81 protein-coding genes and 1 tRNA gene (2 of these 82 cut by a window edge) are annotated in these 115,343 nt (G+C 35.5%); 39 read left to right on the forward strand and 43 right to left on the reverse strand.

Going from position 1 to position 115,343, the window contains the following annotated elements:
• A protein-coding gene (locus CG11_RS14990) for an RNA polymerase sigma factor (protein ID WP_052597597.1) crosses the window boundary here: on the forward strand, nucleotides 1-291 show its 3' portion. It extends 237 nt beyond the left edge of the window; the window shows 291 of its 528 coding nt (coding positions 238-528); its start codon lies beyond the left edge, outside the window; it ends in the stop codon at nucleotides 289-291.
• A 182-nt stretch (nucleotides 292-473) separates the two neighbouring features.
• Here the strand turns inward: CG11_RS14990 and CG11_RS14995 are convergent, their stop codons facing one another.
• Nucleotides 474-1,514 carry a M48 family metallopeptidase gene (locus CG11_RS14995; RefSeq protein WP_063833117.1) on the reverse strand — a complete coding sequence of 347 codons (1,041 nt, stop codon included), beginning with the start codon at nucleotides 1,512-1,514 and terminating at the stop codon, nucleotides 474-476.
• A 295-nt stretch (nucleotides 1,515-1,809) separates the two neighbouring features.
• Here CG11_RS14995 and CG11_RS15000 point away from each other — a divergent pair, with 295 nt between their 5' ends.
• Both CG11_RS15000 and CG11_RS15005 read left to right on the forward strand, forming a co-directional pair.
• Nucleotides 1,810-2,247 (forward strand): hypothetical protein, encoded by a 438-nt coding sequence (locus CG11_RS15000; protein WP_052597599.1) that lies wholly within the window; start codon nucleotides 1,810-1,812, stop codon nucleotides 2,245-2,247.
• Between the two features lie 256 nt (nucleotides 2,248-2,503).
• The gene (locus tag CG11_RS15005) at nucleotides 2,504-2,764 is read left to right on the forward strand and encodes a hypothetical protein (RefSeq protein WP_052597600.1); all 261 of its coding nucleotides are present in this window, start codon (nucleotides 2,504-2,506) and stop codon (nucleotides 2,762-2,764) included.
• Nucleotides 2,765-3,053: 289 nt separating this feature from the next.
• On the opposite strand, the gene ftsY is transcribed toward CG11_RS15005, so the two are convergent.
• The 8 genes from ftsY to CG11_RS15040 all read right to left on the reverse strand — a co-directional run bounded on the left by ftsY (nucleotide 3,054) and on the right by CG11_RS15040 (nucleotide 9,875).
• Nucleotides 3,054-4,040 (reverse strand): signal recognition particle-docking protein FtsY, encoded by a 987-nt coding sequence (ftsY, locus tag CG11_RS15010; protein WP_052597601.1) that lies wholly within the window; start codon nucleotides 4,038-4,040, stop codon nucleotides 3,054-3,056.
• 151 nt (nucleotides 4,041-4,191) lie between these two features.
• Nucleotides 4,192-4,365, reverse strand: coding sequence for a DUF4295 family protein (locus CG11_RS29210; RefSeq protein WP_072011001.1), 174 nt, complete (start codon nucleotides 4,363-4,365; stop codon nucleotides 4,192-4,194).
• A 2-nt stretch (nucleotides 4,366-4,367) separates the two neighbouring features.
• Complete coding sequence (gene rpmG / locus CG11_RS15015) at nucleotides 4,368-4,556, reverse strand: 50S ribosomal protein L33 (RefSeq protein WP_052597602.1); 189 nt, start codon at nucleotides 4,554-4,556, stop codon at nucleotides 4,368-4,370.
• A gap of 73 nt (nucleotides 4,557-4,629) precedes the next feature.
• Nucleotides 4,630-5,031, reverse strand: coding sequence for a 50S ribosomal protein L28 (gene rpmB / locus CG11_RS15020; protein WP_052597603.1), 402 nt, complete (start codon nucleotides 5,029-5,031; stop codon nucleotides 4,630-4,632).
• A 77-nt stretch (nucleotides 5,032-5,108) separates the two neighbouring features.
• Nucleotides 5,109-5,182: transfer RNA gene (locus CG11_RS15025), tRNA-Arg, on the reverse strand.
• A gap of 259 nt (nucleotides 5,183-5,441) precedes the next feature.
• On the reverse strand, nucleotides 5,442-5,864 hold the full coding sequence (locus CG11_RS15030) for a molecular chaperone DnaK (RefSeq protein ID WP_052597604.1): 423 nt from the start codon (nucleotides 5,862-5,864) through the stop codon (nucleotides 5,442-5,444).
• Between the two features lie 692 nt (nucleotides 5,865-6,556).
• On the reverse strand, nucleotides 6,557-8,323 hold the full coding sequence (gene gltX / locus CG11_RS15035; protein WP_052597605.1) for a glutamate--tRNA ligase: 1,767 nt from the start codon (nucleotides 8,321-8,323) through the stop codon (nucleotides 6,557-6,559).
• Between the two features lie 424 nt (nucleotides 8,324-8,747).
• Nucleotides 8,748-9,875 (reverse strand): hypothetical protein, encoded by a 1,128-nt coding sequence (locus tag CG11_RS15040; protein WP_052597606.1) that lies wholly within the window; start codon nucleotides 9,873-9,875, stop codon nucleotides 8,748-8,750.
• A gap of 301 nt (nucleotides 9,876-10,176) precedes the next feature.
• Here CG11_RS15040 and CG11_RS15045 point away from each other — a divergent pair, with 301 nt between their 5' ends.
• Nucleotides 10,177-10,731, forward strand: coding sequence for a hypothetical protein (locus tag CG11_RS15045; RefSeq protein WP_052597607.1), 555 nt, complete (start codon nucleotides 10,177-10,179; stop codon nucleotides 10,729-10,731).
• Nucleotides 10,732-10,825: 94 nt separating this feature from the next.
• Nucleotides 10,826-12,532, forward strand: coding sequence for a glutamine--tRNA ligase/YqeY domain fusion protein (locus CG11_RS15050; protein WP_052597608.1), 1,707 nt, complete (start codon nucleotides 10,826-10,828; stop codon nucleotides 12,530-12,532).
• Nucleotides 12,533-12,931: 399 nt separating this feature from the next.
• Here CG11_RS15050 and CG11_RS15055 read toward each other — a convergent pair whose 3' ends face one another.
• Nucleotides 12,932-13,468 carry a lipopolysaccharide assembly protein LapB gene (locus CG11_RS15055; RefSeq protein WP_156039788.1) on the reverse strand — a complete coding sequence of 179 codons (537 nt, stop codon included), beginning with the start codon at nucleotides 13,466-13,468 and terminating at the stop codon, nucleotides 12,932-12,934.
• Nucleotides 13,469-14,215: 747 nt separating this feature from the next.
• Between CG11_RS15055 and CG11_RS15060 the strand changes: the two genes are divergently transcribed.
• Nucleotides 14,216-16,783 (forward strand): DUF5686 and carboxypeptidase-like regulatory domain-containing protein, encoded by a 2,568-nt coding sequence (locus CG11_RS15060; RefSeq protein WP_052597610.1) that lies wholly within the window; start codon nucleotides 14,216-14,218, stop codon nucleotides 16,781-16,783.
• A 10-nt stretch (nucleotides 16,784-16,793) separates the two neighbouring features.
• A complete protein-coding gene (locus CG11_RS15065) occupies nucleotides 16,794-18,227 on the forward strand; it encodes a TlpA disulfide reductase family protein (RefSeq protein ID WP_052597611.1) in 1,434 nt (477 codons plus the stop codon).
• Between the two features lie 113 nt (nucleotides 18,228-18,340).
• On the opposite strand, the gene CG11_RS15070 is transcribed toward CG11_RS15065, so the two are convergent.
• On the reverse strand, nucleotides 18,341-18,742 hold the full coding sequence (locus CG11_RS15070; RefSeq protein WP_156039789.1) for a hypothetical protein: 402 nt from the start codon (nucleotides 18,740-18,742) through the stop codon (nucleotides 18,341-18,343).
• 293 nt (nucleotides 18,743-19,035) lie between these two features.
• On the opposite strand from CG11_RS15070, the gene CG11_RS15075 reads away from it, so the two are divergent.
• On the forward strand, nucleotides 19,036-20,139 hold the full coding sequence (locus tag CG11_RS15075) for a ferredoxin--NADP reductase (protein WP_052597613.1): 1,104 nt from the start codon (nucleotides 19,036-19,038) through the stop codon (nucleotides 20,137-20,139).
• Nucleotides 20,140-20,309: 170 nt separating this feature from the next.
• Here CG11_RS15075 and CG11_RS15080 read toward each other — a convergent pair whose 3' ends face one another.
• From CG11_RS15080 to xseB, 3 genes are all read right to left on the reverse strand, one after another.
• On the reverse strand, nucleotides 20,310-21,656 hold the full coding sequence (locus CG11_RS15080) for a MauE/DoxX family redox-associated membrane protein (RefSeq protein WP_052597614.1): 1,347 nt from the start codon (nucleotides 21,654-21,656) through the stop codon (nucleotides 20,310-20,312).
• Nucleotides 21,657-21,798: 142 nt separating this feature from the next.
• Nucleotides 21,799-22,347 (reverse strand): DUF1599 domain-containing protein, encoded by a 549-nt coding sequence (locus CG11_RS15085; RefSeq protein WP_052597615.1) that lies wholly within the window; start codon nucleotides 22,345-22,347, stop codon nucleotides 21,799-21,801.
• A 68-nt stretch (nucleotides 22,348-22,415) separates the two neighbouring features.
• Complete coding sequence (gene xseB, locus CG11_RS15090) at nucleotides 22,416-22,637, reverse strand: exodeoxyribonuclease VII small subunit (RefSeq protein ID WP_052597616.1); 222 nt, start codon at nucleotides 22,635-22,637, stop codon at nucleotides 22,416-22,418.
• A gap of 315 nt (nucleotides 22,638-22,952) precedes the next feature.
• On the opposite strand from xseB, the gene CG11_RS15095 reads away from it, so the two are divergent.
• The 3 genes from CG11_RS15095 to CG11_RS15105 all read left to right on the forward strand — a co-directional run bounded on the left by CG11_RS15095 (nucleotide 22,953) and on the right by CG11_RS15105 (nucleotide 24,567).
• Entirely contained in the window at nucleotides 22,953-23,444 is a 492-nt protein-coding gene (locus tag CG11_RS15095) for a hypothetical protein (protein WP_052597617.1), read from the forward strand.
• 14 nt (nucleotides 23,445-23,458) lie between these two features.
• Nucleotides 23,459-23,800: a translation initiation factor gene (locus tag CG11_RS15100; RefSeq protein WP_052597618.1), complete on the forward strand. Its 342-nt coding sequence runs from the start codon at nucleotides 23,459-23,461 to the stop codon at nucleotides 23,798-23,800.
• A 107-nt stretch (nucleotides 23,801-23,907) separates the two neighbouring features.
• Nucleotides 23,908-24,567 (forward strand): DUF2490 domain-containing protein, encoded by a 660-nt coding sequence (locus CG11_RS15105; protein ID WP_052597619.1) that lies wholly within the window; start codon nucleotides 23,908-23,910, stop codon nucleotides 24,565-24,567.
• 42 nt (nucleotides 24,568-24,609) lie between these two features.
• Here the strand turns inward: CG11_RS15105 and CG11_RS15110 are convergent, their stop codons facing one another.
• Nucleotides 24,610-25,341, reverse strand: a complete 732-nt coding sequence (locus CG11_RS15110) for a hypothetical protein (protein WP_052597620.1) — start codon at nucleotides 25,339-25,341, stop codon at nucleotides 24,610-24,612.
• Nucleotides 25,342-26,500: 1,159 nt separating this feature from the next.
• Between CG11_RS15110 and CG11_RS15115 the strand changes: the two genes are divergently transcribed.
• Entirely contained in the window at nucleotides 26,501-26,932 is a 432-nt protein-coding gene (locus CG11_RS15115) for a BLUF domain-containing protein (protein WP_052597621.1), read from the forward strand.
• An 85-nt stretch (nucleotides 26,933-27,017) separates the two neighbouring features.
• On the opposite strand, the gene CG11_RS15120 is transcribed toward CG11_RS15115, so the two are convergent.
• Nucleotides 27,018-30,494 carry a caspase family protein gene (locus CG11_RS15120; RefSeq protein WP_052597622.1) on the reverse strand — a complete coding sequence of 1,159 codons (3,477 nt, stop codon included), beginning with the start codon at nucleotides 30,492-30,494 and terminating at the stop codon, nucleotides 27,018-27,020.
• An 82-nt stretch (nucleotides 30,495-30,576) separates the two neighbouring features.
• Nucleotides 30,577-31,203, reverse strand: coding sequence for a hypothetical protein (locus tag CG11_RS15125; RefSeq protein ID WP_052597623.1), 627 nt, complete (start codon nucleotides 31,201-31,203; stop codon nucleotides 30,577-30,579).
• Nucleotides 31,204-31,783: 580 nt separating this feature from the next.
• Between CG11_RS15125 and rbfA the strand changes: the two genes are divergently transcribed.
• From rbfA to CG11_RS15165, 8 genes are all read left to right on the forward strand, one after another.
• Complete coding sequence (gene rbfA / locus CG11_RS15130; RefSeq protein WP_052597624.1) at nucleotides 31,784-32,221, forward strand: 30S ribosome-binding factor RbfA; 438 nt, start codon at nucleotides 31,784-31,786, stop codon at nucleotides 32,219-32,221.
• 80 nt (nucleotides 32,222-32,301) lie between these two features.
• Nucleotides 32,302-33,549, forward strand: a complete 1,248-nt coding sequence (locus CG11_RS15135) for an FtsX-like permease family protein (protein ID WP_052597625.1) — start codon at nucleotides 32,302-32,304, stop codon at nucleotides 33,547-33,549.
• 142 nt (nucleotides 33,550-33,691) lie between these two features.
• On the forward strand, nucleotides 33,692-34,084 hold the full coding sequence (locus CG11_RS15140) for a hypothetical protein (RefSeq protein ID WP_052597626.1): 393 nt from the start codon (nucleotides 33,692-33,694) through the stop codon (nucleotides 34,082-34,084).
• 267 nt (nucleotides 34,085-34,351) lie between these two features.
• On the forward strand, nucleotides 34,352-36,091 hold the full coding sequence (locus CG11_RS15145) for a M43 family zinc metalloprotease (RefSeq protein ID WP_052597627.1): 1,740 nt from the start codon (nucleotides 34,352-34,354) through the stop codon (nucleotides 36,089-36,091).
• A 492-nt stretch (nucleotides 36,092-36,583) separates the two neighbouring features.
• The gene (locus CG11_RS15150) at nucleotides 36,584-39,019 is read left to right on the forward strand and encodes a hypothetical protein (protein ID WP_052597628.1); all 2,436 of its coding nucleotides are present in this window, start codon (nucleotides 36,584-36,586) and stop codon (nucleotides 39,017-39,019) included.
• A gap of 590 nt (nucleotides 39,020-39,609) precedes the next feature.
• On the forward strand, nucleotides 39,610-41,841 hold the full coding sequence (locus CG11_RS15155) for a hypothetical protein (protein ID WP_052597629.1): 2,232 nt from the start codon (nucleotides 39,610-39,612) through the stop codon (nucleotides 41,839-41,841).
• 213 nt (nucleotides 41,842-42,054) lie between these two features.
• Nucleotides 42,055-45,018, forward strand: coding sequence for a hypothetical protein (locus tag CG11_RS15160; RefSeq protein ID WP_052597630.1), 2,964 nt, complete (start codon nucleotides 42,055-42,057; stop codon nucleotides 45,016-45,018).
• A 258-nt stretch (nucleotides 45,019-45,276) separates the two neighbouring features.
• Nucleotides 45,277-46,254, forward strand: coding sequence for an endonuclease/exonuclease/phosphatase family protein (locus tag CG11_RS15165; RefSeq protein ID WP_052597631.1), 978 nt, complete (start codon nucleotides 45,277-45,279; stop codon nucleotides 46,252-46,254).
• Nucleotides 46,255-46,343: 89 nt separating this feature from the next.
• Here the strand turns inward: CG11_RS15165 and CG11_RS15170 are convergent, their stop codons facing one another.
• Together CG11_RS15170 and CG11_RS15175 are read right to left on the reverse strand one after the other, a co-directional pair.
• Nucleotides 46,344-49,127, reverse strand: a complete 2,784-nt coding sequence (locus CG11_RS15170) for a response regulator (protein ID WP_052597632.1) — start codon at nucleotides 49,125-49,127, stop codon at nucleotides 46,344-46,346.
• 77 nt (nucleotides 49,128-49,204) lie between these two features.
• Entirely contained in the window at nucleotides 49,205-51,502 is a 2,298-nt protein-coding gene (locus CG11_RS15175; RefSeq protein WP_052597633.1) for a response regulator, read from the reverse strand.
• A gap of 654 nt (nucleotides 51,503-52,156) precedes the next feature.
• On the opposite strand from CG11_RS15175, the gene CG11_RS15180 reads away from it, so the two are divergent.
• Entirely contained in the window at nucleotides 52,157-52,585 is a 429-nt protein-coding gene (locus tag CG11_RS15180; protein WP_156039790.1) for a hypothetical protein, read from the forward strand.
• A gap of 118 nt (nucleotides 52,586-52,703) precedes the next feature.
• On the opposite strand, the gene CG11_RS15185 is transcribed toward CG11_RS15180, so the two are convergent.
• From CG11_RS15185 to CG11_RS15210, 5 genes are all read right to left on the reverse strand, one after another.
• Nucleotides 52,704-53,153 carry a hypothetical protein gene (locus tag CG11_RS15185; RefSeq protein ID WP_052597635.1) on the reverse strand — a complete coding sequence of 150 codons (450 nt, stop codon included), beginning with the start codon at nucleotides 53,151-53,153 and terminating at the stop codon, nucleotides 52,704-52,706.
• A gap of 421 nt (nucleotides 53,154-53,574) precedes the next feature.
• Nucleotides 53,575-54,024, reverse strand: coding sequence for a hypothetical protein (locus CG11_RS15195; RefSeq protein WP_052597637.1), 450 nt, complete (start codon nucleotides 54,022-54,024; stop codon nucleotides 53,575-53,577).
• 244 nt (nucleotides 54,025-54,268) lie between these two features.
• Complete coding sequence (gene hemH / locus CG11_RS15200) at nucleotides 54,269-55,282, reverse strand: ferrochelatase (protein ID WP_052597638.1); 1,014 nt, start codon at nucleotides 55,280-55,282, stop codon at nucleotides 54,269-54,271.
• 401 nt (nucleotides 55,283-55,683) lie between these two features.
• Nucleotides 55,684-56,985: an MFS transporter gene (locus CG11_RS15205; protein WP_052597639.1), complete on the reverse strand. Its 1,302-nt coding sequence runs from the start codon at nucleotides 56,983-56,985 to the stop codon at nucleotides 55,684-55,686.
• Between the two features lie 194 nt (nucleotides 56,986-57,179).
• Nucleotides 57,180-58,385: an aminopeptidase C gene (locus CG11_RS15210; protein WP_052597640.1), complete on the reverse strand. Its 1,206-nt coding sequence runs from the start codon at nucleotides 58,383-58,385 to the stop codon at nucleotides 57,180-57,182.
• A gap of 976 nt (nucleotides 58,386-59,361) precedes the next feature.
• On the opposite strand from CG11_RS15210, the gene CG11_RS15215 reads away from it, so the two are divergent.
• Nucleotides 59,362-66,036, forward strand: a complete 6,675-nt coding sequence (locus tag CG11_RS15215; protein ID WP_052597641.1) for a LamG-like jellyroll fold domain-containing protein — start codon at nucleotides 59,362-59,364, stop codon at nucleotides 66,034-66,036.
• Between the two features lie 340 nt (nucleotides 66,037-66,376).
• Here CG11_RS15215 and CG11_RS15220 read toward each other — a convergent pair whose 3' ends face one another.
• Entirely contained in the window at nucleotides 66,377-66,928 is a 552-nt protein-coding gene (locus tag CG11_RS15220) for a 3'-5' exonuclease (RefSeq protein ID WP_052597789.1), read from the reverse strand.
• An 81-nt stretch (nucleotides 66,929-67,009) separates the two neighbouring features.
• On the reverse strand, nucleotides 67,010-68,008 hold the full coding sequence (gene tsaD / locus CG11_RS15225) for a tRNA (adenosine(37)-N6)-threonylcarbamoyltransferase complex transferase subunit TsaD (RefSeq protein WP_052597642.1): 999 nt from the start codon (nucleotides 68,006-68,008) through the stop codon (nucleotides 67,010-67,012).
• Between the two features lie 497 nt (nucleotides 68,009-68,505).
• On the opposite strand from tsaD, the gene CG11_RS15230 reads away from it, so the two are divergent.
• The 3 genes from CG11_RS15230 to CG11_RS15240 all read left to right on the forward strand — a co-directional run bounded on the left by CG11_RS15230 (nucleotide 68,506) and on the right by CG11_RS15240 (nucleotide 75,434).
• Nucleotides 68,506-73,725, forward strand: coding sequence for a translocation/assembly module TamB domain-containing protein (locus CG11_RS15230; protein WP_052597643.1), 5,220 nt, complete (start codon nucleotides 68,506-68,508; stop codon nucleotides 73,723-73,725).
• 146 nt (nucleotides 73,726-73,871) lie between these two features.
• Nucleotides 73,872-74,351: a pyridoxamine 5'-phosphate oxidase family protein gene (locus CG11_RS15235; protein ID WP_052597644.1), complete on the forward strand. Its 480-nt coding sequence runs from the start codon at nucleotides 73,872-73,874 to the stop codon at nucleotides 74,349-74,351.
• 42 nt (nucleotides 74,352-74,393) lie between these two features.
• Nucleotides 74,394-75,434, forward strand: a complete 1,041-nt coding sequence (locus tag CG11_RS15240) for an AI-2E family transporter (protein ID WP_052597645.1) — start codon at nucleotides 74,394-74,396, stop codon at nucleotides 75,432-75,434.
• Between the two features lie 86 nt (nucleotides 75,435-75,520).
• Here CG11_RS15240 and CG11_RS15245 read toward each other — a convergent pair whose 3' ends face one another.
• Entirely contained in the window at nucleotides 75,521-75,817 is a 297-nt protein-coding gene (locus CG11_RS15245) for an ATP-dependent Clp protease adaptor ClpS (protein ID WP_052597646.1), read from the reverse strand.
• Between the two features lie 417 nt (nucleotides 75,818-76,234).
• Between CG11_RS15245 and CG11_RS15250 the strand changes: the two genes are divergently transcribed.
• Nucleotides 76,235-76,963 carry a hypothetical protein gene (locus tag CG11_RS15250; RefSeq protein ID WP_052597647.1) on the forward strand — a complete coding sequence of 243 codons (729 nt, stop codon included), beginning with the start codon at nucleotides 76,235-76,237 and terminating at the stop codon, nucleotides 76,961-76,963.
• 69 nt (nucleotides 76,964-77,032) lie between these two features.
• Here CG11_RS15250 and CG11_RS15255 read toward each other — a convergent pair whose 3' ends face one another.
• The gene (locus CG11_RS15255) at nucleotides 77,033-78,838 is read right to left on the reverse strand and encodes an ABC transporter substrate-binding protein (RefSeq protein WP_052597648.1); all 1,806 of its coding nucleotides are present in this window, start codon (nucleotides 78,836-78,838) and stop codon (nucleotides 77,033-77,035) included.
• Between the two features lie 221 nt (nucleotides 78,839-79,059).
• On the opposite strand from CG11_RS15255, the gene CG11_RS15260 reads away from it, so the two are divergent.
• Nucleotides 79,060-79,971, forward strand: coding sequence for a TIGR01777 family oxidoreductase (locus CG11_RS15260; RefSeq protein ID WP_052597649.1), 912 nt, complete (start codon nucleotides 79,060-79,062; stop codon nucleotides 79,969-79,971).
• A gap of 92 nt (nucleotides 79,972-80,063) precedes the next feature.
• On the opposite strand, the gene CG11_RS15265 is transcribed toward CG11_RS15260, so the two are convergent.
• The 4 genes from CG11_RS15265 to CG11_RS15280 all read right to left on the reverse strand — a co-directional run bounded on the left by CG11_RS15265 (nucleotide 80,064) and on the right by CG11_RS15280 (nucleotide 86,839).
• Complete coding sequence (locus CG11_RS15265) at nucleotides 80,064-81,656, reverse strand: membrane dipeptidase (RefSeq protein ID WP_052597650.1); 1,593 nt, start codon at nucleotides 81,654-81,656, stop codon at nucleotides 80,064-80,066.
• 227 nt (nucleotides 81,657-81,883) lie between these two features.
• A complete protein-coding gene (locus CG11_RS15270) occupies nucleotides 81,884-83,650 on the reverse strand; it encodes a glucosaminidase domain-containing protein (RefSeq protein ID WP_052597651.1) in 1,767 nt (588 codons plus the stop codon).
• Between the two features lie 380 nt (nucleotides 83,651-84,030).
• Entirely contained in the window at nucleotides 84,031-85,434 is a 1,404-nt protein-coding gene (locus CG11_RS15275) for a glucosaminidase domain-containing protein (RefSeq protein WP_052597652.1), read from the reverse strand.
• A gap of 766 nt (nucleotides 85,435-86,200) precedes the next feature.
• Nucleotides 86,201-86,839, reverse strand: coding sequence for an O-methyltransferase (locus CG11_RS15280; protein WP_052597653.1), 639 nt, complete (start codon nucleotides 86,837-86,839; stop codon nucleotides 86,201-86,203).
• A gap of 622 nt (nucleotides 86,840-87,461) precedes the next feature.
• Between CG11_RS15280 and CG11_RS15285 the strand changes: the two genes are divergently transcribed.
• From CG11_RS15285 to CG11_RS15300, 4 genes are all read left to right on the forward strand, one after another.
• Nucleotides 87,462-89,702 (forward strand): caspase family protein, encoded by a 2,241-nt coding sequence (locus CG11_RS15285; protein WP_052597654.1) that lies wholly within the window; start codon nucleotides 87,462-87,464, stop codon nucleotides 89,700-89,702.
• Between the two features lie 152 nt (nucleotides 89,703-89,854).
• Nucleotides 89,855-91,291 carry a C1 family peptidase gene (locus tag CG11_RS15290; protein WP_052597655.1) on the forward strand — a complete coding sequence of 479 codons (1,437 nt, stop codon included), beginning with the start codon at nucleotides 89,855-89,857 and terminating at the stop codon, nucleotides 91,289-91,291.
• Between the two features lie 210 nt (nucleotides 91,292-91,501).
• The gene (locus CG11_RS15295; protein WP_052597656.1) at nucleotides 91,502-92,002 is read left to right on the forward strand and encodes a DUF1622 domain-containing protein; all 501 of its coding nucleotides are present in this window, start codon (nucleotides 91,502-91,504) and stop codon (nucleotides 92,000-92,002) included.
• The gene (locus tag CG11_RS15300) at nucleotides 91,977-92,375 is read left to right on the forward strand and encodes a VanZ family protein (protein WP_052597657.1); all 399 of its coding nucleotides are present in this window, start codon (nucleotides 91,977-91,979) and stop codon (nucleotides 92,373-92,375) included. The genes CG11_RS15295 and CG11_RS15300 overlap by 26 nt, the downstream gene beginning before the upstream one ends.
• A 53-nt stretch (nucleotides 92,376-92,428) precedes the next feature.
• On the opposite strand, the gene CG11_RS15305 is transcribed toward CG11_RS15300, so the two are convergent.
• The gene (locus tag CG11_RS15305) at nucleotides 92,429-92,677 is read right to left on the reverse strand and encodes a hypothetical protein (RefSeq protein WP_052597658.1); all 249 of its coding nucleotides are present in this window, start codon (nucleotides 92,675-92,677) and stop codon (nucleotides 92,429-92,431) included.
• Between the two features lie 373 nt (nucleotides 92,678-93,050).
• Between CG11_RS15305 and CG11_RS15310 the strand changes: the two genes are divergently transcribed.
• Nucleotides 93,051-94,643: a FlgD immunoglobulin-like domain containing protein gene (locus tag CG11_RS15310; RefSeq protein ID WP_052597659.1), complete on the forward strand. Its 1,593-nt coding sequence runs from the start codon at nucleotides 93,051-93,053 to the stop codon at nucleotides 94,641-94,643.
• Nucleotides 94,644-94,878: 235 nt separating this feature from the next.
• Nucleotides 94,879-95,853 carry a 6-phosphofructokinase gene (gene pfkA / locus CG11_RS15315; protein WP_052597660.1) on the forward strand — a complete coding sequence of 325 codons (975 nt, stop codon included), beginning with the start codon at nucleotides 94,879-94,881 and terminating at the stop codon, nucleotides 95,851-95,853.
• 70 nt (nucleotides 95,854-95,923) lie between these two features.
• On the opposite strand, the gene hmpA is transcribed toward pfkA, so the two are convergent.
• Nucleotides 95,924-97,132 (reverse strand): NO-inducible flavohemoprotein, encoded by a 1,209-nt coding sequence (gene hmpA / locus CG11_RS15320; protein ID WP_052597661.1) that lies wholly within the window; start codon nucleotides 97,130-97,132, stop codon nucleotides 95,924-95,926.
• 112 nt (nucleotides 97,133-97,244) lie between these two features.
• Here hmpA and CG11_RS15325 point away from each other — a divergent pair, with 112 nt between their 5' ends.
• On the forward strand, nucleotides 97,245-97,841 hold the full coding sequence (locus CG11_RS15325; protein WP_052597662.1) for a Crp/Fnr family transcriptional regulator: 597 nt from the start codon (nucleotides 97,245-97,247) through the stop codon (nucleotides 97,839-97,841).
• 106 nt (nucleotides 97,842-97,947) lie between these two features.
• Here CG11_RS15325 and cysQ read toward each other — a convergent pair whose 3' ends face one another.
• Together cysQ and CG11_RS15335 are read right to left on the reverse strand one after the other, a co-directional pair.
• Nucleotides 97,948-98,730: a 3'(2'),5'-bisphosphate nucleotidase CysQ gene (gene cysQ, locus CG11_RS15330; protein ID WP_052597663.1), complete on the reverse strand. Its 783-nt coding sequence runs from the start codon at nucleotides 98,728-98,730 to the stop codon at nucleotides 97,948-97,950.
• Between the two features lie 108 nt (nucleotides 98,731-98,838).
• Nucleotides 98,839-100,227: a DEAD/DEAH box helicase gene (locus CG11_RS15335; RefSeq protein WP_231512805.1), complete on the reverse strand. Its 1,389-nt coding sequence runs from the start codon at nucleotides 100,225-100,227 to the stop codon at nucleotides 98,839-98,841.
• A 219-nt stretch (nucleotides 100,228-100,446) separates the two neighbouring features.
• On the opposite strand from CG11_RS15335, the gene CG11_RS15340 reads away from it, so the two are divergent.
• Together CG11_RS15340 and CG11_RS15345 are read left to right on the forward strand one after the other, a co-directional pair.
• The gene (locus CG11_RS15340; RefSeq protein ID WP_156039791.1) at nucleotides 100,447-101,127 is read left to right on the forward strand and encodes a hypothetical protein; all 681 of its coding nucleotides are present in this window, start codon (nucleotides 100,447-100,449) and stop codon (nucleotides 101,125-101,127) included.
• Nucleotides 101,128-101,575: 448 nt separating this feature from the next.
• The gene (locus CG11_RS15345) at nucleotides 101,576-102,580 is read left to right on the forward strand and encodes a mechanosensitive ion channel family protein (RefSeq protein WP_063833119.1); all 1,005 of its coding nucleotides are present in this window, start codon (nucleotides 101,576-101,578) and stop codon (nucleotides 102,578-102,580) included.
• Nucleotides 102,581-102,660: 80 nt separating this feature from the next.
• Here CG11_RS15345 and CG11_RS15350 read toward each other — a convergent pair whose 3' ends face one another.
• Nucleotides 102,661-104,613 (reverse strand): peptidylprolyl isomerase, encoded by a 1,953-nt coding sequence (locus tag CG11_RS15350; protein ID WP_052597666.1) that lies wholly within the window; start codon nucleotides 104,611-104,613, stop codon nucleotides 102,661-102,663.
• Between the two features lie 463 nt (nucleotides 104,614-105,076).
• Here CG11_RS15350 and CG11_RS15355 point away from each other — a divergent pair, with 463 nt between their 5' ends.
• From CG11_RS15355 to CG11_RS15365, 3 genes are all read left to right on the forward strand, one after another.
• A complete protein-coding gene (locus CG11_RS15355; protein ID WP_052597667.1) occupies nucleotides 105,077-105,790 on the forward strand; it encodes a hypothetical protein in 714 nt (237 codons plus the stop codon).
• Between the two features lie 2 nt (nucleotides 105,791-105,792).
• Nucleotides 105,793-106,389 (forward strand): DUF3109 family protein, encoded by a 597-nt coding sequence (locus tag CG11_RS15360; protein WP_052597668.1) that lies wholly within the window; start codon nucleotides 105,793-105,795, stop codon nucleotides 106,387-106,389.
• A 201-nt stretch (nucleotides 106,390-106,590) separates the two neighbouring features.
• Nucleotides 106,591-109,272, forward strand: a complete 2,682-nt coding sequence (locus tag CG11_RS15365) for a leucine-rich repeat domain-containing protein (protein ID WP_052597669.1) — start codon at nucleotides 106,591-106,593, stop codon at nucleotides 109,270-109,272.
• 100 nt (nucleotides 109,273-109,372) lie between these two features.
• On the opposite strand, the gene CG11_RS15370 is transcribed toward CG11_RS15365, so the two are convergent.
• From CG11_RS15370 to CG11_RS15400, 6 genes are all read right to left on the reverse strand, one after another.
• On the reverse strand, nucleotides 109,373-110,929 hold the full coding sequence (locus tag CG11_RS15370; protein WP_052597670.1) for an Rne/Rng family ribonuclease: 1,557 nt from the start codon (nucleotides 110,927-110,929) through the stop codon (nucleotides 109,373-109,375).
• A gap of 1,044 nt (nucleotides 110,930-111,973) precedes the next feature.
• On the reverse strand, nucleotides 111,974-112,867 hold the full coding sequence (locus CG11_RS15375) for a lipopolysaccharide assembly protein LapB (RefSeq protein ID WP_052597671.1): 894 nt from the start codon (nucleotides 112,865-112,867) through the stop codon (nucleotides 111,974-111,976).
• 67 nt (nucleotides 112,868-112,934) lie between these two features.
• Entirely contained in the window at nucleotides 112,935-113,237 is a 303-nt protein-coding gene (locus CG11_RS15380) for an HU family DNA-binding protein (protein ID WP_052597672.1), read from the reverse strand.
• A gap of 166 nt (nucleotides 113,238-113,403) precedes the next feature.
• On the reverse strand, nucleotides 113,404-113,901 hold the full coding sequence (locus CG11_RS15385; RefSeq protein ID WP_052597673.1) for a phosphatase PAP2 family protein: 498 nt from the start codon (nucleotides 113,899-113,901) through the stop codon (nucleotides 113,404-113,406).
• A 237-nt stretch (nucleotides 113,902-114,138) separates the two neighbouring features.
• Nucleotides 114,139-114,735: a CDP-diacylglycerol--glycerol-3-phosphate 3-phosphatidyltransferase gene (gene pgsA / locus CG11_RS15395; protein WP_197043860.1), complete on the reverse strand. Its 597-nt coding sequence runs from the start codon at nucleotides 114,733-114,735 to the stop codon at nucleotides 114,139-114,141.
• Between the two features lie 424 nt (nucleotides 114,736-115,159).
• On the reverse strand, nucleotides 115,160-115,343 hold the 3' portion of the coding sequence (locus tag CG11_RS15400) for a ribonuclease HII (protein ID WP_052597676.1). 431 nt of this gene lie beyond the right edge of the window; only the last 184 of its 615 coding nucleotides appear in the window; its start codon lies off the right edge, out of view; its stop codon occupies nucleotides 115,160-115,162.

Here is a 115,343-nt window from a genome sequence, read left to right on the forward strand (position 1 = left end):
ATTTTAGATTCCACAGACAATAATTTTTACCTTAATTCTGGAGGACCTACCATTGTCAATGATGCTGATTCTTCTATTATGATGAACGAGTTACAAGGACTGGTGAACAAATTAGAAGACAACATTCGTGTTCCTTTTATGATGCACTACTATGGTTACAAATACCAAGAGATTGCGGAGCAATTAAATTTGCCTTTGGGAACTATCAAAAGTCGTATTTTCTTTGCTCGTAAAGAGTTAAAGAGTGCTGTTCTTAGAAATTACAAAAGCGTTTTAGGAAGAACCGCTTAGTAATTTAGATTAGTAGTTCGTTTATTTTTTACTTTTTACCAAAAAAATAAAAATCACATTTTTATTTTTTTGATAATCAAACTAATAAATCTTTTCAACGAACTATTACTAGATCAAACAGTTATATATAGGAGCAGCTTCAACAATTTGTTGAAGCTGCTTTTTTCTTTTCTACAAACAGTTTATTCTTCATCTATAACATAATCTACAGAGCGTATTTGGGCAATATATTTAATGACTCTTTTCATAAATAAAGGCGTTATATGATGTGATAAAGAAGGCTTATCTACTAAAAGAATTTCGTACAAAACAAACTCTTCTACCATCTCATGATCTAAACACAAACCAAAAGCATTCATAACAGGATAGTTTCGCTTGTCATCTTTCTTCAAGTTGGTATAAGTCATATACGTTCCTATGATGGCTTCCATTTCTTGTTGAAATAAATAGTCGGTCACTTCTTGTTGTTCTTTGATATATTGGTAATCTGTATCATAATTCCAAACTGCTTTATACATTCCATAAGTCAACCAAATACCTTCAGCAGTTACTACAACTGTTTCTCCATCTTTGTAAATGTACATGAGTGGATCAAATCCCCAATTCCTGTAATACCATTGCCCCTGTTGTTCGTATACCTCAACCAATCGCTTAATCAATCTAGGATGATTTCTATTGTAAATATGTGCTAGTGTCAAGGTATAAAGAGCAGAATCTATTTGACCTTTTTTTAATAAAATTTCGGCAGAAAGCCATCGAGCTAGATAATCAATAGGATTTAATTCAATTGCTTTATTTAGCCAAGTTGCCGCTTTTTTGTAATTTTTTTCTTCGTAATAACTCTCACCAATCCAAGTATAAACTTGTGCATGTTGAGGATTTTTCTTCAATATTTTATGATAATAACGACGAGCTTTTTCATAATTAGGATTCTCTATACTTACAATATCTCTTGCCTTCTCTCGCCAAGCAATTTGTTCTTCGGTTTCAGTATCTTTATACTCTAATTGATGCTCTCTCCCATCTATTGCTTGAATATACGCCCCATGCGGCAATACTTTTCGCTCTTTCGCAGGTACTTCCCCATACAGTTGCTCTAGTTCATACTGCGTAGGCGATGCTTCCATAAAAGTCAAGATTTCTAATGGAGTAGATAATTGAACTTGTGCATTGGTCAACGAGAAAGTGGCAACAAGAAAGAATAAGGATAAAAGTAACTTCACGAGCTTAGAACTAAAGGTTAAAAAGAATCGTTTTCTAGCAAATGCTCAACTATTGAATACAAGTTGTGCTTGAAAACTACTTTAATTGTCATTTTAAGTCTTTTTTTATCGAAAAACTAAAAACTACGAACTATTACTACTAAATGTACATTTTTTTGTTATAATTTTAACTTTACACAAAACCTTTACACCTTTTCCTGCGTACTAAGTAAGGTGTAATAAAACACCAATCTATTAAAAGGTGTTTTGGGTAAGTTTAATATTTTGAGTCTAATATAGAAATTTTTTGAGTCGTATGGACGTTGAGTTGGGCATAAATAAATTAGAACAATTGTTGTTCCCGCTAGGCTACAAACAAGATTTGAGCCAATCCAAACCAATTTTTTGGAAAAAGATAAACCAAAATGATTTGCGTAGCCCTTATGCATTTAGTTTGGTCATTATCACTTTAGATGAATTCACAGTTTTTATAGAAGGGCTTAACGAACCTAGGCTAAAACGTGCTATTGATGCTGGAATCATCGAAATCAACTCTCCTGAAGATGTAGAAGCGCTCAAAGAAATTGTATTCGAAACAACTTTAGACAATCAACAAAAACTAGAAACTGTTTTGCCATTTTTCGAAGAACAATTAAATGTTATTGAAACAGAGCCTATTTATTCCAAAGTCTATAAGCGTGCCTTGGCTAATATTGAACTTTTGATCGAAGCAGCCAATGAAGTGGAGTATTAAATACACCCCATATACAACTACAAAAATAGTTAAACTTAAATTAAAATTTTGAAGAAACTTTTAATTTAAGCACTTTCTCTTTATATTTATAGATTATAATATCTACTTATTCTTATTAGTATTTGTGGATAAAATAATCCACCTAAAAATCACTCATTCATTACCAAACATGAAAATTTTTCTTTTAAAATATCTTTGTTTACCAATTATCTGCTTCACTAGTGGTTATTCATACTTATTTTTGAATAATCAATCGATGCTTTTAAACGAGGACTTTGTAAAAAGAAAAGGACCTCAAGAGAAGCGAGTAGTGATTCACAATGCTAAAAATAACTCCACACAAGTAGTAATCATCGATCCCCCAAAAGATGCTTCTAAAGAGAAAAAAGAAAAGGATTTTGCAAATAAAGACAAAAATATGCTGCCTGATGTAGAGTTCTTGAAATTTATCATCGACAAGAGCAAAGAAGGAATTCCTGTTTTAAAATTTGACGGTTTCTGGGCTGCCTTTAGCTAAAAATATTTCCATATATATACGATATCAAACAACTGCCTCAAAAGACAGTTGTTTTTTTATTTGGCTTTGCTTCTTTTAGTTTCTTGAATTAAGAAGTTCAAATCAGAGAACAGACCAAACAGATAGCTAAATTTTATACGACAAAACTCATTGCGACCTAGCCATAGCAATAGCAATAGAGTATAATTTTTTTGCCAACACCTTACACAAAAAATCCTATACCAACCCAAAGGCTAGTATAGGATCTATTTATGTCTCTAAACAGCTAAAAATTAAGCGTTAGATGTTTTTATTTACTATTCTTGAAGAATGAATCAACAAACTCTCGCTTATCAAACTCTTGCAAATGATCCATTCCCTCTCCTACTCCAATGTATTTAATTGGAATATTAAACTGATCGCTAATTCCAATAACAACCCCTCCTTTTGCTGTTCCATCTAATTTGGTTACCGTTAAAGCCGTAATTCCGTCATTTGTCACAGATGCAAAATGTTTTGCTTGTTCGTAAGCATTTTGCCCTGTAGAACCATCTAACACTAACATGACCTCATGAGGAGCCCCAGGTATTTGTTTGCCAATAGATTTGTTAATTTTCTCAAGCTCCCGCATCAATCCTTTTTTGTTGTGCAAACGACCAGCAGTATCAATAAAAACAACATCATGTCCATTTTCTTTGGCATGGCGAACTGTTTCATAAGCAACGGCAGCGGGATCAACATTCATTCCTTTGCTATAAAAATCACAACCAACACGGTTAGCCCAAATTTCTAGCTGATCTACTGCTGCGGCACGAAATGTATCTCCTGCCCCTAACAAGACTTTCTTCCCTGCTTCTTTATATTTATTGGCTAATTTTCCGATAGAAGTTGTTTTTCCAACACCATTTACACCAATCACCATAATAACATAAGGCTTAACACCTTCAGGAACTTCATAAGTAACAGAATCGTTAGAATTATTAAGCGCCAACAACTGAACGATTTCATCACGTAGAATTTCGTTCAATTCTTTCATAGTTACATATTTGTCACGTGCAACACGATCTTCAATACGTTTGATGATTTTGATTGTTGTCTCTACTCCCACATCCGAAGCAATTAGAATATCCTCTAAGTCATCCAAGACCTCTTCGTCAACAGTATTTCGACCAGCAAAAGTAGTGGCTACTTTAGAGAAAAAACCTTTTCTTGATTTTTCTAATCCTTGATTTAGGTCTTCTTTAAGTTTTTCCTTTTCTTCCTCTTTTTTGCCAAAGAGCTTATTGAAAAATCCCATAGTGTGTTCAATTATTATGAAAGTGCGTTTAAATTTTAAGCTTTTGAAGCTAAAATTTAGACCTGCTCTAAAAGTGGGTGTAAGCACAAAAAGCTTCCCCAAGAATAAGGAGAAGCCTGTTGTATATTATTATTAATTTTAGAAAGCTTGATTATTTAGCTTTAAAAAACTCGTTTACTTGATCTTTGTGAATGATTACTTCTTTATAAGAAATCTTTCCAGTAATTGGATCTTTCACAGATTTTACGCATTTAACGTGATCTTTTCCTGAACCATTCTGAGCACGTTGCCCAGCTCTCTGGTTTTTTGATACTTTCTTAGCCATAATTATTTGATTTCTTTATGTATAGTATATTTTTTCAAGATAGGGTTGAATTTTTTCAACTCCATACGATCAGGTGTGTTTTTACGATTTTTCATCGTGATGTAGCGAGAAGTACCTGGCATACCAGTTGATTTGTGTTCTGTACATTCTAAAATAACCTGAACTCGATTACCTTTACTCTTCTTAGCCATAGCTTATAATGATTTTAATCTTTTCGAGAATTGCCAACTTGTTCGTTGCTAATAAAAATTAAGCGAACTGTTCTTATTTAATAACAGAAGAAAGTTTCACTTTTTTGTTATTCAAACCTTCTGGTTCGTAAGTGATAGAGTAAGACTTGTGTCCATTAGCATCAACATGCTCTACTCTTCTATACCCACGTTTCGCATTTTTAGCAGCCTCTATACTTTTTGCATCTTCTACCCATACTTTAGGATCAAAACCAGCAGCTAATTGTTGCTTTAGATACTTAAACGTGCCAATTTTTTCCATATTACGCAACGCTCTAGTAGTCAATTTCAATTTAATCCAAGCATCAATCTCTCTAACATAAATACGTTTTGTTTGTAGATTTGGATTGAAGCGTCTTCTTGTTCTACGCTTTGAGTGAGAAACATTGTTACCTACTAGAGGTTTCGTTCCGGTTAATTGGCATATTTTAGACATGACTTTCTTCTAATTTAAAACGTCCCGACACTAAGATTGGACGGGACTGATTGTTTTATTATTATCTCCTATTTTAGTGACTTCAGAGGGAGTCGAACCCCCAACCTTCTGATCCGTAGTCAGATGCTCTATCCAATTGAGCTATGAAGCCGGTGCTAATCAGCGAAAAAACCAAGTTTATTTTGTATTGCTTATCTCGCTAAGCGGTTGCAAATATACGCACAGTTTTTAAATCTGCAAACTTTTGGCAAAAAAAAATCATTTTTTTTCAAAGTTTTTTTTTGATTGCCCATAAAACCAAATTACTTCTGAGCATATACTTGTTTCATAACAACAAGAGGCTGTTTCATTTAGTTCGAAACAACCTCTTTTATTTTATATTTTTTTTAGTTAGGAATCTTAGCAAAAAATTATTCCTTGAAGAACTTTGGTTTTTCTTGATGTTTCGCTTTGCCTTGTGTAGAATGTTTGCCTTCGACTGTTTTGGTGGCGTGAGGAACCAACATCAATCGTTCTTTGCTAATTAACACCCCTGTTGCAGAACAGATACCATATGTCTTATTTTTGATGCGAATCAAAGCATACTCTAGATTTCGAATAAACTTTTGTTGACGAGCTGCCAACTTGCTCAAATGCTCTCTTTGCCAATTAGAAGCGCCATCATCGAATGTTCCTGCACGATTTTCATCTCCACTATTGTTCAATTCTTGTAATTGGTCCTTCAAATCATCTAGCTGTTGTCTAGCATCTGCCAATTTTTCATTAATCATGATTTCAAACTCCGCTAAATCTTCATCACTATATCTAGTTCTCTTTTTATTCTCTTCACTCATAGATGTCTATTTTAAGTTCTATAAATAATTTATTTGGGTGATAATTTATATGTTTCATTACAACCTCACTAATTAAACTCTACCAATAGAGCGGTGCTACTTTTGAGAGGTTTATGATTAAAAAAGGATAGACTTACTTCTCTAGAATTATAAATAAGTCAATAATATTTGTAAAAAACAATAAAACAAAACGTTTCACTTGTTCTACTCTAGTAATGCACAAGAAACGGACAATTATACCGCAAAGTTTCAAAAATTAGAAATTAATTTCATTATTTTTTCATTACCCGACAGTTCATTTGTGGTCATATTAACTTTACAGCATATTGTTGCAAATAAAACAAAAAGAAGTAAAATCATTCTCCTTCAAATAGTTAACCAAACACAAAAACGACAGTTCTCTATGGTTAACTGCCTATTATGCATGCAATTTTCTTACCAATTATTATTATCCATAAAATGTACCCTTCCTGGCAAAAAGAGACCAAATAGTTACAATAGCCCTAGTAGTTAAAGAATTTGTTAATTTTATGTTGAGTGCTTGTTATTTTTTTCTATACCCAACAACACCTTTATTTTAACCATTCATGGCAAAAGTTGTTTTTTTTAATAGGTGTAGAAGTTGTTTAAAAAGCATCTTATTTTTTAAACAACTTCATACAAACTCCCTACAACGATTTTTTTTGTACGCTTTAAAGCTTCTCTTTGATAAACGTTATAAAACTAGACAAACGGTTTAAGGTCTCTTCTTGCCCCAAAATTGCCATTATTTCATAAACACTAGGTCCCCCCATTTCTCCTGACAAGCCCAATCTAAAAATAGGCAGTACCTCTCCTTTTTTCTCTTCAATTAAAGGTTCTATTGTTTTCTCTAAGTTAGACGCATCAAATGGACTTAACGTTGCCAACGCTTCCGTTAATTTTTTCAACAATGCTTCCAAATCTTCATTCCACTTGTTCAGTACTTTCTTTTGAAAGTTCTTTTGATGTTTGGCAACAACCGCCTCCAAATCTAAGTCATGAAAGAAATAATGCCCTTGTATGTAAAAATCTGTTACATAATTGATTCGCATTTTCAGCAATCCTGCTACAGCATTCAATTTCTCTTCAGACATTTGAACACCTTTTGACTCCAAATCAACACGCACCAAATTTACCAAATCGGCGTTCTCCATTTGTGCCAAATACTGTTTGTTGAACCAATTGGCTTTTTCAAAATTAAATCGTGCTCCCGAAGAAGAAACTCGATCCATACTAAACCCATCAATCATTTCTTTTTTAGAATAGATTTCTTGTTCTGTTCCATCATTCCAACCCAACAACGCTAAAATATTCAAAACAGCTTCTGACAAAAAGCCCCATTCTTTAAACCCTCTAAAGCTATCTGCTTGAGTTTGACCAATCCAATCCAAAGGAAATACAGGCATTCCTAAACGGTCCCCATCTCGCTTACTTAATTTACCATACATACTACTACGCAAGAAAGTCTTTACTTCCTTCTGCAAATTAGAATCTTTCTTCTCGTTGATTCGAATGCGCTCAGATACATTTTTAAAATCTTGCAACAGTGGCTGGATAATTTTAGCCACTTGCTCTTTTTTAGGAGCATAGGCTTCATGTTTGAGTACAAAATCTTCTGTAAAACGCTCGGTAAACGACTGTATGGTTTTCTTATTCAAATAAGCAGTTGGTTCTGGTTTTAGAATTAGAGGCAAATGTGCAAAAGTAGGCATCGCATCTCCCCACCCCAGAAACTGATACAACAACACATGCAGAGGCGTTGATGGCAACCACTCTTCTCCTCGAATAACATGCGTAATTTTCATGTGATAATCATCGACAATATTGGCTAGATGATACGTTGGCATGCCGTCATTTTTTAACATGACTTTGTCGTCCATTTCAGCACAATTAAATGTCACGACACCACGAACCATATCCTCAAAGGTCACATTACCTTCTCCAGGGATCATTACTCGAACAACTTCTGGCGCTCCCCCTTTGACCAAAGAAGCACACTCCTCTTTTGACAAAGTCAAAGAGTTTTTCATTTGCATACGTGTAACAGCATCATATTTGAATTTGGTTCCTTGCGCTTCTGCTGCTTCTCTAGCTGCTTTTAACTCTTCCTCCGTATCATAAGCATAATAACCATACCCGTTTGCAATCAGTTGCTCCGCAAATTTTTTGTAAATACCAGTTTCTTTGCGTTCCGACTGACGATAAGGACCATAAGGACCTCCTTTGGCAGGGCTTTCATCAAACTCTAAGCCTAACCATTCTAAGGCATCTATAATATACTGCTCTGCTCCTTCTACATAACGAGTTTGGTCGGTATCTTCTATTCTTAAGACAAAAGTTCCTCCATGTTTTTTAGCTAATAAGTAATTGTACAACGCTGTACGGACTCCGCCTATATGCAAGGCGCCTGTTGGACTTGGCGCAAAACGAACACGCATGTTAAATCTATTTTATTGGTTATGAATGAATCAATAATCTGTTCAAAAAATAATACTAAAAACTGAGTTTACTTTTAGTCCTAATCAAAGAACAAAAAGAAATGCAGTTTAGCCACACTGTTACTTTTTGGTACTTTAGTATTTTCTCTGAATGCTTACTTAAGCAACAACAAGCTGATCATATTGTTCTTGGCTACACTTAAAGATTCGAGAACACAAGTAGACAAAAAACTATTCTATCAATGCAAGTAGTTTTGGGTTCATATTTTTTGAATGATTATTGGAACTATCAACCCTTCAGTAGGTCAAATAATTCCTTAAAACGCTGCAAAGGTACAAAAAAATAGGCACAAATAGAATGTGCCTAAAGAGTTTTACAGAATATCAATGCTTCTGTTTTGTTATAATTTGCCAACCGTTTATTTTATTGATCCGATTGTGTAAATAGAGGTTCTGTGCCTCGTGTATTAACTTTGATTACTCTATAATTATCCAATATAACCACAAAATTATCATCATCTTCCCAAATCATAGCATAGGCATAATCTACTAAGTCTCGGTTAAAAATTCGATGGCATTTGCTGTCTCGTCGAGCACTCATAAGATATAATAATCCCGACTGATCATTGACCAGAAATTGAGTACCATCAGGACTCAATGCAGGCAAAGGCGTCCATGCGGTACAAGAATGTTCCGCCTGTCCTACAAAACGCACCCCTCGCTTTCCTTGAAAATCGACGGTATAATCATGTTCCAAATGCGCATCAAATCGATGAATTTTAATTTTTCCATTGGTATCTTTTACAATCCAATACTCATTGTTTTTGGGATTTGAAAAGACTTCTGACATTTGAAATCGATGCACAACTTCATGTATAATTTCTTTCGTTTTAAAGTTCAACTTACTCAATCGCTTGCTGTTACTCTCTGCAATAATAACATGTTCATTATCATAACGAGACAAACACAATCCATCTATAAAATCAAAATCTCCTCCTTCTGGTTTGCCAAAAGAATATTCTAATTCTCCTTGTTCGTTCATAACAAAAATTTTATCAGAATTATTGGCAAGGATATGACCATTCTTTGTCCATAACAAATCTGATAAATAAGCATCGCCATATACGGGCTCACCAATCATCTCACCAGTTGCCGCATCAAAAATGGCAATCGACTTATTTTTAGAACTCGCTGCTAGTTTGGTTTTGTCAGGACTCAAAGCCACAGACCTTCCATATCCGTTGATCCGATACAATTGGTTCCCATCCCAATCTCTGGCAACTATAAACGTTTTCCACGAGGCACAAAATCCATTGTTTAAACGATGCAACCGAAAGTCCCCCTTTACAGAAGAATAAGTAAATTTATACTCTTCTGGAATCACATGGTATTCCTCTCCATCGTCTACATAATCATTCGGGTAGGCTGCTACTTGGTCTGTATTTGTCTTAGTGTTGTTATATTCTTCCATCGAAGCCCCTGGAACCATTTCATTTAATTTGTCTTCAAGCATTGATTTCAACTTCGATTTTATTTTGTCAAAGAAACTCATCTCTATTGGTTTATTTTTTATAAAAATTATATTTCGACGCTATCCCCACAAAAAAGAACAGCATTCAATGTAAGCTTATCTATTGATTATCAAAAGTCTTCTTTTTATACATATTCATATATTCACCTCTACCCAAACCAACACAAACAACTATTTATCAACCACATAACCTTCAACAAACAATAAAATTCAATCTATAAACTTCTAAAAATAATATTTTCATAAAAAAACGAACTAGGAAGGAACTAAATCTCCTTGTTTTTCATTTCATTAATTCATCTTTCAATAAAAACGCTATCGCATGAATATCATTGTCAAAAGCCGTCGAAATACTACTAGAACATTGGAGAAAAATTTTCCTAATGCAATTATTCTAGACTTAACATCGAAGGCAGATGAGCCATGGATTAAATTCAGTCCTTTTTATCCATTGGAAGAAATTCCTATTCCTTTTTCGGGAGACAAAACAGGTGCTTCAGTAGAAGGGATTTGGCAAGGTTTAAAGGTTTTTGAAACAACAGGAATAGATGCTAAAAAATTTGAAAATAGAACGCTAAAAGGGCTAAAACGCACGATAAGAAAATTTGGACAGGTACTGGGGCATCAAAAGGGACTTGATTCGACAGAGCTGCTTTCTTATATCGAGGCTCGAAAACAAATTTATGCTCCAATGTATCTTTGGGTATTGAAAAATAAACTTCAAAAAGAAGTTGAACAACTTAAGCAATTAGCTCAACAACATGACACCATTGTGCTATTAGACTACGAAACCAATGGAGATATTAACGACCCAAATAAACCTTTGTCTCATGCCTTCTTAGTCAAACACTATATAGAAGGCAATTTCCCAATTTAAGAATTGGACTTTTCATATACAACTCTAATAAAAAAGTTCTAACTTTAGGGCTTTGAAAAATAAGCCGATTATTAAAAATAATAGACTGCGTAAAATGAGTCATAAAAATAACGATGCGCCAAAGACAGAATCTTTGAATTTCATTGAGCGAATCATAGAAGAACACAACGAAACTGGAAAATTTGACAACCGAGTATTAACCCGTTTCCCTCCTGAACCCAATGGATATTTACACATTGGACATGCCAAAGCTATCTGCATTAATTTTGGTATTGCACAAAAGTATGGAGGCAAGACTAATTTGCGTTTTGACGATACCAATCCACTAACAGAGGAAACTCGTTTTGTAAATTCTATCCAAGAGGACATCAAATGGCTAGGATTTGAATGGGAAAAACTATTATTTACGTCTGACTACTTCGATACTTTATACGAGTATGCCTTGAAACTCATCAAGGATGGATTGGCTTATGTTGATTTTTCTACTCCTAAAGTAATGGATGACGAAAAGAAAAAAGGTCAAGAAAGTAAATATAGAAATAGTACGGTAGAAGAAAATCTAGCCGAGTTTGATAAAATGAAAAATGGTGCCTACGAAGAAGGCACTTGTGTGCTGCGTCTTAAAATTGATATGCAAGCAGACAACCGCCATATGCGTGACCCTGTTATTTATCGTATTCTAAAAACACCACATCACCGTACAGGGGACAAATGGTGCATCTATCCAATGTACGACTGGGCTCATGGGCAATCGGACTCTATTGAACGTATTACGCATTCATTGTGCTCTTTGGAGTTTGAAAACCACCGTCCATTATACAACTGGTGCCAAGAAAAATTGGAAATCTATCGTTCTCAACAAATTGAATTTTCACGCCTTAATTTAGACTATACGGTTACCAGCAAACGTAAATTAAAGGAATTAATTGAACTGGGCTTGGTTCAAGACTGGGATGACCCTCGTATGCCTACGCTTTCGGGGATGCGTCGCAGGGGCTATACGCCTGCTGCTATCCGAGATTTTATTGATCGTGCAGGGGTTTCCAAAAGAGACCAATATTTGGCTCTATCATCTTTAGAAGGAAGTGTTCGAGATGACCTAAACAAACATGCTCCTAGGGTTATGGGGGTATTAAATCCGCTCAAAGTAGTCATTACCAACTACCCCGAAGGAACAACAGAAAACTTGGAAGTTGACTACCATCAAAAAGATGAAAGCATGGGAAGTCGTACCATTCCTTTTTCTCGTGAGGTCTATATTGAAAAAGAAGATTTTGCAATTGAGGCCAATCGCAAATGGCGTCGCTTAGCCCCTGGAAAAGATGTTCGTTTAAAAGGAGCTTATATTGTTCATTGTACCGATTTCAAAACGGATGAAAATGGAGCCGTTGTAGAAGTGCATTGTACCTATTATGAGAATAGCCGCTCAGGACAAGATACTAGTGGAATTAAAGCTGGAGTGATTCATTGGGTATCTATCGAACACGCTGTTCCTGCTCAAGTGCATTTATACGATCGCCTATTTAGCGACCAAAATCCAACGGGACACAAGGAAAAAGGTGTCAATGAAAAAGGAGAAGAAATTGAAGTAAGTATTGACTTCAAAACATTCTTAAATCCAAATTCTTTAAAAACTGTTTCGGCTTATTTAGAGCCTAGTTTAGTTAATGCTCAACCTAGCGATTCATTCCAATTCATGCGTTTAGGGTATTTTTGCGTTGATAAAGATTCTACCAAAGATAATTTAATCTTTAACCGATCTGTGACACTCAAGGATTCTTGGGCAAAGCAAAAAAAATAAATTCAACAATAAGTAATCGTTCAAAAAAAATAACAAGTAAAACAGTCTTCTTTTTGCGCTACTCTTCATCAGAAAAACTTGTCTTAGCTCGCTAAGCCTTCCTTTTTCTTCTTTGATTAGCAAAAAAAATAATCCCATTTTTTGTTCTTATTTTTTCTGACCTCTTACTTAAAAGATAAAAGGTTTAGCAATGAACATATTGCTAAACCTTTTTTTTTTATAAAGAGTCATCTTCTAATTCTTTACTCCGTTGAAACCATGCAGTAGCTGCGCTGCTACTACGTGGTACCATGTGAGGGCTTCGCCGTTGATTATCTGCAAGATGCTTTTTTATGTTTTTACTTCGTGAGCCTACGGGTTTGTAGAAAAACTAAAAAAGCAACGGAGTATTACTAATTATTACAAACAATTTAACAACTCTTTTGCTTGCAAATGATAATTTCCTCTGCTATCGACAATTTCTTGTAGCAATGGTTTTACGTTATCCCACTGCTCGTATTTTACATTCAATAAGGCTAAGAACCAAGCAGCATCCATAGAGAAAATAGATGCCTTAAATCCATAAACAGTAGACAAGTGTTCTTGTGCCAAGCTGTATTCCTCTTTTTGCAGATAAATGATGCCCATTCTCAACAAAAGTTCCATATTACTAGGATCTTGTTTGAGTAATTCCTGATACTCTGCCAATGCGGACAGTTCGTCCCCTGCTGCAAATATTTGGTCAATTGCTGCAATTTGTTCGTTGACCGAACGCTGTTCTTCCACTTCTTTCTCCAACGTAGAAACAACTCCTCGATGTGTATAAAGCGATAAATCTACCTGATGGATATAATGATATGCTTTATTAGAAATTGAAGAAGCATTCCAATAAGCATAACTAGATCCCATTAAGAGTATAATGAATATACTTATAATAATAAGTGTTGTTTTAGTCATATAATTATATCTATAAAAAATGTCCTTGCTAATTTCGCCCTACCAAACTGATCTATAACAATTTAAAGTAGCAAATTCTTTTTTAATGGACCATTATTACTGAACGAAAAAAAGAATAATTAGTTGCTCTCTCATATATCTATTTTTATGCCACAGTACTTTTTTTTCTCAAAAATAAGCAAGTATATAATTGCCTAATCAACAATAAGCGTCGTTCTTTGTAATAGCCATCTATCAAGATTTTTTGGTCGATAATGCTAAAAGTGACTTTTTTTTCTGTCCCAAAAGTAGGGAGACTTGTATGTGAAACGGTTAATTCTACAAGATTAGCAGCTTCATGCTGCTAGTACAAGCTTACTAAGCAAACTTAGTTCGTTAACAATGTAATATTCTTTAGAGCCAAATAGCCATCTCACAAAATGAATATCATGCAATACCAACATCAACCTATTGATAAAGTCAAAATACTAAAAAAGATAGGTTTTTATTGATTTTCAAGTTATTTTATCAAAGATTGACTACGCTGATACTTCTTCGTTGAGAAAAGTCTTTGGTTGGATAGTAACATTTTTATAACTAATTCATTAATAATCTAAATACAGGCTTGCTATTCGTCCTTCTAAAACCTTAGAAAATCGAATTTTGAGCTTTGTTTCATTTTTTTTGTGTAAATTAGATATTTACTAAAACCTTTTAGATAAATACACGTACATCTAAATCTTTTCAAAAGTTCGTGAAAAACCATCAATGAAAAACACAATTCTAACGCTTAGCTTATTTTTATTTTTTTCTACCCTAAATTTTGCACAGACTATTACAATCACCGGGTCTGTTATTGATGACGATACAGAAGAAGCAATGCCTTTCTGCAACGTATATGTATACGGTACTAGCACGGGGGTTACAACTGACATTGATGGCAATTATATCATTCAATTTGATATCTCAGAGGGAGATACCTTGGCTACTAATTCGCTAGGTTATATAGATGTTTTGAAACCAATAGACAGTACCAAGAGTGAACAGGTGATTAACTTTAGAATGAAATCTAGTAGCATAGACATGGGGCTAGATATTACCGTTGTTGCTGGTGAAAATCCTGCAAATGAAATCATTCGCCAAATCAATAAACACAAACCTCAAAATGATTTGGAAGGAGTGGTTGCTTCTTACGAAACGGAACAATACACCAAAGTTGAATTGGACTTGGTAAATATTACTAAGGACATGAAAGATATGAAAATCTTTAAAAAACTTCAATTCATTTTTGACAATATCGATACCGTTTCTGATGTTAAACCCTTTTTGCCTGCTTATGTTGCAGAAAGCATTTCTGATGTGTATTATGTTCAGGGCAAAGAAAAGAAAGAGATGTTGAAAGCACAACGTGTCTCTGGTGTTAAAAATCAAACTGTTGTAGAGTTTATTGGTAGCATGAACCAAGAGTACAACATTTATGACAACACTATAAAGATATTAGGTAAAGAGTTTATCAGTCCGTTTTCAAATGTAGGCCTAACTTTTTATGAATACTATATCATGGATAGTACTCAAGTCAAAGGACAATGGAGTTACAAACTGAAATTTAAACCAAAAGACAAAAGCGGCAATACATTTTACGGTGACTTTTGGGTTTCTATGGAGGACTATGCCTTGCTTCTCGTAAATATGCGTATGAATCCAGGGGCAAACGTCAACCTTGTTAATCGAATTATCATTTATCAAGAATACGATCGTTATAAAGAAAAATACTGGATTCCACTCAAACAAAAAACGGTCATTGATTTTGCAATGACTAAAAAAGACAAAGGTCTTGGTATTATTGGTCGAAAAACCGTTTCTTTTAAAGATTTTAAAATCGACCAAAACGAAACAGAACAAACGTTTCAAGAAAAAGATCCCGAAGATATTCGTTATGACGAATTAGCCAAAGCGGATACATTTTGGACTCAAAACCGACACGAAGAACTTTCTAAGAATGAAAAAGGCGTGTATAAGATGGTAGATAGTGTTCAAAATATTCCTTTGTTCAAAACCATCGCTGAAATTGCAACCATTGTTGTTAATGGTTATAAAGATATTGGTCCTATCAAGATTGGTCCCTATTCAAAACTCTTTACTTGGAACGATGTAGAGGGGGTGCGCTTAAGTTTGGGAGTTGGAACAAGCAATAAATTGAGCAAAAAATTCCAAATCTATGGTTATGTAGGTTATGGTTTTAAAGACAAACGATGGAAATATGGAGGCAATACCCAATATGTATTCAATCGTTACCGAAGGTCTGCTATTGGTGCCAGTTTTTTTAATGATGCTACTTTTGAAAATAGAAGTTCAGAAGAACGCAAAACCCAAAGTTTGTTTGCGGGATGGTTGCGACGGGCGATTCCTCAAAAAATGATGTATGTCCAAGAAGGAAAAGTTTGGTTTCACCACACTTGGAAAAAAGGTTTTTCTAATCGCTTGGCAGTCATGCACCGTCGCCTAAATCCTGTTGGACATGAAAACACTAGGTTTGGAGGACTTAATTTTAAGTTTTTGCAGGAAAATGCAGAGAATGGTTCGGTAGATACGATTACCCAAATTCGCTCAACAGAAATGGTTTTCAAAACCCGTTTCGCTTACAAAGAGCGCAAAATTTCGGGTCCTTTCAAAGATTTGAGTCTTGGCTCTAAATTTCCAATTGTTAGCTTGGATTACACCTTGGGCGTAAAAGGCATTTTACAATCTCAATTTAATTTTCACAAAGTCAGACTGGGTATTAAGCATTGGTTTTTTACAAGTCCTGTCGGGTGGGTTGAATACGAGTTGGAGGTTGGCAAAATATTTAGTGCTACTGCGCTCCCCTACCTTTTGTTGGAAGTACATCCTGGTAATGAGGCTTATTTTTACAACAAAACCTCTTTTAACAGCATGAATAGCTTTGAATTTGTAAGTGATTTCTTTGTTCATGCTAGAATTGAGCACCATTGGGATGGTTTTATCTTAAATCGTATTAAATTTATACGTGATTACTTAAAATGGCGTTTGGTTACAGCTGCTCGTGCCAGTTGGGGGACTTTGTCTGCCAAGCATGAAAAAGCCAATCACTTGAATCACTACGACAGAAGTATTAAGCGTTCTAAAGATCGCCAACGTCCCTTCACAGAAGGTCCTTTTTACGGCACGTTTGATAAGGGTCCCTATACCGAAGTAAGTATTGGTATTGAAAATATTTTGCAGTTCATACGCGTAGATGCTTTGTGGAGAATTAACTACTTAGATAATAGAGATGCCCAACGTTTTTCTGTTCGTGTGACATTGAATTTTACGTTTTAAATCTTCAACTATGCGTGTTTTGCTTTTTTCTTTTGTTGTTATTTGTAACTGGACATTGCTTTCAGCACAACAAGCAAATACGCTTTTGACAGGAACGGTTCTTAACGATTCTATTGGCGAAGTAATTTTAGAAATTAACAAACGATACATCAACAATACTGTTGAAGAATACAGTGCTGCACTGAATGCGACTCAAAACTTTGGGATTGCCTGCCGCATCGAAATTCCACAGTTGGTTACACTCCGTTATGGAGATCAACAGTGCCAATTGTTTTTAGAGCCCAACGATTCTCTTCACGTAAAATTTGACAGTCGAACCTTTCCTGAAAAGATTAGCTTTGGACAGCGAGGAAAAGACAACAATAGCTTGTGGCAAAATTATCAAAAACAATTTCCTAAAGATCCTGTTATTTTCAATTACCGCCAGTACAGAAAAGGAATTCACTACTATAAGATTCACGAAGATTTGGACAAAATAATGCAGCAAACGCCACCAACTGAATTTGTCTACCTCTTAAAAACAGAACGACAAAAGAAGGAATCTATGTACTTGCTTTTTAAGGAAGACCCTGATAAGAAGTTAACAGAGGAATTTAAAACGTTTTTGCAAACTGAATTTGATTATGACCAATGGCTAAAATTGTTGATATATGGAGATGTCTATCAAGGTAGGCATCGTTTAGACACTAGCTTTTTGAGCTTCTTAGATACGGCACTAGTCTTGAATGATTTATCGTTGGGCAACGAACACTATCGAGATTTCATTACCGCATTTGTTCATTACCGCTGCCGCTACAAAGCCAATACCTATGAAAGTATTTACACGCAATTATACCATTACAGCAAAAATTACTTAACAGGACGAACAAAGTATTTTACGATGGCACAATTTCTAGCAACAGCTTTGCGCAAGGATAATCCAACAGCTATTTTGCCCATCTACGAAGATTTTATAAAAGAAAATCCTTATTACGAATTGGATAAGGTCGTCTTAGATCCCTTTCAAAAAGCCAATCAGTTTGCAGCAGGAACAACTGCTCCCGATTTTGCCTTAAAAAATGCTCAAGATGAAGTCGTCCAATTGTCAAAACTCAAAGGCAAAGTAATTTATTTGGACTTCTGGGCATCTTGGTGTCGCCCCTGTATGCAAAAAATAGAGGCACTACAAGCTCTAAAGACACAGTTTACAGATAAAGAAGTAGTATTCTTGCACGTTTCATTGGATCGCTCCCCTCAAACTTGGAAAAAAACATTAGAAGAGAAGCAATTTAGTGGACAACATTTATTTTTTGATCCTAGTCGTTCTAACATTACCGATGATTATGAAGTCCTGTCAGTGCCCAAGTTCTTTTTAATTACCAAAGAAGGAAATTTTGCTTTTACCCCCAGTTCATTTGACTCTAAAGAATTGGAATTAGCTTTGCTAAAATTATTACAAAATTAGCTTTTCTGAAATAGTAGATTAAGGCATTGTCCTTCATTATCAGCTAAGCTTTCTATCCAAGGAATTGCTACGTTCATAGCGAACTACTCTCCTATTAATACTTCAAGAATTTCTTATTCTCGAACTCGTACCAATTGTGTAGGAATAGCGTTGGTATGAGGTTGCCCATTGATAATCGTACTAAGTTCCAGAGTTAAGTAATCGCATTCGTCCATTGTTATTGCATAGCTATTTCTATAAAAAAAACTATTCGTTGGTGTCAATCTAGAAAAAATATATAAGCTATCATAATCAATTGTATACTCTTTATATTTGTATTCTCCTTCTGTATCTTTGTAATAACTCAATAGATTTCCAGGATCGCTTAATTTACCATTTTTAAACTCTAACGTATAATCTGGACCAAGATTACAAATCCACTCTCCTTCTATATTTTCGCTGGCAGGAATACAAGGTTCCTCGACACAAGCACTCAACAACAAGGCTCCCAACATTAGTAACAATATTTTATTCATTTTTGTCTGATTTATGGCAACCAAAGATACCATCAAATTTGATTGTTTAGAGTATAAATATACAAACGATGCTCCAAATTAATGATACCTTTTAGTGGTTTTAATTATTTAACTTCCAAACAATACTGCTTGGATTAAACCTCTTTACTAGAATGCTGTTGATAATAATGGTCCTCTGTAAAGTAAGTGCAATTTTGGGTTCATTTATGCCAATAAATTCCTAAAAATTGCTTTATTTTGCCCTGCAAAAAAATTTAAGAGGCTGTTTTCTCTAATTTAATCAACGCTAAATAATGGCTGATACTAATTTTTATAAGCTAAAAGTAAAAGGCGTTCAAACAGACACAGACAATGCTGTTGTGCTTAGTTTTGACGTTCCTAATAATTTAAAAGAAACATTTCAATATAAACATGGGCAATATTTGACTTTGAAATTTATGTTCAGAGGCAAGCAAGAACGTAGAGCTTACTCGCTTTGTTCTAGCCCTAGCATGGATAAAGATTTAAAAATCGGTGTAAAACGTGTCTTTAAAGGATTGGTTTCTAATCATATCAATGACAATGTTACGGTTGGTACAGAAATCGAAGTAATGCCTCCGCAAGGGCATTTTAACACTGAATTGAATCCCAACCAGTCTAAAGACTACTTCTTGTTGTGTTCTGGTTCTGGAGTTACTCCTATGCTTTCTATTCTAAAAACGATTCTTGAAGAGGAACCTAAAAGTCAGGTCTGCCTTTTGTACGGGAATAGAAATGAAGATACGATTATGTTCAAAGCAGAGTTGGAACAATTGGAAAAACGTTATGCAGGGCAGTTAAACGTTATCCATACCCTTTCAAAACCCAAAGAGCGTAAAGAAGGTGGTATCTTTGGTTTGTTTGCTAAAAAAGTGGTAGACTGGGATGGCATGAAAGGTCGTATTGATGCCAAAACAATCAAAGAGGTTTATACCAAATATCATCGTGGCAATACTCCTGTAGAAACATTTATGTGTGGTCCTGAAGGAATGATGCGTACAGCTGAAGATACATTCAAAGTATTGGGTGTTGATGATAAAAACATTCACATTGAATGGTTTGTCGTAGAAGATAAAGTAACTGATGGCATTGGGAATAGCAATGGTGCCAAAGCAATTGTTACCATGAATGGCAAAAAAATCGAATTAAAACTTCAACCCAACGAATCTATCTTAGATGGTTTGTTACGCATAGACGAAGACCCACCTTATTCTTGTATGAGTGGTGCTTGTTCTACTTGTGTGTGTAAAATCGTTAGTGGAGATGCTGAAATGGAGCGTTGCTTAGCGTTGAGTGATGATGAGGTCAAAAATGGCTATTTGTTGAGTTGTTCGGCGATTCCTACTACAGATGAAATTGAAGTAAACTTTGACGTTTAGATCAACCATCGTTTAGAACGAAACATAAAAAATCCTGCTTAACTAATATGCTAAGCAGGATTTTTTTTGCCTTCTATCAATTTTTAAAATAACAATAAGCAAAAAATAAGCTTTGTTTTAAAAATGTTCTAAGTACTCTATAAGGCAATTAGTTGGCAAGTATCATCATTTTAATTCATCAAAGACTTAACTTCTTCGTAAGTAGGAATGTGCTTGTGGTGCCATTTTTTCACAACTTTACCATCTTTGAGCAGCACTAAACCAGGATTAGCACGAATAATTGTCTTTAATAATTTATCATCTGCGGTATCAAACTCATAGGCTCCATTGACATCGTGTCTAAACTCATCTATAGTCTGCTTGCCTGTGTAATAATACAATGCTTTGGTTGTATATCCTTCTTTTTCTCCCTTGGCAGCTAATCCACTGATTTGCTTAAACGCCTCTTTATTCGCTTTATCCAAATCGCCACCAATTACTAAGAAATTATACGTTGGGTTATTCAAAACATCGTCAAATCTAAAGTATTGAATCTGAGAATTACAACCTTCGTGAATAGTTTTGGTTTGTGTTTTTTCTTTATCAACCTGCCAAATGGCTTTCCCTTCCGCATTTTTATCCTCCCACAAATAAGCATGTTCCATGATCTTGGCGGAATTGATCAACTGTATTTCTCCTGTCTCTGTATTCTCATAAGTATAAACCGTTTCTACAATAGCAACATCTGCGTCACAAGCTGCTTTAGCTGCTTTTAAATCCGTTCCTTCTGCAAAAGGTCTAAAATCAACCATTGGTTTGTTAAAATAGAAATTTTGGAAGCAGAACCAAGTTGCTAAAACAATCAATAAAGTCACAACAATTGTTCTAACATTCAAGGAAGCTATCTTTTTATCTCTTGGCAACAGCTCTTTTAACTTATTGGTATTTAAAACCAAAAACAACGATAAAATTGTAAATATAATATCCTTTACAAAGGTCTCAATTGGTTTTAATTTTAAAAAATCTCCAAAACAGCCGCAATCTGTAATACGAATATTTCCATCGCTAAAATTCTCCCAGTTTGCAAAATCTAAGATGCCAATTTGTTCTGATTTGGACGTATAACCTGTCAAGTAATTAAATCCTGTCAAGAAAGTAAAAAACACCATCATACTTAGCGTGGTCCAAGTAGTTTTTCGGTCTCCTACTCCCAAAATTAAACAAGCTCCTAAAACCAACTCCAATACCAACATAATTAGAGAAAATGGCAAAGCATTATCATGCATAAGATCCATCAAAGGAAGCCCTTGTGCGGCAAACTCGGTAAAATAATCCTGCATCTTATAAGCTGTTCCTAATGGGTCTACAGCTTTGACCAAACCTGAAAAAATCAGTAAGGAACCAACAAAATACTGTACAAACCACTGTAAAGGATGGATAACAGCATGTTCTTTGAGTTTTGAATGTCCCACACCTATGGTGGCAGTTAAGGCTATTGCTGCAATCGCAATATAGAGAAATAGAGTATAAACTGTCATGTTCTTTGTTTTTTATGTGTATTTTTAACGGACGATTATCGAGTACAATAGGCAGCTGTGCTGCTTCGTGATTTTAACAAACTACTGCTGTATAAACTATATTTGGTAATAATACCTAATTTCAAACTATTTTATTGGGAGGCTACTCCCCTTCTTCAGCTATTTTTATAAGGGCAAAAACAGCATAATTAATGATGTCTTGATAATTTGCATCTAAACCTTCCGAAACCAAAGTAGCTCCCTTATTATCTTCGATTTGTTTCACTCGGAAGATTTTCATTAAAATTAAATCAGTCAAAGAACTTCTACGCATATCTCTCCAAGCTTCTCCATAATCATGGTTCTTTTTTTTCATGAGCTCAAACGTAGCCTCATGATGCTTGTCATACAAAGCAATCACCTGTTCTTCTGACAACTCCAACGGAGCATCCTCTGGCAACTCCAGTTGAATTAATGCCATAATGCAATAATTTACCAAACCAATATACTCACTTTTCACACCTTCGTCTACTTTCATAGAACCTTTTATTTCGATTTCTCGAATACGTTTTGCTTTAATAAATAGCTGATCGGTCAAAGAGGAAGGACGCAAAATACGCCATGCGGTTCCATAATCCTTGTTTTTATTTAAGAAAAGTGTGCGACAAGTTTTTGTCTCATTTAGGTATTGTTCAAATGTATGATTAGGCACTTTTTGTTAATTTAAATGATGATGTGAACAAATATACAACCTTATAACTAAAAATTTAGTTAACAAAACTATAAAATATTATTTACACGGTTTTCGATTCCTCTCAATTGGTCTCTACACTGCTGCACCAAAGCATTGGCTTGCTCCACATTTTGCAACAGTCCTCCGATCTCATTTCCTTGATTTTCAATATTTTTCAAGATTTCTTGCAACTGCTCCAATGTTTCTTCGTATGAATTAGAGGCTGCGCTTTTTGCAGCTTTATCTAGATTTTCGTCATCTTCAAACATAGAATCGATGTTTTTTTTGCTATATTACAGATTAATATTCTACCCCCTTAAGAGCTAAATCAACATTCTTTGAAAGAATAAAGATTGTATTATGTTTAGCTCTTTTTGTATTAGTAGTCTGCCCTCAACCACAATTCACTGATAAGCAATGCCTAAAAAATCAACTATTCGCTTTTTTACGTAAAGGTTAGTCATTTAGGTATAGCCCCCTCACGAACAAAGTGCATGATTAACAGGCTACTAATGTATAATATGATTATTTTAGAACGTTTGTATTAAGTTCTAAGAGCTCTAAATGTAATAAAAAATGGGAATATGAAGTACCTTTTTGCCCTTCTCTTTTTTGTCCTATTGATGTCAGTTTCTTCTGCTCAAAATTGGAAGGAATTAAATCAAGCACCTATAAAATTAAAATACAGCATTCCACAAGGTTGGTATGTTGGGGGCTATATGTCTGGGAAAGCCTGCAACTGTAGTGGTGCCACTATTAATGCCTCAAAAGATCAAACCATTAGTATGGTTATTTTTTCTTCTGATAAAGAAGATACCAATGACTTAAAAACCCAAAAAGTATGGGGCTATAGTTTTGCCCCCACATCAACAGAATTAGAGGTGTTGAAAACGGAATTCCTTGTATTTGAAAAAGCGATGTCAACGTGGAATGAAGACAAAGAATCTACAGTGCTGCGTTTTTCGACTTCTTTTAATAATGTACAATATTTAGTGTATTTTTGGGGAGATTTTCAGGACATTACCAAAAATGCCCGCACAATCGAAACAATTCTTAAATCAATTCAAGGAATCTAAAAAGAAAAGTTACTATGGCAAAGAAAAAGAAAAAGCTCAATTTTTACTCTACTGACCCTGACATGGAATGGTTTGATGATGAAGACAATGAGGTTGATACCCTCCCCTCCCAACAACAAAAACTTCGGGTTATGCGAGATCGCAAACAACGCAAAGGAAAAGAAGTGACGCTTGTAACAGGTTTTGTAGGTACAGAAGAAGATTTAAAAGACTTGGGAAAAACCTTAAAATCTAAATGTGGTGTAGGTGGTAGTACCAAAGACAATGAAATTATCTTGCAAGGCAACTGGGTTGAAAAAGTTGTTGATTTGCTTAAAAATATGGGCTACTCTCAAACCAAACGAGTAGGGGGCTAAATCAATATACATCTGCCATCTACTCCCAATTCATCAAATTAATTTACGAATAGCAGACGTTTGCCTTTTTAATAATAATATTAATTGGTTAACCACTGAATCAGTTTATGAAACAATTTATCACCTTAACATTTCTATTACTTCCCTTTTTTAGCTTTTGCCAACAAAGTGAACTTGGCAATTGGATTATCTACTTAGGAAATAAAAAAATTAGCCCTAAATGGAATTGGCACCACGAAGTTCAATACAGAAATTATAATGTCATTGGAGATTTAGAGCAGCTTCTTTTGCGCACAGGCATTGGCTATAACCTTAGTGAGAATAACAATAATATATTGCTTGGTTATGGATTTATCCACAGCCAAAACTATTTAGCAAATACAAACGACAAAGAACAAGTTAATGAACATAGGGTTTTTCAACAATTTATAACAAAGCAAAAATTTGGTCGATTCAACTTGCAGCATCGCTACAGGCTAGAACAACGCTGGGTACAAAATCAACCCTTCAAACTAAGGTTTCGATACTTTTTGTCTCTTAATATTCCTATCAATAATAAAGAAATGACCGATAAAACAGTCTATGCTGCTTTATACAATGAAATTTTCATCAATTCTACCCAAACTTTTTTTGATCGCAATAGATTATACGCAGGAGTTGGTTTTAAATTAAACCAGTTAATCCGATTTGAGCTAGGATACATGAATCAATTTTTTAACAATAGTAGCAGAGACCAAATCAATGTTATCGTATTCCTATCCTTTTAATTCTAGAATAGTTTGTGATATAAAGGAGGCTTTTATGTCTCCTTATTTCTTTGCAATCTCATTCAATATTTTAGAGTCTATTGCTCTTCTAACCAGTAGATTCGGGCGTTTTTTTAACAATAACTCCTCTTGGTTTTCTTTGTCAAAAAATGCCGTTTCAACCTTATAATAATTGGGAGACAAATCGTATTTATTTTGCCGCAAACAATTAAACTGCTCATCCTCATATACTTTAGAAAAACCAACAAACTGAGAGGCTGATTTTCGTACGTAAACCACCTTTTTGTCTCTTAATATTAAATTGTCTAAATAAATTCTCCCGTTCAACAATTCCTTGTTTAAGACCTCGTTTAGGGTAATCTCCACGGGCTCTTTGGTTTCGTAGTAGAGCACCTCCAAAGTATCTCTTGAAATTTGTTTAATTTGCTTGATAGAGGTATAGATGGGTTTGTTGGGTAATGACGTCATAAATTCATAGCTGTACAACCAGTAACCATGTTTTTCAACCTCTCCAAGTGGTACACTATATAAAATTACACTATCACCTTCTGATACAGTCCAAGATTCTAAGTTTTTGCTATGCCCTTCCTTGTGCGCAATAAATGTTCCTTGCATTAAATGATGCAAGCGCTTAATATTTCTCCCTAAATCTTGATAATACGCAGATTCAAATACAGTTGGCGTTATTTCTTTTTGTTTTTTTAGACTACTCTTGGGAACAAAACCACATCCCACTAATATGGAAAATGATAATAATAAGAATACAATTCTCATGATCCTATTGTTTTTTAATTCAAGGTGACAATGAATGCAATAATTCTTAACCAAACACTATTGGGGTGATCCGATTAGTGCAAGTACAAGACTATTCGCTTTAAACTCCATTTGAAAATGGAATTTATTGTTTAAAATAATACATTACTAAGCTTTTGAGTACTCTTTGTACTCAATGGTACGGTTACCTACAAGGAAGGCATCCAATACTTTAATTAGTTGTGAGGGGCACAACTAGAATTATTAACAATAAGGGGGACAGACCGTTGTCTTTGCTGCAAAGAAAAGAAAGATAACATCTATCTACAACAAAGATAGATTAAATTATGGTTAAAATTGGCATTGTATAAGGCTTCTAAATCACATTAATACATTATCAATACATAACTATTCATAAGAACAATCGTTAATGCTACTGCCACTATAAAGAAAATATTCCATTTTTATTTTATAGCATTACATCAGGTAATCGTTAGTGATACGGCGTACTTCGCAGAACCCTCCGTTAAGTTTGTAGCTCTGGTGTTTGTGCTGCTACTTGGCAAGTTTAGTTTTTAACTTTCCCGCCAAAAAGGACAAAAAATAAAATTTATATTAAAGGTTATGCCTGTAAAAGTTATGAAAACAGTTGCGGTATCTTTTGATTTTTAACAGTAGGAAAATAATTTACTCTTCTGTCCTTTTTTACTTTAACAATCAAAAAATATAAAAAACTAAGTAAGTGGGCATAAAAAATTATAGGTAAAAAATAGCCTTATTTTTAGTGCTAATCGAAGAGGAAAAGTGCGGTTTTAGCGAGCTAAAGCAAATTTTTCCGATGAAGAGTAGTGCAAAAAGAAGGTTGTTTTTATAGAATTTTTTCTGAACGATTACTTACAACTTATTAATTATCAACGCTACAATACTCATACAGCAAACTTACTTTACTGTATGAACGCTTTGCTTTTAGTTCGCTGCGCTGCTAACTATTGAACCCAAAAAACACCCTTAAAATACAAATTAAAAACACACCTCGTGAGTAAACTTTTTTGAGGTACTCCTGTTTTTTTAGTTAAGGAATCCATCATTACTTCATGTTATGGGAACACAACGGTATCGATGGAGTTTTCCCTAACATCTAGGATAAGTATTTTATCATCCATACTTCAAATCTCCCAAAATGCCTGATTTATACAAATTAGTTTACACAAGCAGTCGCAAGTCGAGCTGTAATACGACAGAAATTGAGAACATCTTAGCTTCTTGTCGAAAAAATAACCCTAGTAAAAATATCACAGGAGTTTTATTACACTCTGATCGTCGCTTCATCCAATACCTAGAAGGAGATAAGGATGAAATTATGGGACTGTTTGAAGCCATTAAAGGCGATGATAGACACGGAGGAGTTAATTTAAGGTACTACTCTCCTATTGAGAATCGGTTGTTTCCTAGTTGGCATATGGGATATAAAAATGTCAGTACCAATCATGCCGTCTTTCAAACATCAATCAATTCAGACGATCAAGCAATATTCAAGAGATTAATTGAAGATCAAAACCAAAATGAAGTGGAAGGAATTAGAGTTCTCAAACTTTTTTTTGAAATGGCTTAATCCTTAAATGTCGTGCCCTTCAGTTATTATAATAATTATTATAAAATCATTACTCCATTGAAACTACTCCGTTATTAATAAAATATTATTTCCCAATAATTTTTCCATTGGGCAACTGGTGTTCTACTTTAAATAAAATAAAATCATTCAAGGCATTTTCTGTGCGAGTTGTGGGGTGCTGTTTGCCATCTGTTAACTTAACAACTTGCAATGTAACGTAATCTTTTAGTTCAGATACATGAACCAATCCATCGTGGTTCCGATCAGCTTCGCCAGAAGTCAGTCCTTCTAGAACAGCATATGTAAAAACCCCATTGTTCCAATCTTCTGACTCTAGCGCAAATTCATAGCCTCCTGCCGCAGAAATAACCGTTGCTCCCGTTCCTTTTGACACATCGCCAAACAAGGTTTTCATATATGTAAAAGAATTTTTTAAGCCAGCTTTTGGGCGAACCATTGTCGTTCCTGACTTTTGATTGATATGAACCTTATCATTAGCTGCAATCGACGAGCGTACAACAGCTTCGTCCTTATCTACTTCACCCGAATGACAAGCATCAATCATAATCAAACGATTTCGACATTCCATTCCATCTAACATCGTATTAATAGCATCGTATGGCAAACCTTTGGCTTGTGGATTATTAAAATCAACATCATGCATTGCCAAGTAATAATCTAGCTGGTCATCTAATAATCCGTGAGAAGAAATGTAAATAATTACTTGATCGTCAATATTGGCTTTGTCCAAAAACTTACTAGCTTTCAGAACATTATCCTTGGTTGCCGACTCGTTAAATAATTCTTGAGTATGAATATTTCCAAAATAGTTAGAGGTCTTAAATTTAGCGATCAAATCTTTCGCATCCTTGGTGGCAAACTTTAGGTTCCGTTCCTCGTTTTTAAACTCAGAAACCCCTATTGTAAAAATATATAAATCGGGCTTTTTAGTCGAGTTGGGATGGTAAGTAACCTGAAAAGTCTCTCGCAGGCTTTCTAGCCCTTCTTCATTAAAAACAGATACTTTAACCAAATTTTTTCCTGCACTTAAACTAATTTCTAACTCTTCTTCTATCTTATTCGTATACCGTTCTTTTAACGAAATTCCTTTCAACTCAGGAGCGGGAACATCATTGACATAAATAGAAATACGATCTAATTTATGCGTTTCGTCCCAAGCTTTGATATTTAACTTCAACTGTTTGTTTTCTGTCGTAACGGGCAATGTAACTTTATTACTCAACTCTATATTAGGCAATGCTAACTCACCTTCTAAATTATCGGGCGTAAACCCTAACTTGCTGAGGCGTTTTTCCCAAGCTTTGGTATACAGTTTAACCGAATATTTTGAAACACCTAAGCTTGTCAACACCTTATCAGGTCGATTAAATCGAACATCAAATTGATCAAACGAGTATAAATTCTCCTTAAATCGAAATCCAATTCCTGTATTATTGCCTTTAGATGATTTGTAATAATTATCAGGAGACAAAATAATATAATCAAATTCCTCCATCGCAATCAATGAAGCTGCCTCTTGGCAAGATTTTAAATCCCAAACTTTTATAAAACCATCTTCGGCTGTAGAATACACTCGTTTTCCCTTCGCTCCAAACCAAACGAATTTAATAGCACCATGATGGCCAGACATGGTACAAACACTCTTTTTGGTTGCCCAATCCCAAACCACAACATCAAAATTCACTTCACTAAAATAGCCTCCTTGTCCTGTAACTAAAGCCGTTCCATCCTCATTAAAATCTGCCGAAAATAAAATACCTTCTTTGCCTGTCTTAAAAGTATTAGAGATTTCTCCTGTTGTGTAATCCCATTCAAACCACGTCATTTCGGCTTTCAAACGCTTGAGATTAGCATCGTATTCTGGTGTCGTTTTGCTAATTAAGACTTTGTTTGTATTTGGTACAAAATCCAATAAAAATTCATACGCTATTTGTGATGGGATAGTATGAACTTGTTTGCCTGTAGCAACTTCCCATGCTACTATTTTAGAACCATTGGTTTGAGCAATGATATAATCTCCTCTAGGGCTTAATTTGACACTCTTAAATATAGGCATTTCTGTAGATTTGAAATACACAGCATCTCCTACTTGCTTTTGCGTTTTAACATCCCATATTCTAAAAAAGAATTGATTGTTTTGATAATTTTTTAAGTCTATCGTTACTTCTTGTGTCAACAATCGACTGCCATCATGGTTAAAAGAAATCTCTGTCAAGGCTTCAACTGCTGTACTTTCAAAAATTGGTTGGATTGTTTTGGCATCAAAAACAGTCAAAACAGGCTTTTCCTTGTCTCCGACTACCCACGTTCCAAAAACAGAACCATCCGCACTAGCACTAGCAACCCCCGAAGTTTTGATGTACTGCTCCAAATCGCCTTCTTTCATATTCCACACACGAATTCCTGGAAATTTATTGTACACCGAATTTACCAAGTACTTCGAATTTGACCCTACCGATAGATGAGTAGACATTTTAAAATACCCTTTCAAACGCCCCAATTCCTTATTGTGCTTAAAATCAAACAATGTTCCTCCCATAAAAACAGTCGGTTGCAAACCATAGCCCTCACTTTCTGTTACCATTCCTGCTACACCTACCATAGTGTTATCTGGACTAATTGCCAAGTCGAAGGCAACCCCAATACGGTAAACCCCATTTTTGAGCGTTGTCATATCTTGACTAGTTGACTCGTTCATGACTCGCTTTAACTTGCCTTTTTGAATGCTATAATCTGCAATTGCTCCCGTTCTATCCATTACCAATAGATTTCGATTCGTTGGTGTAAACACCATTTCTATCATATTCTGACTAGTATATTCAAAATCCGAAACGACTTTTTGTGTTTCCAAATTCCAAATAGTAATCATCTTATTAGCAATACTAAAACCAGCCACAAACTTCCCATTGGGACTAACAGCAACATTCATCAAAGCTTGGTCGTGATTAGCAGTCAACGTACCATCAATTGTCTTTGTTTTATAATTATATATAGACAAGGCGTTAATTTTGGCAGCATCTCTAGTAATCAGATGTTCTCCATCCTTTGTCAGTCTAATTTCGGTATCTGGAATGGCTCCATGTTTGGTAATTTCGGCGCCTGTCAAAATATCCAGTTCAACAATTTCACCTCCTTTCATTACAAGCACATGTGTCGTATTAGAGATATAGGTAAACGAACGGGTATACATTTCTAATTTTGTTCGTTGTACAATCTTTCCTGTTGCATGCTCCCAAGTAATCATCGTTCCTTTGTCGTCTATACTCAAAATATAACGATTGTCTGAAGTGTACTCTACTTTCCAAACATCTCCAACATGTCCGTACAACACTCTAAATTCTTGGCACAAACTTCGATCCCAAATTCGAACAGTTTTATCCATTCCCGCTGTTACAACAAATCTATTATTGGGACTAAAACTAATTGCATATACATTCGCAATATGCCCACTTGTTACGACTATTTCGGGTTTCTCTTGTGCTGTCGTTGTTGTGTTTATGCCTAACAAGCCGTATAAGCATATTAATAAAAATAGTTTCATATGTGTTTGTTAAAAGCGCTTTATTCAGTTTATAGTCAAGACAACTTTTGTTTATTGATTGATTTTGAAAGATCATTATTCATCAAACCCACTCCTTGGCAGCTGCCGTTGACAGCCATCCTAAGAATATGGGCATCCAAAAGATGGGATAGCCCAACTTGACGGCATCTATAAACGCAGTACCTCGAGTCCACAAGGGGAATTGCTCAACACAAATCAAACTAGCTGGAACCACAGAAATAATTGCCACCATAATGGTTAATATATGCATACCATCTGTCGTTTTATGAAAATGCCGCATTGGTATAAAATAGATAATAGATAGTAAAATAACTGTTGCCATTAATTTCCAAATAGACAAGGTAATAATTCCGTTATCGCCTCCTATTAGCCCTCTTGTATACAAGGTATAAAAAATTTGCTTCGCCAAAAAGTAGGCTCCTAGACTTGCACCATATAGTAATCCTATATACAAAATCGTCCATCCAATAGGCATTTCTAGTTCTATTCGCATCGGCAAAATAAAAGCCAAGACAATTAAGAATGGAATGATATAGACGCTTGTGATAGGTTGGCGAATCCACTTCATTCCTTGCCAGCCAATTAGTTCATGTAGCTCATACCACCACATTAACAAGCCAATTATACCAACTACAATTGGTACAATCAACAAAAAAATATCTTTTATAGTTAGTTTCTGTTGCTCCATCAATGGCTCTATTAGACGATTAGGGATTTCTTTAAGATAAGTGCTTCTTTAAGTAGCAAAAAGCTACAAAGGAACTGATATTTGTGCACTTTTAGGACTTTATAAATAGGAAATATTGGACTAGTAATTGGGGATAGTAAAAAATACTACGAAGGATTTATGATTTAGTAGTTCGTTGATTTTTTACTTTTTTACCAAAAAGATAAAAAAGCACATTTATATTAGTTTGATAATCAAAATCTTAAGACAAAATACAGCAGATTTGCAACTTGTTGATTATCAAACTAATAAAGTTTTTCAACGAACTATTGTGATTATTAAATAGAAAATTAAGGTTTTTCTTAATTTTTAGTGGTAATTTGCGAATTTATTTTCAAAATACCCGTTATCTAACGAAACCCTATTGCAAAATAGATGGTTATATTATTGCTAGATGCTGTACTTTTAGCTATACTATTTGATGCAATCTTATCATCAAGCGTTACCTCTCAACAAGTAGACTAGTTCATGGATCTAAGTTTGTTAACGTTTTTTTCGATTGGATAACGCCTGTTTTGTCATTTTAAAATTAATTAATAGTTTGGAACAAACAAAAAAACAACGCCAAGTTGGTAGTTTAATACAACACGAATTCAGTACTGTCTTGCAGACAGAAGGAGCCTTTATTTATGGTGTTGAACCACTTGTTACTGTCACGAATGTTAAAATGAGTTCGGATTTGGGAATTGCTTATATTTATGTTAGTGTGTATAACGTTCCCTACAAACAAGAAGTGGTCAAAGAATTGTGGGAAAATTTAGCTTATTTACGTGGTCAAGTGGGCAAACGCATTCGCAAGCAAGTACGTCGTATCCCGATGCTAAAATTCTTCATTGATGATACTTTGGATGAGGTAGAACATTTGGATAACCTCTTCTCTAGAATTCATTCTGAAAAGAACACACAAAACCGTTCAATGAAAGAAGCAATGGAAGCTAGAAAAAAATTGGACGAATTAAGCCAAGACGAAGAAGAATAATTATTTTTGTCTTTCTACTTGGGGATAGCTTACAATAGCCTACGCCTACTAGTAATTGGATACAAATACAAGTACGACACATGAATCTACCATTCAAATTTGCCAAACGCTATATCTTTTCCAAAAAATCAACCAATGCCATTAATATTATTTCTAGTATTGCTGTATTGGGAATTGCAATTGGAAGTATGGCACTCATTATCATTATGTCTGTATTTAATGGTTTTGAGGGATTGTTGGGCAACTTGATTGGTAGTTTCAAACCTGATGTAAAAATTACTGTCAATGAAGGAAAAGTATTTGTTGCAGACAGTAGCATGATTCAAAATATTCGTTTGCTAGAAGGCGTACACAGTATTTCCAAAACCTTGGAAGAAATTGCCCTATTTGAGTATGATGGCGTTCAGAATATTGCTCACATCAAAGGAGTCGATGAAAACTACATACAAGTAACAGCCATTGACACCTGCTTAGAGGGAAATCAAAAGTATCTAGTTTATGATACGATCAAGGATATAAACTATACGGTTATTGGTGCTAATTTAGCATATCCACTCAATATTAGTGTTGGTCAAGCGTTTAATCGTCCAATAACGATTTATATGCCCAAAAGAGAAGGGCGAATATCAACTAACCCAACCAAAAAACCTTTTAAAAAACGTAAAGCTTACCCTTCGGCAATTTATGAAGTTCAACAATCTGAATACGATAATTACGCCATTACGAACCTAGCCTTTGTTCAAGAAATTACATCTTATAAAAACGGGGAAATTTCTGCTCTGGAAATAAAATTGGATCCTGCCTTTAATGAGACTCAAACCTTGCAAGCCATTCGGGATATTGCAGGTGACGACTATATTGTTCAAAATCGCTATCAACAAGACGAAGCACTCTATAATATTACCCAACTAGAAAAAATCGTTGCCTATTTTATCTTTGCATTTACGCTTGTATTGGTTGCCTTTAATATGGTTGGTGCTTTGTGGATGCTCGTTTTGGACAAACAGAAGGATATTTCTATCCTAAAATCGATGGGTGCAACGAGTAAACTCATTCGCCAAATCTTTCTTATGGAAGGTTTTTTACTGTCTTTAATTGGGCTGTTATTGGGTTGTTTTTTAGCCATCGTCCTCTGTGTCTTGCAACAACAATATGGCTTAGTAAAATTAAGTGGTTCGGGTGAATTTATTATTAATGCCTATCCTGTTGAGATGCGTTTGGGAGATTTTGTAGTCGTAATTTTAACTGTTTTAGGAATTGGAACCAGTGCTGCGTGGCTTCCTGCCCAAAAAGCTAGCACTGTTGAAAATATTCAACGCAAAGAATAATACATTACTAGGCTTTCTTTTAGTTAGATATTGAAAAATTGCCTATTATCCAATAGAATAATTTTAACATTGCTTATTATTATAGTTGCTATATCCTCCTATCCTATTAGGATAATATCTCTTTTATCAAGATTTTCTACCAATGCCCCAAGATCACGATTTATTAGATTTTGAAGCGCCAGTTACGATGGGTTCGTATGAGCGTTTTTTGAACTATATTGAGTCCAAACATAGTTTGCTTAAAATATTAGGTGCCGTCCTATTCAACAGTTTATCCACACTTATTATTTGCTACAAAGCAGGTCATAGTGAAGATGCATTAATTGAAATGCTGACGGTTGCAGGCGGCATGTATATATTGGTAACAGCAATGAGTTGGTTCTTGCATATCTTCATCATGATCAGCGCTGCCATTATAGATGCCATTACAGCATACAACCCCAAGATTAGAATACTTGGCGCACTCAGTATCAGCTTTTTACTATCTTTAGTAATATTTATAATTTTTTGTATTCTGGCTATATTCATTGACTAATAACATGAATATAAAATAGCTTCCCCCATTCTAAAACAGCAGCACAACCTACCTTCGTACGGCTATTCTATTGTACATTTCTATCTATATAACTTCTTGCTTTTTTTATTTTTTGTAAAAAAAAGCAATGACCATACCGTAGCAACACAGCAAACTACTATTCAATAGACTATTCTTTTAATATGCTCTTAAAATATGTAAAAAAAGTTTACATTAGAGTTCATTATCAACAATTAACTAACAAATTAAACTATATTATTAACAACAATGAAATTAATATACCTAGCCGTTCTCTGTCTATTACTAACCACCAACCACCTCCTCGCGCAGCAAACGTGGCATAAATGTGGTTTTGACCATGCGATTTATCAATTAGAACAACAACACCCTGGTTACAAACAACATATTGATGCTGTTTTTGATGAGTCGAACCGAATAGGGCAACAAACCCAACACAGTCGCTCCATTCATACAATACCTGTTGCGGTTCATGTTGTTTGGAAAACGCCCAACGAAAAACTATCTGAATGTACCATCAACGAACAAATAGAAATTCTAAACGACGACTATCGTCGTCAAAATGCAGATGCCAGCAATTTGCGTCCTATCTTCAATAGCATCGCTGCTGATACAGAGATAGAGTTTCGTTTAGATACGATTATCTGGACACAATCTAATGTAGACTTTGCTAGCTTAGGTCCTTTTGGAGGACTGTTCCCCGACCCCACTTCTATTGATAGTGTCAAAGGAACAAGCCCACCTTTAGATCCTGATCAATATCTAAACATTTGGACGCTTAATTTGGGTTCTGGTGGTCTATTGGGCTATGCTTATCCTCCTGATAGTTTACCCAATTGGCCAGCAGGAGCATCAGCACCTAGCAAAAACAGAGAAGGCGTTGTGCTTCATTACGAAATCGTTGGAGGACCTAGAAGTGTTACTTTTGGAGGTGGTTTTGGCGCTCCAACAACCGTTAATACACAAGGCAGAACCGCTGTTCATGAAGTTGGGCACTACTTAGGATTGCGCCATATTTGGGGCGATGGTGCTGGCGGTGGAATTTTTCCTCAACCAAGCTGTTCTGTTGATGATGGTATTGGTGATACTCCAAATTGTTTGGATCGCTCTGAATTTGATTGTGATACCACCAAAAACAGTTGTGATACAACATTAGTCAACGATATGCCCGACATGATAGAAAACTATATGGATTATTCTGCTGAATCGTGTATGAATAGTTTTACCATTGGGCAAAAAAATCACATGAAAGGAGTTTTAAATGGTCCTCGTTCAGGTTTGTCAACTACTCCTGTCAAAATCCGCCCTGCTTACGATGCTATTTATCACGCTGAAGTATTAGCCGTTAATACAGGCAGTAGCTGCACTAGTATTTTTACGGCAACCAATATGAATGCTTCCGCCTCTATGCCTGATGCTCCTTGTATGGGAACCATCGCCAATGATGTTTGGTTTTCCTTTACCGCTACTAGCTCTGACTTACTTTTAGAAGTTTCTAATATTAACAATATTACAGGCAGTTCTACTGCTATGGCTTATGAATTATTTGAAGGAGCTTGTGATAGTTTGAGTAGTTTAGGTTGTGGCAACGCAGGCAACAATGCGTTATCTGGTTTGACAACAGGTGCTGTTTATTACCTTAGAATTTATAGCATGAGCACAGCAGATAGCCACAACTTTGATATTTGTCTGCGTAACAACAACCTTGTAGCAGTAGATCAAATTGAGCAAATTCTAAGCCGAGGTATTCACTTATCTCCTAATCCTACATCTGGTGATATTAACATTAATATTGATAATAACATCAGCTTTGAAGGCTTCCTAAGCATTAAAAATGTTTTAGGTCAAGCTATTACACCACCTGTAGCGATTGACAATCACAATCGTCAATACACCCTTTCACTAACCAACGAAAATAGTGGTTTGTATTTAGTTGAAATCCGAATGAATAACTATACCATTACTAAAAAGGTTATTCTTCAAAAGTAAATCGCTCACCTACTTAATTATATATGGACCAATTTGATCTTTGAAGGTCAAATTGGTTCTTTTTATTTCTATTCTCACAAAGCGCTTTATTTTTTATCAAAAATAGTCTGAAAGAGGCATTATTCCCTCAATAGCTTTTGAAGCTATAGAAGCAAAGCTTTTTCTTTTGTGCCTCATTTTTAACAAAAAGCAAAAAATCAATGAAGTACTATTATGGAATCCGCTTGTAATTCCTTATATATGTAATTGAATTTCTTAACGAATTGTTAATACGTTTATACTACCTTAGCTTAGAATTTCGTTTTATCATTCCAATATAGAGGTATCCACAACTATAAATCTCTTAGAGATCAATTTGCACGTAATCATTCACACATAAAATTTTTTTCGTCTCTAAAAAACACATTATTTAACTAACATACTATTTTTTAGGAATGGCTACTTCTTATTCCAACACCCTTAGCTGTTTCTAAAATTCTAAAAACAAAAAGTATGAGACAGAACTTACATTATTTACTTTGCCTAATAGTAGGAATAGGTTTCTGGCTACCCACGGCAGAAGCTCAACTAGTTAACTATGAAGAAACTTGGCAAGAATTTTTAAAAAATCCCAAAACTTCTGCCATTAGTAAACTAACAGAACCCAGCAAAGAACAGGTAGCTAATTATTTGAAATACTGCTTGATGTATGCCAATTCGTATTTTTGCGCCGATGACCTGACGCAATCCGAAAAAATGATGCGAGAAGTAGCTGCTATTAGTACCGAAGCACATGCTAAAATTCCTGGCTTTACGGATAAGTACGAAGACCTAAAAACTAAAATTGCTGCTTACAAAGCTTGTGGTAAAATTTGGGTTCGCTTCCTCGATGGAGAAAGCATTGACATTGCTGAATTGGAAAAAAATGAAGTAAAAGATGCTAAAACTGTTTGTGAAAAAGGAACGCTTTGTAAGTACTTTTACATGACTGCCATGCATTATTATTGTCAAGGTGATTTGAAAAAATCTAGAGGACATTTTGAAAATCGTGTCCAAAAACTAGTAGATAAAACGTCTTTTGAGCCCAAGGACGTAACAGGAATGGATGAACGTGTGAAAATGATGAAAAAACTTTGGGCTGGTATTGACAAACTAGATCCAGCATGGGAAAAGTTAATTGAAACGGACAAATCTCCTGGTTTTGATACAGAATTACCACTCATTGAATGCTATTCGATTCCTAATATGAAAGAGTATATTCTCAAAGCTACGGCTGATCTGTGTGGCCTAGGAGATGAAATGCTCAAAAAGATTAAAGCACTTCAAAAAACCAATACGCATCCTATTCCTTCGGATGTAGCAGATAAAATTGAATGGTTAGAAAAGGCTGTTGCTGAAAATAATGACGGCTTAGCTACCTTAAACAAAGCGTGGAAAAAATTCTTGCCAGAAAGCAAACCTAGTGGAATCGACTATGGTCATGAGTTTGTATGCGACAGAGCAGCTGAGGTAAAAGCCTATATCATGGATGGATATGCAGATCCTTGTGGTGGTGGAAAAGCGGCTTTGGACAAAATTGAAGCCATAAAAAAGGAACACAATCCTTCTTTAGATACTGAAACAATGACTAAGTTGAAGCAATTGAAGGCTAGAGTTAATAAAGAAGCTGAAAATCTTGCGAAATTAAATGAGGCTTGGGAAGATTTTGTTCCTGATGATAAAATCAAAGGCAAAATTAATTTTGTGTTTGAGTACTGTGACAAAGAGGCTCAAGTAAAAGCTTATGTCATGGATGGAACAATTAATTTCTGTGAAAAAGGAAAAAGTCGTTTAGAAGATATTGCTAAATTACGTGATAGCGATAACCCTGAATTGGCAGATGCTGTGCTCAAAAAAATTGATAATCTACAAGCTAAACAAGACGAGTCTGACCAAGACTTAGCAGATTTGAACAGTGCATGGGAATTGTATACCAGCACCGACAAGACAATGGAATGGCAAGAAGGTTTCCCTCAAAAAGATACAGGAACCGTGCGTGATAACATTCGTTTGGTAAAATTCTATTGTGATAAAATTGCTCAAACTAAATCTTGGGTCATCAAAGGTCATTTAGATCCTTGTGAAAAAGGCGATGCTTACTTGGCTAAAATTAATAAACTAAAAAAAGAAGCCAATCTGAAGTACGACAAAGAATTGGCTTGTCAAGTTAGCCGTTTGAAATCAAAGGTTTATCAATGTAAGTATTGGGCTTTGGTACTAAAAGCTTGGAAAATCACTTACGAAGAATGTGAACGTTTTGGTCCTGCCTCCTCTAAAATTATGTACGAAGACCTTAACTCGGAAGAACAGCCTTGCGAAACAACGGTTGAGTACAAACAACTCGGTAAAATTGGTATTCAGTATACCATTACTACTTTCCTTTGCCAAAAAATTAACTTGGCTAAAATGGGTGATCCTGAGTATTACAAAAAAATTGCTACTTGGGTTGATAATGAAGTTTTGAGCAAATATTGTGAGGCCAATATGCGCTGTAAAGAGGATTTTTATATTTATCTAGAAGGGCATACCGATGGAAATCGTTTTTCTGGTCGTAGATATGATAATTCTTTAGACATCCCTGAGGGTACACCTTATACGCACTTTGTTGGAAAAAGCAGTGGTGCTGTCGATACCTTGAAAAAGGAAACTCGTAATATCACCACCGATTTAAAATCTAATATGGAATTGGGAATTGCTCGCGCTTGGACGGTAAAACAACAATTAGATTTTATGAAAGTTCCGATTACGGTAGGAGCTTATGAGCATCCTTCTAGTGAAAAAGGAGGTGAATTCCGTCGCATCGAAATTGAATTGAATATTACCAATTTGATGTTGGATTTCTATGAAAAAACATTAAAAGAATTAGTAGAAGAATCAGGTATTGGTAACCGTCCAAAACTAGGTTGCTAAGCCCCTTCTTATACAATTCTAATCGTTTTTGGGCACTGTTCGTGTCTCCTTTTTTGAGAAAAGAAACGATTGGTAACACAATAATATTGAGAACGTTCATGTTAACTTTATGTTGATATGGACGTTCTATTTTTGGAGATTATTTGTTTTGGATGCTTTTATAAATTGCCTTGTCTCCCAATTTCAAAGGGTCAATAACATGCTTTGGTAGAAGCCCATAGAACCTTTTTTTTATATTTTTATGGCTCTAAAAAATTTTTTGGGTTGGTTCTTGTATAAGATAAAGTGTTTTATTTTTTATCAAATCATAAAAACTATTTCTAATTTTTAGTCTCTCAACTTTCAAACATTACTCCGTTGAAAAATCGTATCAGTTTGATTATCAGCAAGATGTACTTTTATTGACTTTTATACTAAAAGACTGATAATCAAACTAATGCAAGATACTTTTTTACGTTTTTCGTAGGAAAACTAAAAAATCAACGGAGTATTATTCAAATAAACTCTATTCTAACAAACATCATAAGCACTTGTCTAAAAAACGATTCTTATTTTTAGAGATGCTTTAAAACACACAGACTATTATAATTATGATTTTGAACAAATATCTTTTAACAGTATGCTCTTTAGCTTTGCTGATTTCATTGCCACAGTTTTCTCAAGCTCAGCAATTGGTCAATATGGAAGAAACTTGGCAAGAGTTTTTGAGCAACAAAAAAACGGCTAATATTTCTAAATTGAAAAAGCCAGATAAGTCTCAACCTGCTAATTATATCAAATATTCTTTGATTTATGCCAATACCTACTTTTGTGGTGATAATATCGAAAGTGCGGAGGAAATGATTCACGAAATAGAAGCTATGGGCAAAGAAGTCTGGGATCGTGTTCCTGGATTTGAAGAACGTTATTTGGGCTTAAAAGAAAACATGAAGGCTTATAGAGCATTGGACCCTATTTGGGAAAAATTCTTAAATAACAAAACAAGCGTTTCAAAAGAAGAAGTGGAGGCACATCCCGAAGCCAAAAAGATTTGTGAGCGAGGAACATTGTGTAAGTACTTTTATATGATTTCGCACGATTACTTCTGTCAAAAAGATTTAGAAAAAGCAAGAGATGTTTTTGATAGTCGCATTCGTAGGCTTGTAGCAACAACTTTTAATCCCAATGATATAGAAGGATTGGGCGAGGAAGTAGAGCGCATGACACAGTTTTGGGATGCAATGGATGAATTAACTCCTGCTTGGGAAGCTTATATCGAAACAGGTATTTCTCCTGGCATGCAAGCCGAAATGCCTGTTATTGATTGTTATGTTATTCCTAATATGAAAGCCTGTATTCTTAAAGCTACTTATGACATTTGTGGCGTTGGAGAAAAAATGTTGGACAAACTCAAAGAGTTGCAAAAGAAAAGCACTTACCCAATTCCTTCTATTATTATTGATAAAATGGATTTCATCGAAGAAGAGGTGCGCAACATCAAAAAAGATTTGGCGATTGTCAATACCTATTGGAAAAAATTTACACAAACAGGCAATCTGCCTAGCGATGTTGCTTACAAATATGTCTTTGCTTGTGATCGTGAAGCAGAGGTCAAAGCCTATTTGATGGATGGCTTAATGGATCCTTGTAGAAAAGGGAAAGAGGCGTTGGAAAATATTTCTAAAGTGCGCAAAGAACACAAACCTGCCCTTGCTTCATTGACCATGGAAAAACTCAAAGAACTCAAAGCGGCTGTAAGTGTGAGTAGTGGCGACGAAACGGTCTTAAACGACGCTTGGGAAGATTTTTTACCCGATGATGCTCTTTCCAAAAATTATGACTTGGCATTTGAATATTGTGATAAACTAGCAGAAATTAAAGCGTTTATTATTGATGGAACCATTCATGTTTGTGAAAAAGGACAACAACGCTTAGACGATATTGAAAATGTTTTAGATGAAAATGAGGTAACGATAGATTCGGAAACACAAGCGAAATTGGATGCTTTGGAAGCCAAATCTAGTAAGTTAAATGCTAAACATGAGGTTCTCAATAAAGCTTGGGAGTATTTGTTAGCTAATGATGAGGTTAGCGATAATTATGAATATGATTATGAATTTCCTTGTAATCGAGAAATGGATGTTAAGGCCTACCTACTAGATGGTTACACCAACCCTTGTTTGAGTGGTAAATATGGCTTGACTGAAGTAGATAAAGTCATGTCTAAACACAATCCTAAATTAAGCGATGAAACATTAGCACAAATAAAAAAATTACGCAGTAGATTGTCCAACGAAGGAGGCAATGTTGCCACGTTAACCAAAGCTTGGGAAGATTTTGTTCCTGACAATAAACTCTCTGGAGAAATTAATTTCATCTTTAGTTACTGTGATAAAATTGCCGAATGCCGTGCTTATATCATGGATGGAATTATCAATTTCTGTGACCGTGGCGAAAAACGTCTCAAAGATATTACCCAGTTGAGAGAAGATTATTTATTGACACTGGATCAAATCATGGAGGATAAATTAGAAATTTTGTACAAAATGGTTGAAGAGGGTAAACCAGGTTTAGAAGGTTTGAATAAGGCTTGGAACACCTGTATTAGTATGGATGACTTTTCTAAAGTAGATCAGCGTACAATTAAATTAGCAGAGGTCTATTGTGATCCGATCTCACAAACTAAAGCATGGGTAATGAAAGGCTTGATGAACCCTTGTAAAGAAGGACAAATTTACTTATCTAAGATTGATTACCTAAAGCGAAAAGAAGCTGTCAAATACGGAGATGAATTGGATTACCAAGTAGAATTGTTGCGGGTTAATATTGGTAAATGTCCGTAAAATTTCTCTCTTTAGAATCCTCATTTTTATGTACTCCAAAACTAAATATAGAACGTCTGCACAGATTGTCTTGTGTAAGGCGTTCTTCATTTTTAAGCAAAAAATCATTAATTTTAAGAAATCCCCAAGCTTTTTTTATGCTAAAATTGCTTTGGGTGTCTAGAGATAGATATACACCAATACCATATCCATTTTACAAAACAACATAAAATTATGCATTCAAATCGACTATTTTTAGTTCCTTTTCTTTTGAGTATCGGATTGTTACTACCGAACTACATGCAAGCGCAGTTGGTCAACATGGAAGAAACTTGGCAAGAGTTTTTAGGCAATCAAAAAACATCGAATGTATCCAAGTTGGTGAAGCCTGAGAAATCTCAACCAGCCAACTATATCAAATACTCTCTGATGTATGCCAACTCGTATTTTTGTGCTGATAATCTTCCTAGTGCCGACAAAATGATGCGAGAAATTGAGTCCATGGGCACGGCTGTCCAAGACAAAGTCCCAGGGTTCAAGGAGCGTTATGAATTAATGAAGGTAAAAATTAAAGCATATAAAGACTTGGTTCCAATTTGGCAACGCTTCTTAAATGACAAAAGCAGTGTGACGCGCAAAGATATTGCAGCCGTTCCAGAAGCCAAAACGGTTTGCGAAAAAGGAACGCTTTGCAAGTTCTTTTATATGACGGCACATGCTTACTATTGTGAAGCCAACCTTAAAGATGCGAGAAATCATTTTGAAAACCGTGTTTTGAAATTGGCTAAAACAAGTTTTGATCCGAAAAGTGTCGAGGGATTAAATGAGGAAATTGAAATGATGAAATCCCTCTGGGCAGGTATTGATGCGCTCAATCCTGTATGGACTAAGTTTATAGAAACCGATCAGTCACCAGGTTTTGAAACAGACATTCCTGTCATTGGTTGCTACACGGTTCCCAATATCAAAGTTTGTCTTTTAAAGGCTGCTGCTGATTTTTGTAATACAGGTTCCGAAATGTTGGCCAAGATCAAAGAGCTTCAAGCTAGTATGTCGCATGATGTGCCTGGAGATGTGGCGGATAAGATAGCATGGTTGGAAGCAGAGGTCAACAAAAGTGATCAAGGTTTAGCCAATTTAAATAGTATTTGGGCTAAATTTACACCAAAAGAAAAATTGCCTAGTGGTGCTCAATACGAGCATGTATTTATTTGTGATCGTTCCGCAGAAGTAAAAGCCTATTTAATGGATGGCTTGAGCAATCCTTGTACAGAAGGTCAAAATGCCTTGGATAGCATTGCAAGAATTCGCAAAGACCACCAACCTTCTTTGGATGATGTCACCACCTCTAAGTTAAAGAAGCTTAAAAATTTGGTTAGCAATGAAGCAGCAGAATTAACTAAATTAAATAAAGCTTGGGAAGATTTTTTACCAGACAATAAATTATCTGGTAAAGCTGACTTTGGATACGAATATTGTGATAAAGCAGCTGCTGCCAAAGCTTATACAATGGATGGGATTCTAAATATCTGTGAACGGGGTCAACAACGTTTGGACGACTTGGAAAAACTCAAAGCAGAATATAGCCCTGAATTAACTTCTAAAACAACTGCTAAGATCGACTTTTTGCAAAAAGAGGTCGCTCGATTGACGCAAGAAGCCGCTGATTTAAAAAAGGCTTGGGACTATTTGCTAGCTAATAAAGAGGTTAGCAAAGACTTAGAATATGAACACGAATTTATATGTAATCGTGAAGGAGATGTACAATCCTACCTTTTAGACGGATTTACCAATCCTTGCCAAAGTGGTCAATATGCTTTGGACGAAGCGCAGAAAGTAATTGATAAATACAATCCTAATTTGAGTAGTGCCACTCAAACTCAATTGAACCAACTCAAAGCTCGATTGAAAAATGAAAATCAAAACTTGGCGCAACTTAATAAGACTTGGAAAGACTTTGTGCCAGACGAAAAGTTGTCTAGTGACTTGGATATTGTGTTTGAGTATTGTGATAAAATTGCTCAAGCTCGTTCCTACATCATTGATGGTACGGTTAATTTCTGTGAGAAAGGAGAACAGCGTGTCAAAGATATTTACAAACTTAGAGAGGACTATTTATTGACTTTAGACAGCGAAACGGAAGACAAATTAGAAAGTTTGGAAAACAAAGTTAAACAAGCGGCAAAAGATTTAGAAGATGTCGGCGCTGCTTGGGATTTGTATGTTGCCACAGATACGATTATGTCTTGGACAGAGGGGTATCCTGCTGTTGATACTGTTGTCCGTCACCAAATTCGTTTGGTTGATTTCTATTGTGATAAAATCGCTCAAACCAAATCTTGGGTCATCAAAGGGTTGTTGGATCCTTGTGAAAAAGGAGATGCTTATTTGGCAAAAATCAACAACCTAAAACGCAAACATGGTTTGTCTTATGATAATGACTTAGCCTGTCAAGTTCGCCGCTTAGAAGGGAAAGCTTATCAGTGTAAATACTGGACGCTTGTGCGTGAAGCAAGGCGTGTGACCCACTTAGAAAGAGAAACCTTTGGTCCTAAGTCTGCTCAAATTATGTATGGAGAATTAAACTCTGACAAACAACCTTGCGAAACAACAGTTGAATACGAACCATTGGGATATATTGGTGTTCGTTATATCGTGGCTCCTCACTTATGTCAAAAAACAAACTTGGCTAAAATGGGTGATCCTGAGTATTACAAAAAAATTGCTACTTGGGTTGATAATGAAGTCTTGAGCAAGTATTGTGAAGCTAGTATGCGTTGTAAGGAAGATTTTTTCATTTATTTGGAAGGGCATACCGATGGCTACCGTTTTTCTGGTCGCAAGTACGATCAATCGTTGGATATTCCCGATGGCACTCCCTATACACACTTTCTAGGAAATAAAGATGGTACAGTAGATACACTTCAAAAAACAACTCGTCACATTACTCGTGAGTTAAAGTCAAATATGGAATTGGGTATTGCTCGTGCTTGGACAGTAAAATCACAATTGGATTTTATGAAAGTACCTATTACTATTGGGGCGTATGAACATCCAGAAACAGAAAAAGGGGGTGAATTTAGAAAGATTGATATTGAACTAAACATCACGAATCTATTGCTAGACTTTTATGAAAAAACATTAAAGAGACTGGTCAAAGAGTCGGGAATTGGGGAACGTCCTTCTTCGGGCTGCTAGTTGCCTCATTGTTCAACAACAATTTAATATTCTATTAATTCATATTAAAATCGTACTTTAGCTGCTGTTTTGCAAACAGCATTTTACTAAAAAACTGATCCAATAATTTAAATGTTGAAGTTTGAACGACAAGTCATTGCTAATTAGCAGCTTGTTCAAACTTCAACATTTTTTATTCTATTGTTTTCTCTAGCAATAGACCACCATGTACTAATCAATATGTAATCGTTTACAGAAATTACCAAATCAATAATTATTATGAAAAAAACAATCCTGCTGCTAGTCTTATTAATCCCGTTTCAATGGCTTATAGGGCAAGACTTAAAGCTGGCAACTTTTAATTGTGAATTTTTACTCAAACGAAAAGTTCATATGAAATATGGTCTACCTTATGACATGAAATATGCCTCAAGAGATGCCAAGCAAGAATGGAAAGACGATCGTTATAGACAAAAAAAATTTGAAGAAGCAACTAAAAAGGTTGCGGCACACCTCAAAACTATTAATGCGGATGTTTTAGGCTTAACAGAGGTTGGTAATACTTCTGAAGTTCAGCTTCTCGTAGAAACATTAAAAAAAGAAGGATTGGAGTATAAATACTGGAAAGTCTGCAAATCGCATGATTCTGCTACAGGGCAACATGTCGCTTTCTTGTCTAAATATGAGTTAACTGATATTGTCCCAGCTTTTCCCAATCGAGGTTTATATTTTGTCGAATCTGACCAAGACGAGGTAGAAGAAACAGGAATTAGTAAAGGGATGAAAGCAACAATTAGCTACAAAGGTACTCCCATTCATTTATTTTTATTTCATCTTAAATCAGAGCGAGGCGGAGAAGATAGCGACCAACGCCGCTTGATGCAAGCCGAAATTGCTCGACGAGTGATGATTCCTTATCTACAAAAAGAGGAACACGTGGTTGTTATGGGAGATTTAAATAGTGAAAGACGACACCCTGCTTTATTGACCATTCGAGGATTTAAAGACATTCAAACGGAATTGATACAAACAGGCGATAGTTATTATTTTGAAGATTATACCACAAGATGGACGTATAGTTACAAAGGACAACAAGAACAAATTGACCATATTTTACTCTCTTTGAGTCTTAAAAATGCTTGTAAACACAACAATCCCAAACAAAAACAATGGGGAATTAAAACCTCTATCCTCCCCACCAATAACGAAGAAATATCTGACCACAATGCCTTGATTGTGGAACTTAATTTCAAGTAAAACCTGATCTGTTCTAATATTAGATAGGAAACTCGTGCTAACTAATCGTACGAGTCTCCTATTTTTTTAGTGAAAGAACTATTGGACTGTTACTTAAAATACTCTGAAGGCTTTTTGCCAAAACGCTTGACATAATTTTTGGAAAAATGACGCGTAGACATAAAACCAATAGAATAAGACACCTCTTTTACTGTACGACAAGCACCTTCCTCTAACAAACGTCTAGCTTCTTGCAGACGAATTTCATTGATAAACTTTAAAGGTGTTAACCCTACATGAGTTTGCATAAAACGATACAATTGGCGTTTGCTTACAGCCACTGCTCTTGCCAAATCATCTACAGTAAATTCTGTCTCATCAATATTTTTAAGTACAACCGCTCTTGCTTCCTCTATCTTTTCACGAGCAGCAATCGACGATGCCGATTCCTTTTCGACAACCGATGTATTGGTATCTGTAACTGATGTCGCTTTTTCGTCCTCTTTCTCTTCAATCGTCTCATTTGCTTTTTGCTGCCAATCTCTTCGAACCAAAGCATTCTCAATCAGTCTTTTAACATGGATATTCAACTCATCGACAGAGAATGGTTTCGTCAAATATTCATCAACACCAATCGTCAATGCCTTGAGTTTGCTAGCTTCACCAGATTTGGCAGTCAAAACAATAACGGGCAAATTATTGCCCCAAGAAGCCGCTTTGATATGCTCTAACAATTCATACCCATCCATTTCAGGCATCATTAAGTCGGTAATAACTAAGTCAAATGAATGTCCCCCCTCTTGTTTCAAGAGATTCAATGCAACCAAACCATTTTCGGCTAATGAAATATCATAATCTGCCCCCAAAATCATTTTAATAAACGCAGCCATATCGTTATTGTCCTCAACTACCAAAATACGAGGTTGGTCACTTTTAGGGCTTGGCGATACAACAGAAGTGCCCTCTTTCACATCCTTGGTCTCTTCTAACAAGTTGTTTTCAATTACCAAAGGATTGACAGGTACTACTGTCGGTTGGGATACAATTTCTTCTATTTTCGGCATCAAAAAGGAAAATGTAGTCCCCTCGTTGAGAATGCTGCGTACATAAATTTCAAATCCTTGCAAAGAAGCCAACTCTTGTGCTAATGCCAGTCCTACGCCCGAACCAGAAACAGCTCTTTTTTCAGCCTCTTTGGTTTGATAAAACCGTTTAAACACATACGGCAAATCTTCTGCCTTGATACCAATACCAGTATCTTTGACCTCTACTTTGATTGCTGTTCCAACATCTGTTACAGCCAACGTAATGGCGCCATCATCCATTGTATATTTAAAAGCATTAGAGAGTAAATTATTGATAATCTTCTCCATTTTAGAAGTATCAAAATCCACCAATAAGTTATAATCAACATTATACTCTAATTGATAATTGATATTTCTATAACTTGTCTGTACTTTAAAATTATTATAAATGTTGACGATAAAAGAATGGAGGTGATTCGTTTGTCTTCTCACTTCTAACTTATTTGAATTCAGTTTTGCCAAATCCATAATATCATCAATATACTTCAACACCTTCTTACTATTCCTCAAAACCATGTCTAAAGACTCGCGTGTTTCTGTTTCCTCCATGCTTCCATGAGGCTGTTTTAAAATAGCAGAGACAGGTCCTACAATCAATGAGAGAGGCGTTCTAAATTCGTGAGAAATATTGGTAAACAAGCGATTTTTCGCTAATACGGCTTCTTCTGCGGTTTCCTTTGCCTTTCGCAACTCTTCTTCGTACTTTCTTTGCGTTCTTTTTAATCTAATATTTTGAATAATAGTTCCATAAGTAGATAAGAAAGGTGCTAGCGTTTCTGCCAATAGATCTTTGTAGCCAATAACATTGGACAATCCCAAAATTCCCACTATTTTATTATTGTGTGTAATTGGAAATCCCAAAAAATGCTTTAATTCTAAATATTTTTGAGGAATTTTATCCGACAAGATATACGTTTCTTCTTTTAGAATTTTATCTAGTAATGGTTTTAATATAGACTGCCCATTTTTTTGCCAGTTGGTATCATGCAGCAAATCTCCTTGCTCCAAAGCACCTTTTGTATCCATAACCGTCAATGCTTCTAAAGCGATCTGATCTTCTTTATGAATTAACTCAGCAATAAATCCATATTGACTACTCGTGATTGCCAACAACTGCTTAAGCAATGTATCAAAAGAATATTCGGCTTGTTCTTCCAACAAAAAACCAGATTGAAATTCTTTTATCATTGCCAGTAAATCTCGATTTTCCTCTGCACTTTTTTTGGCCAGTGCCAATTCTTTGGTCTTCTTATCTGCAAGTTCCTGTTCTTCCTCATAACGTTTTTTCATAAAACGTGTTGTTAATGTCACTAATACAATCATTGCGACAAACACAATACAAGTATCTATGGCTTGGTGCTTGAAACTGGGGTATGAGGCAACCCAAGTAGGATTTAATTGCTCTACAGCAATTGTAACTAGTGTAAACAGCCCAACAACAACTCCTACTCTCCAATATTGGTTATTAGGATCTGTCACAATATAAATCATCAAAAGCGCCAAATTAAATGCAATTGTTGGTCCCAACAAGCCTCCCATCCCAAACCACAAAAACACAGAACTTATCTGCGTAATCAACACAACAGGCCAAAATAAAAACGTAAAATTCTCTATTTTCTTTAATAAAAAATAAATTCCTATAGCTGTTGTCCCCATGATAACATCTGCAACAATAGGCAACCATGACATACTGATATACAAATTGGTTACTAAGCGTACGAAAATGATACCTAGTCCATAGAGACAAATGGACTGCAATAGCTTTCTATCTGGTTCTTTATATAAAATAGGTTTTTGTTGTTGTGACATAGTTTTGGTGTAGTGATTGATCAATGTAGTATGGTATCTATAAAATGTGTGTGTGTGTGTGTAATAAAAACCTGTTGCTAGCTCTTCAGTTTTCTTCTTTGATGATAATTTTGTATCAAATGCTGAACAGTAGCAAGCAATTCATCAATTGAAAAAGGCTTGGTTAAATACTCATCCACTCCTATTCTAAGTGCATTTAGTCGACTATCCTTTTCATGCTTGGCCGTTAATACAATAACGGGTACATCTACGTTAGGAGCTTGTCCTTTTATCTTTTCCAAGAGTTCAAATCCATCCATTTCAGGCATCATTAAATCGGTAATAACTAAACTTAATTGACTTCCTCTATTTTGTATGGTTTGCCAACCTTTTAAACCATTTTCCGTTAATATCACAGCATACTCATCTTGCAGTATTTTTTTTAGAAATAGTCGCATGTCATAATTATCCTCTACGATTAAGATAGTATCTTTTTCTCCCTCTACAGTTGTCGCAATTTTTGAAATGGGTTCTTTTGAAGTAATTGTCGAAGTTACAGGGACATAAGAATCAGGCAAACGATAGGGCAAATTAAAAGAGAAACAAGATCCTTCTGATAAGGTACTTTCTACATTTATATCAATACCTTGAATATCCGCCAATTCTTTGACCAAAGCCAAACCAACTCCTGTTCCTGCAAAAATCGTTTCGCCTTCTCCTTTTACTTGATAAAAACGGTTAAATATATAAGGTAAATGTTCTTCAGGTATTCCTATTCCTGTATCCTCTACTTTAATTTTAATTGCTTGCTCTACAACCAAAACACTCAATACAATCCGCCCTCCATCCTTTGTATATTTAAAAGCATTGGACAACAAATTATTAATAATCTTTTCTATTTTCTTAGCGTCCAGTGGAACAACCAACTTTTTATCTACTTGGTAGTTAAGCGTATAATTAATATCCCTGTAAGCAACTTCTGTTTTAAATAAGGTATATAAGTTTTGAATAAATGGAAACAAAACAACAGGTTCGGTCTCTATTTTAAGTTCATTGGAATTTAGTTTTGCTAAATCCATAATATCTTCAATATACTCCAACATTTTCCTACCATTCTTCTGCATAATTCCTAGATAGCTTCTCATTTCCCCTTCGTTCAGTTCTGCGATGGGTTTCTTCATGAGAAGATCTATAGGACCTAAAATTAAAGATAGTGGTGTTTTTAATTCGTGAGAGATATTGGTTAAAAATTGAGACTTTAATCGGTTCGAGTATTCTGCCAACTCTTTGGCCTCCTTCAATTCATTTTCGTAAGTTCTTTGTTTTCTTTTAAGTCGAATATTTTGCAAGATAGAGCCATAAGTAGACAAAAAAGGAGATAGCAAATGAACCAATTCTTCGTCATACCCTCCTGCTCTATTGGCAATTCCAATAACGCCCACTGTTTCATAATGGTACGTTACACGAATACCTAAGAAATTACGAATTAGTTGTTTATTTTCTATGGTATTCGCTGTTTTTAGAGTAGCTGCATCGTTAATGATTACATAGTTCTCTGCCTCCATAATATAAGGAAACAAACGATCTAGCACTTTGCCTGAAGTATCTGATTGAGTTGTAGAGAAGGCATGAATTTCCAAATTAGAAGCATCTTCTTTTAAAATAACCTCTCCTACAAACCCAGAAGTACTCCCTGTTAATTTGAGTAATTGAGCCAATAAATTATCAAAAGCATTTTTCAAATCTTCTTCCAAAAAGAAATCAGACTGCAAGTCTTTTAGCATCGCTAGCAAGTCTCGTTTTTGTTCGGCTTCTTTTTTTTCAGCACTCAATTTAGCTGCATTTTTTTCTGACTCGATCCTCTCTCGTTGAATACGATCGTGCAAAAATCTTAAAGCCATTGCAATCAGACCAGTAATATAAAGCGTAATCAAGCTATACTCCGTCCATGGTTCGATGTAGCCTCTGTCTATCCACCATTTCAAATACAAAGAAATTATGATCGCAACGACAATGACGGCTATTGTCACCCCCAATATTAACCGCTGATAGTGTTTTTGTTTGGTCCAAAGCCCATACAACAAGATTACCAGCAAGTAACTTGGTGCCAACATGCTGTCCATCTGATTAAAACTTAACCACAATACAGCTACAAAAATTTGAGTTGTTATGATAAAAGGTAAAATTAACTTTAGGTAAGCTTTCTTGTACTTCGATAAATAGAAAAAACAAAGTAGCAGTAACAATAATCCTCCATCTACGACAAACGCAGCCCATCCAAACCCTGATATAAAATGGGTTAAAAGTCGTACCCCCACCGTACAGGCATTTGCCAAATAATTCAGGTGAAATAGTTGCTCAATGGAATCATCAGATGTTTGCTTTTGAACGCTCAAATTAGTGTTGTCTTTATAGATGATAAAATTAACGTGGTGTCATTTGGGGGAGGTGCAAAAAAGAAACGACATTGCTATATATTGTTTAATAATAACTAATACTCCGTTAATTTTTTAGTTTTTCTATAAAAAACATAAAAAAGCACCTTGCATTAGTTTGATTATCAGCTTTTTATCACTAAAACCAACAAAACTATATTCTATTGATAATCAAACTAATACGATTTTTAACAGAGTAATAAATAACAATTATTAGCAAAAATTATAAGTTCTAATATAATAACATCTATAGAGAATAAGTCCCTGATTTAAATAAATATTAGTCTAATAATAGCAAAATCTTGCTTCTGGCTTCTCCAAAAAGCTTTATAAAAGCTCGCTATTGCATTGTCTTTTAGGCTTATTTATTAATAATTAAGTAAGTGGACAGAAAAAAGTATAGTTAAAAATGTAATTCTTTTTGCCTATAAATTTTTATGAACGATTACTTATTGCCTTTATATAGTTTATTTTTTATTGCAGCTAATCTATCTGCCATCAAGCAAGGCATAATTTTGCCATCAAAACATTGGCAAGAATAAACAGTTGCATTTAATTAACATATTAGAACTTAGTATCACCATACATTCATTTACAATGAAAAAGAATTAACCAATGAGTACAAATATGACGTCCCTTACAAAGAAATATTTTTATGCTTGGATATTTTTTATTTTTCCTATTCTGCTTTCTGCTCAGGTATCCACCTCTCTCAACCAAAGCTTTACAATAGATGCGGCGCAATCTATCAGTATTCAAGTCAATAGCCCCAATCTAAATATTAAATATATTCAAGGAAGTAGAATTTTGGTAGAAACAAGGGTTAGCCTTGCAATTGACAACACCGCACTATTAGAGTTTATTGCTCAAAAAGGGCGTTACGATTTGATCAAGGAAATAGATCCCAATACAAAATGTCTAAAGCTAACTCCCAGAAAAAATGAAAACTTACTCGTAGTAAAAGGAGAACAACTTCAAGAAAATGTTTCTTATACAATATATATTCCCCAACACATGGCTTATATAGATTTGGCTAAAAAATAAAAAGGTTGCTCGAATTTTACTTCTAACAACCTTCTTGCGCTTTTATAGTGCCTTTTTTAAACCTCTGGTTTGCTTGCTCGTATATAATCACTTGATTATTTTGCCCTTTATTTAGCAATTACATAGCTTGACCAACCGCCCCATTTTCAGATGCTTTATCTAAATTTTCTTCGCTTTCAATAATTACTTGATACCCTTCAGGTGCATTGATTTCAAAACTCAAATACTCTGCCAGTAATACACCTTTTACAGTTACTTGATTAGCAACCTTAGGCATTGTAATAATCAATGTCCCATTAGATGGGTCCACATCTGTCGCCAAAGTATATCGCCCAACAACAACCAATTGTTTAACAATATTTTCACTCATATTATCTACTTTCAAATGAGTAGTTACTCTAATAAAGTCCTTATCCCATTCTTGTAGACTTACCTCTCCTGGCAAATTAACAATTGCAGAAGTAGACGTTGCTAAAGCTACAGATTTAACCAGCGTTTTTTCAACTTGTGCATTCATGGTTGTTGCCAAACCACAAACTAAGCTCAATAGTAAAATTAAATTTTTCATAAACTTATATTTTTCAGTGTTAGCGTAGTTGGTATTATGTGCCTAACTACCTTACATTTTTTTTAGATTAATTGCCCCCAACTTTCTAAGGGAGAGAACGTTGATGCGGTTCATCATCGTTTATTATTGATAACGCAAATATAGAGGGGTTAGTTCAATTTTACAAATTTTTAAACAAAATAAAATTTTGAAAAAATAAAAAATAAAGCATTTTTTAAAAATAAAATTTTTCAAAATTAACATTTTAAAGAAATTATAGTTAAAAAAAATAAAAAAACCATATAATCTACTTTTTAAACTATAGGCATCAAAATTTAAAAAAATACCCCCAAAAAATATTTTTTGACAAAAGAAAAGACTTATGCTACATTTTGGTAGCATAAGTCTTTGAATTGAGAATAAATTCAATGTCCTCAAAGCTTTACATAGAGCTTTTAGATGTATTTTTGTAATGAGATCCTTTAGGGACTAAATCTTCTTTGACAATCACTTCGTAATTTTTTGGGGCACTAATTTCAAATGTATAGTACTCTGCCAGATCAACACCTTTTACAGTAACAAAATTAGCTACATTAGGCATTTTCAAAACCATTAACTTTCCGTACTTGTCTGTCTCCGTCACCAAATTATAGCGACCTAATATTATTAATCGCTTTACAATATTTTCATCCATATTCTCAACGGATAGCTTTGTTACAACACGTATATAATCCTCTTCCCATTCATTGACTTCTACAGCTCCTGGCAGTAAAATGTAGATCGTCTTTGTAGCAGCTAGATTGATGCTCTTTGAGAGCGTCTTGGTCGTTTGTGCATTCATTGTTGCCAACCAACTGACCACAAAAATGCACAGTGTAATAATCTTTTTCATAAAAATATATTTTTGAATATTAATTGGCGCATTTTTTCAAGTCCGACCCTCTTCTAACTCATTTTCAGCTATATATATTCTTTATTTTACGAAAAAAATGTTAAATAGTTTCACAAAACAACATGAACATCAAAATAAAATTTTGCATTTCAAAAACAACACTATATATAATTATGATATTTAGTCCAAAAAAAAAGCAGCATTTCTTGATCAAGAAATGCTGCTTCACAAAAATGCATCGCTATTAAGCTTCTAGTATTATATTTTTAAGACCAACTACCCATCGAGGGTCGTCATTTAAACTATCTACTAACTGTACATGCTCTCCCCCCATCTCTTCAAACTCTTCCATGTATTCTACAGACACCTCTATTGTTGTTTCTAAACAATCGGCCACAAAAGCGGGGCAAAAAACCAACAATCGCTTGTTTCCTGCATCAGCACGTTGCTGAAGCACATCCGTTGTATATGGTTCTACCCAAGGTTCTTTTCCCAATCTAGATTGAAAACAAGTTGTGTACTGCCCTTTTTTTAATCCCAATTCTTTTACCAATGCCTTGGTCGTAGCGTGGCATTGAGCGCTGTAACAATGTTGATTTTTATCCGAAATCGTCAAACAACAATCCTCTGCCTTTGTACAATGATTGCTCAAGTCTGCCTTTACCAACTGACGAACAGGCAAACCGTGATAGCTGAACAAAACATGGTCATAATCGTTAATATCATGTTCCTTGGCTCGCTCAACAATAGAAGCAATAAAATCAGGATGATCGTAAAACGAATTAACAAATCGAAGCTTGGGAATTCCCTGTACTTTTGCCAATACTCGCATCACTTCTTCATAAACAGAACCTGTAGAAGCAGATGCATAATGCGGAAATAGAGGAACAATAATCAATTCTGAAACATGTTGCTTCAACATACTTAAAATTACGGACTCTATGGAAGGGTTTTGATAACGCATTGCTAGGTCTACCAGATACTCCTCCCCCATTTCATCTTGAAGCATCTCTTTTAGTCGATACCCATAAACTTTTAAAGGAGAGCCTTTTTCTGTCCATAGCTCTTGATACAACTTAGAAGCTGGCTTAGAACGAAATGGTGCAATAATTCCACGCACCAGCAAATTTCGTTGCACAGCTGGTATGTCTATGACTCTAGGATCCAGCAAAAATTCTTTTAAATAACGATAAACGGCTCCTCGAGTAGGTTCGTCTGGAGTCCCTAAATTTACCAACAAAACACCTTTCTTTCCCATCTTAACGTGTGTATGCTTTATTATAATTAATAATCTTCCTTTATTTGCCGATTCGATCGTTTGTAAAAAAACGTCGCCAGCTAAGCGGGGTCTCTATTCGCCCCCAAGAACAACTTGTAAAATCAACGCTATCCGCTTGCATTATAAGGACTCAACATGCCCCTTTTAATTAAGCTAATGGCTCCCCCCTGTATTCTTATCCGCATTCAACTTGAGCTCTCAATTGTTTTAGACCAATCTATTTCTAATTTTTGTATCCAAACGTTGATTGTATCAAAATTTTAAAAGCCATTCTTTGTCTAGAATATACATTAACAACACTTTCTTTTTTTTGTTTAAAGAATAGTCATTTCCATTCTAACCTATGTTGAAAATTGCTTTGCAAAGAACGGGAATTTTAATTAAGAATCCAATATATTTTCTATTGCTTCTGTTCTTGTTGCGCTCCTTAAGGCAAAATAAAACAATACTGTGGCAATACTAAGTGCTGTCACCGACATAATCACCAACGACCACCCCAAAGCCATTTCATCCTTAAAGATATAATCTGTCAATAAAGCCACCCCTGTAGGTCCTAGTGTTAATCCTAATAAGTTTTGCGCTAAAATTAACAGAGCCGAAGCGATACCCCGCATTCTATTGGGCATAATTTCTTGAATCGCAGCAGCTGCGACGCCTACCGTTGCACTTACTAGGATACCATAAGGAATCAAAGCAATCAAGGTGCTGTTGGTTGTTGGCATAAAAGGATAAATTGCTGTGGCAGGAATAAAAAATAGCGTTGCCCATAACGACCAACGTATTTTAGCATTAGGAACACCCCTTGCTGTCCAACGATCCGCTATAAAACCACTTGAAAGTACCCCTATAGCAGGAAATAGCAACAATCCTACCCCTGCAATAATACCTACTTGTTCTTCGCTCAAACCGTGCAGTCTTATCAGATAAGTTGGAATCCAAGTACTTGTCGCATAGACGGCAACATAAAAGAAAGCAAAAGCGGCACACAATAGAAAAAAAGTACGACCATGCTCTTTTAGATAACCCCATACTTCGCCAAATGGAAGTGCCTCATCGGCATTCCGTCCTTTTCTCTTTGGTTCTTTGATTAATAAAACTAGTCCTGCCATCAACAAACCTGGCAAACCTACAATGATAAAAACCAATTGCCAAGCATAAATTTCACCGACCCAAGGTATTACCAAATTATCCATTTCAGATAGAATACCAATTAGATATCCCCCTCCCACATAAGCTAAAGCAGACCCAATATAAATTCCTAAAGAATAAACTGAAATTGCCGTTGCCAATTTTTCTTTTGGAAAATAGTCGCTGATAATAGAATATGCAGCAGGAGACAAAGCCGCTTCTCCTACTCCTACTCCCATTCTTGCTAGAAACAGTTGTCCATAATTTTTAGCCAAACCACAAATAGCCGTCATCAAACTCCAAAGCGCAACACCGATTGCTATGATTTTCTTGCGACTATAAACATCTGCAAGCCTTCCTAGAGGAATCCCAAGAATGGAATAAAAAAGTGCAAAGCTAGCGCTCAACAACAAACTTACTTTGGTATCACTAAGCTCCATATCTTTTTTCATCACCTCCACCAATAACACGACAATATTACGATCTACAAATGAAAAGACATAAGCCAACATCAAGACAATAACAACTACCCAACCTTGTTTTTGATCGTTCATTTTAATAATGATTTAAACAGCGTTTACAATACGATTTCAGCGCACAACGAAAGTAACTTAAATAAAACAAGATGACCTTGACCTAGGTTAAGTAATTGAGTTGAGGTACACGTTATCTAATAAAAATACAAAAAGGCCATTGGACAGATCCAATAGCCTTCTATTTTTGCATCAATGCAAACTATTTTTTAGGATTATTTAATCCCCAACTTCTTAGCAATTTTCTTTGGCAAAGCATCTTTATGAACCATCATATTCATCGTTTTGTAACGGAAGTAAGCTTCTGAAGCATAAAAATATCCATCACAATGATTGCCTGTCCCCCAAGAATTTTTAATAATAAAATACTTAGTACCATTTTGGTCTTTTGCCATTCCAGTTGCATGCATACCATGATCGTCTGTAGTTTGATAATTATCATAAGCTATTTGACGCATTTCTTGAGTGATTTTTTTCTCAGGAACAGGCTGCATAAAAGCATCGCTGATTTTTTCTGCACCAGCATTACTAAAGTGTTTGTTGTCACGCCCTCTTTTTTTGATGGTAGACTCATCTTCAGGTACAATTGCCAACGCATCTCTAAAAGAAAAACCTTTTTCGGAAACGTCCGCAGCCCAAGCCCATGTATATCCTTTCATCAAAGAACTTTCTGCTACTTCCATCAACTCATCCAATGGTAAGTTATACACTTGACCAAAAGCCCAGTTATCTGGTACCGCCAATACAAATTTTTCGTAAAATGGATGGTGCGTAAAAGAACCCAAAACAACATAATCGTCCATATTTAAGCCCAATTCCTTAGCATATGTTTTTCCATTATATTTTTTGCCGTCTACTTCAAATTCCTCTGGTTTTTCGCCTAAATAAGCATCCAATACACCATCTACAGCATCTGTCCATACTGGTGTCAACACTCTATTCTGAGGACTTTTGATAACAACATCCACCATTGCTTTTAACATTGCATCCATTTCTGCATGGTTGTGCGTTTTGCTACCATAATTCAATCCCTCATAAGCAGATAAAGGAACAATACCATATTTTTTGATAACATAAGGAATATCATGGAATGCACCACCAGCACTAAAGTTAAAACTACCGTGCATACGTACATAATTGATCGCTTTATCATGATATGCATTGCGAGCAATCCACATTTCTGACAATTCATGTTTTCCTTTTCCCATTCGCAACAACTCAGACTCCAAAAAAGATAAAGCAGAGAACGTCCAACATGTTCCTGTTCTTCCTTGCGACTGCACAGGTGTTGCTTCCATATCTTTAAGTACAGTAAATTGATATTGACTTCCCTCCTTATTGGTTTCTTTTTCAGTTTCTTGCGCCATCACACCAAAAGAGGCTGCGGTCATTGCAAGTGAAAATAATACGGACTTATACATATTTAATTGTATTTTTAAAATTGTAATAAACGATTCTTGTTCCATCCTCTGGGATGTATTTTTTGCTAGGGCAAAAATACAAAAAAAGTAGAAGATATCCTTTGGCAAAATATTTTTTCGACAAAATAGCTTGGAACATCTATGAATAATGGCGATCTTATTTATTGACTTATCTTTGTTCTTTTAAAGTTGCAGTACTACAATTTCTCTTACTTAATACTTACTTAATATAGCCTGTTTTACATTTACCACGAACTCTGCACTTTACACAAACCAATATAAATCAATCAATTAACACAAAAACTTACCAAAGGTAAACATATTAAAAGTCACTTTATATTTTTTTTACATTAACTATTGATATAATACTCCTATAATTTTATCAAAAGATTGTTGTATATTTAAAGGCTAAGTAGATCATGAGCATTTGTAGAGCGTTAAGCCTTGAGACCAAACTAACCAAATAATTGAACCTTAATACTCATTTGTTCTAATCACTTCACCTCCAATATTTCCCCAATATTATTGAACCGTATTTCAAAACTAAGAATGTATTTTTACTAAACAATAATTCGTTGAAACCAGAATCAATAGTTCGTTGAAAAACTTTATTAGTTTGATAATCAGCAAGTTGCACTTTTGTTGCGTTTTGCATTAAAACTCTGATTATCAAACTAATATAAATGTGCTTTTTTATCTTTTTGGTAAAAAAGTAAAAAATCAACGAACTACTAAGAATACAACTGCATCGTTAATTCATCTGAAGGTCTTCTCAATTAAATAAGCTCCCTCAGCAATGTAACTCATACCATGCAGCAGCATAGTCAACAAATTACTAAACTAAAGTAAGTCGACAGAAAAGAATAAGTACTAGCCACATTGCTAATTACTAACGAGGTTGTATGAGCGCACACTACTCATTCGTCGTTTTTATTCATTTTCTGAGCAATTATTTACCTTACACAAAACAATTTTCATGAAACACTTTTTTTACATCTTACTCCTTTCCTGCCTATTAGAACCTACATGGGCAACTACTTTCGTAGTGACGAATTTAAATGACGCAGGCGCGGGCTCCTTGCGACAAGCTATCTTAGATGCCAATGCAGATGGCTCTGCCACATCAGGCAGCCCGCATCTAATCAATTTTTCTGTAGCAGGACAAATCAACACGGCTTCAGCACTGCCCACGATTAGCAACCATATTACTATAACAGGTCAAACTTCGGGAAATACAATCTTTCGGGTTTCTACCAATCCCAATTACCGTTTGTTGCATATTAATGGTACCGTTACCGTCACTCTTAATCACCTAACGCTACAAGGAGGAGACTCTGGAGGATCAAATCCTGGTGGTGGTATTCTTAATACAGGAGGAACATTAACCTTAAATAATTGTGTCCTAGAAGATAATCGTTCTGGCAACTCATCAGGAGCTCACGGTGGTGCCATTAGTCATTCAGGAACACTATTCATCAATAATTCTACTCTAAAAAACAATACTGCTGGATCTCTAGGTAGAGGTGGTGCCCTCAATATGGAATCGGGAACAGCAACGTTGACCAATTGCACCATTCATGGAAATGCAAGTGGCAATAATGGTGGAGGAATTTTTGCCAATAGCACCTCAACCTTAAATCTAATCAACTGTACAATTGTTGAAAACAACGCTTCTAGTAATGATGGCTTTTCAAGTGGTGGTGTGTATTATCATCAAGGAGTACTAAACATGACCAACACCATCTTGGCAAATAATACTTATACCGCATCGGGGACATTAAATAGAGATATTAATTCATTGGCACCAACTTATACAGGAACCAACAATCAAAATATTGTCGAAGTTTGTGCAGGTTTCAATGCGAGCTTTTGTCCTTCTGTTAGCTTCTTTTCTAACGCAGATCCAAACTTGGCAGCCGTCAGTCAGTGTGGTTTGCAAGACGTTTTTCGTCCCAATACTGGTTCTAATGCCATTAACAATGGAACAACAGTAGGCGCACCGCCAAGTGATATTTGTGGTACAACTTGGTTTGGCAATCCTGAAATTGGAAGCGTAGAATCTGTCAATCCAGCAACGGCACTGGACTTTGATGGAACCAACGATTTTGTCGATGTAAGCACTCCTTTTACTGCTTATACCAATGAAATTACAGTAGAAGCATGGATTAATGTACAGTCGATCACTGCTAGTGGTACTGGTTTGGGGCAAGCCACTGCTAACGTTGATAATATGAGTTCTAATGTTTGGCTTTTATCACTCAACCTAGACAATACGATTTCCTTTTTGATTAACGATGGAGGAACATTTAGGACAGCCAAATCAACTACTGCTATTAATGGAACAGGTTGGCATCATGTGGTCGGCGTTGCAAGCCCAACAGAAACGGCAATTTACGTTGATGGCAACAAAGAAGCTACGTCAACTGGTATTAGTACGGCTATTCAGAACAATGCTAGTGCTAGTTTGCATCTTGGAAAAGATGTCCGTTATTCAACAGGGCGCTTTTTTGATGGACAATTGGATGAAGTCCGTATTTGGTCTGAGGCACTTTGTGCAGCCAAAGTTACAACTAGAAAAGACTGTCAATTAATTGGTAATGAACCTAATTTGGTACATTACTACAACTTCAATCAGGGAGAAGCTGGTGGCGCTAATGGAGCAGAAACAACCTTATTCGATCGCCAAACTAATATTGGGGCTCAAAACGGTACTTTAAATGGCTTTGCACTAAACACTGCTACCTCTAACTGGATCGATGGTTCGTCTAATGGTGTTGCTGGAAATTGCTCTTCTGCTTTTCCCGAAATTGACGTTTTAGGAAATGGTGTATCTATTACCAACAACGATGCTACTCCTTCTTTAGCCGACCACACCGATTTTGGTGGTGCAGACCCTGCTTCGGGAACAGTCGTCAGAACGTTTACAATTGACAATACAACTGGTACAGGCACTTTGAATGTAAGCAGTATCTTCAACACCAATACAGGTGAATTTACAGTAGGGGGCATTACATTTCCTGCGGCTATTCCTGTTGGAGCATCTACTACGTTTACTGTTACTTTTGACCCTACTTCTTTGGGCTTAAAAAGTGCTACCTTAATTGTTGTTAATGATGATTGTGATGAAAATAATTACATCTATTCTATTCAAGGAACAGGAGTTGTTTTAGAAGAAATTGCGATTACTGAATGGTTGACCAATCCATCAGGAACCAATACACAAGAGGAATGGATTGAAATTTACAACTATGGTAGTACTCCTGTTGATTTGCAAAATTGGCGCATCAAGGACGAAGATGGCAATGATGCTGTTCTTACAACCTCTAGTTATGTTATCCCTGTTGGTGGCTATGTTGTTATTGCTAACAATAAAAGCAACTTTGAATCGCTATGGTTCAATGGTTGTCCCAAATCTGAAGTATTAGAAGTCGCCAATTTGGAATTAGACAACCTTAGTGATGAAATCATTTTAGAGAATAGTGCAGGTTCAATCATTTGGTCGGTCGCTTATAACAATGATGCTACAATAGGACGCGCAACATTTTATACAGAAAGTCCAACTTTTACAAATAGAACTTGGGGAAGCAAAGCGGCTCCTGGCATTGTCCGTAACGGAAACGATATTACAGGTTCATTAGGCTATCAATCCAATAACAACACTGCTGATCCAAATGTTTTTGCAGCCACAAATGGCGACATGGGAAGCCCACTTAACATCGTGGTTAATATCCCTGATTTAGTGCGAGGCAATACGTTATCTTTTGATGGAGTCGATGACTTTGTCGATATTCCTGATCATAATTTATTTGATGTTACTGCCGTAACGATTGAAGCTTGGGTGTATTGGACAGGCTCAGGTACAGACGTTGAATTTATTACTGCCAAGGCTGGTGAAGAATTAGAAATTCACACAGGAGGAGGAGCTGGAGCAAATTCTTTGCGTTTCATCCCGACATCTGCTGTTTATTTGGATGCCCCTACTGGAAGTTTTGTTCCCAATCAATGGAACCACATTGCCTGTGTTTACGACCCTAGTGTTTCTTTTGGAGAAATTTATATCAATGGAATTGCAACAGGTGCGGTTAATAATGGTGCCAATCCCTTAAACTCTCCTATAACAACCAGTGCTACAAATTTTAGATTGGGTGCTCGTGCGAATAATTCAGCATTTTTAAATGGTCAAATTGACGAGGTTCGATTCTGGAATCGAGCACGCTCTGCAAGCGAAATTAGAGCGCAAATGCATTTAACCTTAACAGGCTGTGAAACAGGTATTCTTGCGTATTATCAAATGAATGAAACAACAGGAAATACAACCTTATCCGATAAAATAACAGGCAATAATGGTACCTTAACGAATATGAATGCTGGAAGTGTATGGACAAGCTCTGGTGTGAATGTCGGCAATGATCTTGCGGGAAACTCTAACAGTCAAACCTTAAATGTTCCTGCTGGAGTTAGCAATCAGAATTTTGGAGCTGCTAATCTGAATATCAACTTTACAGCACACACTTCTAATGAGGATATTACCGTTACTTATCAAGCCTTTAATCCCAATAGCATTGCCCCTGCAATAGGAACTGTTCACAGAAATCCAATGTGGACAATCAATACCTCTACGAATACAACAAGCTATACAGGTGATTTACAATTTACCTATCCTGTCGCTACCTTATCTGCTGCCTACGCTTGTAATTTTAAATTATACCATCGTCCAATGGGAAGTGATGGCAACTGGACAGAACTTAGCACAACAGTTAGTAGCTTCTCTCCGACTACTGTTACATTTGAAAATGTCTCTTTGACAGGGCAATTTATGGTAGTCGAAACGGCTGACACGGATTTATCTAGAAACAATACATTAGAGTTTGATGGCACAGATGACTTTGTTAATGTACCTAACAATAGCTTGTTTAATGTACCTGCGGTTAGTATCGAAGCTTGGGTATATTGGACGGGATCAGGTGCTGCGGTAGAGTTCATCACGGCTAAAGCCACTGAAGAATTAGAAATTCATACAGGCGGTTCGGGGGCTAATTCCCTGCGGTTTATTCCTACTACAGCTGTATACTTAGATGCTCCTACAGGAAGCTTCCTTCCTAATCAATGGAATCACATCGCCTGTGTCTACGACCCTAGTACGTCTTTGGGTGAAATTTATATCAATGGGATTGCAACAGGTGCGGTTAATAATGGCGCCAATCCTCTGACAACTCCTATTACAACTAGTGCCACTGACTTTAGATTAGGTGCTCGTTCTGATAATAGTTCGTTTTTTAATGGTCGATTGGAGGAACTTCGCTTGTGGAACCGAGCACTTTCACCTTCTGAGATTCGAGAACGAATGCACCTAACCTTAACAGGCTGCGAAAATGGCATTCAAGCTTATTTCCAAATGAATGAAGCTAGTGGAGCTAGTACTTTAACAGACAAAGTTGGCTTCAATGATGCCACCTTAACTAATTTTAATGTTGCTTCTGCTTGGGTTGGTTCTGATGTAAACGTAGGCAATGACTTGGCTAATAATTCTAACAGCCAAACTATTACAAATGCCAATACTGGGATTTTCAATTTTAATAATGCCAATCTAGAAATGGAAATTGTTGGGCATAGTGCCGCTGAAGACTTTACAGTTACGTATCAAAATTTTGCCCCCAATGCAGTCAGTGGAATAGATGGGGTTACCTTGTATCAAAATCCAATGTGGACAATTAACAAATCAACTGCCACCACAACCTTTTTAGCCAATTTAGAATTTAGATACCCTTCGGGAACATTTACTACAATAGATCCTAAAAAATATGCTCTATACTGGCGACCAATGCATGCAGGAGGCAATTGGACAAAACTAGATGTTGCTAGAGGAATGACAGCTTCTACCATTCGTTTTGGTAGTATCGCATTGACAGGGCAATTTATGGTTGTTATGGAATCTGAAGCTTTAGTTTCTGATGTTCGTGGTAATATGTACGCTATTAGTGAAAATGGAGAACATATTTCTTGTCCTGGCGTTGATTTATCCAATACGTCTTTTACCATAGAACTTTGGGCTAAAAGAAATAGCACTACTACCGAAGATCACTTCTTTGGTCAAGGTACAGGAGCCTTGCAATCAGGACTTCATGCTCGTTATAATAACAATGGAACTATTTCGTTTGATTTCTTTTTGGACGACTTGACTCTGCCTACAACTGCTGCAACAGATGGAGAATGGCATCATTTGGCCTTTGTTTATAATGCTGTAAGCCGTCAACGAGAAATCTTTGTCGATGGAATCTCTATTGGAACTGATATTGCTGGAGGCAACTTTAGTGGTGCTCCTGGAATGAATATAGGTGGTCATATTCCTACCGCTGCTGCTGGAAACAACTCTATGGATGGTGCTATCGACGAGTTTAGAATATGGAATACCGTTCGTACGCAAGCAGAAATTCGAGAAAATAGACACCTAACGCTAAAAGGTAATGAAACAGGTTTATTATCTTATTATCAATTTAATAACGATAATTTAGTCGGCACTGTTAATGGTGTCAAAGATGCTGTTGGTGGCAATCATGGTACTACTCAAAACATGACGGCAACAGATTATATAAAATCAGAAGTTGCGGTAGCAGGTGGAACCTCCGATCGCATTACTATTGGCGCAGGAGGTGTTTACACGTTTCCTAATACAGGGATTGAAATTGAATTTGGCGCAACCACCCCTAATGGTGAATTGGTTGTTTCTAGATTAGAAACTGAAGAGCCACATGGTGCGGGAACCCTATCTGGTGATGTTGATAATGAATATTTTATTATTAACAACTATGGTAGTAATACAACGTTTAGTCCGTTGATTGATTTGACGCTCAACCGCATGAGTTATATTGCTCCTGTAGATGCTGCAGAGCCACAAGCTAGTTCTCCTTTACAATTGTACAAACGTCCTTCCAACGCTTTTGGAGGAACTTGGGGCGCAACTTTAGGTGGAGCGGATAATGTTACAGCTGGTTCTAATGGTTCTGTTGCTTATAATACTAGTAACAATATTACCAGTTTTTCTCAAATTGTTGTTCTGAATATAGGACCTAACTCTGATTTGCCAGTTGAATTAATCAGCTTTGAAGCGAAACGTATCAACACAGAAGATGTAAAATTAGATTGGACAACGGGTTCTGAAACGAATAATCAAGGCTTCGAGGTACAACGTATGTTTGAACATGAAAGTACTTTTAGTAAAGTTGCTTGGGTCGATGGTCAAGGAACTACGCCAAACACAACTCATTATGAATTAATAGACAACAACGATTATCAAAGTATTACTTACTACCGTTTAAAACAACTCGATAGTGATGGTTCTATAGAATACTCAGAGATCAAAGCTGTTCGTGGTGTGGGTAATCATAGAGGTGAAATTAATATTGATGTTTACCCGAACCCTGTTGACCAACAATTATCCATTTACTTTGAAATACTTCCTAAAGGTGTCAAAACCGCACAGATCAGTATTTTAGATGCTAGAGGGCAACAAATTTATCAATTGAACACAAATGTTTTGTCTTATCAAACCTTACCTTTAGATGTGGTAGAAGACTTAGCACCAGCAATTTATATGTTGTCGATCGAACTAGACAATGGAGAACAAGTAACCAAACGATTTATCAAACAATAGGTTATTACAACCTATTTCGCACGAATAGAAACGGCAAAGCCTACAACAATGAATTTTTGTTGTAGGCTTTTTATTATCAACCATTACTCTATTGAAAAATCGTATTAGTTTACTTCGTGAGCGCTACGCTTTTAGTTAGCTTCGCTGCTACTACGTGGTATTGCATGAGTGCTTCGCAGTTGATTATCAGCAAGATGTACTTTTATTGACTTTTATACTAAAAGACTGATAATCAAACTAATGCAAGATGCTTTTTTACGTTTTTCGTAGAAAAACTAAAAAATCAACGGAGTATTAATCAACAATACGTGCAATAAACTAATCTTCTAATTATCAACCCTTAATAACGCCAAAGATTTAGATACTTACGAAATATCTTTGCCAAATTAACAGCATCATCAATAGCTCGGTGCATGGTTCCTTCAAATTCAAACCCTTCTCTTTCCAAAGCTTTGTTCAAACCAATTGCTCGTCCTATGTTTTTAATTCTAGGATATTGGTCTTTCAAACTAATATGTTTTTTAGCCCACTGCCCATCTAATCGATGCAATTGACAATCTTTGACCAATGCACTCTTATCAAAAAATCCCCAAGAACATAATAAATACTCTTCTCCATCATTGAGTCCAATCCAATCTTGAAAATCCTCAATAACCTCAGGAAATTTGTCTGCTTGATTGACATCTACTTGAGAAATCGTTGTCAAACGTTGGCAAAAATCGGATAACATTGGATATACAATAGGCTGCACAAAGCTTTCAAAACGACTCTTTATCGTTCCGTGTTCATCCATTAAAACGCCTCCTATTTCTATAATCTCCCTCTTTTTTCCCCTAGTCTCTATCTCTGTTTCCCAACAAGTAGCTTCTAAATCGTAGATGATATAGTTCATAATTTCATTTTCATCACTTTGCATCAGTAGTAGCTCATTAATTCTTCATTATTAAGCTATTGACACGAATGTATTTTTTAATTAAAACTCGTATCGAGCCAGTGGTGCCACCTCTTGCCCTACAAATTCTTTGTTTTGGTATTTGTAATACGCAGTCATAGCTATCATTGCTGCATTATCTGTACAATACTCAAACTTAGGTATAAACACTTCCCAACCTTTTTCGGTTCCCACTTCTTCCAAACGAGTTCTCAAACCAGAATTGGCAGACACGCCTCCAGCTATGGCTATTTGTTTGGTTCCTGTTTCTGCCGCAGCTTGAACTAATTTATTCAATAAAATAGACACAATTCTATCCTGTACAGAAGCACAAATATCAGCAAGATTTTCTGTAATAAATTCAGGATTTTGCCTTGTATTTTTTTGTAAAAATCGTAAGATATTCGTTTTTAAACCACTAAAACTAAAATCTAGATTGGCAATATTAGGTTCTGTAAAATCAAATACTGGACGACCTTTTTGTGCCATTTTGTCAATAATAGGTCCTGCAGGATAGTCCAAGCCTAACAATTTTCCTGTTTTGTCAAACGCTTCTCCCGCAGCATCATCAATTGTTGTCCCTAATATTTTCATAGACAAATAATCTTCTACCAAAACTATCTGCGTATGTCCACCCGATACTGTCAAACACAAAAAAGGGAATTTAGGTTGCGGAGCATCTATAAAATGTGCTAATATATGAGCTTGAATATGGTTTACCTCTATCATCGGAATATCCAAACTTAATGCTAGTCCTTTGGCAAAAGAAACACCAACCAATAAAGACCCCATCAACCCAGGACCTCGTGTAAAGGCAATTGCACTCAACTCTTTTTTATCAACTTCTGCCTTCCGCAATGCCATTTCCACTACTGGAACTATATTCGCTTGGTGGGCTCTCGAAGCAACCTCAGGAACCACACCACCATACTCTTTGTGTACACTTTGGCTAGCGACACAATTGGATAAAATTTTTCCATCTTTGAGGATGGATGCAGAGGTATCATCACAAGATGATTCAATAGCTAAAATTATTGTCATATAGCATCTAATTTTTAAAGCAGTTCTAACGATCGTTGATCCCTAAAAGAACAAATGCTAGCCTAACCCCTATCTAATTCTTAGGGATTTTTTTTATTCCTTAAAAAATAAATTTAATATCTTTATCCTTTCCTTTTTTTAAACCGTTTTATATAGAAATGGTTTAGTTAATAGTTACTCTTATGTTAAGACTAATAAAGAAACTAAATCTAGCATAATAATAGTTAATAATTGAAGTAGCATCCGCCAATAATACACGAATTATTTTTAATAAGTAAATCACCAGAAAAAGAAAGGTATTTCGTTTTGCTGCTACGACAATAATTGGATACAACTTTTCAAAAAAATAAAGTCCTATTGGGTCTATATCTAGTATATTATTTAAAATAGGCTTGCAAAGATAACAATTATCCCTAAAAAAGACAGATAACATTAAGCATCAACTAGAACATACAAATCCTAAAGAGGAAACCATTGAAGCCAAACCTAAAAAAGGATTGGGTCGACTTATCATTGGTCGAATTTGGAAAATCTTTACAGGCTTACTAAAAGCCACCATTGCCATCATGTTAATTGTCTATCTATTGCTGTGGATTCCTTGGGTACAAACTCAACTGGGGCATCTAGCTGCTAATCTTTTATCCAAAGCATGGGATACAACCGTTCGAATAGAACGAGTAGAAATTACGCCTTTTTCCAATTTTAAGTTTTATGACGTATTTATTGCCGATCACTATCAAGACACACTAATTTACGCTAGTTCGGCCGAAGCGCAACGATATGATATTTTAGCGCTCCTAAATAAGGAAGTTAGTATTGGTAATATTATTGTTCGAGATGCTGTGTTCAAAGTACTCCGTCATCCTAAGGAAGAAAATTTTAACATTCACTTTTTAATCGACTTTTTTGAATCAGGAGAAGTTGTCGAACCTCGCCCCGAAAAATTTAAACTCTATTTTGGTGGCGCAGAACTGGTTAATGCAAGGGTACATTTGGCAGATACCGCCATTGGCACCGCTGCATTTGTGACCTGCGATACAGGATACGTTCATGGACATGATACCGAGGGGGTAGACATGATTGGCAAAAAAGTTTGGGGTGACATTGCACACTTGTCCAATGCCAGTATTAAGGTGCATGTATTTGATAAAGTAGATATTCCTGGTATTGACTCCTCTTTTTGGGAAGTTCCTGTTGATACCACAATTGCAGACTGGGATGTTGGTTGCGAAAAGCTTTTATTAAGTAATGTCAACTTTCGTCTAATCAATGAGCGAACAGGGATAACAATAGACACTTCTCTTTCTTTGGATTTTGCCAATCTTAACTTTAAGAACATCAACTTAGATGTGGATTCTTTCCGACTACAACACGAAGTATTTACGGGGCATGTCAACAAGATTCATGGTTTGAATCATGGTGGTTTTGAACTAAAACATCTTTCTGGAGATGCCATTATAAGCCCCCAAACCATTGCCCTAAGTAATTTCAAATTAGAAACAAACTCTAGTAATATTGGTCATGCGTTGAAGTTAGAATACGATGCTTACAGAGATTTTTATCAATTCCCTGACAAGGTGAAAATTATTGGTACATTTGATAGTACTACGAGCATTACATTCAGAGATATAGCCGCTTTTGCTCCTGAAATTAAAAAGAATGTCTTTATTGAAAACAACTTAGATAATCCAATAGCAATTAAAGGCAAATTTAGAGGAACGGTTAATAACTTTAGAGCCAGAGATGTTGATATTCAAGTGCATAATTCTAGAATCATTGGCAACCTTTCGATGAACGACATTACGGTTCCTGATGCGGCTTTTATGGATTTAAAGCTTAAGAAAGTTTCTACCGACTATAAGGACTTAAAGCAAATCATCTCTTTTGTCAATCTTCCTCCCAATCTAGCCTCTCTAGGGCAAATGAACTTTGAAGGATCTTACACTGGCTTCTTCCAAGATTTTGTTGCTTACGGGCAATTAGATACCAAATTGGGGCGCATCAACTCAGATTTGCAACTCAATTTGCGCAAGGGGCGTTCTGCGGCTGCTTACAATGGAGGCTTTCGGTTTAATAATTTTGATGTCGGCGCATTTATTGATAATGATGATGTCGGACAAATTACCCTGCAAACAGATGTAGAAGGAACGGGGTTGACCCTCGAAACCTTAGATGCAGAGCTAAAAAATGCTAAAATAGATAGTTTTACATTCAAAGAATATCAGTACGAAGATATTGCAATTGACGGGCTTTTCAAACAAAAGAAATTTGATGGGGACATCATTTCCAAGGATACTAATATGAATGTTTTTATTCGTGGTATCGTTGACTTGAGTGGAGAATTACCTAGTGTTGATATTTTGGGAAATGTTCAAAACATCGACTTTCATAAGGTCAACATATCTGAAGAGCTTATTGGACTACACTTAGATACCTTTGACATCAACGCCAAAGGAACCAATATTGATAATTTTGTTGGGAATTTGTTTATTCGTGGTATCAAAGGCTATAGAGGCAACGTTCATTCCGAATTGGATGAAATCAAGGTTAAAGCAGACAATATTCCTAAAGATACCATTTATGCGGTTTCAGATGGCGATAGCACCATGTTTGTTCAGAACACCCGAACCATCAACCTAAAATCAGATATTGTTAGCATTGACGTATTTGGGGAGTACGACGTAGTGAATTTGGTTCGTTCTATTGAGAATTTCATAAAAATCAATCACCCCAATTTGTACCAAGAACTCTACCAGCGGCAAGTTTTGCAAGTAGAAGATATCGAAGAAGTTGTAGAAGATAAGCCTTTAATGGATGTCATTGTGGATGTGGATAAGATAAGTATTGATACAATTCCTCATCAAGATTTTAACATTATCATCTCTATTCCTCGAAACACAAAAAATATCACCCAGTTAATTGACAAGAACTTCAAATCTTTGGAAGATGTTTTTTTGACTGGAGAATACGATGGGTCAGAAGGATACCTCACTATTAATGGAGAAGTTGGAAAAATTCATATAGGAAACATTGAGGTAGATAACATTCAATTGGATAGTGGGCAAGCATTGGGTTCTACCTTTGATGTATTAGGTTCTGTGGATACACTCCATATTGATGGAAAACCATTCATACCCAATATTAATCTTTCTTTAGATGCCGTGGGGGATTCTGTTCGATTTAATGTCCATGCAGATGCAGTGGGAGAAATTGCCCAACAATTGTCTATTAACGGTCAATTAGAAATCAAAGAAAAATTAATCGTCTTGAAATTAGACACCTCTCGCCTATATATTTTGAATGAAAAGTGGACGATTAACGACAACAATCATATCAAAATTGGAGATAAGGTACTTGATGTCCAAAATATAAAGCTTTCTAGTGGGAACAAATTGGTTGAATTGAGTTCTATTAACGATAACAAAGGTGCCAAAGTCGATTTTCAAAATATTAGCTTAGGTTGGTTGTACGGAATGATGGAACCGCTTCCTCAAATTGATATTAAAGGTATTTTTTCGGGGGAAGCCTCTATGCAAGACGTCTTCACTCAAAAAGGAATCGATGCAGATGTTTTGATTGACACACTTATTATTAATGAAGATTATTGGGGGAGTAACTCTAGACTTTTAGTTCATGCCGATAGCCTAAAATCAACATTTAGAGGAGACTTTACGCATAGTAGTAATTTTGTAGATAGTTTGTATGCTTCTGCTAATTTTACACCTAAATTTGCAACGAAAGAAAAATACTTGCAAAATCTTTTAGATATTGACATCAATGCAGAAGGTGCCAAAGCCAAAATATTAGAATATTTCTTGCAAGATCAAATTTCTGAAACAGAAGGAAATGCCTTTGCACAAGCTAGAATATTTGGAAACATTGATGGTCCCAAAACAGTAATGAATATAGAAGGAGATGGTTTGTTAACAGGCGTCAAAACCAAAGTTAACTTTCTACAAACCAAATATATTTTATCTGATGCTAAGATAAAAATTGACAACCAAGGATTTCATATAGATCCTCCTATTACTTACAATCGTTATAACGAATACCAATCGGGTGGGGTTCCTGTCCTTGTAGAAGGCGAGCCATCTGTAGCTTATCTTGAAGGCAGTTTGGTACACGATCACCTCAAAAATTTTGGTTTGGATGTTACCGCAATCCTAAACAACAACTTAGCAATGAACACCACCATAGAAGATAACAATACTTTCTATGGCAAAGTCTATGCTTCTGGTACCGTAGAGTTCAAAGGACCATTTGAGCGATTAAAACTAAAATTGGATGTTGAAACAGAAGATAATAGTATTTTCAACTTGCCGATCGGTGGTCCCATGGAGGTCACTGAGACCAATTATATTAGCTTTTTTGATGCCAAAGCAAAAAAAGATTCTACAAATGAGAAAAGCATCAAAGATCAAGTACTCACAGGATTAGACATTGAAATTATTGCCAAAATCAAACCCAATGCGCTTGCTCGTTTGATTATCGATGAAAAAGCGGGCGATATCATCGAAGGAAGAGGTAGTAGTAATAATATGCGTGTCTACTATACCCCAACAGGAGAACTTAAAATATTTGGAGACTATACCATTGAGAGTGGAGAATATCTATTTACATTTAAAAACTTAATTAATAAACCTCTCAAAGTTAGACAAGGAGGAACAATCACTTGGGGAGACAACGATGGCGACCCTTTTAAAGCAAAATTAGATATTCAAGCGGTCTATACGAAAGAGTTGGGAGTCGCCAACTTGGTCAAAGAATACATTGCTGGCAATCCAGGTCTTTCTAGCCTAGCCAACAAGCCTTATGAAGTCAATTTATTGATGGATTTAGAGGGCGAACTCTTTTCTCCTAATGTTGATTTTGAAATTCAGATTGAAAATGTAGATCCAGCTCTCCAAACCCCTGTACGACTAGCACTAGCAACCATTAATGCCGATAAGAATGAGTTGAACCGCCAAGTATTTGGTATCATTGCTTTGCAACAGTTTTTGCCGTTGGGCAACGCTGGTAATCTTGATGTAGTTTCCTCTGGAATCAATACGGGTATTAGTACCTTGAGTGAATTGGTTTCTCAACAACTATCTCTTTATGTCAATGATTTATTGGAAGGAGTTATCAAAGATGTGGATTTTATTTCAAGCTTAGAGTTTGATTTTAATTTTAATATCAGAGATAACGAAAGCGCCAATATTCGTTCTACGACTTCTAATGTGCGTTTGGGTGGAAACATCAAATTTTTGGACGATCGCTTGACCGTATATGCGGGTACCAACATTGATATTGCAGGAGACGATCAGGTGGTTAATAATATCAATGCTAGTAGCAACAACTATGTTGGAGGTGACTTTAAGGTTGAATACTTTATTACGGAGGACGGTCGATTGAGAATTAAGGCTTATAATCGAACAGAATCCACTATTTTGGGACAAAGTATTCGAACGGGAATTGGTATTTCTTTTAGAAAAGAATTTGATACGCTTCAGGATTTAATTGATGCAGCAAAAGCAAACAAAAAAAAGAATAAAAAAGAACGTTACACCAAACGTCGCGACAAATTTACCGACAGAATAAAAGAGCTAAATAAAGAGATAGAACGTACTAAAGATAGCAAAAAGAAGGAACGTCTAACCCAAAAGGTGGAGCGCTTGAATAAAAAGTTGGAGAAGGCAAAAAATGATCTGAGCAGCTTACCTAAAGACAAAGAATAAGGGTATATTAGAATATTATATAGTGCTACGCTAAATTACAGAAAATCAATTGACTCTATTCGGAAAACGAACTTATGACAATTCTCATTGCTCACTAACGTTCATTAGTAGACTATTTTATATTAAACAGACTCAATCTATCTCTTATGTTAGCAGAAATAGAAGCCATTAAGAAGTATCTTCAACAGAGTGTACTTTGCTGGTTGGCGACCAGTTCCCCCGATTATATTCCCAACGTATCTCCTAAGGAAATTTTCACCCTTTATCAAGACAAATACCTTTTAATTGCTAATATCGCTTCGCCTCAAACTGTTCGAAATTTAGAACAAAATCCCAATGTATGTGTTAGTTTTATAGATGTCTTCGTTCAAAAAGGCTATCAATTAAAAGGAACCGCTACTGTTATTCCAACATCCAATCCTGAATTTCAACTATTGGAACCGTTCTTATTAGAGTTAACGAAAGGACTATTTCCTTTTCAAAGTATTATTAAAATCAAAATTAATACTAGTAAAAAAATTCTAGCACCTCGATACTTACTCTACCCAGATACAACGGAAGCAGAACAGATCAAGCGTGCCCAGGATACATACAATAAGGGCTTGCCTCCTTTTACAAAAGGTTAGATAAACATCGAGCTCATCACCTAAGGTTTTCACGTTATCACTATGGCCAATACACCTAAAATAACCATCGCTCCAAAAAATTTTGTCATTGCAATTCTAGTTTTTATAGGAATTGCAATAATGCTTTACTTAGGTGCATCACTCTTGCTTCCTTTGTTGGTTGCGGCATTGTTTGCCACTGCCTTGAATGGTCCTACAGAAAAATTAAAAAACTTAGGGCTTCCCAAAGGAGTAGCAATTACTATTGTGATGATCTTATTAATTAGTTTGTTTTCTATTATTTTTATCATCATCTCTTGGCAAATCAACATTATTGTCAGTGATTGGGCTGAAATACAAAACAAAGCCTCTCAAAAAATCACCGAACTCAACCAATGGTTTTCAAAATCTTTTGGCATCAATCCTTTTCGATATTTGTCTGAGTCTGATTTTACGAATAAGAAAATGCGTTCGTTTGCAACAGGTATGCTTGGGTCTGCCATGACCTTTGCTTCTCAAGCTTTGATAACCTTAATTTATATTATTCTTTTTCTACTCCAAAAAGAAATGTTTCACAATTTTTTCAAAAAGCTTGTTCGAAAAGAAGAAGAAGCAACCATCTGTGTCATGTTGGAAGAGTCTAGCTCTATTGTTAACAAATATCTTATTGGGAAAGGCAAAATTATGTTGATCTTATTTGTAGCCTACTATATTGGCTTTTTATTAGGAAGTGTTCCTTACGCCTTATTTTTGGCAATTTTTGCGGCTCTATTTTCTATTATCCCTTATATTGGTAATTTAATTGGTGGAGGGGCAGCCATGATACTAGCCTATCTATACTCTGGTGCTTTTGCTGGTATTATGGTATTTGTAGTTGTTTCGGTTGCTCAATTTGTAGAAAGCTATTTATTAACACCTTGGATTGTAGGCGATGAAATTGACCTAAATCCATTTATGACCATTTTTGGGGTCATTGTATTTTCGAGTTTGTGGGGTGCGCCAGGTGCCATTGTAGCATTGCCTACGGTGGGTACTATGAAGGTTTTATTTAAGCATATCAAAGGGTTAGAACCTTATGCTTTTTTATTTGAGAAACATAGTTAATAGTAGTTAGTTAACTATAATCATAAAATAAGGGAAATATCATGAATGATATTTCCCTTATTTTCCTATAAATTCTTCTGTAATACTTAATCCTCGATAACAGCAGATAAGCCTCTATCTACTAGAGCATCTTTAATTGGTTTTAATTCTTTTTTTGACCCTGTTTTAACAGTAGCCTTTCCTTTAAAATGAATCAAATAGCTCAATTGTTCTGCTTGTGCAGGATTATGACGGCAAACCTCAACAAAGGATTCTATTACCCAATCAAAGGTATTGTGATCATCATTGTAAACAATTACTTTCGAATGATTACCAATCAATTCTTGGAGGGCAATTTCTTCTTCTTTGTCTTGCCAAGACATGTGATGTGTGTGCTCCAACATAGTTTTTTTTAGTTTGATTTGATCGTGTTTATTGATCTCTAACTCTAATAATAGTTTATTAACTTTTGTTCTTAAAAGCAATAAGCCATTACTTCTAATATACAAAATTATAATAAGCTTACATAATTAAGCCCTAATAAGTTCATAAAAATATGAAAATTTTAACGGTCAAAATTATTTTTCATCTTTTCTTAAAGAATAAACTCTTTAGAATCTAAATCCCTTGAGACTAGATCATCATAGCTAAATAGGCACTTACTATTGGACTAGTCCAAAGAGTAAACTTAAAGGAATTATTAGCTATTTTAAGATTAGGTTCTTATAAATAGCGTATCTTTGCGACATTATAATAATCAATTCTACAAGCTGCTTTCTCACCTGATAGAGAGCAATTGTATACAACTATATTTCACTATCATGCGTATTTTATTCCTCCTAATTTCTATCTCGATCTTATTGGCAAGCTGTTGGGATTTACAAGCAGACACTGCTATCGAAGGTTTTGCTCCCGGTACATGGCGAGGCGTTTTTAAATTAGAAGACCAAGCCGTCCCTGTTATTTATGAAATCAAGAACTCTAATAATGACAAACCCATTGAGTTTATTTTTAAAACGGAAAAGCACGATGTAGCTGCCGATAGTGCCATTATTTTTGGAGACACCCTATTTGCTTACTTTGGTGCTGCCAATACCTATCTAAAGATTATTCACCAAGTTGACCAGATGGATGGCTTTTTGTATGATAATACAGGGGAAGAGTATGCCATTCCATTTGCAGGCATTTATGGTATTCAGCAGCGTTTCCCTGATGTTCGTAAAACACCTAAAGCTAACTTGACAGGAGAATGGAAGTTAGTAGCAACAATTGACCAAGATTCGACCTTAGAAGGAACCCTTCGCATTTCTACTGATGGTAAAAACAAAGCTGCCGCAAGCCTACAGTTTCCTACCTATCCCAAACAATTACATTTAGAAGGCACTGTTCAAGATTCCAAAATTTACTTATCAGGTTTTGATGGGAAGACAGTTTGCTGGATTAGTGCCAATATTGAAAACTCTAAACAACTAACACAAGGTAATTTGAAACTAAACAACAAAGGCTACTTTTGGGAAGCAGAAAGTCGTGCTGGCATGATGTCAGAGTAAGCTATAGATCAAAAAAACAGGGTAAGGTCTTTTAAGTCCCTACCCTGTTCCATAAATATTGTATCTTTTTTATTTTCTTAACTTAAACGAAGCCTCTCTATAGCCTGGTCGCATTGGAGAAGTTTCCGTACCATCAAATCGGTTGTGTATCGCAATCAATTCTGAAGGCACAAACAAGAATACATACGGTTGTTCCTCATAGATAATCTCTTGTACTTTCAAATAGAGCTCTTTGCGCACTTCGGGATCTAGAGTAACACGAATTTCGTCAATCAATTTGTCTGACTCCGCTGTTCCAAACCCTACTCGATTGGCACCACCTTCTTTGTCAGCTGCGGTATGCCACACCTGTTTCATATCATCCAACCCAGGCGTTTTGACCCAAGCCAAAGCAACCATATCAAAATTACGCTTATCAGCATCTTCCAATAAAGTCGAAAAATCAACAGGCGTTAGATTTACCTCAATACCAACTCGTGATGCTTCATCTTTTAGCAATTGACCAATATTCTTGCGAACAATATTTCCTTGTTGGTACTTGTATTCTACACTAAAGCGAACTTGTTTCCCATCAATCTTTTTATCCATAATATTGTCGCCATCGGCATCTGCCCACCCTGCTTCTTTCAACAATTCCTTTGCTTTTTCAATATTGTATTCAATATCAGGCATATTCTTATTGTAATAAGGTTTCTTAGGATTGATTGGACCATTCGTTTTAATCGCCATTCCCTCAAATATAGATTCAATCATTTCATCTCGATCAATTAAATGCGCAATAGCTCGACGCACCCTTTTGTCTCTAAATTGAGGTTTTTTCATATTAAAACCAATATAGTAATAGGCAAATTGATCAGGAGTACTCAAATCGAAGTTACTACTAAATTTAGGGTCGTCTTTTAAGTCGATGAATTTGGTTGGTTGAATACTTCTAATAACATCTACCTGACCATCTTTAGCATTCGTAATTGCTGCTGTCAAGTCAGGAATTGTTTTATAGATAATTTTAGGAGGATAAGCCTCTAACATTTTATTGCCTTTTACTTTATCACCCCACCAATCTTTTTTGCGCTCCAACACAACACGTTGTCCAGTTGTCCATTCTACAAACTGATAAGGACCACTCCCAACAACTGCCTCAGGCACTCTTTTAAACTTAGGCGCATTAAACTGCTCTGCAAAACGCATAATTTTTTGATCTTTCATCAAAGCATCCATTTGTTCAGGGTCACTCAACTGCTCAATTGTAAACTGGCTCATCAACCCTTCTGAGTCGTAGTGATACTCTGGTAGTATAAATGGCTCCTGCCCCGATGACTCTTCTGCTCTAAAATAACGCTCTTTAGAGTAAACTGTAAATTTTTTGTTATTTGTTGGGTCAATTTCCACCTTATCCATAAACTCAAAGTAGGGACGGATTTGTGCACTATTTACCCTTGGATTTTTAATCACCTTGATGGTAAAGATATAATCCTCTGCCGTAATTGGCGTACCATTATCCCAAGTAGCTTCAGGATGGATTTCATACGTCAAAGACATACCACCTGCATATTCTCCGTCTTCCAAAGCTTTAATTTCTGGACGACCAACCGCTAATTGTGGGCTTAATTCTAGTGTTTGCTGATCGTACACCAACAATTTAGAATAAATGTTGTTTTGAATATAAAGAGCATTAGCCGCATTGGAAATAATGGGGTTCATTCCATCTGGGTCAGATATTTCATGGATCGTTAATTCAGCATTCCCCTCAGTAGTTTCTTGCTTTTCTTCTGTTGTCTTGTCCTCTGGTTTATCCGAAGGAGTTTCACAAGCAACGGTCATGGACAAGAAGCCTATTGCAAATCCTAGATTTTTTAAGGTTTTGGAGATTCTCATAGAATTAATTCTTTTATTAAAAAAAAGTCGACGTGGTGTTTTTATCTCTTGTGTTAATTAACTCATTATTATCATTCTAATAATAAAAAAGTACGTACAAGTGAAAGAGTTTTTATTTCAGTAACAATTCAAACAAATATAATTAATTATTTAGCAATCTCAACAAATAAAATGTCGAATATTGACCTTTTTTTGAGACATATTTTTTTTATATAAATATCATGAAAACCATACTAATTACTGGCGGCACTGGGCTATTAGGAATGCGCATCAGTTTCTTATTGACAGAACAAGGCATGCATGTTCGACATTTGAGCAGAACCGAAAACTTAAAGGCTACTTACCCTGCTTACAAGTGGGATTTAGATGCCCAAACCATTGATCCCAAAGCGTTGGAAAACGTGGATGGTATTATACATTTAGCTGGAGCAGGAATTGCCGATGCTCGTTGGACAAAAAGTAGAAAAAAAGAAATTTTAAAAAGTCGTATCGACTCATCCAGACTATTAACTAAAGCCCTAAGCGAACGCAAGGATCAACCAGAGGTTTTTGTTGCCTGTTCTGCGGTGGGCTACTATGGCAATAGAAAAGAGGAAGTTTTGGATGAAAATGCAAGCTCTGGAACTGGTTTCATGAGTGAAGTATGCGTAAAATGGGAACAATCCGTAGAAGGCATTCGAGCAATGGGAATTCGTACCCCAATCATCCGTGTTGGTATTGTTTTGTCGACACAAGGCGGTGCTCTTCCCAAGCTAAATATGACCTATCCTTTTCGAATCGGCTCTTATTTTGGCAATGGGCAACAATATTATCCTTGGATTCATTTAGATGATATTTGTCAGATTTTTATCAAGGCGTTGCAAAAAGAAACAATGACTGGCATATACAATGGAACGGCTCCTATCCCCACTACCAACAAAAATTTAGCACAAGCATTAGCTAAAGCACACGACCAAAAAACACTCTTGGTTCCTGCCCCTCCTTGTGCCATCAAAATGCTGTTAGGAGAAATGTCAGCAGTTGTCTTAAATAGTACCAGAGCGATACCTCAAGCTTTGCAAAAAATGCAGCATGACTTCCAATTTCCTGATTTGGTTCCTGCTTTGGAAGATTTATTCAAACGAAAAATCTAAACATAGAACAAAATGCTGCTTTTAGAGCTGAAACACACTGTCTGCTAACTAGCGAATCGAGCAGGCAGTCTTTCTCTGTTATAATTGATGATTTACTGCTTCTTTATATTACCAATATGACGGCTAATAAAGTTGTACGCATTTAAACTCATGATTTTACCTGTAATTTCGGTAGGCGTTAAATCAAACATCAACTCTCGAATATCTTCCTCCGAAAACAAATCGTTGATAGATTCTGGGCGCTCTAAAAATCGTTGAATATCGACTGCTAGTTGAGGCAAATCTTCTGCTGTTTGATAAGGATCCAAAGGTTCTACCATTTCATCAAAATCAGAACCAATAGCAATATGATCCCATGCAGCAGCATCGTTAATGGTTTGAATTACCGTCAAAATATTTGCCATCAATAACTTTACACAAGCCTTTCGCTTTTGAACCGTATTGGGTAACGTTTCATTAATTTGCGTCAAAGCTGTTTGTCCCCCTAGCACCGTTTTATCCAAGGTAATACCAATCAAACCTTTGGACAAAAAAATCTTGCCAATATCCTCAAACGATAAGTTTTGCTGCCAGTGGTTTAGATAGTAGTTATTGTTCTTAGAATCTTCATCTTTCTTCTTGTACAATGCATTTCTTTTGGACAAACCGCTAATTCCACAATGACTACAGACAACGGGAATACCATCTCCTAAAATTTCTGATCGTTCTATAGTCTTGTAGTATCTTGTTCTGAACTCCAAGCTCATATGCTTAATATCAATCAATATTCTACGGCCTTTATCTTTAGAGATTAAACGCTCAATTACTTCTACCCCCAGCTTTGTTTCCTTAGCATTCAAGCCTTCAGGCTTAGCATAGATACTCTGTTGTGCTTTATTAAGCGAATTGGCATTCCCTCCAAGACCATTGCTATAACTTTTGGCTAAGGAAATCCAAAGAATAGGAACATCTAAATAAATATCAGATCCATCAATCAAAGGTCGAGAACCTTTCAATCGTTCTACATTTTCCAAAACCAAGGTTTGATATTCTTCTAGGTTCGTAATTTTATCATTGATATAAATAGAATGTCCCAAAGAATGTCCTCCCTCTACGGTTAGTACCATTCCTACCCGATTGTTATCTTGCGCAATTTCTTCTAGTTGTTTTTGGTTTCGAATCAAAGAGAATTGATACTCAAAGCCATTCACCATATATGGTTTATTCTCAAAACGTTCAATAAAGTTAATGTTCTCTACCAAATCTTTGAAGTAGTCAATTTCTTTTCGTCGCAAAAACAATTGGTTCGCATTTACTCCAGAAACACACGAAATTGTTTTTTTCTTATTCTTGTCCGTCAAGGCACTATTTGTTCCGATAAAAGGCTGCTCGATGGGCGACAAGTTCATACATGCAATCCGAGTATTTCCTTTTACCAATGCCTCCAAATGGGATTGAGATTGTTTGGGGACAACCTCGCCTATGTTTTGCATAACCGTCTTAGAACGCTGTTCTTCTGTCCCACATTCGTGAAACATGGGTTCCCACAAACCGTATTGGAGACCAATAGATCGGGAGTTAAATGGCTTTTTACTAGTATTCACGTGAATATCTATAAAAGTCTTGTTTTCATTTTGCCCATTTGTCATTGTCACCAAAAACAGGGAACAAATTGTACCAACTATAAAGGTTCTATAATTCTTCATCCTGAAAGGATATTTTTTGTAAAATTCCTAGAAATTATTTCAAGCAATTCTTGATCATTTGACCAAAAACAAATGTGTTTTCTATTTTAGTAGACGTCTAATGAACATTTAAGTCATCGTTAGTTACGCTGCTACTACGTGGTTTCAACAAACCATTGTTATACAGAAGCCTGCTTTCTCTTATTCTAACATCATTCCAAGCCAACAAACAACCTTTGTTTTATCAATTATTTAACAGGAATTTTTAGAACACTGCCTACATTCAATACTGTACTTGTCAAATTATTAGCTTGCTGAATAGATTCAACAGAAACTTTATAATTTTTATGCAATCGATAAAGCGTTTCTCCTTTTTGAACTACATGTGTAATGAATCGAGTTGTTGTCGGAGTAGTCACCGTTGTAGTTGTAGAAGTGGTTGTATTTCCTTTTTGATAATCTTTTGTACTGCCATAATTAGAACTATTCCCTGTACTGTTTCCATTATAAACGGTTGTTGGCTTTGTCGTTGTATTTGATGTTGTATTTGTCGTTGTATTATGGTCAGAATTATTGGTATTGGTTGTTCCTTTTGTTGTTGTTGTTGTTGTTGTTGTACTAGGAAACAACGCATCTGGATTCGTCCTATTTCCAGATGTATGTGTATGTGTTGAGTTAGAACCGTTAGAGGTAGGACGAGGACGTCTAATAACTGTGTTGGTTGAACTTGACCCTGTATTATTTGTTGTAGAGCTTCCCCCAGCACTTATGTTAACATTCAAAAACTCTTTGTCTTTAGATTTTGATGTATTAATTTTGGTGGTGTCTGCATATACCGTATTATCGTATGTAGGCGTATTGATAACAATATCCTGTGGTTTAGGACGCTCTACTTTTGGAACAACGACCTTTGTAGGCAATTTAGTCGTTGATTTAACAGGCGACTTCAATTTTTTAGCTTTTTCATCATCAATATAAGGCGATGGTAATAAATCCACATGGTTTTTAGGTCTCAGCTTAGGTTTTGTCAACGCTTTCTCTTTGAGTAAGATTAACTCCCCATTTTCAGGTTCCTCTCCTTTCTCAAGCAAGTTCATCTCCAACAAACTAGACAATTTAATTCCAAACTCTTGGGCAATCTCATACATTGTAATATCTTTTTCTACTCGATAAAACGTCTCCTCTCCCTTATAAACCGAGCGCTTGGGTTGAATATAAGCTGGTTGATAATCCAGTAAATTATCACCATCTTCCAAATCATTAAACTTCAAAAAACGCTTATAAGGAATACCAAATCTTTTGGCTACAGCCAACGCAGACTCTCCTTTTCTAGAAATAGCATAAGTAGCCCCATTGATTCTATAAAAACCTGGTTTATAAGACTTAAAGAAAAAAGATCTAGGTTTGGTTCTATGTTTTCCTGAAGATGCGTAAATCGGCAAATTTTTAATCCCTTTAACATTAGAAGTATCATAGGTCAAGATACCCGTTGCCTTATCATATTCTGCTAATTTATACTTTTCGATGGTCTTGATCAACTTATCAGGATACTTGGGATCAGTTGCATAACCTGCTTTTTTTAATCCTTTAGCCCAACGCTTATAATCACTTCTATCGTAATCAAATAGAAAAGCATAATGCTTCCGATTTAATAAAAAATCGGTATGATCTACATAAGAATCATCGGCAGAGACATATACCCTAAAACAAGATTTGCGTGCTTCGTCGTCCCATTTGTATTCTTTTTTGCCTTCCCAATCGCTAGTACACTTGATACCAAAGTGGTTGTTTGCCGACTTTGCCAAACGACTATTGCCATAGGCAGATTCATGAATCCCCTGCGCTAGTGTAATGCTAGCAGGAATTCCACTCCGTTCCATTTCTTGGATTGCAATATCCTTATATTTGCTAATATACTCGTCAACAGTTAACTCTCCTTTGTCCAAATTTTGCGCAAAAAGGAAGTTGGATAAACTCGCTAAAATAGCCAGTATAAAATATGTGTTTCGTTGCATGCAATTGATAGGTTTCACCTAATAATAATAGCCCATGAATAGTGGTGTTTCTCTTGGATTAATCTCCAAACTACTCAATAAATGCTAATGGTTTAAAATCAAAAATGGTTGCTTTTAACAGGTTGCTAATCATTAAATTTGATAACAATAAGTATCATTGTAAACTACATTATAATGCCTGTACGAAGCAACACGATAAAAAAATTCCCACAAAATGGCATCTTTTTATAAAAAAATAGAGCTTACGAGCTTAATTTTTATAAAAATAGAACGTTTTACTCATCCTATACAGGTATTTCAGTTTAGTTAAAAATATAAAAAAAAGATGCAAAACTATAGTTTTGCATCTTTTTCTTATGATTGTTATAGTTTATTCTAGACTACTTTCCTCTAGTTCCTCCGCCACCAAACTTAGAATCAAAGTTGTTTTGAGTAGGAGTTTCTTTTAATTTAGGTTGTTTTTCACTCGTCTTGTTCAAAAAGATAAACTCACCTGATTTTGGCTCGTCTCCTTTCTTCAAATGGTTGCGTTGGTACAATTTAGAAGCTTTAATTCCATAACGTTGAGAAATTGTATGGATGGTTTCTCCTATAGCTACTTGATGAGGTGCTGTTTGATTTTTCACGTAATTTGCTTTAGGCTCAATAAAAACATAATACCCATCTGGCAAATCAGAATCATTTTCCAAATCGTTGTATCTCAACAAATCTTTGAATGAAATATTATATTCTTCAGCAATCTCAAATAGATTTCTATCTTTTGAAGCAATAGTAGCTTTTCGTCCACTTTGATAAAAAATACCTTCGTTGTTCATTTGGCGAACAGGGAAAACGCGCACTTGATTTTTTGGAGTGCCATCAGCATTAAAATATCCCATCAAAGGGTCAGATTTAATCATATCTTGCTGAATATTTTCCACTCGCTGTAATCTACGCTGTAGATTGGCAATCATATCGTATTGCACCGCAAGATTATTATCTAAGATAGATATTTTCTCATTGAGTTGTCTTCTTAGATCCTCTTGCTTGACCTTAAGATTAGTTACTTCTTGTTGTTTAGCACTCAAACATTCTTTTAATTCCAACTTGTACAACTCTGTTTGAGATAGAATAGACTCTAAGGTTTGAATTCTTCTTTTGAGCGCATGCAAATCTTCTTTATATTCTAACTCTTCTGTAGAATTATTAAATGCTAAAATTGTATTGGTATGTTTATCGTATTTATTTAGGTTATAATTTTCTATTGTTGTCATGAGCTTATTAGCATAAGAAGGATCTGTTGCATAACCACCTTTTAATAAGCCTTCTGCCCAAAATTTGTAATCAGTCGTATTAGCTAGGAATAATTCGGAATAGTTAGATCGGGACGCCAAAAAATCAGAATGATCGGCATAAGATTCCTCTACCGTTCCATAAGAACGAAAACAAGACTTACGAGCAATCATAGAACCATTTGCATTCTCGCTACTTCTGTGTGTATACGTCTCCCCAACCCATCCTTTGTGGCATTTGATACCAAAATGATTATTTGCATGCTTCGCCAATTCACTTGTTCCATATCCAGACTCCAACATGCCTTGGGCTAATGTAATACTTGCAGGAATAGAGGTTCGTTCCATTTCTGCAACTGCCAAACTATAGTGTTCTTTGATGTATTTCTCCGCAAGAGGAGCGTAATCTTCCGAGGTTAACAATTTTGTCGAAGTGATTGGGGTGCTACCAACAACAACATTGTTAACAAGCAATAGGGGGATTGCTAATAATAAAATTGGTCTTAATGTCATCCTGAATAATATTTTGCTAAGTTCGTCTACAAAACTAAAGAAGTTTTGCGTAATCAGAAAAAAATACGCCTTTATATTTTGTCAAAGCGCAAAAAAACCAATTAAAAATCAGGCTTTAAGGAGAAAATCCCTTAAAAAAGCTCTCAATTGATTTTTCTTTTTTATTCAAACCAACACTACTTAAAAGTTAGGAATAAGTGTTTGATTTGAAAAATAAAGGTTGTGAGTATACCCTTTCCATGCAAAATTAGAGCAAATATATATATTAGTTAAAGTAATTCCAAGCGATCCGAAGAAATTATTTTATTTTTTTATTATAATAGTACCCTATATGATTTTCCAAAACTTAGTTTTTGAGTGTTTTCTTGATGCATAGTGTTTCTTGGTACACATCAAAGCTTTTGATAATTTAAACTAGTTTTTTCAACATCCAATATATAGAAATATAGTACATTAAACAAAAATGCTACTCTATTTTGCTGTATAAAACTTTATACTCTACTAAATACAAAAAATTAAGTGTGATTGTTGTCTGTTTCCTAAAAAACACCCAAAATTAACAATTAAGAGTTAATTAGATATTAGTGAACTAGAAACAAAACCTTCTATTTATCAATCAATTAACATAATAATACAAATAAAAAATTCAAAATTCAAATTTTGTATACGTTGAAAATTTGAACAGAGCTTTGTTCCCTAAATGCTAAGGACAACAACAACGCCAATGGGGGGTACCAATAACTACTCTATTCTATGATTCTGTTACTCAAACTACCTCTATTAGCATGAGTCCGTCTCGCAGGGGAAGCAAGACATTATTTACACGAGGATCATCGGTTACTTTTTGATTAAAAAGTGCCAAAGCACTAGCTCTTTTTTCTCGACTACCTTCTGGAACTTTTCCATGCCACAACACATTATCAGCAATAATAACAGCACCCGATTTTAAGTTGGGTAACAATAAATCATAGTAATTGCTATAATTGATTTTATCAGCATCCAAAAAGACGAGATCCCAATTTTCGTTTAATTGTGGAATAATCTGCATAGCATCTCCTTGATGTTGTTGAATAGAACTTGCCAATCCAGATTCTTGTATAAATTGAGTTGCAATAGTCTCCAATTCTTCATTAACATCAATGGTATGCAACATTCCTCCTTCCTCTAGACCTTGTGCCAAACAAATAGCAGAATACCCCGTATAAGTACCAATTTCCAAGATTCTCTTGGGCTTTTTCATTCGACTAAAAAAAGCTAAAAACTGACCTTGCAAATAACCAGAGAGCATTTGTGGGCGCATCACTTCCAAATGTGTTTTGCGTTCCAATCTATCTAATACGTCCGATTCATATACTTTAGTATGCTGTTGAGCATATTCTTCAATATATTCTGGTGTCATTTTCATTGATTCAATTTACTTTTTATATTTTTAGCACCCCAATTTTATTTATTTGTGAGTGTTTTCTACTTTTTAAACGACTATAATTATAAACTCAACAAAGCAAAGTTTAACATATTTAGAGTTAAACAGTAACAAAATTCACTTTTTTTTTATTAAAAAGAATCATTCTTTGAGCATAAAAGCATAATAAATCTAACTCAAAGAAAGTTTATTTTAGAGTACAGTCGTCTCAATTTTCATGAACACCTATTCCCTCTTTTTTTATTTCTGTTTTGGGCAAATTGCATACCAAACACATGTTGATGCAAGCAGGATTTTTGAGTATTTAGACAAAGTACTTGATTGTCCAATAACGTTCAATGGTTTATAAAAAACAGGTTGGCATAGTTCTAGATTATTGTATACTTAAAATAAACTTCGTGCGATTCATTTTTAGTAGTTCGTTGATGAACTACCTACAGTACTGTTTCGTAATAGTTCGTGACACACATGACTATTGCCATTTTGACAAAGTACTATATTTTATTTTAAATAGAATTCTCACGAAACACTGATGTAGGATAACTGGGAATTATTCTAATGTTTTAATCTTGTTTCTTTTTTTTCAGCAAAATATCGGTCCTCTATGAAAACGAAACTTTTTTTGATACTCCAAGTCTTTTTTCTTTTAGAATTAACGACATCAATACAAGCACAAAACAATACTTGGTGTGCGGTTATGATGGAAGGCAATTATGCCCAAACTTATGACAACAATCCTGAATTTCCTGCTGCATTTATCAAAACTCAATGGAATAAAGGGCAATACATTACCGACCTTACTTACAGCAAGGGAGAATGGTATGTTGTAACAAGTGCTACGTCCTACTCACAACAAGCTTATTACAAAGACAAAAAATTTCCAGGAGATTGGGTAGAAAAAAAATGGAAAGAAGGATTTGACATTACCAAAGTAGCTTATGGTTCCGATGTATGGGTAGTGGTCATGTCCAAAGGAGCTGGTTTGACTAACGAAAGCTGGGGCAAACGAGGAAACTTTGAAGGAATAAAGGAGTTTATTTTAGGAAAATGGAATGACGGAAAAGATATTATTGATATTTCATTTGGAAATGGAGAATGGGTTGCTGTATTAGCTAAAGGCGCTGATTATCACAAACAAGTTTACAATTGGGGCAGCCAGTTCCCGACGGATTGGGTGAATGCCAAATATAAAGAAGGAAAACACATCACCTCCTTGGCTTATGGAGAAGGGCTTTGGGTGGTTGTTATGTCTGAATATAGTAACAACAAAAGCGAGCGATACATCGTCTCTTCTGAATTCCCTAAGGATTTTGTACAATATCAATGGGATAATAAAAAACGCATCAAAGCTATTCTCTTTAATTACGAACGAGATTTAACCAAGTCCTTTGATGAGTATTTTAATGCTGGATTAGCTGCAGCAAACAAAAACAATCAAGATCTTGCGATTTATTATTATACAGAAGCCCTAAAAATAAATCCCAACCACGCAACTGCTTACAACAATAGAGCATGGGCAAAATATTTAAATGGTCAATGCTTGGGTGCCTTAGGAGATGTGAATAAATCTATTAACTTATCCCCTACTGAATATAGTTATCATACTCGTGGAGCTATTTATAATTGCTTAGGTCGTTGTAGAGAAGCTTTGAGTGATTTTAATGCTACTATCAATGTCACTAATAATAAAAAGGGATACTATTATGCAGATCGTGCCAAGGCTAGAGTTTGTTTAGGTAATATCGAAGATGCTATTGCGGACTATGACAAAGCAATAGCATTGGATGCTAGCAATAGCTCTAGCTATCGCACAGAAAAAGCTAAACTAGTCAAAAAACAAGGAGAACAAGAAAAACCTACCATCACTTGGGATTATCCTTATAATGCTTTTGTATCTAGCACAGAACCTACTTATAATGTCAAAGCCTGCATTCATTCTAATGTCGAAATCAAAAGCATTCAATTGTATTTAAATGGTCAAACCTTTACTTCTAGAGGTTTTGGAGTTGATACGGACTGTACTGAAAGTGTGAATGAGTCGGTTAAGTTACAAAATGGAAAAAATGAGTTGGAGATTGTTGTTGAAACGCCTTACACAACCGTACGTTCTGAAAAACGTATTATTGAGTACAAATCTAGTGGCGGTGGTCATTATCACGCTCTATTAATTGGTGTTGAAAACTATGATGATTTTGCCATCAATGACTTAGAAAAACCTATTGATGATTGTCAAGCACTAGAAAGCACCTTGGTAAATGACTATACCTTTGAAAAAAACGATGTGCATGTTTTAAAAAATCCAACCAAGGAGCAAATTTTAGAGAAATTAATCTACCTACAAGAACGCTTGACAAAACAAGATCAACTACTCATCTTTTACTCAGGGCATGGGGTAGTCAAAAACGAAATTGGTTATTGGTTGCCATCGGATGCTAAAAAAGATAATCGTCTAAAATGGTTCTCTAATTCTGAACTAAGAGATTATGTCAACAGTATTCAAACTCAACATACCTTAGTAATTGCTGATGCTTGTTTCAGTGGTTCTATTTTTACAGGAGGCTATCGAGATGTCACCGAATTTGCCTGTGCGGAAATGGAAAAAATTCCTAGTCGTCGTGCCATGACAAGTGGTGCCAATACGGTGGTTCCTGACAACAGCGTCTTTTTCAAATATTTGCTAAAAAAACTAAGAGAAAACAATACCAGTTGCTTGTCCGCTGAAACGCTTTATTCCAAAGTAAAACCAGCAGTCATTTACAACAGTCCAAACAATCATATTCCTCAATTTGGAGTAATGCCACAAACTGGCGATGAAGGAGGAAACTTTATTTTTAGAAAACGATAATTTGGCTTTAAGTTTGCCTATTATATAAATAATGGAGTTGTTGGGCTTATTCATATAGTTAGCTGCGCTCACGAAGCACCACGAAGTAGCAGCGTAGCTAACTACTAGCTATAGCTCCTCTATTTATAAAAACGAATAGAACACATAATACAATGAGAGACAAGGTAGCATTAATCGGAATTGGTATTTTACTGAGTGTTCATGCTTGGGCACAACCCGAAAACTTTAAATTTGGAATGGGCATTCCTGAGGGTCCTGACGCAGAGTATGACAATTTGCCTATCAAAGCAAAATTGACAAACGAAAGCTATAGAGCTGTAGACACAAAAGCATCCTTAGAAAAATATGCTCCTACAGCAAAAAGCCAAGGTCAATATGGTACTTGTACGGCTTGGGCAGCTGGTTATTGCGGTCGAACGATTTTAGAAGCACAACGACAAGGGTGGGAATCGCAATCTAAGATTGATGAGCATGCTTTTTCACCTGGTTTTATCTATCGAGTTACTACTCCTAAAACTAGTTGTAATGGGGCATTTGTATCTGAATGTGTCAAAAACATCCAAACAATTGGGATTCCAAAGTTAAGTGATTATGATGAAGATTGTCCACAGACAGCCATTCCCAAAAGTGTTTACAAAAAGGCAGAACCTTATAAAATGACAGGCTATGCGACCTTATGGAATACCGCCAATCCTCTAACAGAAAAAGCACGGGTGCAAGCTCTCAAAAAAAGTATTGATGAAGGCAACCCTGTTGTTATTGCCATGTATGTTCCCAACTCTTTTTGTTATAGCAAGGGACCTACTTGGATAAAGAAAAGTACTGATATTGCTGATGGTAATCAAGGACATGCCCACGGTCGCCATGCTATGTGCCTTATTGGTTATGATGATGAACAAGATGGTGGGGCTTTTAGAGTTCAGAACAGTTGGGGACCTGCTTGGGCTGACAATGGCTTTATTTGGGTAAAGTATGAAGATGCTGCTGAGTTTATTTATCAAGCAGTAGAAATGTTCAAAATGCCTTCTATTGCCAAAAAGGATGAAAAAAATAAATTGGCAGGTTCTCTACAATTAGTCGAAAATACAGGACAAGAAATGAAAGCCAGTTTAAAGGGGGGAAATTATTATGAAATGAATAAGGCGTATCGTTCTGGTACTCGCTTTAGAATTTACTTAAACAACAATCAACCAGCCTATGTTTATGCTTTAGGTTCTGATAATAGTAATAAGATTTATCAAGTATTTCCCCATAAAAAGGGCGTTAGTCCTGCCTTGAATTATAGCAAAAATAGTGTTCCGATTCCTAGTGAAACACAACACGTTCGTATGGACGGCAATGTTGGCACCGACTACCTTTGTGTGATTTACTCCAAACTGCCTTTGAATTTGGAAGACATCAAAAAATCAATCAGTAGACAAAGTAGTCGCTATAGCTTCCAAGAAAAAGTACAACGGGTTTTAGGTAGTCAATTAATGTCAGGCGATGAAATAGTTTATAATGCTCAAGATGGTAAAATGAGCTTCAAAGCAGAAGCAACAGGAAAATCTATTGCTACTTTATTTGTGCAATTGGAACACATTGACTAAAGAGCTTTCCATACAAACAGAATAATTTAAGCGTCTAAGAGATATTCGTTCTTAGACGCTTATTATTTTTGTTATGAGTCCATACAATTTAATCTAAGCCCCTCTACTAAAAGTCATCTCATTTTTTTTGACACTTTACTTTTAATTCTTACGCCCTATTTATATCTTGCATCCTATATCACATTATACCACAAACATCAAAAATCGACAATGAAAACCTTTCGTCCAATTTTCATTTTTATCGTTGCTTTATGCACACTACTTCCTGTTTTTTTATTTGGGCAACATATTGAACCACCAACCCACCAAGCCGATGGACATCACAACAGTCTTATTTTTGAGATTTTAGAATGGGTAGAATTTATAGTCGACTTAGTTGGGATTACAATTCTAATCGTTGGCTTTATCAAAGGGATTTTGGTTTTCATAAAATGGGAAATTGACAATCTTAAAGGGGGCGACATCTACGATGACATCATGGCACTTCGCAGTACATTGGGTTGGTACATCATACTTTCTTTAGATTTCTTAATTATTTCTGACATTCTCCACTCTGTCATCAAACCAGAATTTAATGATTTGGTAAACTTAGGTATCATTGTTATTCTTAGAACATCTATAGGATATTTCTTAGGTCGTGAGTTGATGGAATTACGACACGCCGAACAAGAAGAAAAACGCCTTCATGAAGCCGAAAACTCAAACCATTAGACATATTTCATTGAGATTCATTCCTGTTGTAGGCTTCTTTTTATTTCTAATTTGGATTATTGTTGATGCCGATTTAGGAACTCAAAACTTTTTTGTGAATTTTGCTCATAGCATCCCTTTAGGAGATAAAATAGGGCACCTGTGCATATTTGGTAGCTTGACATTATTGTTCAATTATGCCCTTCGCTGTACCACTATTCAGTTATTTGGATTTAACGTTTTAAAAGGGAGTTTTGGGGTTTTAATCTTTGCATTAGTAGAAGAAGCCTCGCAGCTGTTCTTTCCCACTAGAACATTTGATAGCCTAGACATCCTCAGCGATATCATAGGCATCTTAATGGCTTCTATTCTTGTAGAACGTTTTAATCGTTAACAATCAATCCCCTTGCAGCTTCTTCTTACCTTATAAGAAAGATGTCACCACTCCTACTTCACCATTCCTTTAGGAAACAAAGAAGTTCTCCCGCGTTTAGCAGCTTTAGGACTCAAAGCAGCTTTTTTTCGTGCCTCAATATCTGCCTTGTTATTTTCTTTAGCACGAGCAGCATTGTTGGGATTGTACCCATAATCTTTTGTGTTGTGCACACTATTGTACGCAGGACAGGCAGGTCCTTGGTTACAAGCAGAAAAAGATAACATTCCAAACAACAAGAAGCACAGAGCAAGTAATTTCATAATAAAATAATTATAATATTTAATTAGTAGGCTAACATCAGTCCGCTTAAAAATTGTATTCATTGAATCATACAAGATGATTGACTTCATCAGATCGCTTTGCTTAATTTGCTGCGCTGCTTCTGTGTGATTTCAACAGAGTAATGTTTAATTAAAGTTACAAAAAAAAAGCTAGAACCCACAATTAGTATACGATCAACCTAAGTAATTGTTGTTCTTACCATTGAGAATAACATCTTTTTAACAGCTAATATTAAACCTTTTGAGGTTTCAAGGTCTAAGCTTTTAACTTTTAAGGCTTGCTATTTCGTGTTTAAAATTGTAATTTAATAGTTTGAATCCGAACTTACCTCACCAAACAACATTATGCTTTATGAAAAAAAGTTACTTACTTATAAGCCTTTTACTCCTATTAACAGGACAATCTATGGCACAAACCTATGCCGATGATGTCGCTCAAATTATCTTTGACAACTGTACGTCATGCCATCATGCAGGAGGAATTGCACCATTCTCATTAATGACTTACTCGGATGTCTTTGGCATGGCATCTTCGATCCAAACAGAAGTAAACAATGGCAATATGCCTCCTTGGTCTCCAGATGATAATTATTCGGAGTTTGCGCATGCACGAAGTCTTACTTCTGCTGAAATTGCTACAATTAATAATTGGGTCAATGCTGGCGCACCACAAGGAAATCCACAAAACACGCCCGCTGCCCCAGTATACAATCCTAACAACTGGCAATTGGGCACACCAGATATGAGTGTCCGCATTCCTGATTATGTGAGTAAAGCCACCTTTGGAAATGACGATTATGTTTGTTTTTCGATTCCAACCAATTGGTCTACTTCTGAAACCATCCAAGCAATTGAAGTCATCCCTGGCAATGCTTCTATCGTACATCATGTCTTAGTTTACATCGATGCCAACAATACTTATGGGACAGATACAAGCAGCCATAATTGCGGTGGTCCTACTAATTTGCCTTTGATAGCAGGATTTGCGCCAGGTAGTTCTCCTGCTCAATTTCCAAACACTGCAAATCTTAAAATGGGAATTAATTTACCCGCCAATTCAAGAATTATATTTGCAATGCACTATCCCGAAGGTAGCCAAGGAATACTAGACAGTACCCGCATCAACTTTCACTTCTACCCACAAGGAACAAGTGGTGTTCGCCAAGTTACCGCCAACCCCGTTTTATCCGATTATTCTTTTAGCATCAATGCCAATACTGTAGATAGCGTAGATGCTTGGTTCCCTCCAGGTGGCAACTTGCCAATGTCTACCAATTTATCTTTATTCAGTATTTTCCCTCATGCCCATCTATTAGGGCAAAGCTTTATTGTTTATGCTGTTAATCACTCCCCTCCATACGACAGAATTCCATTAATTCACATTCCAAAATGGGACTTTGATTGGCAAGGCTTTTATGTGTTCAAATACCTACAAAAACTACCTGTAGGCTACAAATTATATGGGAAAGCCATTTATGACAATACAACCAATAACCCATTTAACCCCAACAATCCTCCTCAAAATATAAGTTTTGGGTTAAATACAACAGATGAAATGTTTTTGGTCTACTTTCAGTATATGAATTATCAACAAGGAGATGAGTTGATTAATATTGATAGTTTGCTACAATTGCAAACACCAACAGGAACAGAACCTATTGCAATCAATGAAGGAGGATTGTTTTTAACCTCTTACCCCAACCCATCTAATGACTTGACAATGCTTCAGTATTATTTGCAACACACAACAGACATCTCTTTAGGCATTTATGACTTACAAGGAAAATTGGTAAAGCAACTGATTGTAGGAAATACCCTCAAAGGGGAACATTACACCTCTTGGGATGGCACCAATGATGCTGGAACCAAGGTACCTACAGGCATTTATATTAGCCAACTCCAAGTCAATGGAAAAACGATCACGAATAAGATCATAAGGAATTAAATCAATTGTCCCCACAATATTTTTTTTCAAAAGCTGCTCTGATTTCTCAGGGTAGCTTTTGTAATAATGTGCGCTTTTTTCTTAATTTAAATTATCTATTAGGCAAATGTCTATCATACACCCTAAACTTATCTAACAAAAAAAATGTTATCCATTTGTTTTTCTAACAATAACTAGCTGTGCTGTTATTGTTACAATCCTTCAAAAAATAAAAATCTAACTAACCTAAATTTATATGAAAAAAATAGCCGTTTTTACTTCTGGAGGCGATGCTCCTGGAATGAATGCCTGTATTCGTGCCGTTGTTCGTGCTGCCATTCATTATAACATCGAAGTGGTCGGCATTCGCAGAGGCTACAAAGGCATGATTAACGATGATTTTATTCCAATGAATTCCAAATCTGTAAGCTATATCTTGCACAAAGGAGGAACCATTTTAGGTTCTGCTCGGAGCGATGAGTTTAGAACCGCTATGGGACGAAAAAAAGCCTATAACAACCTAAAAAAACATGGTATTGACGGAATTGTTGCTATTGGTGGCGATGGAACGTTTACAGGAGCCAATATATTTATGCAAGAATATCCCGATATCGCCATAGTAGGGACGCCAGGAACAATTGACAACGATCTGTACGGAACCGATTTTACGATAGGTTACGATACCGCAATCAATACCGCTATGGAAGCTATTGATAAAATCAAAGATACTGCCGACTCTCACGACCGATTGTTTTTTGTAGAAGTAATGGGACGTGATGTTGGGTTTATTGCTGCTCGTGCAGGAATTGCAGCAGGTGCCAAAGCCATTCTTATTCCTGAAAGTAAAACCAACATTGATGAATTGGTTCAACAACTACTAGACAATGCAGCCAAGAAGAAGTTGTCAAATATTGTGGTGGTTGCAGAGGGGGATGATGAAGGAGGTGCTTTAGAAATTTCTAAAAAAGTAAAAGCTCAAACAGATATTTTTGATATTCGTGTTACCATTTTGGGGCATATGCAACGTGGGGGCTCTCCCACTTGTATGGACCGGGTTTTGGCAAGTAGAGTTGGCGTTGCTGCTGTAGAAGCACTCAAAAAAGGGCAAAAAGGAGTTATGTTAGGGCAATTGCACCGAGAAATTCACGCTACTCCTTTTGAAAAAGCAATTAAACACCACAAGAAAATGAGCACTGTTTTGGAAGATTTATCCAAAATTTTAGCTTTTTAAAGAATAAGCCTTGCTCCTTAATTTCTGAGCAAGGCTTTGTTTTTTTATTAATATACGAATACTTTTTGCTCTAAATATTAGCTGCTTCTAACTCTTCTGCTGGACCGAAAAACTCATAATGAATATTCTCTGCCTCAATCCCCCAATTGTCTAACAGCTGAAGTGTCTTGGCCATAAATGGTGTAGGTCCGCAGAAATAAATAGCACTCTCTTTCAAATTTGGAATAGATGCCAAAATGCTCATATCTAAGTAACCTTTATGGTCAAAATCTTTCCCTAGTTCATCCGTCGCCAAAGGCTGATCATACACCAATACTGTATTTACTTTCTTGCTCTTTCCTGCTTCAATTTCGCCGCCAAAAGCACGCACGTCACTGTTCAAAGCACACTGAACCAAAGTAACAGTTCTATCTGTTTGGCGAGTCAAATAATGATACATACTCATTAAAGGGGTAATCCCCACTCCACCAGCAATCAATACAACAGGCTTTTCTTCTGCTTGGAGCACAAATTCACCAGAAGGCATTCCGATACTCAATGTGGCTCCTTCCTCTATATGATCGTGCAAATAAACAGAAGCAATTCCGTCTGGAGTTCCCGTTTCCTTCTTCACGCTAATTCTCAAATAATCCTTGCAATTACAATCTGACAAACTATAATTTCGAGTATGTAAGTGATCTGTACCAGGAATATTTAGAGTTAATCCAATATATTGACCAGGTAAAAATTTAGGGACGGTCGTTCCATCTTTGCGTTGTAAATAAAATGAAGTCACAACAGCACTTTCTTTTACTTTTTTGATTACTACAAAGTCTTCCTGACCTCTAAATCCTCCTTTATCTTGCGCTCTATTCGCATACAAGTCTTCTTCTCTATTAATCAAAATATCAGCCAAAGCCTGATAAGCCTCTGCCCAAGCATTGACAATTTCAGGAGTGGCAGCCTCTCCTAGTACTTCTCCTATTGCAGCCAATAAATTTTCACCAACAATAGGATACATATCTGGTGTGATATACAAACTAGCATGTTTTTGAGCGATTGACTCTACTGCTCCCCCCAATACCTCTAATTGATCAATATACTTAGCATACATAAAAATCGCATTAGCCAGTACTTTTGGCTGTGATCCTTTCTTTTGATGCGTCATGTTAAAGATATTCTTTAGTTCTGGATGTCTAGCAAACATACGCTTATAAAAGACTTTTGTAATAGATTCTCCGTGTTCTGCTAATACTGGCGCTGTTGATTTTACGATTTCTATCGTTTTATCTGCAATCATTTCTCTTATTTTTATATACGATGATTTTCATCATAATTATTAAATTGTCCTTATACTTGCAAATATACTTCAAGTGTTAGGAGAAAACTTATGATTCAAATCATATAGAACAATGATAGATCAACAGATTTTACAACAATACCCGTTTAAAATAATCAATTATAAAAAAGGAGCCTATATATTTGAAAAAGGCAATACCCCAAGGTATTACTTCCAAATTATTTCAGGCGGAATTAAAATGAGCTATTACAACGATAAAGGCAATGAGTTTATACAAGGGATTTTTGGCAAGAATAAAAGTTTTGGAGAACCTCCTTTGATTGCCAATTTGAAATACCCTGCCAATGCTATTGCTCTAAGCAAATCTTCTATCATTCAAATCCCTAAAAGCAGTTTTGAGCAACTACTAACCGACCACCACTCGATCCACTTAAACATTACCAAAATGCTTTCCAAACGTCTATACTTTAAAGCAGTGATGGCAAATGGGATTACCTCCAACTCGGCAGAGGAAGCAATCATTTCTTTATTCAACTACATCAAATTTAATGTCTATAACCAAACAGAAGATTTTAGTTGTCGAATCGATTTGACACGCAAGAACATTGCAGGATTGACAGGCTTAACTACCGAAACGACGATTCGAAAAATAAAAGAAATGGAAAGTCAAGCTCGTCTAAAGATTATTGATGGAAAAGTGTATTATTAACTAGTATTTCTAAAAAAGCATACTACACAAACTACTTTCGAGTACTTTGTGTAGTATTTATAATTTATAGCATTTCAATAATCCTCTGGGAGAGAAAATACTTTTCCTACTCTTCCAAATTTGCATAAGCAACAAAGTAAGGATTGAGCATATTCTCTTTGTTGTAAACAACTGGATCGGTTGTATTATACTGCAATACCTTGCCTCCTGCTTCTTCCAAAACAATTTGAGCCGCCGCTGTATCCCACTCCATGGTAGGAGCTACACGAGGATATAAGTGTGCTTTTCCTGTTGCTAATAACAAAAACTTAAGCGAACTCCCTTTAGAAACCATATTAGGTTCGTCCAACGCCTCTATGAATGCCTTTGTTTCATCATTTAAGTGCGAACGAGAACAAACCACATTGATTCCTTTGTCCTTCATAGTAAATGTAGGGGCTTGGATTTGTTGCGTTTGGCCATCTTTTTTCAAAAATGCACCATCACCAATAGAAGCCCAATACAATTCGTCGAGCACAGGAGCATATACAATTCCCATGACTACTTTGCCAGCATGAACCAAAGCAATATTTACCGTAAACTCACCATTGCGTTTGATAAATTCCTTTGTACCGTCCAAGGGATCTACCAACCAATAATACTCGTATTGGCTACGTTCTGCATAAGCCACCGCCTTATTTTCTTCAGAAATAATAGGATACTGTATTGGCAATGCCTCTAGCCCTTTGCAAATAACGGCATTAGAAGCTTGATCAGCAGCTGTTAGAGGAGAGTCGTCTGCTTTTTTGATAATTTCGATTCCTTCGCAGTCTTTATAAATTTCCAAAATAGCCGCTCCTGCATCAACAGCAATATCACATAAGGCAGGAATTAATTCTTTATAAGTCATTATTCTTTTTATAGTTTTAATTTTAAGCAATTTATGCTCTAACATCACTCCGCTTGCACCTTTCCTTCTGACCACTAACAAGATACACTCTTGACAAACAAGCGACTCTTATCTTTTTTTGTGGCGTCCTTTTTTAGACGTACTTTTTTTCCCTTTATTCGCTTTTGAAATATACCCTGAATTGGATTTTCCAGTATATTTTTTAGGGCGTTTGCTTTTCTTATTCTTAATCTTAGTAATATGACTCTTTTTCTCATGAAATGCGCCTTTATAATCAGGATTTTCCTTGTGCTTTTGTGCGTCAATTTCACGTTCCATTTCTTGATTTTCAAAAAATGGGGTTTCGGTCACCTCTACCTCTTCAGGTAAGTTACATATTGGAATAGACATTCTAATCTTTTTCTCTATTTTATCAATATGATAAACTTCTGCCTTTGTGAAAAAGGTAATCGCTGCACCGGTTCTAAAAGCACGCCCAGTCCGTCCTATTCGATGAACATAATCTTCATAAACTCTAGGAACATCAAAATTAATAACATGACTGACATCTTTAATATCAATCCCTCTAGCCATAACATCTGTGGCTACTAAAATGCGTATAGCACCATTTTTAAAATCTTGAAACGCATTAATTCTCGTATTTTGCCCCTTGTTAGAATGAATCAAGCGAATGTTGTCTTTCCCATACTTTTGTAGTCGGTCAAAAATTAAGTTTGCGGACTGTTTGGTTCTAACAAAAATAATAATTCGATGAAATGCCTCTTCATCTTTTAACAGATGCGCTAATAAATTCAACTTTGTTAGAAAATTTGGCACGGCATAACGTGTTTGTTCTACCGTTTCTACAGGCGTTGCCTCAGGCGTAATCTCAATTTTGATGGGAAAATCCATAAAATTCCAACTCAATTCTTCTACTTTTGGAGAGAAGGTTGCAGAAAACAAAAGATTTTGTTTTTTGGTAGGCACTACTTCTAAAATAGTGTTTATCTGTCCCATAAACCCCATATCCATCATTCTATCTGCCTCATCTAAGACCATTATTTCTACCTTATTCAGTTTGATATTCTCCTTTTGATACAGTTCGAGAATTCGTCTTGGAGTTGTAATAATAAGATCTACTCCATCCTGAATTGCTTTTGCTTGGGATTTGCGCCCAACACCACCATAGATGCCCTGGTAGCGAAGATCTGTATATTTTGCCAACTCAGCGACTTGTTGTGTCACTTGCACAACCAACTCTTTGGTTGGGACCACAATAATACACCTTGCCGCTATGCCTTGTGCATAACTCAACCGTTGTAATATCGGTAGCACATAAGCGGCTGTTTTCCCTGTTCCTGTTTGAGCAATACCAATAACGTGTTGCCCTGATCGAATAGCAGGAATAGCCTTAATTTGAATTGGAGTTGCTTGTTCAAATCCCAAATCATCCAAGGCATTGATGTATTGTCTCGTTAGTTTTAATTCTTCAAAACTTACCATATCTCTTGTATTCACAGTCTGTTTATTGATACCAACAAAGGTAAGGCTTTATTGTTAGAGTTGCACTGTGTTTAAAGATTCTTTCTTGTATTTGCTCATTTGTAATTTGTCTGCACCTCTTTTGCTTCTAGCCACCCCTCCAAAAGAACCATAAATTGCCCAACTACTTAATTGATGATTCAGAAAGAATTGCGTATATTGCTTATTATCATTAACTACCAAACCAAATACATCATGAAGACACTTCCTGTAACACTACTACTTTGTTGCTTTTCTTTTTGGGCAACATCTTCTGTTCAGGCTCAAGCTATTATAGATTATTACAACCTATTAGCAGACTACGATGATGATATAAAAATACATCCTATTGTATCCAAAGATGGAAAATGGATTGTCCAAAGTGCGGAGTCTAGCAATGCGACAGTTTTTGTCGATGAAAAAAACAATTTTATTGAGATAAAAGACAAGGCATTTGGCGATATTTTTACGTTACAAGTGAGTTTATTGAAGAAATCTAATGGAGAAACAATTGCTGCAGTTGTAAAAAATCACATGGACATTTTCCTTCATGGTGAAATTCATATTCTCAAACTCCGTAATGGTCGATGGAATGATATAACAGAACAAGTTGTTCCCGAATTGACATATAGAGATTTTTCAGAACAAACCATGGGTTTGGCAGCCGCAGCATTCAACCCTGCTCTAAACCATCATTTAGAGTTTGGTTATCAACTGCCTCGAACGGGAAGTACGGCTTCTGCTCAAATGCAAACTCAAATATTAAAAGAAAAGTGCCAAAACAATGACCCCTCAGTAAGAGAATACTGCGGTTCGCTTCACGAGATTACCTACTCTTCTATTCAGTTGTTGTGGAATCCTATAGAAGGGAAATTTTCAATTGGAGACAAAAAATAAAGCAATAACTTTGCTAAGTATATAGAAGACCAACGCTAGTATTGGTCTTCTTTTTTTTAAGACAAAACTAATATTTTTAAAAACAATTTGTCGACTAACTTGTTATAATAGTATAGTTTTTAAGACAATCGTTTAGAAAGACTATTCCATAGATTCTAGCTTTCTGTTACACCAACATGTAAGCAAAAGTAGTGTCCTGTTCTTTGCGTTTTAGCAATTGTTTGTACAGTATTTGATACTATTGATAATTCCATGTATCCTTTAGTTTAAATAACTTTTATCTCCTTCAAATATAGAAGCCTAAGCGATAGTAGGGTCATTCTATTAGACACAGAGCCATAAGTGGTAGGGCTAGTCTATGCCATAAAGGATGTATGTGCCTTGCCACAGATTAATCCGATAGAATCTATGCATCATTTTCAAAAAAATACAAAATATATATTTACAAATGGACGAAAAAATAACCGATCAATTCCAAGATCAAATGACTTCCTCTTGGGACAAAATTATGGATAAGTTGGCTCACTGGGTCGATGCGATTATATTAAACTTACCCAATTTAATTTTAGCAATTCTTATTTTTACAATTGCTTATTGGTTGTCAACATATGTCAAAAATTGGGTAAACAAATTGCTTAGGAAACCCATAAAAGAAGCGTCTATTAGAGGCTTAATTTCAAATATTGCGTCTATTGTGTTTATTACATTAGGGCTGATCTTAGCTTTAAATGTATTAAATCTAAATGATGTTTTAACATCTATTCTAGCAGGGGCAGGGGTAGCCGGTCTTGCTGTAGGTTTGGCTCTACAAGGAACTCTAGCCAATACATTTTCTGGAATATTCTTAGCTGTTAGGGACGTCATTAGTGTTGGCGACTGGGTAGAGACCAATGGCTATTCAGGATCTATTGTAGAAATTGATTTAAGAAATACAAAGCTGAAAGAAGCAGATAATAATATTGTTGTCATTCCCAATCAAATGATTTTAGACAATCCTTTTAAAAATTACGGATTAACAACCAAAATTCGATCTACAATCAAATGTGGCGTAGCGTATGGCTCCGACCTTGAAGCGGTTCAAGAAATAGCTAAGGAAGCCATCAAAGAACTTTACCCACCTCAAGGAGGACAAGAAATAGAATTTCATTATTTGGAATTTGGGGGTAGTTCTATTGATTTTCAGCTGCGTTTCTGGGTGAATGCAACGAAGAAATTAACAGCTTTAGAAGCCAAAAGTAAAGCCATGATTGCTTTGAAGAAAGCCTTTGATGCCAATAATATAGATATACCATTCCCTATTCGAACACTTTATGTTCCTAAAATAGAAGACAAGGTGCCAGATATTGCTGGAGATCAGGAAGAAAAATGTGAGGAAGAACCCGAAAAAGTTCCTGAGAAAAAAGCCAGTGAAAAATGGTTGGAGCGAGAAATTTTCAACCGAGATAAGCATTAATATAAACATCCATAAAAAATCGGTCTGTCATGTAGAATGGCAGACCGATTTTTTTATGGATAAAAGTATGTTTTCAAATCCTATTTAACCATACTTTTTAATACTTCCTCATTAATTTCAACAGTAAATTTCTCTTTTAATTTTTTAATGAGTTCTTTTTCCAAGCTATCTTGATAATCAGCAACAACATAGCCTCTTGCCTCATCTAATGTCTTAATAGATGGCTCGATAATCTCTTCTATTTTTGTAAAATACGTTGATCCATCTTTGCTATACCCTTTGCTAACCGTTCCAGCTTTCCATTTCAATTTATCCAACTCCATGTTTTTGCCCTTCTCGTAAACGCCACTAGTTGTTTGCACAATTTCACGATCTTTGTTAAACATAGCTTTTAAGCTCTCTGCACTTTTCTTTTTCGCTTTGGACTGGATTTTTTTAACCATTTTTTTATCATCTGTACGAAGTGTATAAAACGTTACGTTGGCACGTTGCTTCCATTTATAATTTTCTTTGTTCTCCTCATAAAATTTCTTCAAACCATCTTCATCGCTAGAAGCCTTGTCCCATACCAGTTGTTTTTTTACTTCAAACAACAAAATTCCTTCTTCATATTCACGCATCAAGGCCTTGAACTCAGGATAACGTTTGTCCAACTGTGTTTCCTCGTAAGCCAAACATTTTTGGGTGGCCAATTTCTTGATGATACGATCTACAGCAGCCTCAATCGTACGAGGTTGCTCGTTCATTCGCTCACTATGAGCACGTTGAGCAATAGACATAAACTCGCGAACAGTTCCTTTCAAGTTTCCAACTGTAAACAAAGCCTTGTTTTCTAGGTCTTGATTTTTTTCTGCTTTCCATTTGTAAGTCAAGAACGTATTATCTTTTTTCAACAGATCAATCAATTCTTTTTTCACAGCCTCATTCTCTTGATAATTTCCTTCTTTTTTGATATCCGCTACCAAAGCATCTTGTATAATTTGGAAACGAGGCTTGCGCTTGATTTTATTAGTAATTTCTGACTTTACATCTTGATATTTAGGATTTTTGATTCCTTGATAACGTTTTAGAATATGCCAACCTGCTTCAGTTTTTATTGGTTTAGAAATATTTCCATCTTGCTCCAATGCAAAAATTTCTTTTTCGAAGTCTTGTGCATAATTGTTAATTCCAATCCATCCCAATTGTCCTCCTCTATTCTTAGTCGCATTATCTTGAGAATATTTACTAGCCAATTCTTCAAACTTACCCCCCTCTTTTAACACATTATACAACGAGTCTACTAGAGTTTTCGCACGGTCAGGATTTTTCTTTGTTCTTAGTAAAATGTGCGCTACTTTAATTCTTCCGTAAGCAGGGCGTACATCATCGACACGTACAATGTGGTATCCTTTGTCTGTCGTCACAATTTCCGAAAACGCTCCTTTTTTGGTTTCATACATTGCTGTTTCTAAACCATAAGGCAATTGCAAAGCTGTGAACCAACCTAAATTTCCTCCCTTTGCATTACTATATTGATCATCAGAATACTGCTTGGCCAAATCATTAAAGTTTTGAGCTGTCAATTCACTTTTAATTTTTTTAGCACGTTCAAAAGCTTCTCTTTTTACTTTTTCATCTGCATTTTGGTCCGCAGCAATAAAAATGTGGCTAATTTTACGATCCTCTTTGCTTCTTTCGTATGCTTCTCGAACTAACTTTTCGGTAATTTCACGATCTGTCAAATATGTACTTGCCAATTGGCGTTTATATTGATCTTGCTCACGTTTTACTTCTGGCTTATCATTCAAACCAATATCAATACCTTCGGCAACTTGAAGTTTAAAGTTTACATACAAATCCAAGTACTCTTTAAGCGACTTTTCACTGTAATCTGCCTTTTCACCATTTGTTTTATTGTAAATATATTTGAACTCAGAAACATGAACTTCTTTGTCATTTACTTTAAACAGTACTGGGTCATCTTGTGCTTGAATATTAGAAGTAAGCAATAACGCTACAGCCATAAAAATGGCACCTATACGATTGAGCATATCTGTCTATTTAATTTTTGAGTTAATTGTAAAATAATTTTTTCCTTTAGTTATGTAATTATCTACCAATAGCTGGTACGTCGCTCTATTTTTAGTAGATTGTCAGACATAAAGTATGAAAATATAATTGGTTTCTTCGCTCATACTTATTTACAAACTGGTTCATAAACGCATTTCATAATAATATCTATTGTTGTAGAAGCATTAAAAAGCAAACTACAACACATTATTAACGAAAGGAATTTGTTTTTTCGTTAAAACAGTGCAAAAATATAGAAATTATACTAAAGCCCCTATTTTATAAGTCTAATAATCTAGACCAAATTATATTGTTTTACAAGATTATGGACAAATCTTGGTCATTAGTCTACCAAAAATAATGCTAAAGAAACAAAAGTAACAACACATCTTGTAGAAATTCTGTATATTTAGGCCTCATAAAACTACTAAAATAAAGGTTAATATGATTACTAATTGGAAGCATTCTATTCAATATTTTTTTAAAATACTCTTTGGAGCTTTAGTAGTGGGATACATTACGAGCTGTGGTCCTATCAACTCCTCTCCATCTACACCTGATAAGTATGCATTTTCTAAGATCAATTGTTATGTTCGTTATTTGCAACAGACAAGAGAACTAAAAGCAGATATGACATTCCGAACGGACTCTACCCAAGCCATTGAAGGAGAAGTTTTTTTGAACGATATGCCTTTAATTTTCAGAAAACGCCCTGAAGTTGGTTTGCAATACAGCCTAACCAAGAACTCTGTGCCATTTGAAAATCAATATACCTTTAGTTATACCGAGAAAGACGGAAGTACAGTTAAGTTGCCAATCAAACTGAATTCTTTTGATAGCCTTAAAATTGCTTCTGATGGTGTTAGTAAAACGAAAGGAGGCTTACTCACTTGGAAAGGACCAGCACTTGGGTCAGAAGATGGCTTGGTGCTTATCTTTACCGATTCTAAAGGAAATACATTTTCTATCAATCACAGCGGCATTAGCCGAGGCAACAAATTCCAGATTATCCCTGAACATGCTAATCGACTAGAGTTGGGCACGGCTACTGTACTTGCTACTCGAAAAAGAACGGTTATCAAACAAGAAAATAAGCTTACTCAAATGCTTACCATTGAATATTATACTGCACCTATTAAATTTGAAGTAAAAGAATAATTATGTTAATCATTGATAGTAAAGTCATCTCTCCCGAAATTTTTAACGAAGAATTTGTTTGTAACTTAAATGCTTGCAAAGGAGCTTGCTGTTGGGAAGGGGACTATGGTGCACCTTTGGAAACAGAAGAATTGGAAGTGTTGGAAAATATTTATGAAAAAGTCAAACCCTTTCTAACCTCCGAAGGCATTAAAGCCATTGAAGAGCAAGGTGTCGCTGTTTATGTCCCACAAGAGCAAGAATTTGGAACAACCTTAATTGACAACGCTGCCTGTGCTTATATGACGTATGAAGACAACGGGGTGGCTAAATGTGGTATCGAAAAAGCCTATGAAGCGGGTGCTGTTGATTACCCCAAACCTATTTCTTGCCACCTCTACCCTATTCGAGTAGAACAATTAAACAATTCTAGCTTTGAGAAGTTGGACTATGATCGTTGGGATATTTGCTCTGCTGCTTGTGACAATGGTGCCAAATTGGGGGTACCCATCTATAAGTTTGTAAAAGGACCGCTCATTCGAAAATATGGAGCTGATTTTTATGAACAATTAGAACATATGGCAGATCACTTAGGCAACTCTGAAACACCTGATTTTTAGCTTTAGACAAATATTCTTTGGTCTTGCACAAGGGCGATACTTAATAGAACTATACTCGTGTTCTGCTGTTTTTAGTAGACTGCTACCATTCTAATGCTTGGTTGCTTCCTGTTGTGCTAATGCCGTCCTTGTATTCTCCCTCCATAAAACCTCGTGGAGTCATTTTATAAAAAAATCTACCAATCAAAATTCTCGCTCCATATGTATCTACGTACTGCTTTATCCAAAAACAAAGCTACTGTTAAGGATATTTCTATTAATAATTATAGAGATGGAGGCATCAAAAATCACCAATTATCAGAAGAAATATACACCTTTACGGCTCTAGAAAAATTGTATATTTCTGGTGACTTTGTATCCTTAAGCCCCAAAATTTCAAACTTACAACAATTAGAACATTTAAGTATAGAATCCAATCTACTGACAGAACTTCCTGAAGAAATTGGAACACTCAAAAATTTACGCTATTTGTCTATTAAAGGCAACGTACTCTCTAAATTACCTGAGAGCCTATCCAATTTAGTTCATTTAAAAAGTCTTAGCATTTGGCGTTCTCCCAATATTACCAAACTGCCTGCTAGTATTAGTCAACTGCCTCTTTTAACTAGTATTTCTATATACTGGGGCAATATGACAGATTTAACAGCCCTTCGCCATGGCTTTAAAGCCTTAAAGGAATTTTATATCACAGAAAATCCACTAGATGATCAAACTGCTTCACCAATATGGGAACTTGAGCATTTAACTAAGTTAACGGTAACCAACAGTTTTCTTTCGAACATTCCCCAAAAAGTATTACGACTTAAACAACTACAAAATCTTGTTCTTTCTAATAATAGGCTAAAAATAATCCCTGACTTTTTGGCACAACTGCCCAAGCTAAAAGTTCTCAATTTTGAAAATAACCAAGTAGAAAAATTTCCTGTTTTTCTAGCACAGATGCCCTCTATTCAGCATATCGGTTGGAAAGATAATTCCTTTGGAAAATACGATCAAGCATTGCTCCTTTTTCCTACCAATGTAACCAACCCGCACACGAAAACTAATGCATCTAAGCAATATGAGCATTTTATAAGCCGTGTCCGAAAGCAAAAATTTACTCCGAAAGCGCAAAAACTTTTTTTTGATATTCAGTCTCAACATCCCTTAAAAACAGGAGCATTTGAACGCTCTGATTTTCTAGAAATTCTATCCTTTGAGGACAAAGCATTTCGCTCTACAGTTATTAACCAATTGCTAGATTATGAAAAAAAACGATTCGATAAGAACGGTTTAAGCTCTGGCGACACCTTGGTTGCTTTGGGTAAAGCTACACTTCCTAAAAATGAAATACGTAGCATTCTGAAAGAAAATGGGGTTAATTATCAAACTAAAATAGACGCTCAAACCACACATATACTAGTTGGCAATTCAGGAATAACAGACTATAGTCTCTTATCAGACAAAGAACATACTTTAGTTAGCCAACAGGCTTTTCAACAGTATGTTAATACCATAAAAAAACCTTATTTGTTGGAACAAGAAAACAAGAACAGTTTCGACCATCTTTCAAGTTTGCTATTGAGTCAAAATCTAGAAAATCAAAGTTTAGGAATTGAATTATTACAGGGAGGAGGGACTCCAAAAGAATTGTTGACTGAATTGTTTATTGTCTTTAAGTTCTCCGAAGACAAAAAAATAGCTGCTAAAGCTAAAAAATTGTTAAGTGCAAATGCTTCAAAAGAAATATTAGAAAAACTAAAACTAAGAATTAATCTAAAAATTGTAAAAGATCACTACAAAACAGAAAATAAATTAGAACGCCTTACAGAAGGTACTAGCTTAGAAGTTTGGAAAATCGCACAGTATGCTTATCGATATCGTCCTAAAGTATGGGCACCGAAAGTCCCCTTAGGACTAAAAAATGCCCCTAAAGATATAGCCATTAACTTTTTAGTGGAAGTCGTTCGTGCAATGTCCTCCAATTCTTATACCATTGAACCAAATCTACTTCCTCATATTCAACTACTGTATCAAAACTGTACCTTCTTAAAAGACATAAAATTCCATCGGATTGCTCAAAACATTGATGGCATTTCGAGTTTGACACAATTAGAAAAAATTACCTATTATTTTGTCAAAGATGCGCATATTCCCAACGATTTATACTTGCTGCCAAATTTAAAATCAATTCGTTTGACTCAAACTTATAGCAAGAATTGGGCAAGCTTATTGACTCAACTTAGTCAAATTACAACGTTTAAAAAACTATCCATTTGGCACTCTATGGAAACAGGCTTGCACTCAGACATTTCCAAAATACAACAGTTGGAACATTTTGTTTGCAATCGCACCCTATTATCTACCCAAAGTATCGCCGTACTTGCACAACTTCCTCATCTAAAATACCTAAATTTAGATACTACTTCTGAGCACTTAGATGACCGCTACTTAGCTTTAGAAAATCTCGAAGCATTGTCTTTTCACAATGAAACTATTTATCAAGTCACCCCACGTATTGCGGAGTTCAAATACTTAAAATCATTACGTTTGACAGGAGCACTCGTACTACCTGATACCATTCCTCCCATGCCTCAATTAGAGTCACTTTTTATCAAAACGAGTTACCATGCTCCTTCCCCTATCCAGTATACTCAGCTACAGAATTTGACTCATTTAAAGAAAATGACCATTAACGGCAATGTCACTAATCTAAAATCAATGCTGCCTCATTTCAAGCATTTAGAGTATTTAGAATTGTCCTTTAATAATATTGAACTTCAGGATCTAATTACTGCCTTACAACAATTACCTAAGTTAAAAAAGCTCAAGCGCTACCTTTCTACTCAGGAACTACTTACGCTACAAAAAGCACATCCTCATTTAGAGATTTTAATTTCATAATTATAACGGAAAAAGTCCTTTGACTCAATACTAGTTGATATGAATCAAAGGACTTTCTTAAAATAACTCTATAAGTTTCTATTGTTGATAACACAAGTTGTTAATTCAAGCGAATTTCATCATCATTTTCATCAAAGAAACAATATTTCATCATGTGATACTTATTGTCGACTGTCACACGAATCCAACGGCGATATTCTTTTCTCCATTGCATGAGCAAACTCCATAAAAAGCCTTTTTTGAGATAAGCATTCACAAAAGGATGCACATGAATTGTTAACTTATTAGGGCTTTGAGATTTGATAATAAATTCCAAATCTCTTTTGATATCGTCCAATAATAAAATGGAAGGGTTAATCTTTCCTGTTCCAGTACAAACAGGACACTGCTCGGCTGTTGAAATCGTTACAGCAGGGCGAACTCGCTCTCGTGTAATTTGCATCAAGCCAAATTTACTCAAAGGCAAAATGGTATGCTTAGCATTATCCTCTGACATAAACTGCTTCATAGCATGAAACAATTTTACTTTATTTTCATTCTTGCGAACATCAATAAAATCGATAATGATAATTCCCCCAATATCTCTCAAACGCAATTGACGGGCAATTTCTTCAGCAGATTCTAGATTAACACGAAGCGCATTTTCCTCTTGATCATTGCTCACCATTTTGTGACCGCTATTAACATCAATCACATGCATGGCTTCCGTGCTTTCAATAACCAAGTATGCCCCTGAAGCCATTGTCGCAGTCTTGCCAAATGAAGATTTTATCTGCTTAGTAATTCCGAACTGGTCAAAAATAGGTCTTGAGCCAGAATAATGTTTGACAATATCTACTTTTTTAGGAGCTACTTTTTTGATCTCGCTAACAACCTCTTCTTGTACTTTTCGGTCATTGACAATCACCCTAGAGAAAGACTCGTTCCAAAAATCACGAATCAAGCTCTTTGTTTTATTAAGTTCGCTCAAACATTTGATTGGTGCAGATGCTTGATATAACTCTTTGTAAATTTTTTCCCATTTATTGACTAATTCAGTGATATCATCGTGCAATTCTGCCACTCGTTTTCCTTCGGCAGCTGTACGTACAATAAAGCCAAAATTTTTAGGTCGAATACTTTCCATCAAACGTCTTAAACGCTCTCTTTCTTCATCGCTAGTAACTTTTTTAGAAACAGCAATGACATTTGTAAAAGGAGTTAAGACAACGTAACGTCCTGCAATTGTAATTTCACAACACAGACGAGGACCTTTGGTTGATATGGGTTCTTTAAGTACTTGCACCAAAACATTTTGACCTTTGGTCAATACTTGGTTGATTTTTCCTTTTTTCAAGATATCGGACTCTATATTAAATCCTTTCAAAAGATGCGTGGGCAAGCTCCCTTCTATGGCTCCATTTGTAAATTTAATCAGAGATTTTAGCTTGGGACCTAGATCTGTATAATGCAAAAAAGCATCCTTTTTGGAGTGACCAATGTTTACAAATGCAGCATTTAAGCCTGGCAGTAATTTGGTTACTCGCCCAAGGTAAATATCACCAACAATTAAGTTGTTTTTAAGGGACTGGTTATGCAACTCTACCAATTTTTTATTTTCAATTAATGCTAACTGAATTTCTTTTTGGTTCGAGTTAATGATTAATTCTTTTTCCAAAGCTTTATTATTCTTTTTTCGTAAGAGTTTCTTCAATCCATCCGATTAACATTATAACAAGAACAGCATAATTCACAACAAATTATTTCTGGTTCTAAAATGTTTAGATACTCTTTAGTGTTTAGCCTATAAACACTCTTATATTTTTAATATTTTTTTCAATCTCATAAATATGCGTGTATATCCATACACTCCAATTTATATATCCCTTCTATTAAGTGGATAGGTACAATTTGGAAATTTGATTGGTGTATTTTTTTTGTTGGTACAAAAAATCAAATTGCATCATCTTCATCTTGCTTCTAAGTATTTAGTATATCGTCAAATACTTGTTATTATCAAGAAGAATAAAGCCAATACTTACTAGTAACTGTTCATTGTTAGTTTCATACACAGTTACCTAAATCATTTAACTATAGAATATGTTATTATCACCATTGATAAGAACTATCAAAAAATCATTAGCTGGTGAACGGTACCAACTGTTGGTTGATATCAATTATGGCTACATATCAAAGAGCCTAAATACAGCACTTTCTAGCCAAAAAAATTCCATTCCCCCTTTTGTAGACCCAAAGGAAGTTAAATAATTATAGTACAAGATGAACATGTAAAACATGTTCAGATTAATAGTTTTAAAAAACATCTAAAACCATCAATCAAAAAGAGAATAGGAGAGAATAATAGAAGCGAATTAGTAAAACCAATTCATTTTTTGAGTATTGGGCATCTAGTTTTTGGACTTTCAAAGTAGTCTTATTGTATTTAACTGGAGACTACTTTTAATAATATTCCAAGTTTTTTTTGCTATTAGAAGCAGCAGCAAAGCAATTATTTGCTTTATCTTTTGCTCATAGCCCTATACAAACACAGGGCAAGTAAATTACTTTGCCCTTGTGTTTTTATATAGTTATCACTTAAAAGAAATTACTTCTTCTTCTTGTGACGATTCTTGCGCAATCTTTTCTTACGTTTGTGAGTTGCTATTTTATGTCTTTTACGTTTTTTTCCACAAGGCATATTCTTGATATTTTACGTTTGTTATTAATTATTATTTATATAATTTTGTTTTGCTCGAATCATTTGCTCCTGCATAGAAGGCTTAGGAGCACTCAAACGAATGGTGTTATCATAATGGAACAAAACTTTTTCTTTATTATTTTCTGCTTTATAACAATCAATTAGGAAGTAATTTGCTTCTAGCAAGATTTCACTTGAAACCGTTTTCTTTTCTGCTATCTCCAATACTTTCTCTAATCTTGGTTTTGCTTTTGCAAGGTCACCAGAACGAGTAACCGATAATCGTGCCAATGTCATATTAACCATCACATTGTCTGGAAACTGCTTGTCCAAATCTTGAAGCATTCGTACCCCTTTCATTGGCATAACCGTTGCATCTACAGCGCTTAGTTCTAAATACATCAACCCCTCGTTTAGGGCGTGTTGCAACGTATCAGGTTCTAATTCTTGAGCTTTTTGTAAAGCTGCAATTGCCTGACGAGCAGCAAGAATTTTTTCATCATTTTTTGCACTGGTTTTAAAACCCATACCGTACGTTGTACCGGCAATTCCCCAGGCTTCTCCAGTGTCTAATAATTCAGCCACTTTACGTGCATAATACCCACTGACAATATAATTGCCATACTCAAACCAGGTTCTTGAAATAAGTTTCAGAACCTCTGCCTCTTTAATTGTTGTCGCTGCTTGTGCCTTCTCTTTATCCAATTCTGCCAACCAAACGGTTTGCGAAGAATCCAATGCATTTCTAGCTTCTGCCAGCACAATTTCTTCTGTTAATAATTCTTTAGGTTCATCCCCTGTTGTTTCACCCTTTTTTGTTTTAGGCACAGTATATCCCATTTGTCCTAAAACAACTAAGCTCAACAATAACACCAAAGAACTGGTGAGAACACCAATTTGTAATTTAGATAAGTTCATAAAGTATTTCTAACAAAGACAGAGATTCTGAAATTTTGTCATAAGAGTTGTTATAAAAGAAAGGCTATTACTTAGCTGTTTCTTCTACTTCAACTTGGTCTTTAACTTTGTTAACAAACGCTTTAGCAGGCTTAAAAGCAGGGATATAATGTGCAGGAATCACGATCGCTTTATTTTGCTTAATGTTACGACCAATTTTCTTTGCACGTTTTTTAGCTATAAAGCTACCAAATCCACGAATGTAAACATTTTCCTTGTTCGCTAAGCTTTCTTTAACTTCAGAGAAAAAGTTTTCCAAAGTCATTAATACATCAACCTTAGGAACGCCTGTCTTTTCAGCAATTCGAGAAACCAAATCAGCTTTTCTCATTTGTATATTATTTCGTTTTAAAGTGTAAATAAACTAATTATGCTCTTACTCATAAAGTGAGGCAAAGGTCTCACTTTTTTTTTTAAAAGAGAAATTGAGTATGTTTTTTTTGTACATTTTTTGAAAAAAATAACATATAAACGCTTATTAATGAAGTCTAAAGCCCTTATTTTAACAAAAAAGTAATTGTAAAAAAAAGTAGCGAACCAAAAAAATATCCTGCTAGTACATCAACTAGAAAGTGTTTCTTTAAAAATACGCGTGAATACCCAACTACTACTATAACAATTAAAAACACTGGCACAATCAACAAATTCCCTGCCATATACTGTATATAAGACAACGATAAATAAACAAAAGAGATTCTAGAGGAATGGATGCTAGGAAAGCTTCCTGCATCTATCTTTTCAAATCCATTTTTAAATTTTTGTCCATTAGGTCTTGGTTTGTGCCAAAAATATTTAATTGCAGAGCAAACTATTTCGTTCAAGAAAAAGCCTGCCAACAAAATGGGAAAATAAGTTTTGAATTGAGGGTGACTTGATAGAGTTGCTAAGGTTACTAGCAACAACAAAAAGGGATTTCCTATTGCCGTAAAATCACGAATATACTCTGCATATTTGGTCTTCTTCAAAGACACCTGTTCTACTTCCTTATCTTCCATTGTATAATCGATTTTGAAAAGTATATATTAAAGTATATAACTTTTCTTCGTGGCAAAATCGCATTAATCTTTCATCAAAAAAAACTAAAAAGTTGCTAATCAACCACAAAGCACTCACTACACCAACTGCTGCAAAAGTACTTTTTTTATTTTTTTTGCAAAAAACGAAAAAATCCACGAAATATTAATATAAGTAATGTTATGAATTTGTCAAAAAAAATTTAGGCAATGCGTTTGCTATTCATAGGTTGTTACTTCCTTAACGGCCTTCCAGTTTTTCATAAAGAAACGCAACCCCGAACCTACCGTCAAAGCCAAAGAAGCCAAAATCATTAAATGCATCAACCACCACATAATAGCAGGAGTTCCGACAGGATTGGCTTCAGGATACAGATTAAACATTAGATAAAAATAAGCACATGGTAATGTAATCATTTGCATCACTGTCTTGGCTTTTCCTGACCAAGATGCTGCTACAACAATAGGCTTTTTTCTGAGCAAAAATATGAGTCGATAAACTGTAATCACCACTTCCCTTAAAAAGATGGGGACAATCCACCATATCGAATACATATTCTCAAAAAAAACATTGGACAAAGCGACAAAACTACCCAATACAATTATTTTATCTGCTATGGGGTCCAAAATTTTACCTAATTTTGTAATCAAATTATAACGCCTAGCATACCAGCCATCTAACCAATCTGTAAATGCTGCAATTGCAAATAAAATTGCAGCCCACATACGAATATTAAAATTTCCTTTCACCATCATATAAGGCACAATGAATCCCAATATAATTCGTAGTATGGTCAATGAATTTGGTACATTCATAAGATATAAGTTCTTGTTAGAAAGTAAATGGTCCGCAATAGTATAGTTAACAGAGATTTGCTCTTTACCAATTGTTCTGTAATAGCAAGTTGTTTTATAAGCAAAACCCCATACTCCCATTTATACAACAATACTTTGTTCTTTATTTTAAGCAATAGTTTGTTGAAAAACTTTATTAATTTGATAATCAACAAATTGTAGATTTGTTGTTTTTTTTGTTATAATTTTGATTATCAAACTAATATAAATGTGTTTTTTTATCTTTTTGGTAAAAAAGTAAAAAATCAACGAACTACTATTTAATAATAGCCTTCCTTTCTAAACTTTATTAGATAAGAAGTTTTATAAAAAACAAAGCCCCATTATAAGGTACAAAATTAATCAATTCTATTAGAAGCACCTTATTTTTCTCTAAAAATGCACCTTATTTTTTTTTGTCAACAGAGACTAAGTCTAAATCATCTGTTTTGAGGCGAAAGGTTTTGCGATGGTATTGGGTATAACCATGGTCAACGAGTGCTTGACGATGCGCTTTGGTGGGATAGCCTTTGTTTTTTTTCCATTCATATGCTGCGTGTTTTTCATGCAAGGCAAGCATATAATCATCT

The organism is Aureispira sp. CCB-QB1, from assembly GCF_000724545.1.
In the GTDB taxonomy this organism is placed as follows: Bacteria; Bacteroidota; Bacteroidia; order Chitinophagales; family Saprospiraceae; genus Aureispira.

Excerpts from the sequence above, each read along its gene's own strand:
- CG11_RS15000 (WP_052597599.1), top strand. The coding sequence starts at position 1,810 with ATGGACGTTGAGTTGGGCATAAATAAATTAGAACAATTGTTGTTCCCG.
- CG11_RS15005 (WP_052597600.1), top strand. The coding sequence starts at position 2,504 with ATGCTTTTAAACGAGGACTTTGTAAAAAGAAAAGGACCTCAAGAGAAG.
- ftsY (WP_052597601.1), bottom strand. The coding sequence starts at position 4,040 with ATGGGATTTTTCAATAAGCTCTTTGGCAAAAAAGAGGAAGAAAAGGAA.
- CG11_RS29210 (WP_072011001.1), bottom strand. The coding sequence starts at position 4,365 with ATGGCTAAGAAAGTATCAAAAAACCAGAGAGCTGGGCAACGTGCTCAG.
- rpmG (WP_052597602.1), bottom strand. The coding sequence starts at position 4,556 with ATGGCTAAGAAGAGTAAAGGTAATCGAGTTCAGGTTATTTTAGAATGT.
- rpmB (WP_052597603.1), bottom strand. The coding sequence starts at position 5,031 with ATGTCTAAAATATGCCAATTAACCGGAACGAAACCTCTAGTAGGTAAC.
- CG11_RS15030 (WP_052597604.1), bottom strand. The coding sequence starts at position 5,864 with ATGAGTGAAGAGAATAAAAAGAGAACTAGATATAGTGATGAAGATTTA.
- gltX (WP_052597605.1), bottom strand. The coding sequence starts at position 8,323 with ATGCGTGTTCGTTTTGCGCCAAGTCCAACAGGCGCCTTGCATATAGGC.
- CG11_RS15040 (WP_052597606.1), bottom strand. The coding sequence starts at position 9,875 with ATGAGTTTCTTTGACAAAATAAAATCGAAGTTGAAATCAATGCTTGAA.
- CG11_RS15045 (WP_052597607.1), top strand. The coding sequence starts at position 10,177 with ATGAATATCATTGTCAAAAGCCGTCGAAATACTACTAGAACATTGGAG.
- CG11_RS15050 (WP_052597608.1), top strand. The coding sequence starts at position 10,826 with ATGAGTCATAAAAATAACGATGCGCCAAAGACAGAATCTTTGAATTTC.
- CG11_RS15055 (WP_156039788.1), bottom strand. The coding sequence starts at position 13,468 with ATGACTAAAACAACACTTATTATTATAAGTATATTCATTATACTCTTA.
- CG11_RS15060 (WP_052597610.1), top strand. The coding sequence starts at position 14,216 with ATGAAAAACACAATTCTAACGCTTAGCTTATTTTTATTTTTTTCTACC.
- CG11_RS15065 (WP_052597611.1), top strand. The coding sequence starts at position 16,794 with ATGCGTGTTTTGCTTTTTTCTTTTGTTGTTATTTGTAACTGGACATTG.
- CG11_RS15070 (WP_156039789.1), bottom strand. The coding sequence starts at position 18,742 with ATGAATAAAATATTGTTACTAATGTTGGGAGCCTTGTTGTTGAGTGCT.
- CG11_RS15075 (WP_052597613.1), top strand. The coding sequence starts at position 19,036 with ATGGCTGATACTAATTTTTATAAGCTAAAAGTAAAAGGCGTTCAAACA.
- CG11_RS15080 (WP_052597614.1), bottom strand. The coding sequence starts at position 21,656 with ATGACAGTTTATACTCTATTTCTCTATATTGCGATTGCAGCAATAGCC.
- xseB (WP_052597616.1), bottom strand. The coding sequence starts at position 22,637 with ATGTTTGAAGATGACGAAAATCTAGATAAAGCTGCAAAAAGCGCAGCC.
- CG11_RS15095 (WP_052597617.1), top strand. The coding sequence starts at position 22,953 with ATGAAGTACCTTTTTGCCCTTCTCTTTTTTGTCCTATTGATGTCAGTT.
- CG11_RS15100 (WP_052597618.1), top strand. The coding sequence starts at position 23,459 with ATGGCAAAGAAAAAGAAAAAGCTCAATTTTTACTCTACTGACCCTGAC.
- CG11_RS15105 (WP_052597619.1), top strand. The coding sequence starts at position 23,908 with ATGAAACAATTTATCACCTTAACATTTCTATTACTTCCCTTTTTTAGC.
- CG11_RS15110 (WP_052597620.1), bottom strand. The coding sequence starts at position 25,341 with ATGAGAATTGTATTCTTATTATTATCATTTTCCATATTAGTGGGATGT.
- CG11_RS15115 (WP_052597621.1), top strand. The coding sequence starts at position 26,501 with ATGCCTGATTTATACAAATTAGTTTACACAAGCAGTCGCAAGTCGAGC.
- CG11_RS15120 (WP_052597622.1), bottom strand. The coding sequence starts at position 30,494 with ATGAAACTATTTTTATTAATATGCTTATACGGCTTGTTAGGCATAAAC.
- CG11_RS15125 (WP_052597623.1), bottom strand. The coding sequence starts at position 31,203 with ATGGAGCAACAGAAACTAACTATAAAAGATATTTTTTTGTTGATTGTA.
- CG11_RS15135 (WP_052597625.1), top strand. The coding sequence starts at position 32,302 with ATGAATCTACCATTCAAATTTGCCAAACGCTATATCTTTTCCAAAAAA.
- CG11_RS15140 (WP_052597626.1), top strand. The coding sequence starts at position 33,692 with ATGCCCCAAGATCACGATTTATTAGATTTTGAAGCGCCAGTTACGATG.
- CG11_RS15145 (WP_052597627.1), top strand. The coding sequence starts at position 34,352 with ATGAAATTAATATACCTAGCCGTTCTCTGTCTATTACTAACCACCAAC.
- CG11_RS15150 (WP_052597628.1), top strand. The coding sequence starts at position 36,584 with ATGAGACAGAACTTACATTATTTACTTTGCCTAATAGTAGGAATAGGT.
- CG11_RS15155 (WP_052597629.1), top strand. The coding sequence starts at position 39,610 with ATGATTTTGAACAAATATCTTTTAACAGTATGCTCTTTAGCTTTGCTG.
- CG11_RS15160 (WP_052597630.1), top strand. The coding sequence starts at position 42,055 with ATGCATTCAAATCGACTATTTTTAGTTCCTTTTCTTTTGAGTATCGGA.
- CG11_RS15165 (WP_052597631.1), top strand. The coding sequence starts at position 45,277 with ATGAAAAAAACAATCCTGCTGCTAGTCTTATTAATCCCGTTTCAATGG.
- CG11_RS15170 (WP_052597632.1), bottom strand. The coding sequence starts at position 49,127 with ATGTCACAACAACAAAAACCTATTTTATATAAAGAACCAGATAGAAAG.
- CG11_RS15180 (WP_156039790.1), top strand. The coding sequence starts at position 52,157 with ATGAGTACAAATATGACGTCCCTTACAAAGAAATATTTTTATGCTTGG.
- CG11_RS15185 (WP_052597635.1), bottom strand. The coding sequence starts at position 53,153 with ATGAAAAATTTAATTTTACTATTGAGCTTAGTTTGTGGTTTGGCAACA.
- CG11_RS15195 (WP_052597637.1), bottom strand. The coding sequence starts at position 54,024 with ATGAAAAAGATTATTACACTGTGCATTTTTGTGGTCAGTTGGTTGGCA.
- hemH (WP_052597638.1), bottom strand. The coding sequence starts at position 55,282 with ATGGGAAAGAAAGGTGTTTTGTTGGTAAATTTAGGGACTCCAGACGAA.
- CG11_RS15205 (WP_052597639.1), bottom strand. The coding sequence starts at position 56,985 with ATGAACGATCAAAAACAAGGTTGGGTAGTTGTTATTGTCTTGATGTTG.
- CG11_RS15210 (WP_052597640.1), bottom strand. The coding sequence starts at position 58,385 with ATGTATAAGTCCGTATTATTTTCACTTGCAATGACCGCAGCCTCTTTT.
- CG11_RS15215 (WP_052597641.1), top strand. The coding sequence starts at position 59,362 with ATGAAACACTTTTTTTACATCTTACTCCTTTCCTGCCTATTAGAACCT.
- CG11_RS15220 (WP_052597789.1), bottom strand. The coding sequence starts at position 66,928 with ATGAACTATATCATCTACGATTTAGAAGCTACTTGTTGGGAAACAGAG.
- tsaD (WP_052597642.1), bottom strand. The coding sequence starts at position 68,008 with ATGACAATAATTTTAGCTATTGAATCATCTTGTGATGATACCTCTGCA.
- CG11_RS15235 (WP_052597644.1), top strand. The coding sequence starts at position 73,872 with ATGTTAGCAGAAATAGAAGCCATTAAGAAGTATCTTCAACAGAGTGTA.
- CG11_RS15240 (WP_052597645.1), top strand. The coding sequence starts at position 74,394 with ATGGCCAATACACCTAAAATAACCATCGCTCCAAAAAATTTTGTCATT.
- CG11_RS15245 (WP_052597646.1), bottom strand. The coding sequence starts at position 75,817 with ATGTTGGAGCACACACATCACATGTCTTGGCAAGACAAAGAAGAAGAA.
- CG11_RS15250 (WP_052597647.1), top strand. The coding sequence starts at position 76,235 with ATGCGTATTTTATTCCTCCTAATTTCTATCTCGATCTTATTGGCAAGC.
- CG11_RS15255 (WP_052597648.1), bottom strand. The coding sequence starts at position 78,838 with ATGAGAATCTCCAAAACCTTAAAAAATCTAGGATTTGCAATAGGCTTC.
- CG11_RS15260 (WP_052597649.1), top strand. The coding sequence starts at position 79,060 with ATGAAAACCATACTAATTACTGGCGGCACTGGGCTATTAGGAATGCGC.
- CG11_RS15265 (WP_052597650.1), bottom strand. The coding sequence starts at position 81,656 with ATGAAGAATTATAGAACCTTTATAGTTGGTACAATTTGTTCCCTGTTT.
- CG11_RS15270 (WP_052597651.1), bottom strand. The coding sequence starts at position 83,650 with ATGCAACGAAACACATATTTTATACTGGCTATTTTAGCGAGTTTATCC.
- CG11_RS15275 (WP_052597652.1), bottom strand. The coding sequence starts at position 85,434 with ATGACATTAAGACCAATTTTATTATTAGCAATCCCCCTATTGCTTGTT.
- CG11_RS15280 (WP_052597653.1), bottom strand. The coding sequence starts at position 86,839 with ATGAAAATGACACCAGAATATATTGAAGAATATGCTCAACAGCATACT.
- CG11_RS15285 (WP_052597654.1), top strand. The coding sequence starts at position 87,462 with ATGAAAACGAAACTTTTTTTGATACTCCAAGTCTTTTTTCTTTTAGAA.
- CG11_RS15290 (WP_052597655.1), top strand. The coding sequence starts at position 89,855 with ATGAGAGACAAGGTAGCATTAATCGGAATTGGTATTTTACTGAGTGTT.
- CG11_RS15295 (WP_052597656.1), top strand. The coding sequence starts at position 91,502 with ATGAAAACCTTTCGTCCAATTTTCATTTTTATCGTTGCTTTATGCACA.
- CG11_RS15300 (WP_052597657.1), top strand. The coding sequence starts at position 91,977 with ATGAAGCCGAAAACTCAAACCATTAGACATATTTCATTGAGATTCATT.
- CG11_RS15305 (WP_052597658.1), bottom strand. The coding sequence starts at position 92,677 with ATGAAATTACTTGCTCTGTGCTTCTTGTTGTTTGGAATGTTATCTTTT.
- CG11_RS15310 (WP_052597659.1), top strand. The coding sequence starts at position 93,051 with ATGAAAAAAAGTTACTTACTTATAAGCCTTTTACTCCTATTAACAGGA.
- pfkA (WP_052597660.1), top strand. The coding sequence starts at position 94,879 with ATGAAAAAAATAGCCGTTTTTACTTCTGGAGGCGATGCTCCTGGAATG.
- hmpA (WP_052597661.1), bottom strand. The coding sequence starts at position 97,132 with ATGATTGCAGATAAAACGATAGAAATCGTAAAATCAACAGCGCCAGTA.
- CG11_RS15325 (WP_052597662.1), top strand. The coding sequence starts at position 97,245 with ATGATAGATCAACAGATTTTACAACAATACCCGTTTAAAATAATCAAT.
- cysQ (WP_052597663.1), bottom strand. The coding sequence starts at position 98,730 with ATGACTTATAAAGAATTAATTCCTGCCTTATGTGATATTGCTGTTGAT.
- CG11_RS15340 (WP_156039791.1), top strand. The coding sequence starts at position 100,447 with ATGAAGACACTTCCTGTAACACTACTACTTTGTTGCTTTTCTTTTTGG.
- CG11_RS15345 (WP_063833119.1), top strand. The coding sequence starts at position 101,576 with ATGGACGAAAAAATAACCGATCAATTCCAAGATCAAATGACTTCCTCT.
- CG11_RS15350 (WP_052597666.1), bottom strand. The coding sequence starts at position 104,613 with ATGCTCAATCGTATAGGTGCCATTTTTATGGCTGTAGCGTTATTGCTT.
- CG11_RS15355 (WP_052597667.1), top strand. The coding sequence starts at position 105,077 with ATGATTACTAATTGGAAGCATTCTATTCAATATTTTTTTAAAATACTC.
- CG11_RS15360 (WP_052597668.1), top strand. The coding sequence starts at position 105,793 with ATGTTAATCATTGATAGTAAAGTCATCTCTCCCGAAATTTTTAACGAA.
- CG11_RS15365 (WP_052597669.1), top strand. The coding sequence starts at position 106,591 with ATGTATCTACGTACTGCTTTATCCAAAAACAAAGCTACTGTTAAGGAT.
- CG11_RS15375 (WP_052597671.1), bottom strand. The coding sequence starts at position 112,867 with ATGAACTTATCTAAATTACAAATTGGTGTTCTCACCAGTTCTTTGGTG.
- CG11_RS15380 (WP_052597672.1), bottom strand. The coding sequence starts at position 113,237 with ATGAGAAAAGCTGATTTGGTTTCTCGAATTGCTGAAAAGACAGGCGTT.
- CG11_RS15385 (WP_052597673.1), bottom strand. The coding sequence starts at position 113,901 with ATGGAAGATAAGGAAGTAGAACAGGTGTCTTTGAAGAAGACCAAATAT.
- pgsA (WP_197043860.1), bottom strand. The coding sequence starts at position 114,735 with ATGAATGTACCAAATTCATTGACCATACTACGAATTATATTGGGATTC.